Here is a 115,343-nt window from a genome sequence, read left to right on the forward strand (position 1 = left end):
ACACCTATCGGTTGTCCTGATTTTTAAAGAGCATGTCGCCGTAGCAACGAGAGGGGCGCATTATACAGACCGCTTACTTCCGGTCAAGCTTTTTGTCAGCATTATTTTACCAACAAACCCGCACCACTCCTCGCTTACATGCGAGGCGCGCATTTTACAGACCTTTTCGTTTCGGTCAAGAGAAATTAACTTCGCTTTCTCTTTGCTGCTTGCCTCGCCGTTGAAGCGAGCCGCGCATTTTACAGACCTTTTCGCTTCGGTCAAGAGGAAAATTTAACTTCTTTTTCCTCGCTGCTGCTGCCTCGCTGCTAAAGCGAGCCGCGCATTTTACAGACCGGTTTAATCCGGTCAAGAGGGAAACGAAAATTTGTTTTCCTCTACTGCCTGACTCACTCTTGAAGCGAGGGGCGCATTCTACAGGCCGCAAAATTCCGGTCAAGAGCAAACGGGAAATTCTTTTTAATACGACCAGTTTGCTCTCCTCCTATATATATAGTGTGACGCGCGCAAACTTCCGTTTACCAACTTGAGCAACGACTACGCCTTCACTCAACTTCAACCCCTTATCGCTGACCTTCTCGCCATCCAGCCTGACGCCGCCTTGCTCTATAGCGCGAAAGGCTTCAGAGGTGCTTGCCACCAATCCGGCTTGCTTCAAGAGTTGCGCAATACCTATTGAGCCCCCTTCCAGCGCCAGCGACATCTCGGGCACATCCTCGGGAATGCCGCCCTTGGAACGCAGATTGAAGTCATTAAGTGCCTCTCCGGCGGCCGCCTGCGAATGAAAACGCGCAACAATCTCCTGCGCAAAGCGCACTTTGATATCGCGCGGATTGGCTCCAGCCTCGACATCCTGTTTCCAACGCGCGATGGTTTCCAGCGACTCGAACGATAACAAGTTGATGTAGCGCCACATGAGTTCATCAGAAATCGACATGATCTTGCTAAAGATGGTATTGGCGGGCTCAGCCACACCTATATAGTTGCCGAGAGACTTCGACATCTTGTTCACGCCATCCAGCCCTTCGAGCAAGGGCATGGTCAATACACATTGCTGGGGCTGCCCGGCCTGCTTCTGCAACTCGCGCCCCATGAGCAGATTGAACTTCTGATCCGTGCCGCCGAGTTCGATATCAGCCTTGAGCGCGACCGAATCGTATCCCTGCAATAAAGGATAGAGGAATTCGTGAATGGCGATCGGCTGGTTTGATTTATATCGCTTGGAAAAGTCATCCCGCTCCAGCATGCGCGCCACCGTCTGACTGGCAGCGAGCTTGAGCATGCCGGCGGCTCCCAGGTCATTCAGCCATTTGGAGTTGAACACGACCTCGGTCTGCTCCGGTTTCAGTATCTTGAACACCTGCTCGGAATAAGACTTGGCATTCTCCTGAACTTGCGCCTCCGTCAAGGGCGGACGTGTTGCGCTTTTGCCGGTTGGATCGCCTATCATGCCGGTGAAGTCGCCGATCAGAAACAAAACCTGATGTCCCAACTCTTGCAGCTGCCGCAACTTATTAAGCAGTACCGTGTGGCCCAGATGCAGATCCGGTGCCGTGGGGTCGAAGCCAGCCTTGACCCGAAGCGGCCGGCCGGACTTCAGCTTTTCAATGAGTTCCTGTTCTATCAGCAACTCATCACAGCCGCGTTTGATTATCGCTAATGCATCATTCATGGAGGAACTACCTTCACCGTTAAATGTATTTCTGTTAGCATGCTCGCTGTCCCCAGCTATGACTTCCCGAGGAGCGCCCGTGCAACAGGGTAAAGGCCGCATTTTATCGCAAATCAAAGCATCCCAAGAGCGAAAGCTGCGTCTGCGCTGGTTGCTGGTTCTCTCTTCCATTCCCCTCTTTGGCGTAATCACTGCTTTTGGTATCGCGCCGCAGACCGCAGTGCAGGATGTTCCCGTTGAACTCGTCGTTGAAGAGCTCACCCTGCCATCGGACTCCATCGTTGAAGCGCTGGCGCTCGATGAGCAATCGCTCTGGCAAGCGGACGAAGTACGCAAGGACGATACGCTGGGCACCGTTCTGGATCGCTTGAACATTCGGAATACCGAAGCCGTGAACTTCCTGCGTCAATCGCCCGATGCCAGCACGCTGGCTTCGAAATTGCGCCCCGGCCGCTCCATACTTGCCAAGACCACCGCGGACGGCAAGCTGCTTGAGTTGCAGTACCAATACGACTGGGATGCGGCCTTGCAGGTCAAGCTGGACAACGATGGCTATGTTGCCAAGCAAATTCAGCTGGCTCAGGAAAGTCGTACCGAACTGAAATCGGCCGTCATTCAAAGCTCCTTATTTGCAGCCACTGACGCCGCCGGCATTCCCGATGCCGTTGCTATGCAACTCGTCCAGATTTTCTCTTCGGATATCGACTTCCATCTCGACCTGCGAGAAGGCGACCGTTTTACAGTGATTTACGAAGCCGGCTATAGCAAGGGCGAAATGACTACCCCCGGCAAGGTACTAGCAGCGGAGTTCGTCAATCAGGGCAAGACCTATAGCGCCTTGCTTTATCGCGACAGCAATGGTCGTTCCGACTATTTAACGCCCGATGGCAAGGCTTTGCACAAGGCTTTCCTCCGTTCTCCACTCGAATTTTCTCGCATCAGCTCCGGATTTACGCTGGCTCGCTTCCACCCCGTGCTTAAACGTTGGCGTGCCCATAAAGGCGTGGATTATGCCGCGCCCATCGGTACTCGGATCAAGGCTACAGCCGACGGTACAGTCATCGTTGCCGGCAAGCAGGGCGGCTATGGCAATGTCGTCATGTTGCAGCATGCAGGCGGCGTTACTACCGTATACGGTCACCTTTCCCGATTTGCGGCCGGGCTGCGCAAAGGGCAACGTGTTTCGCAAGATGACGTCATCGGGTATGTGGGCATGAGCGGCCTGGCTTCCGGTCCGCACCTGCATTACGAATTCCGGGTGAATGGGCAACATCGCGATCCGCTCAAGGTTGCCTTGCCCAATACGACTGCCCTGACCAACATTAATCAGGACGCATTCAGGACGCAGGCACAGCCTTTGTTGGCTCAACTCGCACTTTTACGGAATACGCAAACCGCATCGCTCGAATAGTCATGAGCGTTGACGTATGAGCATCATTCTCGACAAGGACGCAGTCACCAATCTCCTTAAAGGCTTTCATATTCCTCCGCGACCAGATGTCTTGTGCCGATTCCAGGAGGAACGAAGCAAGCCCATTCCCAACCTGCAGGCCATTGCCGGAATTGTTAGCTCCGACCCCGGGCTTTCTGCGGGCGTGATCAAAACCATCAATTCGCCGTATTTTGGCATGAGGCGCAAAATCGCCTCCATCCAGGAAGCGATCACTATTCTCGGGCTCGTCAATCTTGACAACATTCTGACCAGCATTGCCCTCGTCGCCTCCATCGGCAACACAGTTTCGATGGATAGATTCTGGGACACCGCCACCGACGTGGCGTTGATCTCGCGCGACCTATCGCGCCATATCACGGGCATCTCGGAAAACGATGCCTTTACCATCGGCATGTTCCATGACTGCGGCATCGCGCTCATGATGCAACGAATTCCTGATTACAAGGCCTTTCTCAAACAAGCGAATACAGATCTCACACATGCGCTGACGCAGCTTGAGCAAGAGCGCTACCAGACCGACCATACAACAGTTGGCTTCCTGGTAGCGAATTCATGGAGCCTCCCCGAACACATCTGCCAGGTTATCCAGCTGCATCATGACCATCGCATTTTTTCCGCCATTCCGCGGCCGCCTGAAAATGTGCTGACACACCTCGCAGTCCTGAAAATCGCTTCCCATCTAAGCCATGTCAACCGGCAACTCGACGATGGCAACGACTGGATGTTCATGCGTCAGGCGGTACTGGAATACCTTGGCATCAGTACTGCAGAGTTCGGCGAGATCGTAAGCGATGTGCGTGAGAACTCCTACACGACGCCTGCCTTGTGGCTACATAAGTTCGTCTGACGATATCATGAGCAGCGCGGACTCCTATTTCATCGGACTGATGTCCGGCACCAGCATGGACGGCGTTGACGCTGCACTTGCAAACTTCGAAGATGCTTCCTGCCAAATCATTGAGCGTGCCTTTGTCTCTTTTCCAGACGATCTGAAGCAGGCGCTATTGCAATTGAATGCATCAGGTGCGAATGAAATTGAACGTAGCCATCTGGCCGGCAATCACCTGGCGCGCCTGTATTCCAGCTGCATTACCGAACTGCTCGCTCAATCCGGAATCTCGACAAGCTCAATCAGCGCGATTGGCTGCCACGGTCAAACCATACGTCATCGTCCGGACATGGGATTCACCGTTCAGATCGGCAACGCTGCCCTGCTCGCGGAGTTGACCGGGATCACTGTCATCGCCGATTTCCGCAGCCGGGATATCGCTGCAGGCGGCCAGGGCGCGCCGCTGGTACCGGCCTTTCATCAAGCGGTTTTCGGTACTGCATTGGCGCATCGCGTGGTTGTCAATATCGGAGGGATCAGCAATCTCTCGAACTTGCCGCCGACAGGAACAGCCTGCGGTTTCGACTGCGGCCCCGGAAATTTACTGATGGATGGCTGGATGCTGCGTCATATTGGGCAGCCATACGACAAAGACGGCGCCTGGGCTGCAAGCGGCAAGATACTTCCGGATCTGTTGAGCGCGCTATTGGCCCATCGCTTCTTCAAAGCCGCCCCGCCCAAAAGTACCGGTCGGGACGATTTTCATATGCCCTGGCTGGAGCGCCATGTTTCATCTCATCATGCCCCAGTCGATGTTCAATCAACATTGCTCGAACTGACGGCAATGTCGATTGCCGATGCCATCGCGGAACATTGCGCCGAGGCAACCGAGGTCTATCTTTGCGGAGGCGGCGCTTATAACGGCACCCTGGTGCGCCGTCTGGCGCAATTGTTGCAACCGCGAAAACTGACACTCACGGACGAGCTCGGCATTCCTGCGAATATCGTTGAAGCAGCGGCCTTTGCCTGGCTCGCGCGGCAAACTCTGCTTGGATTGCCTGGCAACCTTCCTGCCGCTACCGGGGCAAGTGGCCCCCGAATACTTGGAGCCATTTACCCGGCATAACAAGCGCTTGCCTCACCCGGCCTCTGGCCTTTAGTATTGACCCTTTCTGTGCAACACAACGATGCGATTCCTATGAAGCCGACCAAAGCCACCTTTACCCTCGACAATAGCACCGATCCTATCGATCTTCCGGTGCTGACCGGAAGCCTCGGTCCCAATGTTGTCGATATCCGCAACCTGGCCGGGCATGGGTACTTCACATACGACCCCGGATTTCTCTCGACGGCAAGCTGCAGTTCGAACATTACCTACATCGATGGCGAGCAAGGTCTTCTTTATCACCGCGGCTATCCCATTGAGCAACTCGCCGAGCACTGCGACTTCCCCGAGGTTGCTTACCTGCTGATCAACGGCGAATTGCCGAACGCGGAACAGAAGAAAAATTTCGCGGACACTCTCACCAATCACACCATGCTGCACGACCAGATGAACAACGTGTTTCGCGGATTCCGCCGCGACGCGCATCCGATGGCCGTCATGGTATCGGTCGTGGGCGCAATGGCGGCCTTTTATCCGGAACATGCGGATGTGTCCGACCCGCGTTTGCGCGAGATTGCAGCATACCGCCTGCTTGCCAAGATGCCGACCGTCACCGCCTGGAGCTACAAGTACAACATCGGCCAGCCGTTCGCCTATCCGCAGAACCGTTTGAACTATGCCGAGAACTTCATGCACATGATGTTCGCCATCCCGTGCGAGCAGTACTCGCCCAACCCCATACTCGCGCGCGCGCTGGATCGCATCCTCATCCTGCACGCCGACCATGAACAGAATGCCTCGACTTCGACGGTGCGCGTGGTCGGCTCGAGCGGTGCCAATCCATTTGCCTGCATTTCGGCCGGCATTGCGTCGCTGTGGGGCCCACTGCATGGCGGCGCCAACGAGGCCACATTGCGGATGCTGGAAGAAATCGGCGATATTTCCCGCATCGGCGAATACATCAAGCGCGCCAAGGACAAGACCGACTCCTTCCGCCTGATGGGCTTCGGGCATCGTGTCTACAAGAATATGGACCCGCGCGCAGCCATCATGCGCCAGACTTGCCACCAGGTACTCGACGAACTCGGCTTGCACGACGACCCGATGTTCAAACTGGCGCTCAAGCTGGAGCAGATTGCATTGGAAGACGAATATTTCGTCAGCAAGCGTCTGTATCCGAACGTCGACTTCTATTCCGGCATCGTCATGCGGGCGATGGGAATACCGAACTCGATGTTTACTGCCATTTTTGCACTGGCGCGCACGGCAGGCTGGATTGCGCAATGGAACGAGATGATCTCAAGTCCGGAGCATCGCATCGCACGGCCACGACAGCTTTATACCGGCCAGGCGCGGCGCGACTTCATTCCCGTCGGGCAACGCTAAAAACAAAAAAGGAGGCATTGCCTCCTTTTTTGTTGATGCCTGAATTGATAATCAGGCAGAGAACGAGGATCCGCAACCGCAGGTCGTTGTTGCATTCGGGTTACGAATGACGAACTGGGAACCTTGCAAGCTATCCTGATAGTCGATTTCAGCTCCCAGCAGATATTGCAGGCTCATCGGATCGATCAGCAGCGTTACGCCGTCGCGATCCACGGTGGTGTCATCTTCGTTGACGGTATCTTCAAAAGTGAAGCCGTACTGGAAGCCGGAACAACCGCCGCCGGTGACGAATACGCGCAGCTTCAGATCAGGCGTACCTTCCTCGTCTATCAATTCCTTCACTTTCTTGGCCGCGTTGTCGGTAAAAACAAGCGGGCTCGGGATTTCATTCACTGCGTTCATTTCTGACTCCTTCATATTCTGACTGGCAATTATCCGCCCGCCCACCCGTCCGGTCAATCCTGACTGGATGTAAGCTCTTGATTTACCACGTCGGAATCATTGATATAAACCAACTTCCCCTCAACTACGGCACCGGTATGTATTTCCAGGGTTTTGTAGTACACATCTCCGGTGACCCTGGATTTGTTTTGAAGTTCAACATAACTGCTGGCTTTAACCGGTCCGACTACCGTACCGTTGATCACCACATGCGAGGATTCGATGGCTCCCTCGATATGGCCATGTTCGCTGAGAACAAGCGTACAAGCCTTCCCCGCGATTTCACGGACATCGCCGCGGATCGCTCCGTCGACCCGTAGCCCGCCGCTGAAATGGATATCTCCCTTGAGCGATGTTTCCGCGCCAATCAGCGTTTCGATGCGTGAGCTGGGTTTCTGCTGGTTTTTCCGAAACATCCTTGATCCCATTCAATCCGACAAACTAAAGGTCTGGCTCAACCTGGGTCGCGTATCGCCAGCCTCCACAAATTCCACAAGCAGACTCCTGGCCTGCAGCGACTCCGGAATACTGAACACGCCATCCACTCGCCGGTATTTTTTAAAGTTCACCATCATACCTACTTGCTCGCCATCAAGGACGATATCGCGACTGACGTTTTTCCCGTCCTGCAGGCCTTGTACGGTCAAATGCAGACTGCCGCGTATCGGCTTGCCTTCCGGCCCCGTTTGCGCCAGGTTGATTTCATAGCGATATTCCAGCGGATTCATCGTGCGAGTGATTTTCACACCCTGAATTTTGGGGCTCCCCGCAGTGCTGCGTTCGGTGAGGATGCCCTTGTAAAAAGCCACATCCTCCTTCAGCCGCATGATTTCGTCCTGCAACAGCGCCATTTCCTTTATGGCGTTGCTGCGTGTCGCGCGCTCCACTTGCAATTGACGTTCCGACATCGCAAGCTGCGCCATGTAGGCATCGCTTTCCGGCGAGTCGGGCGAATGCGGGATCATGAATTGCCAATACGAGAAACCATAGCCCAGCCCCAGCAAGAGCACGACCGCCACGACTTTCACGTACCAGGGATGCTGCGGGCGGACGGAGACGCGCCGATCAACCGGCCCGCGACGCCTCAAGCGATGCAGGGTGCGCTTCATGGCAGAAGCGGAACTTGCTCCAGTGCGGTCGACTCGTCAAAGCCGAACATGATGTTCATATTCTGGACAGCCTGGCCTGCAGCGCCTTTGACCAGATTGTCTATCACCGAGAGCACGACGACCGTGTCGCCGTCGCCAGGGCGATGCACCGCGATACGGCACAGGTTGGAGCCGCGTACTGAGCGGGTTTCGGGGTGCGCTCCCGCTGGGAGTACGTCGACAAAACGCTCGTTGCGATATTGGCTTTCGTATAACGACTGCAGATCGACTTCCTTGGTCAGCCGCGCATACAGCGTTGCATGAATACCGCGAATCAAGGGAGTCAGGTGCGGCACGAATGTCATCCCGACTTTTTTATCGCACATGCCGGTCAGCCCTTGGCTGATTTCCGGCAAATGCCTGTGCCCAGCCACGCCATATGCCTTGAAATTATCGCCGGCCTCGGCAAACAGAAAAGGTATTTCCGCCTTGCGCCCGGCTCCGCTTACGCCAGATTTCGCATCGGCGATCAAATGAGACTCGTCCACAACGCCTGCTTGCAGTAGCGGCAAAAAGCCAAGCTGCACAGCTGTCGGATAACAGCCGGGATTCGCCACCAACCGAGCGGACGCTATCTTTTCGCGATTCAACTCGGGCAAGCCGTATACTGCTTCGGCGATCAGGTCGGGACAGGCGTGAGTCATGCCATACCATTTCTCCCACTCCGAAATGTCTTGAATCCGGAAATCCGCAGCAAGATCGATCACGCGTACGCCGGCATCAAGCAATGCGCGCGTCTGCTGCATGGCGATGCCATTCGGCGTAGCAAAAAACACCACGTCGCAGCTTGCCAGATCGGCTTGGGCCGGATCGGTAAAAGGCAGATTTACATAGCCGCGCAAACTTGGAAACATGTCACTTACACGCTGTCCGGCCTCGCCGCGCGATGTGATGTACGCGATTTCGACACCGGGATGAAGTACCAGCAAGCGTAGCAACTCGACCCCGGTATATCCGGTGCCACCTACGATACCAACCTTGATCTTGTTCTGTTGCATGATCAGCTTTTAATCGAAATTATTGAAGAAGAAGCGAACCATATTAATCAGCCACTCTGGAAAAGACAATCAAAAGCAGCATTGATTAGCTGCAGGCCGCATAAAAACAAAAAGCCGCATAAAGCGGCTTTTTGCAATACACATGAAACGCTTAGCGCTTGGAGAACTGCTTGGCGCGGCGAGCCTTGCGCAGGCCGACCTTCTTACGTTCAACTTCGCGAGCATCGCGGGTCACGAAACCGGCATTGGACAGCGCGCTCTTCAGTGCCGCATCGTAGTCGATCAGTGCGCGGGTGATACCGTGACGCACTGCACCGGCCTGGCCGGACTCACCGCCGCCGACAACATTGACCATGATGTCGAAGCTTTCGGTGTTGTTGGTCAGTTCCAGCGGCTGGCGCAGAATCATGCGCGAGGTCACGCGGGAGAAGTATTCGTCAGCAGGCTTGTCGTTGATCACGATGTTGCCCTTGCCGGACTTCAGGAATACACGTGCCACGGAGCTTTTGCGGCGGCCGGTACCGTAGTTGTATTTACCGATCATGCTAGATCCTTAGATTTCCAGAGGTTGTGGTTGCTGCGCCACGTGATCGTGCTTGGGACCGGCATACACTTTGAGCTTGCGGAACATCGCATAGCCCAGCGGACCCTTCGGCAGCATGCCCTTGACAGCCTTTTCCAGGGCACGGCCCGGGAAGCGCTGTTGCATCTTGGTGAAATTGGTGGTGGAAATACCGCCCGGATAGCCACTGTGACGATGGTACAGCTTGTCGTCAGCCTTGTTACCGGTAATCTTGAGCTTGTCGGCATTAACCACGACGATATAATCGCCGGTGTCCACGTGCGGGGTAAAAATGGTCTTGTGCTTGCCACGCAGGCGATGCGCAATTGCGCTTGCCAGACGGCCGAGCACTACGTCCGTGGCGTCTACCACGAACCAATCGCGCTTTACTTCATGCGATTTAGCAGAAAAGGTCTTCATCGGAGCAACCGTATTTCGCTGAAAAATGAAAGGGGTGGATTCTATGTCAAGCGTGAGTGCACTGTCAAACGAAATCTGAATGAACTGGCTTATCTCCAACTTCATGGCCGCTTTCCTGCTGCCGCCACTGAACCTGCTGATGTTGCTCGCGCTCGGCACAGGCCTGTTGCACAGCCGTTTCGCCACCTATGGGCGACGGTTGGTCTGGCTGGCTATCGCGTTGCTTTACCTGCTTGGTACTCCACTGGTCGGGCATATGCTGCTTGCAACATTGCAGAAGCCATACAGCAATCCTGCTCATGCCGATGCCCAAGCCATTGTGGTATTAGGCGGCGGAGTGTATCACGATGCGCCCGAGTATGGCGGAGATACCGTACGCAGTTACTCGCTGGAGCGCCTGCGTTATGCCGCCCGACTACAACACGCTACCGGCCTTCCGCTCCTTGCCAGCGGCGGCAATCCTGAAGGCGGTGAAGCCGAAAGCCTGGCAATGTGGAGTACCCTGCGCAAGGATTTCGGAGTCGATACGCGCTGGGTCGAGATCACCTCTCAGAATACCGGCGAAAGCGCCAGGAATAGCTACGCGCTTCTGCAACCGTCGGGCATCACCCGCATATTGCTGGTCACGCATGCCTGGCACATGCCGCGGGCGCGTGCCGCGTTCGAGAAGGCAGGATTTACCGTGCTTCCGGCACCAACGGTCTATGTCACCGCGCGCAAGCTGACACTGCTGGATTTTCTGCCTTCGGCCAGGGGCTTGATGCAGTCGCACATCGCCTTGCGCGAATGGTCAGGCATGGTCTGGTACAAGCTGAATGGATCAGGCTAGCCGATAGCTGGCGAACAACCCGGCGAAGATAACGGCGCCGAGCCAGTTGTTGTGCAGAAACGCCTTGAAGCAGGCTCCACGCTCGCGCGCTCTAATCAGGGTGTAATGATACAGAGCGATCACACTCGCCATGGCGAGGCCGACATAGTATGGCCAGTGCAGCCGTACCTCCATGCCCACCCAGGCCAGAATACCGAGCATGACTACGTAGCAAGCCATTACGGCTGCAATATCGTAGCGTCCGAAGAACAGCGCTGAGGAGCGAATTCCGATCTTGATGTCATCGTCGCGATCCACCATCGCATACTCGGTGTCATAAGCCACCGCCCAGAAAATATTGGCTGCCAGCAGCGCCCAGGCCAACGGCGGTATTGTGCCATTGTGTGCGGCGAAAGCCATGGGGATGCCAAAACCGAACGCAACACCGAGATAGGCCTGTGGAATGGAAATGAAACGCTTGGTATATGGATACGTCATCGCCAGGAATAGCGCGCATACCGATAACAATACAGTGAGCTTATTGAGCAGAAGGACCAGCCCGAACGCCAGCAGACTTAACACTCCCGCCAACACCAGCGCCTCGCGCGGGCTCACCTCGCCGGTCGCCAATGGGCGCGATCTGGTTCGTTCGACATGCGCATCGAACTTGCGGTCGGCGTAGTCGTTCATCACGCAGCCGGCAGAGCGCATCAGCACCGTGCCCAGCATGAAAATCCAGACAATCAGCCAATCCGGATGTCCGTTGCTTGAAATCCAGAGTGCCCAGAGTGTCGGCCACAGCAGCAGGAGTATGCCGATGGGTTTGTCCAGCCGCATCAATCGTTCGTAGGCATCCAGTCGCGCCATCACATTCTTCATTATTCGAGTACCCCCGGCAAAAAGACTTCGGTCACCAGAATGGGCGCATTATGCAGCATGAACACCGAGCGGCGCGCCCACAGGCATGCAGGACGTTCTGTCAGATGCTCGACGGCACGCGCATAGAGCGCATGGCGCGGCAATATTTTCCGGAAAGCCAAGGGCGTACGTACCACTTCAGGATGGGCGAAGAGCGCGGCGCCAAGAGGTTTGGCCCCCAACCGGCCAAGGTTGTGCCAGGCACCGCGCAAGCTGTTGCGCGGCAATACGCTGTGGGCAAACACAACCTGGACGCCGTCGCAGCAGAGGCTTACCTCCCGCAACAATGCCCTTTCGTGCGGGCGCATGCGCAAGAGCATCGCCTCGTCCGGCAACGGCCTTGCCCAGCGCTGGCGCACCCGCTCCACCGAGAATGCGGCGCAATGTTTACGCAAACGCTGTGTCAGCGATCCGTTATCGACCAGCCAGTGCCGGTAGGCGCCGCTTGCCGGCGGCTTGGGCAGCCAGGCAGCGCGGAAAGGAAATGGGCTAGAACGGATTTTCATCGCGGCCGATTATGCCACACCGCTTTTTGCGCCTAAACCTTGACGTATTCTTCGGCACGGCGCAACCAGCGCTTGAGATGGACTTCCGCGGCTGGCGGATCATCGCGCAGCAGGCGTTCGGCGATGTTTCTGGCCAGGTCCAGCAGATCGGCATCGCGCTCCAGATCGGCAATTTTGAGCAAGGGCACACCGCTCTGGCGAATGCCGAGAAACTCGCCGGGACCGCGCAACGCGAGGTCGGCGCGCGCAATTTCGAAACCGTCGGTGTTTTCGTAGATGATCTTGAGGCGCGCACGGGCGGTTTGCGACAGCGGTGCCGCATATAAAAGAATACACACGCTCTGCGCCGAACCGCGCCCCACGCGGCCTCGCAGTTGATGCAGTTGCGAAAGTCCCATGCGCTCGGCGTGCTCGATCACCATCAGGCTCGCGTTGGGTACGTCCACGCCGACTTCGATCACGGTTGTCGCTACCAGCAGCTGGATTTCATTTGCGCCAAAGGCCTGCATCACCGCCTGCTTCTCGGCAGGCTTCATGCGGCCGTGCACCAGGCCGATGCCGATCCCCGGCAAGGCAGCGGTCAATTGCTCGAAGGTTTCCAGCGCGGTTTTCAATTGCAGCGCTTCGGATTCTTCAATCAGCGGGCACACCCAATAAGCCTGCCGACCCTGAAGGCAGGCGTCGCGCACGCGGCCCAGCACCTCCTCGCGCCGTTCCTCCGACACGACCTTTGTCGCGATGGGCGTGCGGCCGGGCGGCAATTCGTCGATCACCGAGACATCCAGGTCGGCGTAATAACTCATCGCCAGCGTGCGCGGAATGGGTGTCGCGCTCATCATCAATTGATGCGGCTGCGTACCCTTCTGCCGCAGCGCAAGGCGCTGATGCACACCGAAACGATGCTGCTCGTCGACCACCGCCAGTCCCAACCTGGCAAACTGCACCTGCTCCTGAAACAGCGCATGCGTGCCGACGGCCAGCTGCGCTTCTCCGCTGGCGACTTTCGCCAACACTTCGCTACGCGCGGTTCTGGCTTGGGTGCCGGAAAGCCAGGCGATGGAAACACCTAGCGGCGACAGCCAATCGAGCATCTTGCGATAGTGCTGTTCGGCAAGGATTTCTGTCGGCGCCATAATCGCCGCCTGCCAGCCGTTTTCTATGGCCTGCACGGCCGCCAGGGCAGACACGATAGTCTTGCCGCTGCCGACATCGCCCTGCAGCAGACGCTGCATCGGATGAGGCTGGGCGAGATCGGAACTAATCTCCGCCCAGACTTTTTGCTGTGCGCCGGTGAGGGCAAACGGAAGGCGCTCGAGCAATGCCGAGGTCAAGCGATGCTGTGCTTGCAGGCGCGGGGCGCCTTGCGTCCGACGCCGCGCATGATGCCGTCGCATCGAAAGCTGTTGCGCCAGCAATTCGTCGAACGCGAGACGACGCCAGGCGGCGTGCGCATGCTCCTGCAATGCGTCGAGACGGGCATCGGGCGGCGGCCGATGCAGGAATTTCAGGCTTTCGGCAAAACCGGGCAGATGGAGTTCTTCGAGTATGCCTGCAGGCAGGGTTTCGCTGATATCGGCATTGTGCAATGCCCAATCCACCAGCTTGCGCAAACTGGGCTGCGTCAGCCCGGCAGTGGTTGGATATACCGGTGTCAGCGCCTCGCTGAGCGGGACATTCTCGCGCACCGGGCGGCACTGCGGATGCACCATCTCCATGCCGAAAAAACCGGGGCGCGGTTCACCGAATGCCCGGATATGTGCGCCCGGCTTGAGCGCCGCAACCTGGCTAGGATAGAAATGAAGAAACCGCAGATGCAGCAGTCCGCCGTCCACATCCTGCAACTGGCAAATCAGGGCCTTGCGCGGACGATATTGCGTTTCCGCATGGATAATCTCACCCTCGACCTGAGCCGCCTCGCCGGGGCGCAAATCACGGATCGGCGTAATGCGGGTTTCGTCGACGTAGCGGAGCGGCAGGTGTAACAAAAGATCATCCGGCTCAAAGATGCCGAGCTTGCCCAGCCTGCCCAGCAGCGCCTTGTTGACGCCCTTGATCGCGCCTAGACCGGTCAAGCGCCCTGTCCTGCCGCTGGAATCAGTTGCCCAGCACCATGACGGCATCGGCTTCCACCAGCGCGCCACGCGGCAGCGAGGCGACGCCGACGGCGGCACGTGCCGGGTACGGCTCCGTGAAGTATTCCGCCATGATGCTGTTCACCAGCGCGAAATGCCCGAGATCGGTGAGAAAGATATTGAGCTTGACGATGTCCGCCAATGAACCGCCAGCGGCTTGCGCCACGGCGGAAAGATTACCGAACACGCGGCGCACTTGCGCCTCTATGCCTTCGACCAATTGCATGCTGACCGGGTCGAGACCGATCTGGCCCGACATATAGACGGTGTCGCCGACCTTGACCGCCTGGGAGTAGGTGCCGATTGCCTTGGGCGCGCCTTCAGTGCTGATGATTTGTCTTGCCATTGCTATTTTCCTTGCTTATTGATGTTTATGATCGGCAGCCGCGCCCTTGACGCGGTTGATGCGAACCACCTCGGGAATCTTGCGCAGACTGCGCATCAAGCGTGCCAGGTGTTCGCGGTCTTCCACCTGCACGGTGAAATTCATGTTGGTATAGGCGCTGTCATCGCTTTCTTCCATGCCAACGTTGTCGATGTTGGAACCGGCGGCGGCGATGCCGGCAGCGATCTTGGCCAGCACGCCCGGCTGGTTGGCCGCGGCCAGTTTGAGGTTGACCTTGAACAGGCGCTTGGTGTCGGGATCCCACTCCACGTCCAGCCACTTGTCCGGATCCATGCGGAACTTGCGGATCGCGTGGCAATCATGGGTATGCACCACCAGTCCCTTGCCCTTGTTGATGAAGCCGAGGATCGGGTCGCCCGGGATGGGCCGGCAACACTGCGCGAACTGCACCGCCATGCCTTCCGAGCCGCGTATCGTGATGCTGCCAAGATGTGTGCTCGCGCGGTCGCCCGCCGATTCCGCCATCGCCAGCAATTGGCGCGCCACCATCACATTGAGGCGCTTTCCGAGACCGATATCGGTCAGGATTTCCTGCTTGTCCTGCACACCGTAATCGCGCACCAGCTTTTTCCAGCGCTCTTCGCTGATCTCCGCCGGATCGGCATGCAGCGCGCGCAGCGCCTGATTGAGCATGCGTTCGCCCAGCACGGCCGATTCCGAAGACTTCATGGTCTTCAGGAAATGCCGGATATGCGCGCGCGCCTTGCCGGTGGCGACATAATTCAGCCAGGCCGGATTGGGCTTAGCATGTGCGGCGGTGATGATTTCGACGTGGTCGCCGTTATGCAGTTCGGTACGCAGCGGCGCCAGCTCATGATTGATCTTGACCGCAACGCAGCGGTTACCGACGTCGGTATGCACGGCATAGGCGAAGTCCACGGCGGTCGCACCGCTCGGCAATGCCATGATCTGCCCCTTGGGCGTGAACACATAAACCTCGTCCGGAAACAGGTCGACCTTGAAGTGCTCCAGGAATTCGACCGAATCGGTGCTCTCGGACTGGATTTCCAGCAGGCGCTGCAGCCATTGGTGTGTCTGTTTCTGCAACGCGGAAAGATCCGCGCCGGTATTCTTGTAAAGCCAGTGCGCGGCAACGCCCGCCTCGGCGATGTTGTGCATCTCGCGGCTGCGGATCTGGACTTCGATGGGCGTGCCGAACGGGCCAAACAGCGTCGTATGTAGCGACTGGTAGCCGTTGGCCTTGGGAATCGCGATGTAGTCCTTGAACTTGCCCGGAATCGGCTTGTACAGCGCGTGCAGCGCGCCCAGCGTCAGGTAGCAGGTAGGCGTGTCCTGCACCAGGATGCGGAAGCCGTAGATGTCGAAAATTTCCGAAAACGTCCCGGTCTTCTCCACCATTTTCTTGTAGATGCTGTACAGGTGCTTTTCGCGCCCTTTGACCTCGGCCGTGATGTGCGCGTCAGCGAGACGCTGCTTGATCGCATCCAGAATCTTGCCGACCACCTCTTTGCGATTGCCGCGCACCGCCTTGATCGATTTGGCCAGTACCGCGCTGCGCATCGGATAAAGATGCTTGAAGCTGAGGTCTTCCAGTTCCTGGTAGATCGCATTGAGACCGAGACGGTTGGCGATGGGCGCGTAGATCTCCAGCGTTTCGCGGCCGATGCGGCGGCGCTTCTCCGGTGCCATGCTGTCCAGCGTGCGCATGTTGTGCAGACGGTCGGCGAGCTTTACCAGAATCACCCGCACATCCTGCGACATCGCCAACAGCATCTTGCGGAAGTTTTCCGCCTGCGCGTGGGTAGCGGTCTGGAATTCGATCTTGTCCAGCTTGGAAACGCCGTCCACCAGTTCGGCGACCGGCTGGCCGAACTGCTCGGCCAGTTGCTGCTTGCTGACCTCGGTGTCTTCCATCACGTCATGCAGCAGCGCCGCCATGATACTGGGCGGGTCGAGATGCAGCTCGGCCAGGATGCCGGCCACGGTGACGGGATGGGAAATATAGGGTTCGCCGCTCTTGCGGAACTGCCCTTCATGGGCAGCAGCGCTGAAGCGGTAAGCCGTCATCACTTGCGCGATGTCTTCCGGCTTGAGGTATACATTAAGCAGCTGGTAGAGCTGCGAATCTTCGCTGTCGGCTGGCAGCAAAGGAGGGGTGGGTGGCGGTTTTACTGCGTGGATTCGACCACCCATTGCATCAAGCGATCCTTACGCCTGCCCGCGGTTGAGGATTTCCAGGCCAACCTTGCCGGCAGCGATTTCACGCAGCGCGACGACGGTCGGCTTGTCTTTGCCGGCATGGGCGACCAGCGGCTCGGATCCGTTTGCCACCTGGCGAGCGCGATACGCGGCAGCCAGGGTCAGATGAAAGCGGTTCGGAATTTTTTCCAGACAGTCGTCTACGGTAATACGTGCCATGATGAATCCTTGTAATGCGTGCTCAAACGATGAAATTCCGGAGCAATTCCTGATGCTGGCGCAACTGTTTTTCGCCGCGCAAACGCTGTGCGCGAATGATCGCCAGCAGGTCATGAATTGCCGTCTCGAAACGGTCATTGATTATAACATAGTCGAATTCGCCGACATGGCTGATCTCGTCTCGCGCCGCAGCCAAGCGTCGCGCGATGACCTCGGCGGAATCCTGGGCACGGTTATGCAGCCGGCGCGCCAATTCTTCGAGCGAAGGCGGCAGCACGAAAATGCCGACCGCGCTGGGATACAGACTGCGCACTTGCGCCGCGCCCTGCCAGTCGATCTCCAGCACCAGGTCGCGGCCTTCGGCGAGCACCGACTCCACCAGCGTTTGCGAGGTACCGTAGCGCGCGCCATGCACCTCGGCGCTCTCCAGGAAATCGCCCTCTTCCAGCATTTGCAGGAAGCGTTCCTCGCTGACGAAGTGATAATCCTCGCCGTCCTCTTCGCCGGGGCGCATGGCCCGCGTGGTGTAGGAAATCGAAAGACTGACCAGTTTGTCCATCTCCAGCAGGGAGCGGACCAGACTGGTCTTGCCGGCGCCGGAGGGCGCGGTCACGATAAAAAGGCTGCCTGTCATCTTCATGATTTTATTCCAGATTCTGTATTTGCTCGCGCATCTGCTCGATCAGCACCTTGAGCTCCATCGAAACCTGCGAAGTCTCGGTGGACACCGATTTCGAGCCTAGTGTATTCGCTTCGCGGTTGAGTTCCTGCATCAGGAAATCCAGTCGCTTGCCGACGGCGCCACCTGCGCCGAGGATGCGCCGCACTTCCTGCAGGTGCGTGGTCAGTCGGCCGAGCTCTTCGTCGACGTCGATCTTCTGGGCAAACAAGGCCAATTCCTGCCGGATGCGTTCGTCATCGATCGTTTGCATTGCCTCGCGTAGCCGTTGCGCGAGCCTCTCCTGATAGGCCTGCATCAACGCGGGCAACAGGGGGCGAACCTTGGCGACCTGCGTTTCCATTGCCGTTACGCGCTCCAATATCAGCGCTTTCAGTTTTTCACCTTCACGCGCCCGCGAGTCGGCAAGATCCTGCAGGCATTGCTGCAATGTCGCGATCAGGTCCGCCGACAGCGCTTCGCCGGAAACCTGCTCGGTGGCCAATACGCCCGGCCAGCGCAGGATATCCGCCACGCTCAACGGCCGGCTTTGCGGAAAACGTTGCTGCACGACAGCGGTCAACGATGCCAGCTGATCGAGCATGCCGGTATTGACCTCCCCATTGGCAGCGGCATCCGCCGGCGCAACCAGAGTCACCCTGCATTCGACCTTTCCCCGGCCCAGACGCGCGCCTATGGCTTCGCGCATGGCGGGCTCGAAGCTGCGCAAGGTTTCATCCATGCGCATATGGACTTCGAGATAACGATGGTTGACTGCACGCAAATCGAGCAGCAGGGTACCGGCCGCGGTTTTACGCTCCAGCGCGGCGAAGCCGGTCATGCTATAAATCATTGAGTATGTCCTGACAATTTTTACCCAATCTTATCAAATCCGCGCGGGTTCATGACAAAATAGGTTTTGTCTTCCTTGACCACGCGAGCATGCAGGAACAACAAAACCGTCCCTTGCCGTCCGGCTATCAGTTGCTGGATTATCGGATCGACCGGGTACTGAGCGGCGGCGGCTTCAGCTTCGTCTATCTCGCACGCGACAAGCGCGGCAACAGGGTCGCGATCAAGGAATACCTGCCCACCTTGCTGGCGACTCGCCTGGATGACGAAAACGTAGGCCCCAGCTCCCCCGAAAACGTCGCCGGCTTCCGGCATGGCCTCAAATGCTTTTTCGAGGAAGGACGCGCGCTCGCAAAGATCGAGCATGAAAATGTCGTGCGCGTGGTCAATTTCTTCCGCGCCAACAATACCGTGTACATGGTGATGCAATACGAGCGCGGCAAATCGCTGCAGGACTATATTCGCGGCCATGCGGAACCGGCAAAGGAGCTGTTCGTGCGCCGCCTCTTCAATGAGTTGCTGACCGGACTGCGCGAAGTGCACACGCACAAGCTGCTGCATCTGGATATCAAGCCCGCCAATATTCATATCCGGCTTAACGGCTCGCCCGTTCTGCTGGATTTCGGCTCGGTGCGGCAAACCCTGACCGAAGTCAAACCGCAACTTTCGCCCAGTTACACGCCGGGATTCGCACCGCCGGAACAATACTTCGATCGCAAGCTGCTGGGACCATGGAGCGATATCTACAGCGTGGGCGCCTCGATGTATGCCTGCCTCGTGCGCGCCGCGCCGCTTGCCGCCGATCTGCGCAGCAAAAAGGACACGCTGGCCCCCGCACTGGAAACCGGCCTGGACATCTATTCGCCGCGCCTCCTGGAAATCATCGACTGGTGCATGCAGCTCGACCCGCTGAAACGCCCGCAAAGCGTGTTTGCCTTGCAGAAAGCCCTGCGCGAACATCTCCTGGAAGATTCGAAAAAGCCTTCGCTCCTCGACTCACTGCGCAAAAAACTTTCCGAAATAGGCTCGGCATGAAGTTCACCATCTATCAGGACAGCCGCCAGGGCCCGCGTCAGTACAACCAGGACAGGGTGGCCTACTCCTACAGCAAGGATGCGCTGCTGACGGTGCTGGCCGACGGCATGGGCGGGCATCGCAACGGGGAAGTGGCGGCGCAATTCGCGATAGAAGTGCTGACCGAATCCTTCCAGCGCATGGCCCGGCCGAAGCTGAGCAATCCTTTCAAATTCCTGGATGACCATATCCGCCAGGTGCATGACGCCATCGATCGCCATGCGCTGCTAAGCGACATGCCGGAACCCCCGCGCACCACTATCGTTACCGCGCTCGTGCAGCATGACGCGCTTTATTGTGCCCACGCCGGAGATTCGCGCCTGTACCATTTTCGGGGCGGTGAATTGCTGTTTCGTACCGAAGATCATTCCAAGGTGCAGATGCTGTATCGCAAGGGCATGATCGGCAAGGACGAAATGCTGACGCATCCAGAGCGCAACAAGATCTACAATTGCGTCGGCGGTGCCGAGCAGCCGCAGATCGAGATGTCGCCTAAGCGCGATGTGCAGGACGGCGACATCGTCCTGCTCTGTACCGACGGACTATGGACGCTGCTGGCAGATGAGGAAATTGCCGCCACGCTCCAGAACGGCCCCATCACCGATACCGTTCCCGCACTGTTCGATCTTGCCGAATCGCGTGCCGACCAGAGCGGCGACAATATGAGTGCCATCGCATTTTCGTGGGGGAATCACGCCTATAGCGGGTTTTCGGTATCGACCGCGATGATGCCGCTGGATCTCAATACCACGATACGCGACTTCACTTCCCGCCGCGCGGGTGCGAATCCCGACCTCGCCACCGATAGCGCTCAGGACGACGAGATCGAGCGCGCCATCGCCGAAATTCACGCCGCGCTGGAGAAAATCCCCAGATAGCCGCCAGCGCGGCGCTTATAATTCCGTTTCGAATTCAAAGGACAGGAAAGCCAACATGCGTCCAAGCAAACGCGCCCCGGGAGAACTGCGGCACATCGAGATCGTACGCCGCTACACCAAACACGCCGAAGGCTCGGTACTGGTGAAATTCGGCGATACGCACGTCATCTGCACCGCCAGCATCGACGAAAAAGTGCCGCCTTTCCTCAAAGGCAAAGGCCAGGGTTGGGTCACCGCCGAATACGGCATGCTGCCCCGCTCCACCGGCAGCCGCATGCAGCGCGAAGCGGCGCATGGCAAACAATCCGGACGCACGCAGGAAATCCAGCGCCTGATCGGACGCAGCCTGCGCTCCATTATCGACCTCGACAAGCTGGGCGAACGCACGATCCAGATCGACTGCGACGTGATCCAGGCCGATGGCGGCACACGCACCGCCGGCATTACCGGCGGCTTCGTCGCGCTGCACGACGCGGTGAATTTTCTGCTGGAAAAGAAACTGATTGCCGAATCGCCGCTCAAGGATTTTGTCGCCGCCATTTCGGTCGGCGTATTCGAAGGATCGCCGGTGCTGGATCTGGATTACATCGAAGACTCCGGCTGCGATACCGATATGAACGTGGTCATGACCGGCAGCGGCGGTTTCGTGGAAGTACAAGGTACTGCCGAAGGTGCGCCTTTCAAGCGGGCGGAGATGGACGCGATGCTCGACCTGGCACAAGTCGGCATTGCTGAACTGATTGCGAAGCAGAAAGCAGCGCTCGGAATTTAAGATGCAGAAACTCGTCATCGCCACCGGCAACGCTCACAAGCTGCACGAAATTCGCGTACTGCTCGAACCTTTGGGCATAGCAGTGTTGCCGCAATCCGATTTCAACGTGCCGGAAGCGGCCGAGCCGCATTGCACCTTCATCGAAAATGCACTGGCTAAAGCGCGCCATGCTGCGCGTCTCACCGGCCTGCCGGCATTGGCGGACGACTCCGGCATCTGCGTCGAAGCCCTGGGCGGCGCGCCCGGCGTGATTTCGGCGATTTATGCCGGCGAACCGCGATCCGACGCACGCAATAACATCAAACTGCTGGAAGCGATGCGGGACGTCGCCGACCGCCGCGCACACTATCACTGCGCGCTGGTGCTGCTGCGCCATGCCGACGATCCGCAACCCATCATTGCCGAGGGCCAGTGGCATGGCGTCATTCTCGAAGCGCCGCGCGGCGAAGGCGGCTTCGGTTACGACCCTCTGTTCCTCGATACCGAACTCAACCAGACCGTCGCCGAAATCTCCACCGCAGACAAGAACCGGGTCAGCCATCGCGGCAAGGCCTTGCGGGCGCTGGTGGAAAAATTGCGCAACATTCAGGGCTGATGGCTACGATCCAGCTTCCCGGCACGCTGACCGCGCTGCCGCCGCTTTCGCTCTATATCCATATCCCGTGGTGCGTGCGCAAATGCCCGTATTGCGATTTCAACTCGCATGAGGCGCGCACGGCGATTCCTGAGAAAGACTACGTCGATGCATTGATTCTCGACCTTGAGCAAGCGCTGCCGCTGATCTGGGGCCGCCGCGTGCACAGCATCTTCTTCGGCGGGGGCACGCCCAGCATTTTTTCGCCCGATGCCATCGATAACATTCTGAGCGCGGTGCGCGCCCGGGTACCCTTGGCCTATGAGGCGGAAATCACGCTGGAAGCCAATCCCGGCACGGTCGATGAAGCGCGCTTTACGGGTTTCCGCGATGCCGGGGTGAATCGCCTCTCGCTCGGCATCCAGAGCTTCAACAGCCGCCATCTGGCCGCGCTGGGACGCATCCACGATGAATCGCAGGCACGCAGCGCCGCCGAGATCGCACTGAAAACCTTCGAGCGGGTGAATCTGGACCTGATGTATGCGCTGCCCGACCAGAGCATGGACGAGGCCATGGCGGACCTCCGCATCGCCTGCGATTTGGGGCCGACGCATCTTTCCTGCTACCACCTGACGCTGGAACCCAACACCCCTTTTTACCGCACGCCGCCCTCGTTGCCCGACGACGACACCAGCGCCGCGATGCAGGAGGCGATCGAAAACGTGCTGGCGCAGCATGGATATCAGCATTACGAAACTTCGGCCTTTGCCAAACCCGGCCGGCAATGCCGCCACAATCTCAACTACTGGCTGTTCGGCGACTATCTCGGCATTGGCGCCGGCGCGCACAGCAAACTGTCGTTCCACGACCGCATCATTCGTCAGTCGCGCTACAAGCATCCTGCGAGCTATCTGCAAAAAACGGCTGCGGGAGAACACATCGAGCGCGAGCAGACACTGGAGCCTGCAGATCTCGGCTTCGAATTCATGATGAACGCCTTGCGGCTGACAGACGGCTTCGAAACGGCCTTGTTCCAGGAACGCACCGGCCTGCCTTTGTCTATCGTGGATAAAGCCCTCGCCGAAGCGGAAGGAAAAGGGCTGATTACGCGAGACTTATCGAAAATCGCGCCCACATTGCGTGGGCAGCGCTATCTCAACGAATTGCTTCAACTCTTTCTGGATTAAGCGCTACTCGGCAGTTCAAGGCTCGACGCGCTTGAGACGGCGTCCTTGCGCTTCTTCTAGGGGCTTGGAATTGGCCTTGATCGATTCTTGCATGGCCTGCGTATTTTGCTCCAGCGCCTTCAGGCGCTGATTGAGCTTTTCCAGTTCCGCCTGACGTTTCTCGACACGCTTTTCCAGTAAATTGATCTCCGCGTCTTGCGCCTTGCTCATCGGAGCTGCCGCTGTCGGCGGGGCATTCTCGATATCGATCGGCTTTTCGATCGCTGTGGATTTATGCACGGCGGGCTTGTGCGCTGCCGCTTTGTGCTTGCGCTGCTTGGCAGCCTTGCGCGACAAATCGATCAGGCTGGGAATCTGCAGTGTGGTTTTTTCCTCGAAACGCTGCGTGGGCGACAACTCCGGCATCTGTTCGCGGTTCAGCTTGATCGCGGACGTTACGAAAAGCTGTTGCATCCGACGATTCTTGGGATAGAACAGCGCGGCGAGCGAATTCAGGCTCTCGCCCGGCATCATCTGCCATTCCATCGCCGTACTTGTCGAGTTGGGCATGGAGGTTTCCTCCGCCCGCGCATTGGCCGCCCCCCACAGCAGCACGCCACAGACTGCCAGATTAACGAACGATTTCCACATGACCGAACTCCTGTTTATCCAATTATTATTATTATTCAGTTTTTGCCAGGTAAACGCGCGCGCGGCCAAGCGCCTCGCGTACCTGTTGCGGCGCAGTGCCGCCGATATGATTGCGGCTGGCGAGTGAACCTTCCAGCGTCAGCACTTCATATATATCGGCCTCCACCAGCGAAGAAAATGTTTTCAAGTCGGCTAGAGACAGATCGGCCAGATCGCAGTTTTGCGCCTCGGCATGACGCACCGCGCGCGCGACTGCTTCGTGCGCATCGCGGAATGGCAGCCCTTTTTTAACGAGATAATCGGCCAGATCGGTCGCCGTGGCAAATCCTTCCGCAGCGGCCAGCCGCATCGCCGCCGTGTCGACGGTAATGCCGCGCAGCATGTCGGCGTAGATTTCGAGTGTCACCAGCAAAGTATCCGCTGTATCGAACAGCGGTTCCTTGTCTTCCTGATTGTCCTTGTTATAGGCCAGCGGCTGGGATTTCATCAGCGTCAGCAATGCGATCAGGTGGCCATTGACGCGACCGGTCTTGCCACGCACCAGTTCAGGGACGTCCGGATTCTTCTTTTGCGGCATGATGGAGGATCCAGTGCAGAAGCGGTCGGCGATATCGATGAAGCCGAAGCGCGGACTGGACCACAGGATCAACTCTTCCGAAAAGCGTGAGAGGTGCGTCATCACCAGCGCGGCGGCACTGGTGAATTCGATGGCGAAATCGCGATCGGATACTGCATCCAGCGAGTTTTCGCAGACGTCGTCGAAACCCAGTTCCCTGGCCACGCGCTCGCGGTCGATGGGATAGCTGGTACCGGCCAATGCAGCCGCACCCAGCGGCAGACGATTGATGCGGCGGCGCGCGTCGGCAAAACGTTCGGCATCGCGCTTCAGCATTTCGAAATAGGCCAGCAGATGATGGCCGAAGGTGACCGGCTGGGCCACCTGTAAATGCGTGAAACCGGGCATCACCGTATCGGCGTGCTTTTCGGCCAGCTCGACAATGGACTGTTGCAGCTTGCCGATACGTACCAGCACATCATCCACCGTCGCACGCAGCCACAAGCGCACATCGGTCGCGACTTGATCATTGCGCGAACGCCCGGTGTGCAAGCGCTTACCAGCGTCACCGATCTTGTCAGTGAGCCGCTTTTCGATGTTAAGGTGCACGTCTTCGAGATCCAGCAGCCATTCGAAGCGGCCGGTGCGGATTTCTTCCAGAATTTCAGCCAGGCCGCGCTCGATGGCGGCGACGTCTTCATTCGCGATAATGTCTTGCGCGCCCAGCATGCGTGCATGGGCCAGCGATCCCTGAATGTCGAACTCGGCCAGACGCTGGTCGAATTCGACCGATGCGGTGTAACGCTTGACCAGTTCCGCCACGGGTTCATTGAAGCGGCCGGACCAAGCCTTTGATTTATCTTGCATCGTAAAAATTGATTACCAATAATGTAGAAAATGGCAAGTATAAAGCAAAACCTTCCGCCGAATTCCATCAAGCTCCCGGACCTCCGCAACCTGGGCGTACAGTTGCGCGTGCTGGTGCTCGCCAACTTCATGGCGCTGATTGCCGCCATCTTGCACTCCGAATCGCCGCAGGAAATCTGGCAGGAATTACTACAGATTTCCGCCGCGATGCAGCCGGTTCTGCTGGCGAGCATGCTGCTGCTGTTCATTCTGCATCGCTGGCTGGCACGCCTGCCGTATCGGCAAGGCGTGCTGGTGGTGTTCCTGATCGTGTTCATGTTGACCTCGGTGCTGCATTTGCTCGCAGAAGGCTTGTTCGGAACGACTTCCGCACCTTCGCTGATTCGCCTCTGGTTTTTCAGTGCCGTCGTCACTGCCACGCTGTTGGCATACTTCAATATGCGCAGCCGTGCGCTTTCGCCGGCCGTGACCGAGGCGCGATTGCAGGCATTGCAGGCGCGTATCCGGCCACATTTTCTTTTCAATAGCATCAATGCGGTGTTATCGCTGATTCGCAGCGACCCGCATCGCGCCGAAACCGCGCTTGAAGACCTGGCCGACCTGTTTCGCGTGCTGATGGCGGACAATCGTCAACTGGTGCCGCTGGAAGGCGAGCTGGCACTGTGCAAGCAATACCTTGCGCTGGAAACACTGCGGCTGGGAGAACGGCTCAAACTGGTGTGGCATATCGACCATATGCCGAACGAAGCCCTGATTCCGCCGCTGTTATTGCAGCCCTTGCTGGAAAACGCGGTTTATCATGGCATTGAGCCTTGCCACGAGGGTGGCGAAATCGTGATCGACATCTACCGCAAGGGAAATGAAGTGCATCTGCTGCTGAGCAACCCCTATCGCCGCGACGGCCAGCACCATACCGGCAACAAGATGGCGCTTTCCAATATCCGCGAACGGCTGGCGCTGCACTTCGATGCCGAAGGGCAGCTGCGGATACGCATCACCGATCACCAATATCAGGTGCATATTGTGATTCCCTACCGGATCGAACCATGAGCGACGACACTACACTCAAAATCCTGATCGCAGACGACGAAGCACCGGCACGCAACCGTTTGCGCGAACTGCTTGCGGAAATTCCGGAAACACGCATCATTGCCGAAGCCGCCAATGGCAAAGAGGCTTTGACGATGGCCTCGGAAAGCCTGCCGAATGTGATGCTGCTGGACATACGCATGCCGGAAATGGACGGCATTGAGGCCGCCGAACACTCGCTCAAGCTCTATCACCCGCCGGCGGTCATTTTCACTACGGCTTACGACGCGCACGCGATGCAGGCCTTCGACATGAACGCCGTCGATTACCTGCTGAAGCCGATCCGGCGCGAGCGGCTCGCGATGGCGCTCAAAAAGGCGCGCGCGCTGCTGCCGGCGCAGCTCGGCGGCATCAAGCAACTTCGCCCGCAACGCACCCACTTCAGCATCTCCGAACGCGGCCGCATCCTGCTGATTCCGGTGCACGACGTCATTTACCTGCGCGCCGAACTGAAATATCTCACCGTCAGGACGACAGAACGCGAATATCTGATCGAAGACTCGCTCACCAACATCGAGCGCGAGTTTTCCGATCTGTTCATTCGCCTCCATAGAAACTGCCTGGTCGCCCAGAATTCCATTCGCGGCTTTGAAAAAAGACACAACGAAGAAGGCGAAAGCCATTGGGTCGCACTGCTGAAAGAGCTTCCCGAAACCTTGCCGGTCAGCCGCCGCCAGCAGCACATCGTGCATGAAATCGGGGGATAACCTGATAAAATCGGGCTTCTGCCAACGTTTACGATTTTCCCCGTCATGAGCACATCTCCCCGCAAGCTGGTCATCGCCTCACGCGAAAGCGCACTCGCCATGTGGCAGGCGCGCCATATTCAGGCACGTCTGCAAGCGCTCTATCCCGACGCCATCGTGGAAATTCTCGGCATGACCACCACCGGCGACCAAATCCTGGATTCCCCGCTCGCGCGCATTGGCGGCAAAGGCCTGTTTGTGAAGGAGCTGGAGCAGGCGCTCGCGGACGGTCGTGCCGACCTTGCGGTGCACTCGATGAAGGACGTGCCGATGAACCTGCCGGAAGGCTTCGCGCTCGCCGCCACCGGCGAACGCGAAGACCCGCGCGACGCATTTGTTTCCGTACGCTACCAGCGCCTGGAAGACTTGCCGGAAGGCAGTGTGGTCGGCACCTCCAGTCTGCGTCGGCAAAGCCAGTTGCAGGCGCGTTTCCCGCATCTCAAGATCGAATCGTTGCGCGGCAATCTGCAAACCCGCCTGCGCAAGCTGGATGAAGGCCAATATGCGGCGATCATTCTCGCTGCCGCAGGGCTCAAGCGCCTTGGGCTGGAAGAACGCATCACGCAACTGATTGCCCCTGAAAACAGTATTCCCGCCGTCGGCCAAGGCGCGCTGGGCATCGAAATCCGTGCCGACCGCGACGACATGCGCGAACTTCTGCATCCGTTGAACCATACCGACACCGCCGCCTGCGTCGAGGCCGAACGTGCGATGAGCCGCGCACTGGCCGGCAGCTGCACGGTGCCTTTGGGCGCGTATGCACATATCGAAAACGGCGCGTTGCGCATGACCGGCTTCGTTGCCAGCGTAAACGGCAGCGAAATGGTGCGCGACTCGGTGGAGGGCGCGCCCGGCGATGCGGATGCACTGGGCCGTGCATTGGCAGAGAAGCTGATCGCGCGTGGCGCCGACCGCATCCTGGCCGCGCTGGACCATGCCTGATCGGGCGCTGGCGGGCTGCGGCATCGCCATTACCCGTCCCATCGAGCAAGCCAGAACGCTCTCCGATCTCATTATCGGCAACGGCGGCAAGCCCATCCCGTTTCCGTTGCTGGACATCGCTCCGCTCGACGACTATTCGGCTTTCGATCAGGTTCTGGCCGGCCTGCCCGAAAGCGACTGGGCAATTTTCATCAGCACGAATGCCGTGCAGCAAGGCATGCCGCGCGTCACGGCACGTTATCCCACACTCCCGCCCAAACTGCGTTTTGCCGCCATTGGCCCGGCAACCGCCGAAGAGCTCGGCCGGCATGGCATCGATCTGGTCCTTGTCCCCAGCGATCGATATGACAGCGAAAGCCTGCTGACCCTGCCGGAAATGCATGACATGACTCACCGCCGAGTGATCGTTTTTCGCGGCGTCGGTGGGCGGGAACTGCTGGCCGACACCCTGCGCGCACGCGGCGCGGAAGTCGTTTTTGCCGAGTGCTACCGCCGCATCAATCCCCAGCGCGATACGGGTGAGCTGCCGCAGCTGTGGCAAAATGGGCAACTGCATGCGCTGGTCGTTACCAGCAGCGAAGCCTTGCGCAACCTGCTACAGCTGGCGGGAAACGCACCTTGGCTGCGCGGCACGCTCATTTGCGTCAACCATCCCCGCATCGGAGAAACGGCGCGCGCAAACGGACTACGCGTCGCCATCGCGGATGCGCCTGGCGACGAGGCCATGCTGCAATGCCTGATCCATCATTTGCAGGATCGAACAAAAATATGAATGAAAACAGCAACCTCTCCGAGCAAGTCAGGCCTGCCAGCCTAGCCTCGCAAATTGCACTGATCCTGGCTGCCCTGGCTTTCGCCGCAACGGTTTGGCAATGGCTGGACAGCCGGCAACGCACGATCATACTGGAGCAAACGCTCACTCAGCGCCTAAGCCAGTTCGATGAGCGCAATCGTGAAGTGCGGGTGCTATCCAAGCTGACCGAGGAAAGCGCCGCGCAAGCGGAGGCCAAGGTCACCTTGCTGGAGCAACGGCTGGAAGAATCGCGCTCGCAGCAGGAAGCCTTGCAAACACTGTATCTCGAACTTGCCAACAACCGCGACGAACGGACGATTGCCGAAGTCGAGCAATTGCTGATCGCGGCCAGCCAGCAACTGCAACTGGCCGGCAATGCGAAACCCGCCCTGCTCGCGCTGCAAACCGCCGATGCTCGCCTGCAGCAACTGGACAAGCCGCAGGTGATCGCGCTGCGCAAAATCATCGGGCGCGATATCCAGCGCCTTCAGGCATTGCCCAGCGTCGACACCGTCGGCATCAGCCTGAAACTGGAATCGCTGGTGGACGCGGCAGACAAGCTGCCGCTTATCAGCGAGCGCCATCCGCAGTCCGACAAACCGCTGTTGCCGGATTGGGATTCCAACCCCTGGCGACGTCTGACACAGGAAATCTGGCAGGACATCAAGCGCATGGTGCGGGTCGAGCGCATGGATGAGCCGGAGCCACCGCTGCTGGAGCCCGAGCAGGCGTATTTCCTGCGCGAAAACCTCAAGCTGCGCCTGCTGACGGCCCGCATCGCTCTGTTGCAGCATGACGAATCGACCTACCGGGCCGATTTGCAATTGGCCGGTAACTGGCTCAAGCGCTATTTCAACACGCAGGATTCCGCTGGCCGCAATGCGCTGACCGCGCTGGAACAACTTTCGTCCAGCGACATTTCCATCGAGCTCCCTGATATCGGCGAAAGCCTCAATGCCGTCGCCAAGTACAAACTCTCGCTGGATCGGAAGCAGCCTTGAGATTCCTGATCGGCCTGCTTTTCATTCTGATTGCTGCGGTTGCACTCTCGCTGGTCGCGGGTTCCAACGACGGCTACGTACTGATCGTCCAACCGCCTTATCGCATCGAGATTTCGCTCAACTTGCTGGTAGTGCTGCTGGCGACGGGATTTTTCTTCCTGCATGGCGTGCTGCGCCTGGTGCAATACACCCTGAATTTGCCACGGAACGTGCGTAACTATAAACGCGAACAGCGCCGCATAACTGCACACGCGGCCTTGCTTGAAGGCTTGCATGCGCTGGCGGAAGGCCGTTATGCCAAGGCGGAAAAAGCGGCTTCCAATGCGCTCAACCTCGGCGAAGATGCTGGCCTGAGCGCGCTGGTTGCCGCTCGTGCCGCGCACAAGCTGAAAATGCTGGGCAAGCGCGATTACTACCTGGCCGAAGCCGAACGTCTCGCCCCGGAAGCAAGCCTGTCACGGCGGCTGACCCAGGCCGAACTACAGCTGGACGAGCGTCAGTACGCCTCGGCGCTGCGCACGCTGCAACAGCTGGATAAAATCGAACCGCACCACTTGCCTTCACTGAGGCTGCAACTGAAAGCGCACCAGCGCCTCGGCAATTGGGAACAAGTGCTGTCGGTGCTCTCGCAACTCGAAAAACGCGACGCTATCGAGCCGCTTCATCTGCAACAGGTGCGCTATCACGCACATGCACAATTGCTGCAGCGCCGCGCGGGCAATCGCGAAGAGCTATTGGCGTACTGGAACAAGTTACCGGAAAAAGACCAACTGGACACCCAGCTGGCGCGCATTGCCGCCAAGGTTTTCAACGATGCCGGCGATGGCGCGACGGCGGCAAAAATCATCGAGATGAGCCTGACCCGGCAATGGGATAGCACACTGGCCGAACTCTACGGCGACAACACGGGCGGGGATACGGTCAAGCAATTGCAGCAGGCGGAATACTGGCTGCAAAACCACCACGGCGATGCCGGGCTGCTGCTTTCGCTGGGGAATCTGTGCATCCGCCAGGAACTATGGGGCAAGGCGCAAAGTTACCTGGAGGCCAGCCTCAGCGTAAAACCGGGCAGTGCCGCGCATCTGGCGCTGGCGCGACTGCTGGAACGCATGGGAAATCAGGAAGAAGCCTACCGGCACTACCGGTTGAGCCTGGAATATGCGTTGAACACGTAGCGCAGGCATCCTTGCCTGCATTGCCTCTTAAGACGCCCGATTTGATGCAGGCGAGACGCCTGCGCTACAAATAAATCAGGCAAGCACTTTCGCCGGGACCGGCGGCGCATACGTGAACGCGTCCGAGAAGAACTCCTCAGGCGGCAGGCCGGCCGCAACGAAATCCCGATGCGCCGCTTCCACCATTGCCGGTGCGCCGCAGCAATACACCTGGTAACCGCTCAGGTCGGGGTGATCTTCCAGCACGGCAAAATGTACGAATCCGCTGCGTCCGCCCCAATCGTCCTCGGGGCGCGGGTCTGAAAGCACCGGGATATAGTCGATGCCGTTCTCTGCATGCCATTTCTTCGGCAGATCCGGCAAATAAAGATCGCGCAAGGCCAGCGATCCGCGATACAGCGTCATCTTCCGCGTCATCTTGTGATGCAGCGCATGTTCGATGATGCCCTTGATCGGCGCGAAGCCCGTGCCGCCGGCGACGAAAATAATGGGCTTGTCGCTCTCTTCGCGCAGGTAAAAACTGCCCATCGGGCCTTCCAGCCGCAGGATGGTTTTTTCCTGCATTTCACTGAAAACATATTCGGTGAACTGGCCGCCGGGAATCAGGCGCAGGTGCAGCTCCAGCAACTCGTCGTTGTAGGGCGCGTTTGCCAGCGAAAATGCGCGGCGCTTGCCGTCCTTGAGCAGGAATTCGATGTACTGGCCGGCCAGAAACTGCATGCGCTCGTTGCTGGGCAGCTTGAGAGTCATGACGATGACGTCGTGCGCGACGTGTTCGAGCTTTTGCACGCGGCACGGCATGATGCGCGAACGGATTGCGCTGCCGACCGTCACTTCGCGACATTCGATGGCAAGATCGCTCTGCGGCCGGGCGCAGCAGAACAAGGCCTTGCCTTCCGCGATTTCCTTTTCGCTCAGCGCGTGCGCCTGATAAGCATTATGCTGCACCTGCCCTTCCAGCACCGTTCCTTTGCAGGCCCCACAGGCCCCATTGCGGCAGCCGTAGGGAATATTGAAACCTGCCTCCAGCGCAGCATTGAGTACCGTATCCCCGGCCGGCACCGAAAACTGGTGGCCGCTGGGCTGGATGGTGACCCTGAAAGACATGCTTATCCTTTGAATATGCGGAAAAAATGCGCATTTTACCATATTGGACCAAGAGCCCGCCTCGGCAAATCACTCATAGCGCCCTGGACGTTAATCCTCCCGGCGCCATTGTCCTTCGATCACGCCATCGTCCTCCACGGGCGGCTTGCGCGATGCAGGAAGCGGAATAATCAACAGCAGCACGGCGACAATATCGCTCAGTACGCCGGGCAGGATCAACAGAATGCCGGCAATCATCTTTTTGGCACTGGTCAGCAACGCGAGTACGGGGTGACGGCCTTCCTGCAGCGTCTGGATCAATCTTGCAAACACGACAATGCGCTCTTCCATGATCAGTGCGGCGCCAAACGCCGCGCTGGCCAGAAGATAGCCCAGCACCCACCAGCCGTAGCGGGAGGCCAGCTCGAACAGCAGCACAACCTCCAGAACAGGGAATGCGAGTAAAATCAGAAAAATGAGGAGCATGCGCATCGATGGATAATCCTACGGATAAAATTATTGTGATCAGCAATCTGCCGGATCAGGGCAGCGCGACCCGGTTGGCCGAGATATTGATTAGTCGTGGACAGGCCGCGTGCGTAAACGTTCTCGCCCCCTGCACCTCAATCTATCATTGGCAGGACAAAACCGAAAGCACGCAGGAAGTCCCGGTACTGATCAAGACCACGCAGGAAAAATATGCCGAAGTAGAACGTACCATACGTACCCACCATCCTTATGAACTTCCCGAAATCGTCTATGTCCCAATCGCGGGCGGATTGCCCTCCTATCTGGACTGGATTTCCAAAGAAACCTCGCGCTGAGTTCCCCGCCCATATGTTACGTTCACTGATTCTTATCTGCTGCCTGCTCGTGTCCAATGCCTTTGCCGATACCGCAGCCAGCGGCAGAACCCTGTTTGTCGACGAACAGGAGCAGGCCGTCCTCGAGCCTGACCAGGCATTCGGCCTGAAAATCGAGCCGGTCGATAACCAGACCCTGAATGCACATTTCACGGTGGCGCCAGGTCATTATCTGTATCGCGAGCGCATCAGCTTCAAAATCAAGGATGGCAGCACCAGCAATGTCATTGCGGTGGAAATGCCGCCGGGCGAAGCCAAGCAGGATCCCAACTTTGGTGAAATGCTGGTCTTCCATCAAGGCTTCGACGCAAAAATCCTCCTGAAACACGCGGGCAGCGCCCCCCAAACGCTGACCCTGCTGGCCAGCTACCAGGGTTGCAGCGACAAGGGGCTCTGCTATGCGCCGATCCGCAAGACGATTGAAGTCGATCTGCTCGCTACCGGAAATACAGCGAGCGGCAATGACTCCAGCAGCGAAACCGACCGGATACGCACATTACTGCAAGGCGGCAAGCTGTGGCTGATCGTGCTGGGTTTCTTCGGCTTTGGCCTGCTGCTGTCGCTCACACCGTGCGTTTTTCCGATGATTCCCATCCTGTCCGGCATCATCGTCGGGCAGGGTCAGCACCCTACGCGCATGCATGCGTTCAACCTGTCTGTCGCCTATACCCTGGGCATGGCGGTCAGCTACACCTTGGCCGGAATCGTGGCGGCCTTTTCCGGACATCTGATCAGCACCGCATTGCAAAACCCCTGGGCACTCGGTTTCGGTGCGCTGGTTTTCGTTGCCCTGGCATTGTCGATGTTCGGCTTCTATGAACTCCAGCTGCCGAGCTCGCTGGAAAATCGCCTGATCAACACCACCAATCGCATCAAGGGCGGGCGCTTCATCAGCGTATTCGTTATGGGCGCGCTTTCGGCGCTGATCATGAGCCCATGCGTCGCCGCCCCCCTGGCGGGAGCGCTTCTGTATATAGGCCAGACCCACGACGTGATACTGGGCGGTGCGGCGCTGTTCGCGATGTCGCTCGGCATGGGCGTGCCCTTGCTATTGCTGGGCGCATCCGCCGGTGCACTGCTGCCCAGAAGCGGCCCGTGGATGAATGCCGTGCGCAATTTCTTCGGCGTGGTGATGCTGGGCATGGCGGTGTGGCTGATTGGCCCGGTCATTCCGGCGTCGCTGCAATTGGCTTTATGGTCCGCGCTTTTGATCGTGCCGGCGGTCTATCTGCATGCACTGGATGGCTTGCCGCCCCACTCGAACAAATGGGCCAAAATGTGGAAAGGCATCGGCATCATGCTGCTGGTCGCCGGCATCGCATTGCTGCTCGGCGCATTGGCAGGCAGCCGGAATCCATTGCAACCGCTAGAAGGGCTGCGTGCCACGACAGGCAGCGCAGCGCATGCACCAGTGCTGCCGTTCCAGCGCGTGAAGAATGTCGCCGAGCTGGATCGGGCCGTGCAGCAGGCTCAGGGCAAATACGTGATGCTGGATTTTTATGCCGACTGGTGTGTGGCCTGCAAGGAATTTGAGCAATACACCTTTGCCGACCCGCGCGTCCGGAAGCTTCTGGAGAATGCCATTCTGCTCCAGGCCGATGTCACGCAGAATGGCCCCGACGATGCCGCCCTCCTCTCGCGTTTCGGTTTGTACGGCCCGCCGGGCATCATCTTTTTCGACCCCAATGGCAATGAGATTTCCGCGGCGTCCGTCGTCGGCTATCAGGATGCCGATAAATTCCTGGTCACGCTCAATACCGTTTACGGCAGCAAGGAGGGCGCATGCGCACCGTCGCTCGCGTGCTGATCGGCATACTGATTCTGACCGCGGCGGGTTTTCTTGCCTACGGAATGCTGGTTCCGGCAACCGGCACAAAAACGGATAAAGGCTCTCTATCCGGCGCTGTCGAGGCGCTTTTTGCAGCCAGCTTCCCCGACCAGACAGGCACCGCGCAATCGTTAGACCAATGGCGAGGCAAAGTCATCGTGGTCAACTTCTGGGCGACCTGGTGTCCCCCTTGCCGCGAAGAAATGCCAGAGCTGTCGGCATTTCAGGATCAATACCGCTCACGCGATGTAGTTGTGCTGGGAATTTCCACAGATGATGCCGCTAAAATTCGCGAATTTGCAAAAGAGTCGCCAACGACATATCCGCTGCTCTCGGGAGATTTCGAAGCCATGGTATTGGCCGAAAGCTTCGGCAACACCAAGGGAATTCTTCCCTATACCGCCTTGATACGTCCGGATGGAAGCATCGCCAGCGCCTATATGGGCCGCCTCGACATGAAAATCCTGGAAAAAGATGTGATCGCTCTAATCGCTGCGCATAAGCAATTGTAATTGCTGTAATTTCGTCAAACTCCAGCGAATTCGCTAGACAACTCCCATGAACTTACGGCAAACTTGCCTCCTTGCAAACCATTCACTGGCTGAACAAACCACCTGAAATGGCTGAAAAAACAGGCGTCAAATCCATCCTTGTCCTGCATGGCCCCAACCTTAATCTGCTCGGACTACGCGAACCGGAGCATTACGGCAAGGCCACACTGGAAAGCATCAATAAGCAATTGTCCAAGCGCGCCGGCGAAGCCGGAGTGAGTCTTGAGGCTTTCCAGAGCAACAGCGAAGCCGACCTGGTCGGCAAGGTGCAGTCATTGGCGGTCAACAAGGCCGATTTCATCCTGATCAATCCCGCCGCATTCACGCACACATCCGTCGCGCTGCGCGACGCGCTGGCTGCGGTCAAGATTCCGTTTATCGAAGTTCATCTTTCCAACGTGCATGCCCGCGAAGCCTTCCGTCATCATTCCTACTTTTCCGACATCGCCGTCGGCGTCATTTGTGGGCTGGGCGCGCAAGGTTACGAGCTGGCACTGGAATACGCTCTCAACGCATTAAGCTCAACAGAGGTTTAACATGGATCTGCGCAAACTAAAAAAACTGATCGATCTGGTCGAAGAGTCCGGCATTGCCGAACTCGAACTGACCGAAGGTGAGGAAAAAGTCCGTATCAGCCGCCAACCGGCCGGCGGCCAACCGCAATTCTATCCGTACATGCAGCAACCCATGATGCACATGGGCGCACCGGCAGCCGCTCCTGCAGCCGTTGCTACTGTTGCCGACAGCCCTTCCGCCGCACCGGTGATCGAAGGCCACGTGGTGAAGTCTCCCATGGTCGGTACGTTCTACCGTTCTCCGTCTCCGGACGCCAAGGCTTTTGTCGATATCGGCTCCAGCGTCTCCTCCGGCGATACCCTGTGCATCATCGAGGCCATGAAGCTGCTGAATGAAATCGAATCGGATCACAGCGGCGTCATCAAGGCCATTCTGGTCGAAAACGGCCAACCCGTCGAATACGGCGAACCGCTGTTCATTATCGGTTAACCAGAGGGCTTCCCATGTTCGAGAAAGTCCTTATTGCCAACCGGGGGGAGATTGCCCTCCGCATCCAGCGAGCGTGCCGCGAACTAGGCATCAAGACGGTTGCGGTACACTCCGAAGCCGACCGCGAAGCCAAGTACGTCAAGCTGGCGGATGAATCCGTCTGCATTGGCCCGGCACCTTCCAGCCAGAGCTATCTGCACATCCCGGCCGTGATCAGCGCCGCCGAAGTCACCGACGCCGAAGCGATCCATCCCGGCTACGGTTTTTTGTCTGAAAACGCAGACTTCGCCGAGCGTGTCGAGCAAAGCGGCTTCATTTTCATCGGCCCCCGCCCCGATACCATCCGCCTGATGGGCGACAAGGTGAGCGCCAAAGACGCGATGCGGAAGGCCGGCGTGCCATGCGTGCCGGGATCCGAGGGCGCCCTGCCGGACGATCCGGACGAAATCATGAAGACCGCGAAGCAGATCGGCTACCCGGTCATCATCAAGGCCGCGGGCGGCGGCGGCGGGCGCGGCATGCGTGTAGTGCATACCGAAGCGGCCCTGCTGGCATCGGTCAACATGACCAAGGCCGAAGCCCAGGCCGCTTTCGGCAATCCCATGGTCTACATGGAAAAATTTCTGGAACAGCCGCGCCATATCGAAATTCAGGTACTGGCCGACGAGCACGGCAACGCCGTGTACCTGGGCGAGCGCGACTGCTCCATGCAGCGCCGCCACCAGAAAGTGCTGGAAGAAGCGCCTGCACCAGGCATAGACCGTAAACTGATCGCCACCATCGGCGAGCGCTGCGCGGAAGCCTGCCGTACCCTCGGGTATCGTGGCGCGGGGACCTTCGAATTCCTGTACGAAAACAATGAGTTCTATTTCATCGAGATGAACACGCGCGTGCAGGTTGAGCATCCGGTCACCGAACAGGTTACCGGCATCGACATCGTGCAGACGCAATTGCTCGTCGCCGCCGGACAAAAGCTGCCGTTCAAGCAGAAGGACATCCAGCTGCGCGGCCACTCCATCGAATGCCGTATCAACGCCGAGGATTCGCATACGTTTGTGCCTTCCCCCGGCCGCATCACCGGCTTCCACATGCCGGGCGGACCTGGCGTGCGCGTCGATACGCATGCGTACCACAACTACATGGTGCCGTCGCATTACGACTCCATGATCGGCAAGCTGATCACCTACGGCGACACGCGCGAGCAGGCCATTGCCCGCATGCGCATCGCGCTGTCGGAAATGGTGGTCGAAGGCATCAAGACCAACATTCCGTTGCACAGCGAACTGATGAACGATGCAGCCTTTCACCAGGGCGGCACCAGCATTCATTACCTGGAAAACAAGCTCGGCATCGCCAGCAAGTAACCGGCACCAACCAGCAGGATAAACATGACCTGGCAATCGCTTGAAATCACGGCGGGCGAAGAAGTCGCCGAAAATGTCAGCGATGCGCTGATGGAACTGGGCGCACTGTCGGTCAGTATCGAGGACGCCGACGCGCAAACCGACGACGAAAAACCAATTTTCGGCGAGCCGGGGGAAGCACCGCCCGGCGTCTGGCGGCACAACGTGGTCAGCGCACTGTTCGATGCCGACGCCGATATCGCGGAGGTCATGCAGCAATTGTCCGAAGCCACCGGCCTGCGCAATCTCGGCTACACGGTACAGGCGGTAGAAGAACAGGACTGGGTGCGCGCCACCCAGTCGCAGTTCGACCCCATCCGCATCCGTGACGACCTGTGGATCGTGCCTTCCTGGCACGTCGCACCCAATCCGGAAGCGCTTAACATCGTGCTCGACCCCGGGCTCGCCTTCGGCACCGGCAGCCATCCGACTACGCATCTGTGCCTCGCCTGGCTGGCGGATAACCTGCAAGCCGGTGAAACCGTGCTCGACTACGGCTGCGGTTCCGGCATACTCGCCATTGCCGCCAAACGGCGTGGCGCAGGTGAAACGCTGGGCGTGGATATCGATCCGCAAGCGATGGTGGCGAGCCGCTATAACGCCGAAAATAATGAAGCGGACGTGCGTTTTGTACTGCCGGACGAAATGCCAGCCTTCGTCGCCGACGTAGTCGTGGCCAATATTCTCGCCAGCCCGCTCAAGGTGCTGGCACCCGCCCTGGCGTCGCATTGCCGCAGTGGCGGGCGCATCGCGCTCTCGGGCATACTGCGCGAGCAGGCCGAAGAGGTCTCCGCCATCTATAGCGAATGGTTCGACATGAACCCGCCGCTTCCACTCGATAACTGGGTACTGCTGACAGGCCGCAAAAAATGAGCTTGCTCACATCCTGCCCCGCCTGCGGCACGGTGTTCAAAGTCAAACCCGAGCAGCTGGCCCCCACCCGCGGCGATGTGCGCTGCGGGAAGTGCGGGCAGATATTCAACGCTCTGCAATCGCTGAGCGTCACCCAAGCCTCGCAGGAATCAGTAGAAGCCGAGGAGCAACTTCCCGAAAACGAATCGGCTGGCGAGCCTGAAATCACCCTTGGCGAGACCGATGCGGCCGGCATCGACATCGCACTGGTGCCGACGCCACCCGAACCCGAACCCGAACCCGAACCCGAACCCGAACCCGAACCCGAACCCGAACCCGAACCCGAACCTGCACCTGCACCTGCACCTGCACCTGCATCGGAGCCGGAGCCGGAGCCGGAGCCGGAGCCGGAGCGCAGGATGGTCGCGCCTCCGCCTGCTTTCCAGCCTACCCCGGCCCGCGCGCGCAAGAAGGAAAAGGATAAGGAGAAAAAACGGAAACGCATCCCCTTATGGGCATGGATTCCTCTTTGCCTGCTGTTGGCACTGCTTGCCATCGGGCAGACGGTTTATTTCCTGCGTTCGGAAATTGCGGTCTGGCTGCCGCAAACCAAACCCGTGCTGGAACAAGCCTGCATGCTGACAGGGTGCGCCGTCGAGCTTCCGCGCAATGCACAATTATTGAGCATCGACGATTCCGATTTGCAGGAACATGCGGAGCACAAGGACGTTTTTGTGCTGTCATCGACGATCGTGAATCGAGCGCGCTACCCGCAGGCTTATCCACTGCTGGAACTGACCCTGACCGACATCCATGACAAGCCCATTCTGCGCCGCACGCTGCATCCGCATGAGTATTTGCCGGCAGGCACCAACCTGAAATCCGGCTTGCCGCCGGGCGGTGACGTGCAGGTAAAGATTGCATTTACCGCCATCGGCATCGCGGCCACCGGCTATCGCGTTTACGTGACTTATCCCAGGAACTGACCCGCCCGCCGGCGCAGCATCCCGACCAAACGTGATAGCATGATTCGAAATAACAGGACAACCGCGATGACTGCCCGTAAAACCCTTTCCCAAGCAAAAGTCGACAATATTGGCCACGCCGCAGCCCGGCTGCATCGTTTACTGAAAGAGCTTGGGCATGCCGAGGGGTTGCAGCAGTCGGCGGCGACCATGCCGGACGCGCGCGACCGCCTCAGTTTCATCGATCAGACCATGCATGAGGCCTCGGAAAAAACCATCAGCGCCGTCGAGAATTCCTTGCCGCTGACCGAGAGAACGCGCACCACCTGCGCCGACCTGGTCGAACGTCTTTCCGCTGCGCCCGATCTCGCGCACCACACCGTGATGCAGGAAACCGTATCGCGTCTGGGTGAGATCGCTTCTGCGGAAGAAGCGCTGCGCCATAACCTGCTGCAAATCATGGAAGCGCAGGAATTCCGTGACGTTGCGGGGCAGATGGTCAACAAGATTCTCGATGCCGCCGTGGAAATCGAAAGAATCCTGCTCGACATCCTGCGCGAGCATGCGCCCGATAGCCAGACCGGCTCCCTGATCCGTACCGACGGGCTCACCGCCGGCCCTGCCATGAAGTCGCAATCCGATGGCCTGAACGGCCAGGATGAGGTTGACGACCTGCTGGCCTCCATGGGCTTCTGATTTTCTCAATACCCGCACTACTAGTGTGCGCCGGCCTGATTTACTGGTGCATACGCCCCCGCCTCAACACAGCCATAACACTTTCTCTGCAGCACAATATCCTTGATTATTATAGATAAACAGCAGTTGGCACAGCTGTTGCTATCGTTGGATCAAGGATTAATTTTTATGGGTGCGCCATGCTCCGTGTGATGCTTGTCGACGAGAATCAGGAGCGCTCCGCTCCGTTGCAGCAATACCTTGTCGAGGCCGGGTACAACGTTGTCGGTCATCTTTCCGATACTGCCGACTTGAACAAGGCTGTGGTACAGATGCAACCGGACGTGATCATCATCGATACCGAATCGCCCAGTCGCGACACGCTGGAACACATCTGCGTAGTAAGCCGCGACGACCCACGGGCCATCGTGATGTTTGCGCACGACGGCGAAACGGAAATGATACGTGCTGCGACGCGCGCCGGCGTTTCGGCCTATGTGGTGGGCGCTCTCGAAAGCGCCCGGCTGAAGCCGATCATGGATGCCGCGATGGTACGTTTCGAAGAGTACCAGGCGCTGAAGAACGAATTGGAAATGACCGCGACCAAGCTCGCGGAACGCAAGACGATAGATCGCGCCAAAGGGATTCTGATGAAACAGCGCGGGCTGGATGAGGATACCGCTTATCAGTCACTGCGCAAACTGGCGATGCAACGCGGCTTGCGCATGGGGGAAATCGCAAAACAGGTCATTCAGGCCGCTGAACTGCTGGCCTGATAAAGAAGTGAATTGACGGGGCCGCCCAAGGATGGGCGAAACCGGGGGTTTTTAAGTGTGCCGATGCAGGCATGCGCCATGGACAAAGGCGTCTTTCTGTCGATCCGGAAATTTCGGGTCGTGGAAAGACGCCTTTTTTGTTTCCTGAACGCTTTTAATTTGACATGACAAGATGCACTAGAAAGGAGCACTACATGAAGTTCATCGATGAAAAACCGGAGGCCCTGCCGACCAACCCGGAGCGTCGCCAGTTCCTGCAAGGCGCGGCGGCCGCAGCCGGAGCCGCCGCAGTTGTGGGCATGGGTTCGCTGGGTATTCAGCAAGCAGCGTGGGCCGCCGGTTCCGATGCACCCGAATTGACCGAAGTGAAGATCGGTTTCATTCCGCTCACCGATTGCGCACCGATTGCCGTCGCCTCCGCCATGGGTTTCGACAAGAAATACGGCATCAAGATCACGCCTTCCAAGGAAGCCTCCTGGGCTGGCGTGCGCGACAAGCTGATCAATGGCGAATTGCACGCCGCCCATGTGCTGTACGGCATGATGTACGGTGCACAGCTGGGCATCGGCGGTCCGCAGAAGGATATGAACGTGCTGATGACGCTGAACCACAACGGCCAGGCCATCACGCTGGCCAACCAGTTGAGCGAAAAGGGCGTCAAGGACGGCCCGACGCTGAAGCGCATGCTGGACAACGAAAACCGCGATTACACCTTCGCGCAGACCTTCCCTACCGGCACTCATGCGATGTGGCTCTATTATTGGCTGGGCGCACACGGCATCAACCCGATGAAGGACGTGAAGACCATCGTCGTGCCGCCGCCGCAAATGGTGGCCAACATGCGCGTCGGCAATATGGATGGCTTCTGCGTCGGCGAACCGTGGAATGCACGCGCCATTTCCGACAAGATCGGCTTTACGGTCACGACCACCCAGGACATCTGGACCGACCACCCGGAAAAGGTACTGGGCACCACCGCCGCCTTCACGGCGAAATATCCCAACACCACCCGCGCCATGATGATGGCCGTGCTGGAAGCCAGCCGCTACATCGACGCCACCGCCAACCGTGCGGCCGTTGCCAAGCTGATCTCCAGCAAGTCGTACGTGAATGCGCCGGAAGACGTGATCCTCGGCCGCTTCCTCGGCCACTATGACAACGGCATCGGCAAGAAGTGGGAAGACCCGAACTACATGAAGTTCTTCAATGACGGAAAAACGCCGTTCCCGTACCTCTCCGACGGTATGTGGTTCATGACGCAGCACAAGCGCTGGGGCCTGCTCAAGACCGATCCGGACTACCTCGCCGTGGCGAAGAAGGTCAATCGCATCGACCTGTACAAGGAAGCGGCCGGCGCCATGGGCATCAGCGTACCCAAGGATGACATGCGTTCTTCCAAGCTGGTCGACGGCGTGGTGTGGGACGGCAAGGATCCCAAGGCTTACGCTGCTTCGTTCAAGGTCAAGGTCTAGGAATCAACGGAAATCAGGAGACGAATATGAGCGCAACTGTCGTAGCACTCAAGCCCGAAGCAGCCGAACCAGTAGTGGCCGCCGAAAGCAAAACCGCAGCTCTGCCTTCGTCGAAGGCGGAGGCGGCCCCAGTTGCCGGAAAAACGCTTCAACGCATCATGAATGTATTGCGATCCATCACTCTTGCCGTACTACCGCCTATTGTGGGTCTGGCGTTTTTCATCCTGATCTGGGTCGGGATTTCCATGGTGGCCCCGGCCTTGCCGGGGCCGGCGAAAACCTGGGTTTCTGCCGTCGAACTGTTCAGCGATCCGTTCTACCAGAATGGGCCGAACGACCAGGGCATCGGCTGGAATATTCTCAACTCGCTGCAACGCGTGGGCACCGGCTTCGGTATGGCCGCTCTCATCGGTATTCCGCTGGGCTTCGTTCTGGGACGCTTCAAGTTTGTGAACGACATGGCGTCGCCCATCATCAGCCTGCTGCGCCCGGTGTCCCCGCTCGCCTGGCTGCCGATCGGCCTCTTGGTGTTCAAGGCAGCCGACCCGGCCGCGATCTGGGTGATTTTCATCTCCAGCATCTGGCCGCTGGTGATCAACACCGCGATGGGCGTTTCCAAGGTGCCGCAGGATTACCTCAACGTGGCCCGCGTGCTGAACCTGTCCGAGTGGAAGATCGCCACCAAGATCATGCTGCCATCCGCAATGCCTTACATACTGACCGGTATCCGCCTCTCCATCGGCGTGGCCTGGCTGGTGATCGTGGCTGCGGAAATGCTGACCGGCGGCGTGGGCCTGGGCTTCTGGGTATGGGATGAATGGAACAATCTCAACGTCGAGCACATCCTGATCGCGATTTTCGTGGTCGGTATCGTCGGTCTCTTGCTCGAACAGGCGCTGCTGCTGCTCGCCAAGCGCTTTAACTACTAAGGAGTCGCATCATGGAAAAATATGTGTCCCTCGAGTATGTGGACATGGTCTTCAGCGGCCGTCAGGGCAAATTCTGCGCGCTGCGCGATGTGAACCTGTCCATCAACCAAGGCGAATTTGTCTCGGTGATCGGCCACTCGGGTTGCGGCAAATCCACCGTGCTCAACCTGATCGCCGGCCTGCTGATGCCTACCGATGGCGTGATGCTGTGCGCCGGCCGCGAGATTGCCGGTCCCGGTCCGGAGCGTGCGGTGGTGTTCCAGAATCATTCGCTGCTACCCTGGCTGACCTGCTTCGACAACATCTACCTGGCGGTCGAGCGCGTGTTCGGCAGCACGGAAGACAAGCCCTCTCTCAAGAAGCGCACGCACGAAGCGCTGGCATTGGTCGGCCTGACGCATTCGGAGATGAAATACCCCAACGAAATCTCTGGCGGCATGAAGCAGCGTGTGGGCATCGCCCGTGCGCTGGCGATGGAACCCAAGGTGCTGCTGATGGACGAGCCGTTCGGCGCGCTGGATGCGCTGACTCGCGCCCATCTGCAGGATGAGCTGCTGGGCATTGTGCAGCGTACCGGCAGCACTGTGGTGATGGTCACGCACGATGTGGACGAGGCGGTATTGCTGTCCGACCGTATCGTGATGATGACCAACGGCCCGGCGGCGACAGTGGGAGAGATACTAGCCGTCGACCTGCCACGTCCACGCAGCCGCCTGGAATTGGCCGAAAACCCGCAATACCACCACCTGCGCGGCGAGGTATTGCGCTTCCTGTATCAACGCGAGGCCAAGGCCGCCTGAGCATTACAACAATATAGAAATCACTTACTTTCAAATTAAAGAGGAAAACATGACCAAGCTTCGCAACACTACTCTGGCAAGCCTTATGGCCGCTGCTATCACAGCCGTCCCGGCCTATGCGGAAGAGGCTCCGGCGGCACCAGCCGAGTACACTTTCCTGGACTCCGTCAAGGCTGGCAAGCCGCTGACCAACTTCCGCCTGCGTTATGAAAACGTCGATCAGGACGGAAAAGCCGAAGATGCCGATGCCTTTACCCTGCGCAGCCTGGTGGGCTGGCAGACTGCACCCTGGCACAACTTCAGCTTTGCCGCGCAATTGATCAATGTCGGCGTGTTCAACGACGACTACAACAACCTCGACAAAGGGGTGAACGAACCCGGCAAGGGCAACTACCCGGTCGTGGTCGACCCGGATGACACCGACATTAACCAGCTGTTCGTGGAATGGACCGGCATCCGCAACACCAAGCTGCGCCTGGGCCGCCAGTCGGTCAAGCTGGACAACGTGCGCTTCATCGGCAACATCGAGTTCCGTCAGGTGATGCAGGTGTTCGACGGCGTCGCGCTGGAAAACAAGGGCCTGCTGCCCAATACGACCACCTATCTCGCTCACTTCGAGGGCCTGAAGCAGATCAACACCCAGTACCGGCAAGCCAATGTCGAGATCGCCAACCTGCGCTACGGCATCTCCCCCAGCGAGAACCTGGTCGGCTACGCTTACCTGCTCGACATGCAGGACGGTACCGCGGCATTCCGGGGCAGCAACTCCTCCAAGACCTTCGGCGTGCGCGCCGACGGCGCGCACGTGCTGAACCCGGACTGGAAGGTACTGTACACCGCCGAGTACGCCAAGCAGGACGACTACAAGGACGGCAACGACAACATCGATTCGCACTATTTGAAACTGGGCGGCGGTGCGATGTTCGGCAGCTGGTATGCCCGTCTCGACCATGAAATCCTGTCCAGCAACGACGGCCTTTCCGCGTTCCAGACCCCGCTCGGCACCAATCACCTGTTCCAAGGCTGGGTCGACCAGTTCCTGGTAACGCCGAATCAAGGTATCAAGGATACCTTCGCTTCCTTCGGCGGCAAGGTCTTTGGTGTGGCTCTAAGCGGCGAATACCACGTCTTCAAGTCGGATGAGGATTTCACCACCCCCAGCGGCGTCGGTACTGGCGACAAGTACGGTACCGAGCTTGATGTGGCCGCGGCTTACACTTACCAGAAATGGATGGGCAAGGTTGAGTATGGCCGCTTCCGCGAAGACGACGAGCTGGGCGCTACCCTCACAGCAGCCACTCGCAAGCGCGATACCGAAAAGCTGTGGCTGACGGTGATGTACACTTTCTAAACTGACTTTGGAAAGCAACAAGCAACCGGAACCGGCCGCAAACCGGTTCCGGATTTTTTGCCGCATATTCCAGAATTAATCTCCCCGAATACCTGTCTATTGTTTATTGAGGCATTCGCTGTACTACCTGGCCGCGCTTGACTTCCAAGTGCGCACTGGGAGACGATCAAGCATCTGCCTCATTTCAAAAGGTGGTCGGCGATGGAAAATTTCGATTTCGATGAATGGTCCGCCCTGGCAAAGGCCGCGCCCGAGGAATTCGAATCCCGTCGGCATGACGCCATCGAACGCATCATTTCCAATTGCACCAATACCCGCAGGCTGCGCGGCCTCCAGTGCCGTATCGATCTTGAAAGAGCACGTGCGCGTACACCCATGAAATCCTGCGTGCGTTTATCGGCGCTGATGTGGGATTCCTTTTATGAATGCCAGACCCAGTTGAAGGTGCTGGCCTACGGTCTTCCTCAACATTTTTCCGCAAAAAAAGAACCGGCCCCGGAAGCCAAAATCCTGCCTTTTCAGCCGCGCAAGTAATCGTTTTTGGCAGCCAGAAAAACGCCTGCCCTTAATCAGTGCGATTGCCATGCGCCCGCACCATAGCCATGCACCTTTTGTGCGCAGATTAACAATCTCCTGCATCACTAATTATTAATCATCAATTACTTAGAAATAATGGCATACCGCTTGCTTTAAGCCCATCTGTTTTCATTCTTTAAATTGATGGAGCATCATCATGGATCGCAGCTTCTGGAAAGCCGGCCATACACCGACACTTTTTTCCGCATTTCTTTATTTCGACCTGTCATTCATGGTCTGGGTGATTCTGGGGCCATTGGCTGTTCAAATTGCCGCCGACCTGCAATTGACGCCCGCTCAAAAGGGCTTGATGGTCGCCACCCCTGTGCTGGCCGGCGCGCTGCTGCGTGTGGTGATGGGCGTGCTGGTGGATCACCTGCAACCCAAAAAGGCCGGCCTGGTTGGGCAAGTCATCGTGATGGCAGCGCTTACCGCTGCCTGGTTATTAGGCATTTCCAGCTACCAGCAAGCGTTGCTGCTGGGCGTGGGCTTGGGCTTCGCCGGCGCCGCATTTGCCGTGGCGTTGCCACTGGCTTCGCGCTGGTATCCGCCGCAGCATCAAGGTGCCGCAATGGGCATTGCCGGCGCGGGCAATTCGGGCACGGTATTCGCCGCGCTGTTCGCCCCGACGCTGGCCGTCTGGTACGGCTGGAACTCGGTGTTCGGCCTCGCGCTGATTCCGCTGGCGGTCGCTTTCGTCGTCTATGCATTTCTGGCCAAGGACGCGCCGGACAGCCCGCCGCCCAAGACGTTGCATCAATATGCTGCCGTACTCAAGGACAAGGACGCCTGGTGGTTCATGTTCTTCTACAGCGTAACCTTCGGCGGTTTCGTCGGCCTGGCGCAATCGCTCACCATCTATTTCAACGACCAATATGGTCTGTCTGCCGTGGTTGCCGGCTACTTCACCGCCGCTTGCGTGTTTGCCGGCTCCGTCGTGCGCCCCATAGGCGGATTCATTGCCGATCGCATCGGCGGCATTCGCACCTTGCTGATCATGTACACGCTGGCAGCGCTGTTCATTTTTGGCGTGAGCTTCGCTCCGGAAAGCCGCTGGATCGCGCTGGGCATATTCATGGCGGCAATGCTGTCCCTGGGCGCCGGCAATGGCGCGGTATTCCAGCTGGTGCCGCAACGCTTCCGCAAGGAAATCGGCGTGATGACCGGCATGGTCGGCATGGCGGGCGGCATCGGCGGCTTCTACCTGGCTTCCAGCCTGGGTTATGCCAAGCAGCTGACCGGCAGCTACCAGATCGGCTTCATGGTATTTGCCGGGCTGGCTATTCTGGCCCTGCTCGGCCTGCAAGGCGTCAAGACCCGCTGGCGCACCACCTGGGGTTCGTCCGCGGTCACCAGCGCGAAAATTTAACTGCTTGAACCGCCATGACGTCTTGGCACGCAGAAAAACACTTGGTTTTCTTGCGGCCTCGGCGCCTTGGCGGTTAAATAGGTTTTACCCATGCCTCTCAAATTCACCCTCGGCCAGGCCACCGAAACCGGCCCGCGTTCACGGAATGAAGACTTCTGCGGGGCAGTCACGCCTGTTGCGGAAACCCTCGCAGCCAAAGGTGCGCTGTTTGCCGTGGCTGATGGGGTTTCCGGCGGCGCCGGTGGGCGCGAGGCTGCAGAACTGACGGTACGCGGGTTGCTCTCGGATTACTACGCGACACCCGATACCTGGGAAGTCACGGCTGCGCTGGACAAGGTGATCGAGCCGCTCAATCGCTGGGTCGTCGCACAAGGGTCGGCCAACCGCGACCTGGCAGGCATGGCGTCCACCCTTTCCGTGCTGGTATTGCGCGGCACGCGCTATATTCTGGGACATGTCGGCGATACGCGGATTTACCGTCTACGCGGCAACGACATGACGCTGCTCACCGTTGATCACGTCTGGGATCGTCCGGACATGCGCCACGTATTGAAACGCGCCATCGGGCTCGATGCCCACGTGGCAATGGATTACAGCGAGGGCGCCACCCAGGCCGGCGACGTTTTCGTCCTGGCGAGCGACGGCGTGTGGGAGCCGCTCGGCGATCTGGGCATCCACCAGACGCTGCTGCTGCACCGCGAATTCCCGCAGCGTATTGCGGAAGAGTTGGTACGCAAGGCGCTGGCTGCGGGCGGGCAAGACAATGCCACCGCCATGGCGGTAAGGGTTGAAGAGTTGCCGAGCGAGGATCTCGGCGACCTGCTGGCGGAAGGCCGGCAGCTCAGGCCACCCTCCCGGAAGCTGGCGCCCGGCATGATACTGGACGACTTCGAGATCACCGAAGTCCTGCACGATTCGCGCGCAACGCTGGTATATCTGGCGCGCCATCTGACTACCGGACAACAGGCGGTCATCAAGACCTTGCAACCCATCCTGGCCGACGACCCCTTTTCATGCAATGGGTTGCTGCAGGAAGAATGGCTCGCCAAGCGCATCGTCGCGCACTATTTCCCGCAAGTGCTGCCCTGCCCCGGTCGCAACCTGCTGTACTACGCGATGAGCTGGCACAAGGGCGAAACACTGGAGCAGAAGCTCACGCGCGGCCATTATTTCACCGCCGTCGAGGCGGCCGGCATCGGCATTCGCCTTCTCAAGGGGCTGGGTGCTCTGCATAGACTCAATATCCTGCATCGCGACATCAAGCCGAACAATCTCCATCTCGGCGACGACGACCGCCTGCGCATTCTCGACATGGGGGTCGCCGTCACCGTTGGCCTGGGACAGGAGCCGCTCGCCAGCAATGCCGGCACGCCCAGTTATCTGGCACCGGAATTGTTTTCCAATGGAACGCCTTCGGTGTCAAGCGACCTCTACTCGGCCGGCGTCACGCTGTACCACTTGCTGACGCGGCATTACCCGTACGGCGAAATCGAGCCTTTCCAGCACCCCCGTTTCGGCGCGCCGATACCGCCGACGCGCTATCGCCCGGACTTGCCCGGCTGGCTGGAAAATATCCTGCTCAAAGCCTGTGCACGCGATCCGGAATCGCGCTTCGAAACAGCCGAGGAATTCCTGCTCGCACTGGAACGTGGCGAACACCAGCCGGTATTGCCTCCGCCGCGCATGCCGCTGGCGCAACGCAACCCGCTCCTGCTGTGGCAAGCGATTGCGGCCTTGTCCCTGATCACGAATCTGTTGCTGATTTTCCTGATCGCCGTTTCATGATGCGATAAATGCACTCTGCTGGTGCATGCGTTTTTTGAGCATGCATTCATTCGGGGCGTAAGCGCCATATACAAACCCGTTTCCCGCATTAACCGATTGATCCAAAAGCAAAACATGATTATGGCATTAAATTTGCTTTAACGAGAGTAAGGCGCTGTTTACTAACCATTTTTGAGCTGTGGACTATTCATTTTGGGGCGCCAATTTTCAAGAGGTGATGTGGATATGAATACAGGCAAGGTCACTCTGATAGGCGCCGGCCCGGGCGACCCGGAATTGATGACGCTCAAGGCGGTACGCGCACTGGGTGAAGCAGATGTCGTTCTGGTGGACGACCTGGTCAATCGCGAAGTGCTGCGGCATGCCGCTGGTGCACGCATAGTCGAAGTGGGCAAACGCGGCGGCTGCAAATCCACGCCGCAGCATTTCATCAACCGCATGATGATCGCACTGGCGCAACAAGGCCAGAAAGTCGCTCGGCTCAAGGGCGGCGATGCATTTCTGTTCGGTCGCGGCGGCGAAGAAATGCTGGCGCTGCGCGCGGCCGGTATCGAAATGGAGTTTGTGCCCGGCATCACCAGCGGCACGGCGGTTCCCGCCACGCTGGGTATTCCGGTCACGCATCGCGAATACACCCACGGCGTCACTTTCGTCACCGGACATACGCAGGACGGTACCCCGGTCAATTGGCGCGCGCTGGTTGAAGGCGGCACCACGCTGGTGATTTACATGGGCATGAAAAACCTGCCGGAAATCGTGACCGGGTTGCTGGATGCCGGCATGGCAAATGAAATGCCGGCCGCAATCATCCAGCAGGGAACCCTACCGGAGCAGAAGCAAGTAATCACTACGCTGGCATCGCTGCCGATGGCGGCACAGCAGGAAAAGATGGCAAGCCCGGCGCTGATCGTGGTCGGCGATGTCGTCAGCCTGGCGCGAAGCGAAGCATTAACGGATGCGCTGAAGTATGCCGCCTGACCATGGGCGCGCAGGAACTGGATATTTAGGAGAAGCAGCATGGAAAAGATGAAACTGGTGGTGATCGGCAACGGGATGGCGGGCATGCGTACCGTCGAGGAGCTGCTCAAGATCGCTCCCGACTTGTACGACATCACCGTTTTCGGTGACGAACCGCACCCCAATTACAACCGTATCCTGCTGTCCCCGGTGCTGGCCGGCGAGCAGACCGTGGACGACATCGTGCTGAACAGCCGTGATTGGTATGCAGAGAACAACATCACGCTGCACGCCGGCAAGCGCGTCAACAAGATCGATCGCGTGAAGCGTATCGTTTATGCCGAAGACGGCGCCACCTTCGCCGAATACGACCGCCTGCTGCTGGCCACCGGCTCCAAACCTTTCATCCTGCCGGTGCCAGGCAAGGAACTCGAAGGCGTGATCGGCTTCCGCGATATCAGCGACGTCGACGCCATGATCGAGGCTTCCAACACGCACAAGCACGCTGTCGTGATCGGCGGCGGCCTGCTCGGGCTGGAAGCCGCCAACGGCCTGGCGATTCGCGGCATGGATGTCACCGTGGTGCACCTGCACGACTGGCTGCTGGAACGCCAGCTCGACAGCGTCGCCGGCAAGATGCTGCAGAAGTCGCTGGAAGACAAGGGCCTCAAGTTCCTGTTGGGCAAGCAGACCGAACAGCTCATCGGCGACAATGGCCGTGTGAAGGCCGTGCGCTTCAAGGACGGTCAGGAAGTCCCGGCCGATCTGGTCGTGATGGCCGTCGGCATCCGCCCCAATTTCGCGCTGGCCGAATCCGCCGGTATCCACTGCAACCGCGGCATTGTCGTCAACGACACCATGCAGACCTTCGATCCGCGCATTTACTCCGTCGGCGAATGCGTGTCGCACCGCGGCACGTCCTACGGGCTGGTCGCTCCGCTGTTCGAAATGGCCAAGGTGTGCGCAACGCACCTCGCCAACTTCGGCATCGGCCGTTATACCGGCTCCGTGACTTCGACCAAGCTCAAGGTCACCGGCATCGACCTGTTTTCCGCCGGCGACTTCATGGGCAACGACAAGACCGATGAAATCGTGCTGCACGATGCGGTCGGCGGTGTGTACAAGAAACTGGTGCTGGAAGGCGACCGCCTGGTCGGCGCCTGCCTGTATGGCGATACCGCCGATGGCTCCTGGTATTTCCAGATGCTGAAGGACAGCAAGGAAGTCCACGAAATCCGCGACCACCTGATGTTCGGCCAGAACCATCTGGGCGACGCCGGCCACAAGGGCCAGACCCAGGCTGCCGCGATGCCGGACAATGCCGAAGTCTGCGGCTGCAACGGCGTTTGCAAGGGCACCATCGTCAAGGCGATCAAGGAAAAAGGCCTGTTCAGCCTGGATGACGTGCGCAAGCACACCAAGGCTTCCGCCTCCTGCGGCTCCTGCACCGGGCTGGTCGAACAGATCCTGGCTTCCTGCATTGGCGGCGCCTATCAGCCGGCCGACACCAAGAACAAGCCGATGTGCGGTTGTACCGATCTCAATCACGGCGAAGTGCGCGCGGCGATCCGCGAGCGCAAGTTCCTGGATATCCCCACCGTGCAGCGCGAGCTCAAGTGGCGCACGCCCAACGGTTGCGCCTCCTGCCGCCCGGCGCTGAACTATTACCTGATCTCCACCTGGCCGCACGAAGCGCAGGACGATCCGCAAAGCCGTTTCATCAATGAGCGCGCACACGCCAACATCCAGAAGGACGGCACCTATTCCGTCGTGCCGCGGATGCTGGGCGGCATCACCACCCCGGACGAACTGCGCGCCATCGCCGATGCGGCCGACAAGTACAAGGTGCCGACCGTCAAGGTCACCGGCGGTCAGCGTATCGACCTCCTGGGCGTCAAGAAGGACGACCTGCCCAAGATCTGGAACGACCTGAGCCAGGCCGGCATGGTTTCCGGCCACGCCTACGGCAAGTCCATCCGCACCGTGAAGACCTGCGTCGGCGCCGAGCACTGCCGTTTCGGCACGCAACTCTCCATGGCCATGGGCGTCAAATTGGAGAAGATGCTGTTCGGCATGTGGGCGCCGCACAAGGTCAAGCTGGCGGTATCCGGTTGTCCGCGCAACTGCGCGGAAGCCGGTATCAAGGACGTCGGCGTGATCGGCCTGGAATCGGGCTACGAGTTGTATGTTGCCGGTAACGGCGGCATCAAGACCGACGTCGCGCAGTTCTTCTGCAAGGTGCAGACCGACGAGGAAGTGATGGAATACTCCGCCGCTTTCCTGCAGCTCTACCGCGAAGAAGGTTACTACCTGGAACGCACGGTACATTACGTGGAACGAGTCGGCCTGGACTACGTGAAGTCCAAGGTGGTCGAGGACGCAGCCAACCGCAAGGCGCTCTATGAACGTCTGCAGTATGCGCTGCAAGGCTACCAGGACCCGTGGGCGGATCGTGTGGCAGAAACCCCGAAGCGTCGCCAATTCGAATTGATCAGCATTTAAGGTTTAGAAGATGAGTGAATGGAAACAAGTGGCCGCCCTCGAGGAAATCCCTCGCCTGGGCAGCCGTGTCGTCAAGACCACGACACAGGACATCGCCGTGTTCCGCACCGCGGAAGACAAGGTGTTTGCGTTGCACGACCACTGCCCGCACAAGGGCGGCCCCTTATCGCAAGGCATCGTCCACGGCGACAAAGTCACCTGCCCGCTGCATGGCTGGAACATCGGCCTGTGCGACGGCCAGGCCATGGCGCCGGACGTTGGCAACACGGCTTGTATCGAAGTGAAGCTGGAAAACGGGCTGGTTTTCCTCAAGGTATAAGAAATACATCCCGCGGCGAGGGGCGGCGCAACGACGCGCAAAGCTTACGCCGCGGTTCCGGATACCGCAGCGTTAATCGCTGCGGTCTGTCGAAGAAACTTCAATTCGTTGCAGCGGGGCAACGCTGGAAAGCCGGAATAGCAAGCCATGGAGATACCTTGTCGCCTTGGCCGCCGCTCCGGAATTTCCGAATAACCGGCTCGCATTTTTGCAGCCGGCCGCTTTTTAATTATATGTACGTAACCCTGTATAGGAGATTCAAATGGCAGTAATCGATCGCGTTCTGGTAGGCGAAGCCCTCGTCATTGACAACCGTCCTGACGGCAGCGGGCTGGATCTGCTGAACGTCGCCCACATCGACCTCATCATGGGTCCGCGTGGTTCCGCGGCGGAAGAAGCTTTCTGCCGCACCCTGACCGACCAGAAGCAAGGCGTCAACGGCCTGTTGGCCGTGGTGGCTCCCAACCTGATGGCGAAGCCGGCGACCGTGATGTTCAACAAGGTCACCATCAAGAACGGCAAGCAGGCGGTGCAGATGTTCGGCCCGGCACAGCGCGGCGTATCGATGGCGGTGATGGATTGCGTCGCCGATGGCACGATCCCGCTGGAAGAAGCGGACGATGTGTTCATCTGCGTGGGCGTGTTCATCGACCACAAGGCGGACATCGACGAGCGCATCCAGGAATGGAACTACCAGGCGACCAAGCAGGCGATCAAGAGCGCTGTCGCTCGCGAGCCCAAGGCCAAGGACGTAGTCGCGCAGTACAAGCAATCCGCTCACCCGTTCGCAGCAAAGAACTAAACGGCATATCATGGAGATGGTCCCGGCGATGCCGGGGCCGCCCTTGAACAATTTGTAAGCATTTTATAGCGACACACTATCCATGCAGGAAACACGATCCACTTGTTGCTACTGCGGCGTCGGCTGTGGGGTCATCATCCAGTCCGAGAACGACCGCATCATCGGCGTGCACGGTGACCCGGAGCACCCCGCGAATTTCGGACGGCTCTGCACCAAGGGTTCCACCCTGCATCTTTCGGCCCGCAGCGAAGGCCGTGCGCTTTATCCGGAAGTCCGCCGCAGCCGCGCTGAAGCACGCCAGCGCACGACCTGGAACGAAGCGCTGGATCATGTTGCCGAACGCTTTGCCGGCATCATCCGCGAACACGGCCCCGATGCCGTCGCGTTCTATATTTCCGGCCAGCTGCTGACCGAGGACTATTACGTCTTCAACAAGCTGTCCAAGGGCCTGATCGGCACCAACAACGTCGATACCAATTCGCGCCTGTGTATGTCCTCCGCCGTCGCCGGCTACAAGGTGACGCTGGGCGCGGACGCTCCGCCGGCCTGTTACGAGGATATCGACCACACCGGTTGCCTGTTCATTGCCGGCTCGAATACCGCATTCGCGCACCCCATCCTGTTCCGCCGCATCGAGGACGCCAAGAAACGCAACCCGGACCTCAAGATTATCGTCGTCGATCCGCGCCGCACCGACACCGCGCAATTCGCCGACCTGTTCCTGCCCATCCAGCCCGGTACCGATGTCGCGCTGTTCAACGGCATCCTGCACATTCTGCTGTGGGAAGACATGCTGGACCAGGAATTCATCCGCGCCCACACCGAAGGTTTCGATGCGCTCAAGGCCACGGTGCGCGAATACACGCCCAAGATGGTCGCCGAGATCTGCGGCATCAACGAGGCCGATCTCATTACCGCCGCCAAGTGGTTCGGCCAGGGCCCGACCTTGTCGCTTTACTGCCAGGGCTTGAATCAGTCCTCCAGCGGCACCGACAAAAACAGCGCGCTGATCAACCTGCACCTGGCTACCGGCCAGATCGGCAAACCCGGTGCCGGCCCGCTTTCGCTTACCGGCCAGCCGAATGCGATGGGCGGCCGCGAAGTGGGCGGCATGGCCAACCTGCTTTCCGCGCACCGCGACCTCGCCAACGCCGAGCATCGCGCCGAAGTCGCCCGGCTGTGGAATGTCGATGACGTCCCCGCCACGCCCGGCAAGACCGCCGTGGAAATGTTCGATGCCATCAAGAGCGGCGAGATCAAGGCCGTGTGGATCGCCTGCACCAATCCCGCGCAGTCCATGCCCGACCTCACCAGCGTGCGCGATGCGCTGGAAAAGGCCGAACTGGTCATCGTGCAAGAGGCCTTCCATAACACCGACACCACGCAATACGCTGACGTGCTGCTGCCCGCCACCACCTGGGGCGAAAAGGAAGGCACCGTCACCAATTCCGAGCGCCGCATCACGCATGTCACGCCTGCTGTCCGTGCACCGGGTGAAGCACGTGGCGACTGGGATATCGCCGTCGATTTCGCACATCGGCTGGGCAAACTGCTGGATAACGGCCGCGACGGACTCAAGCTGTTTCCGTACACCAGTGCCGAAGAAGTCTTCAACGAACACCGCGAAACCACGCGCGGCCGCGATCTCGACATTACCGGCCTGAGTTACGGCCTGCTCGATACCCAGGGCCCGCAGCAATGGCCTTTCCCGGAAGGCGCTACCACCGGCCGCGCCCGCCTCTACAGCGACGGCGTGTTCGTCAAACCGGATGGCAAGGCGCATTTCGCCAACACCCAATACCGGCCCACGGCCGAGAAAACCGACGCGCGCTACCCCTTGCACCTTCTCACTGGCCGCTTGCGCGACCAATGGCACGGCATGAGCCGCACCGGCAATGTGCCGCAACTGTTCAATCACGTGGAAGAGCCGCTGCTGGCGATGCACGAGAGCGACATGTCGCGCCGCGATATCGCTTCCGGCGACCTGGTGAAGGTCAGCAGCCGCCGCGGCAGCCTGGTGCTGCGCGCGCAGGCTTCGGAAGAAATGCTGCCGGCGCAGACTTTCATCCCCATGCACTGGGGCAGCCAGTACATGAACGGCATGGGTTGCAACAGCCTCACCATAGGCGCGATCGACCCCCTTTCCAAGCAGCCGGAACTGAAGCACGCCGCAATCAAGGTGGAGAAACTCAACCTGCCGTGGCAGATGGTCGCGATGCGCCGTTGCGACGACCTGACCGTGCTCGACCGCGTGCGCGAGTTGCTGGAATGCTTCGAATACGCGAGCTGCGGCCTGTACGGACGCAATCCCGGCATCGTCGTGCTGCGCGCCGCGCATCCGCAGGCCCCGGAGGCGATGATCCATCATCTGGACGAATTGCTGGACATGACCGACACCAGCAAGACCATCAGCTATAACGACCCCAGGCGCAACATTTCCAAGCGCATCCTGGTCGAGGGCGGCGAAGTCATCGGCGTACGCCTACTGGGCGAAACGCTGGCTGCAGGCTGGCTCAAGGAAGTCATGGTGCAGGGCCGCCTGACCGACGAATTGCGCCGTTGGGCGCTCGCGCCCTTGAGCGCGCCGCCGGTTGGCGGCAAGAGCCGCGGCCGCATCGTCTGCAACTGTCTCGACGTTTCCGAACTGGAAATTCAGGCTGTGGTGGCCGAAGGCGGCGCTACGGTCGAGAGCCTGCAATCGCGCCTGAAATGCGGCACCAAATGCGGCTCTTGCGTGCCGGAGCTTCGCAGGCTTGCCACAGCGCATAAGTAAGCGCTGACATCAAAATAAAAAAGCCCCGAAGAACTGGATTCTTCGGGGCTTTTTTATTTCCGTTATTCCGGGCCATCGCAGACGAAAGCCCGGAATCCGGCAGGCATCAGATCAGCGCAGCGTGCGGCCGAACAGTTGCAGCGCCAGCTGGTAACCGGTCATCGCCAGTTGCGGATCGTAGCGTTCGCCTTCGTCGCGCATGAAGGCATGCTGGCCGTTGAATTCGTGCCAGGTGAATACCAGGCCCTGGGTCTCGTTCAGCGCCTTGTAGACCTCGGCACGCTTCTCGCCCGGGATGTGCGGATCCTGCTTGCCCCAGATCATCAGCAGCTCGCCCTTGATTTCGTTGCGGCGCTCCATGCTGTGCTGGCCCGGCTGATTGGGGATGGTGTTGGTGTGCAGATCGGTAGCGTAAAAGCAGGCGGTCGCCTTCACTTCGGGTTGCAGCGCGGCGCGGAACGCCAGATGGCCGCCGATGCAGAAACCCATCGCGCCGACATCACCGGTGCACCATGGCTGCTGCTTCACCCATTCGATCAGCGCCTTGTTGTCGCTGTCGTAACTCTCCACCGGTTTGGCCGCCTTGTCGGCGTTGCCCTTGTCGCGGCCTGCGTCGTCATAGCCCAGCACGGTGCCGATCGGGTTTAGCTCGTGGAACACTTCCGGCACCAGCACAGCATAGCCGTGACCAGCCATCACGCGGGCGGCGCGCTCGATGGGGCCGGTCTGCTGGAAGATTTCGGAATAAAACAGGATGGCGGGATAGCGTCCCTCGCCTGCCGGCCGGTGCACATAGGTGCGCATCGTACCGGTAGGCGTGGATAAATCTGCGATATGACTCTGAACAATCATTGAATGGCTCCTGGGGAGATAGATTTAGCGCGATTTTATTCTGGAATTTTGATGATCCGCACGAGGGCGATCATTTTACATCGCTTCGCGCGGAAAAGGGCTGCCGGGGCTAAGGCTTGGCAGTAGCGAGGCAGCGCGTCGCCGTGGCATGTGCGGCGCGGCAGATGGGCACGAAATCCTCGGCCTTGAGCGAAGCACGCCCGATCAGGCCGCCATCGATGTCCGGCATTTCGAAAAGCTGTTCTGCATTGGCGCCGGTCACGCTGCCGCCGTAGAGGATACGGACGCTGGCCGCGACCTCGTAATCCAGCTTGGCAATGCGGTCGCGGATGAATGCGTGCACTTCCTGTGCCTGCTCCGGCGTCGCCGGCTTGCCGGTGCCGACCGCCCACAGCGGTTCATACGCCAGTACGGCATTGTCCAGCACATTGGCGCCGAAGCGCCGGATCAGCGAATCCAGCTGGCGTCCGACGATATAGTCCGTCCAGTCGGACTCCCGCTCCTCGGCGGTTTCACCCATGCAGAAGATCGGCGTGATACCCGCCTGCTGCGCGGCAAGAAAGCGTGCGGCGGCAGTATCGTCGGTTTCGTGAAATTGCGAGCGCCGCTCGGAGTGGCCGATCAGCACATGCGTGCAGCCGTAATCCGTCAACATGTGCGGCGCCACCGCACCCGTTAATGCGCCGTTCTTGGTGGAGCAGAGATTCTGCCCGCCCCAGGCCACATTGGTGTCTTGCAACAGCTGCTGCGCCTGGCAAAGATAAGGGTACGGCACGCAGACCACGTAATCGGAATTGTCGTACCCATGCACGCCCGCGACCAGCCCGTCCAGCAGCACTTTGTTCGTGGCGATGCTGCCGTTCATCTTCCAGTTGCCGACTACCATCTTGCGTCGCATGCTCTTGTTTTTCCTGATTAACCGTCAAGCCCCATTCTAGCGCTAAACCCCGTCGCCGCGCATGGAATCTCAGTCCTTGGGCAAGGTCGACATATCGATCACGAACCGGTATTTCACATCGCTTTTCACCATGCGGTCATATGCTTCGTCTATCCGGTCCATGGCGATCATCTCGATATCGGACACAATGCCGTGCTCGGCGCAGAAATCCAGCATTTCCTGCGTCTCCGGGATGCCGCCGATCAGCGACCCACCCAGTTTTCGCCGTTTGAAAATCAGGCTGCCGACGTTGGGCGATGGATGCGGCTGATCCGGCACGCCCACCAGGCACATTGCGCCATCGCGTTTCAGCAGTGCCAGGAATTGATCAAGATCGTGCGGCGCAGCCACGGTGTTGAGGATGAAATCGAAACTCAGCGCATGCTGCTTCATCTCGTCCGGGTTCTTCGAAATCACCACCTCGTCCGCACCCAGCCGCTTCGCATCCTCTACCTTGCCCGGCGAGGTGGTAAACAGCACCACATGCGCCCCGAACGCCTTCGCGAACTTGACGCCCATATGCCCCAACCCGCCCAGACCGACCACGCCGACCTTCTGCCCTTTGCTTACTTTCCAGTGCCGAAGCGGCGAATAGGTCGTGATGCCCGCGCACAACAGCGGCGCGGCGGCCGCCAGATTGAGCTTTTCTGAAATTCGCAGCACGAAATACTGATCGACGACGATCAGGTTCGAATATCCGCCATACGTTACCTTGCCGGTATGTTGGTCGGAGCTGTTATAGGTGTACACCGTATGGTCGCAATACTGCTCCAGGCCCTCCTGGCATTCCGGACAGGTACGGCACGAATCCACCATGCACCCCACTCCCGCCAGATCGCCCGCCTTGAAGGCGGTGACCTCGCTGCCGACCTTCACCACCCGCCCGACAATTTCATGCCCCGGCACCATGGGAAACACGCTGCCACCCCACTCGTCACGCGCCTGATGCACATCGGTATGGCACACGCCGCAATAAAGAATCTCGATCTGAACGTCCTGCGGACCGGGCTCGCGCCGCTCGAAAGTAAATGTACTCAAAGGTGATTTTGCATCGTACGCGGCATAGCCGTGGGCTTTCAGCATGGCTGGCTCCTTTGTGGATCTAACGTACAGGGAAGGTCAGTTCGACAAGCCGACCAAGGGCATTGTTCAACCGGATTCCGAAGCGAACTCAGGGCTGCTTGCGCAATGGGTCGAGCAGCGGCTTCAGTCCGTTGTGATCCATCTCCTGCATCAACGCCAGCAGACGGCCGATTTCACCGGGCGGAAAACCCTCGCGCGCAAACCAGTTCAGGTAATTCCCCGGCAGATCCGCAATCAGCCGTCCCTTGTACTTGCCGTAAGGCATGGTGCGCGTCACCAGGAGTTGCAGATCATCGGGGGACATTATTCAGGCACTACGACAAGAGCCAGCTCTGCGCCAGATACACGCCCGCGCCGGCAAAATAACCCACCAGTGCGAGCCCGCTCATTTTTCTTACGTACCAGAAGAAATGGATCTTCTCCATGCCCATGGCAGCGACCCCGGCCGCAGAGCCAATAATGAGGATGGAGCCTCCGGTACCGGCGCAATAGGCCAGAAACTCCCAGAAAAAGTGATCCGGCGGATATTGCGTCAGGCTGTACATCCCCATGGAGGCCGCCACCAGCGGCACGTTATCGACGATAGCGCTCACCAGGCCGATGGCCATCACGATGACGTCTTGCCTGCCGATAGTGTGGTCCAGCCATTCCGCCAGCGACGACAGCAGATGGGTATGCTCCAGCGTGGCGACCGACAACAGAATGCCAATGAAGAAAACAATCGACCCCATGTCGATACGGCTCAGCGCATTCACCAGGGTCAGTTGCTGCCTGGCTTCGTCTTCCTTGTCACGATGGATAAGATCGCCCACCAGCCACAAAATACCCAGCCCGAAGAGGATGCCCATGTAGGGCGGCAGATGCGTCACCGTCTTGAATACCGGCACGGCCACCAGAATCCCGAGCCCGAGGAAAAACATCAGGTTGCGCTCGAAATGCGTCGTGTGAATACCCTGTTGATCCTGTTCCTGAGCGGGAGCAATCACCTCTTTGCCACGCAAAACATATGCAGTGATGACGAGCGGAACCGCCAGACAGGCCAACGATGGGAGCAGCAAGCCCTGCATGATGGCCATGGTGGTGATTTGCCCGCCTATCCACAGCATAGTCGTCGTCACATCCCCGATAGGCGTCCACGCACCGCCGGCATTTGCAGCGATTACGATAATTCCCGCAAAAAACAGCCTGTCCTCATGTTTCGCAAGAATCTTTCGCATCAGCGAAATCATCACAATGGTGGTGGTCAGGTTATCGAGAATCGCGCTTAGAAAAAAAGTCACGCCCCCGACCAGCCACAGCAATGCAGAAAGCCTGGATGTGCGTATCCGCGAAGTAATCACATCGAAACCGTGATGCGCATCCACGACTTCAACAATGGTCATGGCCCCCATCAAAAAGAAAACGATCTGCGCCGTATCGGTCAGCGACTCACCTAACTCCCCGCTGATTCTGAGATGATCCCCGCCAGTTAAGGCATAGATCGTCCATAGCAAACCCGCCCCCACCAGTGCAGAAGCCGATTTGTTGATTTTGAGTGGGTGCTCCAGCGCAATCGCAGCGTAGCAGAGAACAAAAATGATGATGATCGCAACAAGCATAGTGAGAGCTCTACTAAAACTATTCCAATTACTAATCCATTGGGCTATGGGGGTAACTGGACGATTTATTGTCCAGTTATATCCTAGCAACACTGAAGTTTTAACTTCTCCAATTGCATATCTTCGGTGGCAGCTTCACATGCTGCCATTGCTACCCACCAGTCGAGCAGTCTTTGGATCGTAGATCATATTGATGATTGACCCATCCCGAATACGTTGAACAGCTTCGTCAATCACATGAAGCGGCACTAGGAACCATTCCCTCGGCTTGACTGGATGTCCAAAGCGATCTTCGATTGTCAAGTCGAGCTGTGCTGGCCCGAGCAAGCGGTGGAATATATTCTCCAACCTAATACGGTTCAGGTTGTGTAACGTATAGGTGGCGACCACCTCCACGTCAGCCAACATATAAGTAGCATCCTTGGCCGCGCCTGCGATGCGGGTCTCAACCTTCCCGCCTGTCACGCCGATCTTATGGATCAGCTCTCGGTGCTCGGCGACGAAGGAGTGGCTGGAGAGGCTGCGCAGCACGTAGATGGTTCCGGTCTCGATGTCGTCAGCCTCAGACGCATCGCCAAAAAGCGGCCCCATGTCCGGATCGGTTAGACGACGACCCGTCTCGTCCTTGTAAAGCGCACGCTGCAAGGAGCGAAGTAGCAGATCGCTTTCGGTGCCGTTGGCGTAGATAACACGCAAGCGGGCATTTATTTCTTTGTTGGGTGTGCGGTACGGTTCCTCCATCTCGGCCACATAGGCTAGTTGCCCACCAAGTATGAAAAAATTGCCGATGGCAATACTTGCATCGCGTCCGAAGCGCAGCGTTTTGCGAACGCCAGACTTCAGCTCCCGATCCACCAGCTCGAACAATGGTTGGAACTCATTAAAATCCGCACACGGCGTTCGGTCGGCGATTTCCTCAACCGCACGCTTTTCAGCGCTAGAACGCACATGGCGCAGCACATTGATGTCGTTTTGGTCGGCAGGCTCATCGCCAATACCTAACTCGGCCAGCAAGGCGTCTTCGTCCAATTCATCCACATTAGCCGCCGTCGCCGCTGTCGCACCAGACAGCAAGCCGGGGGCATCCAGCTCAGCCAGCAAGGTTTGCGCTTCCGGCAACTTGCGTAGCTGGTCTAGGCGCACCGCATACAGACGCTCGAAGATGTCTCGGTCCTCTCCATGCAACGGAGTGCGGCCGTGTGCCTGATAGAAGCGCAGAATATCCTCGAAGCCGGCGATAATGCGTTCCTCACGCGGAGTCCGGCTAGAAGCCTTAAGTGGGGTAACCTCTACTCCCAACGCATCCAGCAGCTCGTCATCATCCATTTCAGCCATTGCTGAATTCCCCCTGTACCTGCGCTGCTTTGGCCTGCGCACGGTAACGTGCGAGAGCAGCTACACCTTCTGCCATGCGCTTTTCCCAAGCGTCAGCGGAATTGATGTCAGGCAGGCGGCCTCGCTCATTCTTGAACTGCAAGGCACGTTTTGCCAGCTCTCGGGCTTCGTCCTCAGGGATACTCACCTTCTTGGCAGCAATGCTGGCCTGCACCTGCCGCAGCGACTTCTCATCCATTGCTTTTGCAAGTACCGCATAGGCGGCATCAAATGGGTTGATGCGGTCGATCAGGTCAATATCCAGATCGCGCACATTGACGAACTTGCGCACCCCATCTATCAAAGCTGTACTGCCATTTGTTGCGCCTTCAGCATCAGCCTGGGCCAATGCCAGTTTGGCCTGCTGTGTGATATTCATGGCAGCGATGGCGTGTTGCCGGATCGCCTCTTGATCTACCTCACTCAATTCCGGGTAACGCTCACGTACGATCTTGCCCATGCGCAACTGGGTCAGCTCTTCAGGCAAGGTGTTTTCCTTGTCGAACAGGCCACGCTCCAGCACAGTTTTGTCCTGCAAGAAGCTGGTGACCACTTCGTTCAAGTCTTCCTTGCAGATGCGCGTGGCCTCCGAGCTTTGTGGTGTTGCCAGTCCGTTGATTTCCACGTGAATCTGACCAGTGTCCTTGTTCACGCCGATGTTGTGGCCGCCCTCCTTGTAGCCTTCCTCGCCATAATCGAAGCCATCCTTCGGTCCGTTGTTCTTGGGAGTGAACTCGTAGCGCGGGGCCAATACTTGTTCCATTAACAGGCTAGCGGAAATGGCTTTGAGCATATCGTTCACTGCCTCGGCCACAGCAGCTTGCTCGGCTTCAGGCTCAGCAATCAGGTTGGTAAAGCGGGCACGCTCTTTGTTCTCGGCATCGCGCGTTGCGCGGCCAATGATCTGCACAATTTCGGTCAGACTGCTGCGGTAACCAATGGTCAGCGCGTGTTCGCACCATATCCAGTCAAAACCTTCCTTCGCCATGCCCAGAGCGATAATGACATCCACATGATCGCGATTGTCCTTTTGCTTCGGATCTTTAAGTGCAGCCAGCACGCGAGAACGCTGGGCCGGGTCACTGTCATCAACGAGATCGGCCACTTTCAGCGTGCTGCCATCCTGTGCTTTCACCAGATGGAAGCTCGTGACCGGATCAACCCCTTGCCACTCTCCCAGCGCGTTGATGATTTCATTGACCTCACGCTCCTTGTCCTTGAGGCTCTCGCGTGCATTGACGTTCGGAATATGCACGATGGTTTTCAAGGACGGATCCAACACCTTGGCGACGGCATCCACGTAACGGCCTGTGTAAAAGAAGTAGCCGATGTCCAGCGACTTGAGCCAATTGTAACCGTTGAGCTGTTCATAGTAGGTATAGGTAACTGTCTCGAACTTGGCCTCATCCGTCGGGACCAGTACTGCCTCACTATCGCCACGGAAGTAGGAACCGGTCATGGCAACCAGATGCACCTTGTCGCGGGCTATGAACGCACCCAATTGGCTGCCCAGCTTGTTGTCCGGATTGCTGGAGACATGGTGGAACTCGTCAATAGCGATCAGGCGGTTATCAAAAGCTTCGATGCCTAACTCTTCCACCGCAAAACGAAAGGTAGCATGTGTGCAAACCAGCGCTTTGTCGGCACTCTCCAGAAATTTGCGCACTGCGTCCACCTTAGACTTTGCCACCTTTGGCTCGTCCACCCCAGGGGCATTGCATAGGTTCCATTGCGGGGCAACCTGCCAATCCCAATAGAAACCGCACTGGCTCAGCGGCTCGTCGGCAAAGCTGCCACCAATGGAACGCTCCGGCACCACGATAATAGCTTGCTGTATGCCTTGGTTATTGATCTTGTCCAGTGCGACGAACATCAACGCACGAGATTTTCCCGATGCCGGGGGCGATTTGATCAATAGATACTGCTCGCCGCGCTTGGCATAGGCGCGCTCCTGCATTGCACGCATGCCTAGTGCGTTGGCCTTACTAGAGGCACCGGTCCGTGCTGTGGTGATAGATACCGATGGAATGGTATAGATATTGGTGGGGTTGCCTGCCTGCTCACTCATAGTTTGCTTACCTTTTTCGTTTTAGGCGTAGCTCTGACAGCCTCCGTCGTCATCTTGGTATATAGCTCAAACAGTTTTTCCAGCCGCTCGGTGTCGTTCTTAAAGCGGCGGCCGATATAGATGCGCTCCAGCACTTCATCGTTGCGTTCATGGGCACGCCGCAAGTTGTCCGGCATATTATCCTGATCGTACAGGTCGGCGATGGTAGCGGGGAAATGCGCTTCGCGGGCTAGCAGGATGTCCTCGGCGCATCTGGTGAGGTCAGCCTTGTTCTGTTCGGTGAGCAACGGTATGGAGAAAGTATTCCAACCAAGGGTATTGGAGTATCTGATTCGTGTCTCAAGTTTTCCGCATACCGTGATCGCCCATATTAAGTGCAATCTTGATGCTGCAATAGCGAAAAAACGTAGGTCAGCATCGTATAGTGCGAAAGCCGTGTTTGGGAACACAACATAATTACCTTCTAGTGTTACAGGTAAGTATGGTCTTGATTCAGAAGAAACATTAGGAATTGCTATTGTCCATTTTTTGCATGAGTTCATTTCACGAAACTGATGTGGCGTCAGTGCCATTTTGATCGCCCCAGCATCTGGAGAAGCAAGCCTGCTTTCTTTAACTGAAGCTAGTCTTTCAGCAATCAACTGATTTCGAAAGACAACATCCGGGATCTGCTCTTGTGGAAGCCACAGACAATATCTTTGAGATCCTTTAACAAGCTCCGCTCCTCCTTTGAAGATTCGAATAGACTTTTCGGGAAATCCGCTGTCCACCAGTCTCGCCTTCTCGTCACGATCTAAAAGCAAGCCATCCGAAAGCCCGTAGTAATTGCCCTTCACCATTTGAGACAGGTCTGAAACCGGACTTGATGCTTTCTCAACAAAAACACTGCGTCCCGGTACTAGATAGGGATTGATACGCTCAACTTGCTGCTTTACCTCATCCTCGATAAGGAAACATTGGCCATCACTTTGGCGTGAGCAGCCGATGATTACGACTGTGACTGTCGCGTTCTCCGAAGCTAAGTTCCGCCATCGAAACGACCTAACAGCAAAATCAATTCTGATCCCTTTATCAAATGCTGGCTTCCAGAAATATGCAACACTTTGACCTTGCGTTATTGAGTTTGTACTTACGAAGGCGAATCTTGATGTGGTGGCCGCCGTAAACTCTATCGCTTTCCAAAACCAACCGCAGATGTAATCAAGTGATTTCCAGTTGACGCTTGTATTAGCAAAGCAATTTCGAATGTCATTTTTCTGTTGCTTTGATTGGTCTGCGTTGCCTTTGTAGGGCGGATTCCCACAGATATACGTTTCCCCGCCTTCGTTCTCGAAGTCGATTTCCGTTTGATTGAGTGGAGTGTTAAACAAATCATCTGCGGCCAGCTTCACACCTGTGCCCGTGGGTGGGCAGATGTTCAACCAATCCAAACCAAGCGCATTACCGCAAATGATCCAGTTTTGCGCGTTTAGCGGCAGAAACTCTGCCAGCGCATCCTTCTGCCCGCGATACAGAACGTCACACTGGAACTCAGCAATGATGAGTGCTAGGCGTGCAATTTCCGCCGGGAAATCGCGTAACTCGATACCCCGGAAGTTGGTCAGCGGTATCTCACTGCCCAGATGCGATTCATCCCGGCGGCGGTTGATTTCCGCCTCGATCTCGCGCATCTGCTTGTAGGCGATGACCAGAAAGTTGCCCGAACCGCAGGCCGGATCGAACACGCGGATGCGCGCCATGCGCTTGCGCAAGTTGATCAGCTTGATCTTGTTGTCGCCCGCTTCTTCTAATTGCGTTCGCAAATCATCCAGAAACAGGGGGTTCAACACCTTGAGAATGTTGGGCACACTAGTGTAGTGCATTCCCAAGGCGCCCCGCTCTTCCTCATCGGCTACGGCCTGGATCATGCTACCGAAGATGTCCGGATTGATCTCGCGCCAGTTCAATTCTCCCGCCAGCCGTAAGTAGGTGCGCGCGATGCGCGTGAAGCGCGGCACTTCGGTACTTCCAGAAAATAGGCCACCATTCACATAAGGGAAGCCATTGGCCCAACTGGGCAAGCGGGGCTGGGAATTGACGCGCTCAGCGGCTTTGATATTCATAGCGCGGAAGATTTCGGATAACACCTCGTGGGTATTGGAACCATCACGTTCGCTCATCTGCTCTATGGTCTGGGTGAACAGACCTTCACCATTGAAGATGTCAGTGTCTTCGGCAAATAAGCAAAACACCAGCCGAGCCATGAAGTGATTCATGTCGGGGCGACGCTCCTCCCTAGCCCAGTCCGGATTTTTGCGTAGCAGCTCGACATACAACTTGTTGAGCCGCCCGGTGGCGCGCACGTCGACTGGATTCTCCTTGATCTCCTGGATAGTAGAGATACCAGCCAGCGGTAGGAAGAAGCCGAAGTGGTTCGGAAAGTCAGAGTAGGCGCAAGTGATGGTTTCGCCACTTATCAATTCTTCTGCCTCAAGGGTTTGCCCATCTGTAGCGAGAATGAACTTAGCCTTGGCCTTGATCGTGGCTGGACTGGCACGTAACGTCTTGAGGGTGTCACCTACGGCATCTGCATCGCATACAGCGATATGGATATTGTTGCGCTGGAGCACACCACCCTGCACGTCCGAAGAATTGTTGTTACCAGCACGCAGGCGCTTGAGGGTAGCGTCCTTGTTGCCGAAAGCAGCTAGGAAGACAAAAGGGAACTCTTCCTTGTCAAAAGGCTGGAGCGCTAAACTTGATATTGCTTCTTCGATCTCTACTGCGTTCATTAGGTCATTATTATTATTGAATAGAATAGACTGGTAGTGTCATTGAACAATAACCCACCCGTTTTCTGAGAAAAAAGAAGAAACACCAGAAAAATAAAGCATAACTATGGTGGAAATAGCCAAGCACAGAGCGACCAATCCATCAATAACCCAAATTAACCATTTCTGATGGGCGTGGCGTGCGTCTATCTCCTTATAGACATGCTGGAACCGAGACACAACCGTTTGGTACTTACTCTCAAGTTGTTGCTGTTGCTGGTCGACCTCATTTTTAACGGCCTTTAATGTATGACGTTGGTTGCGGATTAACAAATCCATCAAGATTGCAAAAATCAAAGCGCCCAACCAGATAAGCAGGTTTTTGCTAGTCCAGGCGCCTTTGTTTTCCATTTGACCGCCTACTAATACCAATGCAACCGGTACAGCCAATAGCTGGCTCTGCATGTCAGAAAATACCTTGTTCAGCTTGATCATGGCATCGAGCTTTTCCTTCTCGACCTCAGCTTTGACTTTCTGAAAGGAAAACTCCGCCACGTAGAGCTGATAGCTCGCTTGCACCTTCTCGACGAACTCCTCAAAGCGAGACAGCAATTCCGAGAACGGCAGTTTCTTCCGACCTAAAAACAGTTCAAGTAACGCCGTCTTGAGGATCGTCCGCTTCTGTTCTTTGTGGGTTTCGCTGGTAACGAATTCCGATTCAAATTTCTTTAGTGCTGGTAGCTCATGCAGGTCCACCACCGTGTAATGCGGTGTTATCTCGATTTTTTCTCTGTGCAGAAAAACCAACGTTTTGGCCTCCCCGACTCCGCCTTGATGATCAGCCTCTTTGGCAAACAAAGCATAGAGCTTTGTCGCAGCTAAGTAATGTTGACCAGTCGAGGGTAGCGTCATTTCATCACCACTGTACAGACTATCACTGTCCGCCAAATAAAATCGAAGTGGCGCAGTAATTCGCCTAGCCGGAGATGCCAAGACATCGTCTAGCGTCTCGAAGAATCCTGTGGCCACATGACACTCCAAGGTACTATCGGAGCTGTTCGCACTGATTAGCAGATCTGCATGATCCAAAGTAGCCCGCAAGGTTTCAAAATCGATGCCGTCACTTACTTTGCCACTCAACTGCCCGGCAGTAATTTGATAATTCTGCATGTTCTTGAACAGCAGAATTGTCAGATCGAGCGGGTCAGTCGGAAGCTGGTTCATCGTTGCTGGCCTTGTGTATCTTAATCTCGGCGATCAGCTCGTTAGGTAGGTTGTTAATAACCAGACAAGCATTGTCTTCATCAAAATCCACACGACCATCCTGAATGTCCTGCACATCGAAACTCACTTTGACCGACCCAAAAGAGCGTGAAATCCGTTTGAAACGAGTGTATGTGGCTTTATGTGGTTTGAAGGTTTCATTAACCTCATAGCCTCTGTCCCGTACATAGTCTGAAAAATCAGCCGGGGTCTGGTCATTTATTAAAGCCGATAGGGCTGTTAGGTTTACCGGTTCACCAGCTTTTTCCTTGGCGTCACAATAATCATATACACGTTGCCGGCCCGCGCGCTTTTGTTCTTGCGTCCAAGCATTATCGTGGCAATATGCCTCGAAAGCCTCGCGCATTTGCCCGGTATGATGTCTTGAGTCTGTATATTCCGTACAGCCCAGCGCTTCCCGGAAATATTTGGAAACCTCAGCTCCGCCCTGCCGCTTCTTGATGAAAGATAGATAGGGTTGGGTGTTGGCATGCCATTTTCCAAGGTCAACGCGTGCAGCTTCGTGTAGGTGATCAATATCGAAGCTCAAGGTGTCACTTAGCTCCAGCGTCTGCTCGTTGACACCAGTACCGGGCTTAAGCTTAAGCATGGCTACCAGCATCCAATCCTGCCCTTGATTCGTATATCGCAGGAACAAGGCATAGCCGCCTGTCGAAAAAGCTTCATCCCCCATCCTGGCAGCAATCAAGTCTGTAGCTTCCTGTGTGAAGGCAATAAAGTCATCGCCAGCAGTTACATAACCATTCATTAGCACAGGGAAGCGATACACCGTTTGGTTGGTATCGAACGTACCATAGCCACTAGTAGCTTTGCTATAAATTTTTAGAACATCTTCGACCGTGCGTTCAAGCCGTTGATCGACAGGTAAGCGAGACATGCGCTTGTGCGTAGTAGCGGAACTAGGCCCAGTAATGTTCCGACCCTTGCTTATACGATGCAGGATAGCTTCCTGAATTTGCATGTTCTCCCCTTGATGTATTTAGTTTAAAGAGTACTTAATTGGTTTTTATAGACAGCGGCAGACCGTCGTAGATTCCAGTGCAATCTATGCTTGTAAATGTACTACCTTAATGCTCTTAGGTTGGTGATCTCTATGCACATGGTATTAACATTTCATAAAAAACGGCCGCATAGAGCGGCCATTTCATGAGAAAGACTATCTTTTTTGTATTCTTGGGGAAAATCCTAGTATCTAGTGAATAACTCTACACGTCCAGATTCCCTGCTCGCAACGCATTTCCTTCAATGAAGGCACGGCGCGGCTCAACCTGATCGCCCATCAGGGTAGTAAAGATTTCATCTGCCGCAATGGCATCCTCGATCTGTACCTTGAGCAGGCGCCGAACTTGCGGGTCCATTGTCGTTTCCCATAACTGCTCCGGGTTCATTTCGCCCAGGCCTTTATAGCGCTGGATGTTGAGGCCTTGCTTGGCTTCGTTGAGCAGCCAGTCGAGTGCTTCCTTGAACTCGGTGACGGGTTGCTGCTTTTCGCCGCGCTTGATGCTGGCGCCCTGGCCCAGCAGGCCATGCAGTATATCGGCGGTCTTGCGCAGTTGGCGGTAGTCGCCGCTGGCCAGCAGTTCCGGGTCGATGATGCTGCTTTGCAGGTTGCCGTGCAGGTATTTGTTGATTTCCAGGCGGTAGCTGGCGGTTTCCTGGTCGAATCCCACCTTTACCTCGCAGCCGTAGTCGGCGAGTTGGCCGCGTAGTTCCTGGACGGCTTCTTCTGCGGTCTCCTGTGAGGTCAGGTCGAGTTTTGCCATGTGTTGCAGGGAGCGCAGCACGACTTCGTCGTACAGCGGCGCCAGGCGCTTGATGACGGCCTCGGAGAGCACCATTTCCTTGGCCATCTGCGCCAGCGTTTCGCCGGCGATGACGTTGCCGCCTTCGCTGGTGGTCAGTTGCGCGTTGTTGAGCGCAGATTGCAGCAGGTACTCATTGAGCTCGTGCTCGTCCTTGAGGTAGCGCTCGTCCCTGCCCTGCTTGACCTTGTACAGTGGCGGCTGGGCGATGTAGATGTGGCCGCGCTCGACCAATTCGCCCATCTGGCGGTAGAAGAAAGTCAGCAGCAGCGTGCGGATGTGCGCACCGTCGACGTCGGCGTCAGTCATGATGATGATGCGGTGGTAGCGCAGCTTGTCGGCGCTGAAATCGTCCTTGCCGATGCTGGTACCGAGTGCGGTGATCAGTGTGGCGATTTCCTGCGAGGAAAGCAGCTTGTCGAACCGCGCTTTTTCCACGTTGAGGATCTTGCCCTTGAGCGGCAGGATCGCCTGGAACTTGCGGTCGCGGCCCTGTTTGGCGGAGCCGCCAGCGGAGTCACCCTCGACCAGATAGAGCTCGCACTTGGCAGGATCGCGTTCCTGGCAGTCGGCCAGCTTTCCGGGCAGGCCCAGCCCGTCCATCACGCCTTTACGTCGCGTCATTTCGCGCGCCTTGCGTGCAGCTTCGCGGGCACGGGCGGCATCGACGATCTTGCCGCAGATGATTTTGGCGTCGATCGGGTTTTCAAGCAGGTATTCGGTAAGCTTGGCGGTAACGACTTCCTGTACCACAGGCTGCACTTCGCCGGAAACCAGCTTGTCCTTGGTCTGCGACGAGAACTTGGGTTCCGGCACCTTGACCGACAGTACGCAGGTCAGGCCTTCGCGCATGTCGTCGCCGGTGGTGTCCACCTTGGCCTTCTTGGCGAAGTCGTTCTGCTCGATGTAGGTGTTAAGGGTACGGGTCAGCGCGGTGCGCAGGCCGGTCAGGTGGGTACCGCCGTCACGCTGCGGAATGTTGTTGGTGAAGCATTGCACGGTTTCGGCGTAGGAGTCGTTCCATTGCATGGAGACCTCTACGGTCATGCCCTCTTTTTCACCGACCGCGTAGAAAATCTTGGGATGCAATACAGTCTTGCTGCGATTTACGTATTCGACAAAACCCTTCACCCCGCCGGAATGCGCGAAGTTTTCGCTCTTGCCGTTGCGCTGGTCGATCAGTTCGATCTTGACGCCATTATTCAGGAATGACAATTCACGGATACGCTTGGCAAGGAGCTCGAAGTGGAATTCGACGTTCCCGAAGGTTTCGGTCGCTGCCATGAAATGCACCTCGGTACCGCGACGCTCGGCAGTACCGGTCGCAGCCAATGGTGCAACGGGAACGCCGCGACGGAATTCCATCTGGTAGGCCTTGCCGTTGCGGCAGATCTTGAGGCGCAGCCAATCCGAAAGCGCATTCACCACGGAAACGCCCACGCCGTGCAAGCCGCCGGAAACCTTGTAGGAGTTCTGGTCGAACTTACCGCCCGCATGCAGCTCGGTCATCACGATTTCAGCAGCGGAACGCTTGGGCTCGTGCTTGTCGTCTTCCTTGATGTCGGTAGGAATGCCGCGTCCGTTATCCGAAACGCTGATCGAATTATCCGGGTGAATGATGACCTTGATATCGTCGCAGTGTCCGGCGAGCGCTTCGTCGATGGCGTTATCCAGGACTTCGAACACCATGTGGTGCAGGCCGGAACCGTCGGAAGTATCGCCGATGTACATGCCGGGGCGCTTGCGTACTGCGTCCAGGCCTTCAAGGATTTTAATACTGGAGGAATCGTAATCAGTCATCTTATGGTTTCACGTGAAACATTCGGTTGAAATGGGCGCGGGTCAGATGCGCATCGGCATGACGACATATTTGTAATTGTCGTCGCCGGGGACTGTTACCAGGCAACTGCTATTGGCATCGGCAAAGGAGAACGTGATGGTTTCCGTGCCGACATTGGTCAACACATCAATCATGTAGGTGACATTGAAACCGATATCGAGCGGATCGCCGCCGTAGTTGATTTCGAGTTCTTCTTCGGCTTCTTCCTGCTCACTGTTGCTGCTGATCAGGCGCAGGCTGTCCTTGCCCAATACCATGCGGATGCCGCGATATTTTTCATTCGAGAGAATCGAAGCGCGCTGCATCGCAAGAAGCAGCATCTGGCGATTTACTTCGAAAATATTCTGATATCCATTTGGAATGACGCGGGTGTAATCCGGGAATTTACCGTCAATTACCTTTGAAATCAAACGGATACCAGAAAAAGCGAAGTTGGCCTGATTGGCGCTGACTTCGATGGAAACTTCGTCGTCGCTATCATCCAGCAGCTTGATCAGTTCGAGAATAGTCTTGCGCGGAAGGATAAGTTCTTGTTTCTCGTAGCTTTGTTGCAGTTCGGTAGAGGTAAAGCTGAGGCGGTGGCCATCGGTACCCACGACATTCAGACGGTTACCGTTGACTTCAAATAGCAAGCCATTCAGGTAATAGCGAATATCCTGTTGTGCCATCGCGTATTCAACCTGACGGAGCAAGCGTTTCAGTTGGTTCTGCGCCAGCGTCAGAGTCAGGCTGGTGTCGCCGCCTCCCTTTGCCATCATCGGGTAGTCGCCTGCTGGCAGGGTTTGCAGATTAAAGCGGCTCTTGCCGGCTTTTACTTGCATGCGGTTGTCGGTGATCTCCAGGGTTATCTGTGACTGATCGGGTAGCGCGCGGCAAATATCCAGCATCTTGCGTGCAGAAACCGTAGTCGCTATATCGCTGCTAGGGGCTGCGGGCAGGGAAAGCGATATCTGCATTTCAAGATCGGTCGCAGTTAAAGTCAGCGTGTCCTGTTTCGCTTCCAGTAACAGATTGGTGAGGATCGGCAGGGTATGACGACGTTCGACAATGCCGCTTACAGAAGAGAGCGGTTTGAGTAATGCTTCACGATCTATTTTTATATTCATAGTACTAAATAACCCTAATAATATTTAATAATGCATGAATAATCTGTGGATAAGACTAATTCTCATTATAAATCAGTTAATTATTTTTTGACTAACCCTGCACTTTACACTCTGACTATCTGTGGATAGTTTGTTGGCCAATTTTCCGTTTTCTGGAAAAACCAAGTTATCCATCTATTCGCCCACAGCTATGAGGCACTTTATCCTCAATCCCTGATTACCTGCACCAGAAAGGCCAGATCATGCGCCAATCCTGGATCACTCTGCCGTAACTTGGCGATTTCATCGCAGGCATGGATCACCGTGGTGTGGTGACGGCCCCCGAAAGCTTCGCCGATTTCCGGAAAACTGCGGTCGGTCAATTCCCGCGCCATTGCCATGGCAACCTGGCGTGGGCGTGCGACGTTACGCGAACGTTTCTTGGAATACATTTCGGCGACTTTGATCTTGTAATAGTCGGCCACCGTCTTCTGGATGTTTTCTATCGTGACCTGACGGCCGCGTACCGCGATCAGATCCTTGAGAGCTTCCTTGGCCAATGGGACGTCGATGCTATGACCGGTAAACCGGGCCATGGCGACAATGCGGTTCAGCGCGCCTTCCAATTCGCGCACGCTGGAACGGATCTGCTTGGCGATAAAGAAAGCAACATCCTCATGCAGCACCACGCGTTGCGCTTCGGCCTTCTTGAGCAGGATGGCGACGCGCATTTCCAGCTCCGGCGGCTCGACGGCGACCGTCAGGCCCCAGCTGAAGCGCGTGCGCAGACGCTCGTCCATATCCGCGATTTCCTTGGGATAGGTGTCGCAGCTGATGACGATCTGCTTCTTGGATTCGATCAGCGTATTGAACGCGTAGAAGAATTCTTCCTGGGTACGGCTTTTTTTCGCGAAAAACTGGATATCGTCGATCAGTAACAGGTCGAGCGAATGGTAAATACGCTTGAATTCGTCGAACGCGCGGTTTTCGTAAGCTTTCACCACGTCGGTTACATAGCGCTCGGCATGCAGGTAACGAATCTTTGCATCCGGCTTGTGCGCACGCAGGTGGTTGCCAATCGCCTGGATCAAATGGGTTTTGCCCAACCCTACTCCGCCGTAAACAAATAATGGGTTGTAACCGGCGCCGGGATTCTCGGCCACCTGCAATGCCGCAGCACGTGCCAGTTGATTGGCCTTGCCGGTGACGAAATTATCAAAGTTGAATGCCGGATTGAGGCCGGAAATATCCAGCGGAGCCTTGGGCTTGGCAGCCTTGGGTTCCGTTTTTTCCACTGGGGCCGGTTTGGCTTTGAATGTTGATTCCGAGGGAGCTGCGGAGCCGCTTTCAGCGAGCACGAGCTCTATGATCGGCGTACGCTCGAAAAGCTCCTGGCCAATTTGCTCGATCTTGGCAAGAAAACGATCCTTGACCCATTGCTGCACAAAACGATTGGGAGCGAACAGGCGCAGACCGTCATCGATAACCTCACACTGCAAGGGTTTGATCCAGGTGTTGAATTGTTGCGAGGACAGTTCTTGTTGGAAGCGCCCAAGACAAGTGGACCAGAAGTTTTCCATCGATGCCTGAATGACTCCAGTGTAGTATACGTTTTTGATGGTCGCCAGTTCGTGCGCACCGCGGAGGTGATCAAACTTGGTCGCCGGGAGCAATGGATTCTAGCCTGTTTGCCACAACTTATCCACAAGCAGCGGAACAAATTAAAAGTTGACAGAACAAGGTAAAGCGGGGTTTAATTACGCCCTTTTTACCGTATACACCAAAGCTATCGGAGATTCACATGAAACGCACTTATCAACCTTCCAAGGTTCGCCGCGCTCGTACGCATGGTTTCCTGGTGCGCATGAAGACCCGTGGCGGTCGCGCCGTGATTGCTGCGCGCCGTGCCAAGGGGCGCGCCCGTCTCGCAGTTTAAATGCGTGACTGATTTCGGTTTTACCAGCCGATTAAAAATCAAGAAAACGGATGATTTTTCATCCGTTTTTAATTTCCGCAAGCGTATTTCAGGACAGTTCCTGGTCATACATTACATGCCGAATACGCTGGAACATGCTCGTGTGGGTTTGATCGTCGGGAAAAAAACGGCGCGTCGAGCCGTGGATCGCAATTACATGAAGCGCGTCCTCCGCGAATTGTTTCGGCACGAGCAGAATGCTCTCGGTGGCGTCGATATTCTTGTTCGGCCGCAAAAGCTGTATACACATGAGAATTTCGCCCAGATTAAGGCGGAATTTGTTCAGTTGATCAACAAGTTGTGCGAACGAACCAACAGCAAGAAAACATAACATGGCGCGGTTCCTGATCTGGTTGATTCATGGTTACCAATACCTGCTGAGCCCTATGCTCGGCAGCAACTGCCGCTTCGTTCCTTCCTGTTCCGATTATTCCTGCCAGGCCTTGCAGACATATGGCGTCTTGCGCGGTACCTGGCTTTCATTCCGTCGCCTGCTACGTTGCCATCCCTGGCATGCAGGCGGTCACGACCCATTGCCTTAGTCTTTCGAAGAGTTTTCCATGGACCCTAAGCGTTTAATCCTGTTCGTTATTTTCTCCTTCTCGATCCTGATGTTGTGGGAAGCCTGGCAACGCGACCATACGCCACAGCCGGTGCCGCAATCGCAACAGGCGCAATTACCGCAAAGCGCAGCCGATCCAGCTGTGCCCCAGCCTGCATCCGGTACGCCAGCCGCAGTGCAGGAAACCGGATTTTCCTTGCCAAAAGGGCAGCGTATTCGAGTGAAGACAGATCTGATTCAGGCTGAAATCGATACTACTGGCGCCGATTTACGTCGCCTCGAATTGCTGAAGCATCGCGACAGTGATGATGTCAAAAAGAATTTCGTGCTATTGGACGACAGCAAGCTGCCGACGGTTTATGTGGCTCAATCCGGCTTGATCGGTAACGGGCTGCCGTCGCACATATCGGTATTCACCGCATCGGCGAATGATTTTGCGCTGCAGCCTGGCCAGGACAAGCTGGAAGTCCGATTGAGCTGGACGGATGCGCAAGGCGTGCAGGCCGACAAGATTTATACTTTTCATCGTGGCAGCTATGCAGTCGATCTGCGCTATGAAATCCACAATGGTGGCGCTACCGCGCTGACGCCGTCGGTGTATTACCAGATCGTGCACGACAGCGAATCCGCCAAGGGTTCGATGATGATGCCGACCTTTACTGGAGCGGCTTATTACACGGATGCAGACAAATTCAAGAAGGTCAGTTTCGACGACATGAAGAAGAACAATCTGTCGAAGAGCGCTGGTGATGGCTGGATTGCGTTGGTGCAGCACTATTTCGTTGGTGCGTGGATACCGAAGGAAGGCGTCGCGCGTGAGTACTACACCAAGCACTTGTCCGATACCATTTATTCCATGGGTTCGGTGAGCAGTCTCGGCTCTGTTGCCCCGGGTGCCCAGGTTACGACGGATGCGCGCTTCTTTGCCGGCCCGCAAGAGCAGAAACATCTCAAGGCGGTGGCTCCAGGCCTCGAATACGTGGTCGATTACGGTTGGCTGACCGTCATTGCCTCTCCACTGTTCTGGGTGTTGTCCATGATCCAGAAGCTGGTACAAAACTGGGGTGTGGCCATTATCCTGCTGACTGTACTGATCAAGCTGGCCTTCTATCCGCTATCCGCGAAGAGTTATAAGTCGATGGCCCAGATGCGCGAATTGGCGCCTCGCCTGCAACGCCTGAAAGAGCAATTCGGCGATGATCGCCAGAAGATGCATCAGGCAATGATGGAGCTGTACAAGACCGAGAAGATCAACCCGATGGGTGGTTGTTTGCCTATTCTGGTTCAGATTCCGGTATTCATTTCGCTGTACTGGGTGCTGCTGGGCAGCGTTGAGATGCGTCACGCACCGTTTGCGCTGTGGATACATGACCTGTCGGCGGTCGATCCCTACTATGTCCTGCCCATTCTGATGGGCATCACGATGATCATTCAGACCCGCTTGAATCCGACTCCTCCGGATCCGATTCAGGCCAAGGTCATGACGATCATGCCGGTGGTATTCAGCGTGTTCTTCTTCTTCTTCCCGGCAGGCCTGGTGCTGTACTGGCTGGTCAACAACGTGCTGTCGATTGCCCAGCAGTGGAACATCAACCGGACCATTGGCCAGGCGACGGCAACCAAGAAGAAGGCACGCTAAAGCGTTGCGTGATGGTGGCAGGCGGGTGCGATGAAAGTCTCACAGCATGACACCATTGCGGCCATCGCCACTGCGCCCGGCAGTGGCGGCATAGGCGTAGTCCGGGTCTCAGGCCCCGCCAGCCAGGCAATTGCCATCGGCGTTCTGGGGCACTGCCCTCCTCCGCGCCATGCCGCTTATTTGGCTTTCAAGGATGCCGACGGTGCGTTGATCGACCGCGGCATCGCCATCTATTACGCTGCTCCTCATTCTTATACCGGCGAGGAAGTACTTGAGTTACAGGCCCACGGCGGGCCGGCGCTGATGCAGCTCCTATTGCAGCGCTGTTTGTCGCTTGGTGCCCGGCAGGCCGAGCCGGGTGAGTTCACTCGACGGGCTTACCTCAACGACAAGCTCGATCTTGCTCAGGCTGAAGCCGTTGCCGATGTTATCAGCGCGGCGACAGCCGAGGCGGCGCGCAGCGCCGTGCGTTCGCTGGCAGGCGAGTTCTCGCAGCGCATCCACGCATTGCGCGACCGTTTGATCGATTTGCGCATGTTCGTGGAAGCTTGCCTGGACTTTCCTGAAGAGGACATCGATTTCATCACCCAAGGTGGCGTGTCAGGAAAACTGGCGTCTATCGTCACCGAACTGGAATCTGTTTTTGTCGGCGCCAGACAGGGCAATCTGCTGCGTGAAGGAATACAGGTTGTCCTGGTTGGTCAGCCGAATGTAGGAAAATCCAGCCTGATGAATCAACTTGCCGGTGAAGAGGTTGCAATCGTCACCTCCGTTGCAGGAACGACACGCGATACCATCCGGAGTGCAATCCAGATAAATGGCGTGCCTTTGCATATCATCGACACTGCGGGATTGCGCGAAACATCGGATGAAGTGGAAAAACATGGAATCGCCCGAACATGGCGAGCTCTAGAAAACGCGCACGCCGCGTTATTGTTGGTTGATGTAACTCATGGTATTACCGAAACAGAAAAATCGATTCTGGCGCAATTGCGCGCGGATTTGCCGAAGTTGTGGATACACAACAAAATTGACCTGACCCAGGAGCGTGCTTCCTGCATTGAACGCGAAGGCGAGAAGCACATTTACCTTTCGGCCCGTACGGGAGAAGGAATGGAGCTGCTTCGTCAGGAGCTGCTAAGCATTGCAGGATGGCAGCCTGGCGGCGAAGGTGTTTTCATGGCGCGGGCTCGGCATCTTGAGGCATTACAAGCCGTGGCCGGAAATCTGGAGCGTGCAGCTGTCCTGCTGGGTCAACCCGAACTGTTGGCAGAAGAGTTGCGGCTTGCACAGGAGTCGCTCAATACCATTACCGGCGAATTTACTTCAGATGATTTGCTGGGCGAGATTTTCAGCCGGTTCTGCATCGGCAAATAAACCCGGGAGTTCCGACGCTACTTTTTCTTGTAGCCGGTGATCATCGCGCGAATCAGGTTTTCCTTATGGACCAGGCTTTCGAAGAGAACGCCGCTGACATGCATCGACACCAACCCTACCCACGCCCACGAAAAATCATGATGGATTTCAGCTAGAGGCAAGGAGAAGGAAGGTACCCAGCCGTCGTTGTATACCCAAATACCGGAGCCAATGGATAAAAGTCCGTCCAGCAATATCAGGTAGATGACGAGTGAACCGGCCGGATTGTGGCCGATGAACCTTTTGGATTTGCCGGTGAAAATCTGCCAGACATAGCGCAAACCTTGCAGCGGCCGGAAGGGAAATGTCGAGAAGTTGGCGTAACTCTTGGCCCTGAAACCCCAGAAAATGCGGGCCAGTAACAGAACCCCTGCTACGTAGCCCGCTTGGGCATGGACATCACGATCCCAGATGGAGTCATGTGTCCAGTATGCAACGACAAATGTAACTACCAGTAACCAATGGGATGCCCTTACGAAGACATCCCATACATACTGCATCGATTACTTGACCGTCAGCATGTAGGCAATGTAGTTGCCTTTTTCCTGGGCGGTACAGTCGCGACCGATAATTTCCAGGCAGTGCTTTTCAAAGTTCTTTTCAACCTTGGCAACGTCGGAGAAGCGTTCCGGATTGGCGGATGGTGCCAGCGGCTTGATCGGCTTCTTGGTTACGATGTGTTTGCCGGGGTTGGCGGGATTGGAGGTGTGGCAGGATGCGCAAGCGATTTGCTTGCCGCGGATTGTCAGTTCGCGATTGAAGAAAGCCTTGCCGGCTTCAGCGGAAAGACCTTTGGACTCGGGGTCGATATTTTTTGCGATGGACGCATATTTGTCGGCGAGCTTCTGTGCGCTGGCAGGGTCTGCCATCACGGAAAAGCTGGCAAGACCGAGTGCGACGAGAAGTGCAAGACTGGTGTTACGCATGCTAATGCTCCTATGGTTTAGTTAAGACAACAATAGTTTGGATTAAGACTAGGGTAATTGTAGCACGGCCATCAATGGTGCTTAAAAGGGGCCATGAAAATATAATGAACGTCTGGTTGAATAGCGCTTGAGCTTCCTGAATAGGCCATTTGGAATAGTCTGATCAGCGCCGGAAAAGCGGGTATGGATTCTTGCAGACATTCAATGATTACTTCCGTTGCCTGGTTTTATCCTTGATTGGGAAGTCCAAAGGAAACCAACGTTTCACGTGAAACATCATGCTTTTCGCATGACGGAGAGGCCGTTTTTGCAGTACCATACGCATCCCGGAGCGGTAGGATTCCACTATGCAATTCCCTGAAAAATTTGATGTAATCGTTATCGGTGGCGGTCATGCCGGTACCGAGGCGGCCTTGGCTGCGGCTCGCATGGGTCGTCGCACATTGCTGCTTACGCATAACATCGAAACTTTGGGGCAGATGTCCTGCAATCCGTCCATTGGCGGTATCGGCAAGGGGCACCTGGTCAAGGAGGTGGATGCGCTGGGTGGCGCCATGGCGGCCGCTACCGATGAAGGCGGCATCCAGTTCCGCATCCTGAATTCCAGCAAAGGCCCCGCCGTCCGTGCGACGCGTGCTCAAGCCGACCGCATCCTGTACAAGGCCGCCATACGCCGTCGGCTGGAAAATCAGCCCAATTTATGGCTTTTCCAGCAAGCCGTCGACGACATCGTTCTCGAAGGCGATCGCGTGGCAGGCGTGGTGACGCAGTTGGGTCTGCGCTTCGAGTCGCGGTCCGTGGTGCTTACGGCCGGCACGTTTTTGGCCGGCCTGGTCCACGTCGGCCTGGCCAATTATCAGGCAGGCCGTGCAGGCGATCCCCCTGCTGTTTCTCTGGCGCATCGTTTGCGCGAAATCGGCTTGCCTGCGGGCCGCCTCAAGACCGGCACTCCGCCGCGTATCGATGGCCGCACGGTAGATTTTTCCGTGATGGAAGTCCAGCCGGGCGACGATCCGGTTCCCGTGTTTTCATTCCTCGGTTCGGTCGATCAGCATCCGCAGCAGATGCCGTGCTGGATTACGCATACCAACGAGCGTACACATGAAATCATTCGGTCCGGCCTCGATCGATCGCCGATGTATACCGGCGTGATCGAGGGTGTGGGACCGCGCTACTGCCCTTCCGTCGAAGACAAGATCATGCGCTTTGCCGGCAAGGATTCGCACCAGATCTTCCTGGAACCCGAAGGGCTGAATACTCACGAAATCTATCCGAACGGAATTTCCACCAGTTTGCCGTTCGATGTGCAGTACGCCTTGGTGCGTTCGATCAAGGGCATGGAAAATGCGCACATCCTGCGGCCCGGCTATGCCATCGAGTACGATTACTATGATCCGCGCGGCCTCAAGGATTCACTGGAAACCAAGGCTGTAAAGGGACTGTTTTTTGCCGGTCAGATCAATGGAACAACGGGCTATGAAGAAGCTGCAGCGCAAGGCCTGCTTGCCGGCATCAATGCCGGACGCTATTCGGCCGATCAGGAAAGCTGGTGCCCCAGCCGCGATCAAGCCTACCTTGGCGTGCTTGTGGACGATTTGATCACGCGCGGCGTCAGCGAGCCATATCGCATGTTTACCAGCCGCGCCGAATACCGTTTGATGCTGCGCGAAGACAACGCCGACCTGCGGCTGACCGAAGCAGGTCGAAAACTTGGTGTGGTCGACGATGTGCGCTGGGAGGCCTTCTCCCGCAAGCAGGAAGCAATCGCTCGCGAAGAGGAGCGATTGAAGCGCACATGGGTAAATCCGAAGACACTACCTGAAACGGAAGCGGTTCGCGTGCTGGGCAAGCCGATCGAGCGTGAATATGCGCTGTTCGAGCTAATGCGCCGCCCGGACGTAAGCTACGAAGCACTCCTCTCCCTGCCCGATGCCGGGCCTGGCGAAACCGACCCGCAAGTGCGCCAGCAACTGGAAATTGCCGCCAAATATCAGGGCTATATCGACCGTCAGTCCGAGGAGATCGAACGCAGCCGCCACAATGAAGAATTGGCGCTGCCGGAGGATCTGGACTACCGCGATGTGCGCGGTCTTTCCATCGAAGCGCAGCAAAAGTTGAACAAGCAGCGGCCGCAAACGTTGGGTCAGGCCGGGCGCATTTCAGGAATTACGCCGGCCGCAATTTCGCTGCTGCTGGTCTACCTCAAGAAAAAATACAATGCGCGTGCCGTCGATGGCGCCGGGGAGAATGCTGCGTGAGTTTGCAGGATAAGCTGTCGCAAGGGCTGGTTGAGCTGGGAATTGATCTCGATGCCGCGACGCAGCTGAAGTTGCTGGATTATCTGGCCTTGCTGGAAAAATGGAACAAGGTGCATAACCTGACGGCGGTGCGGGATCCCAATGACATGGTCACGCTGCATCTGCTGGATAGCTTGTCTGTTTTGCCGCATATCGAAAGTGGACGCTTGCTGGATGTCGGTAGCGGCGCCGGACTTCCAGGAATTCCGCTGGCAATCGTGTGGCCCGACCTGCAGGTCACGGTGATGGATTCCAATCACAAGAAAGCCAGCTTCATGCGTCAAGCGAAGGCGGCGCTCGCTATCGCGAATCTGGAGGTGGTCTGCGGACGTGTTGAGGATTTCCATCCCGAGCACAAGTTCGACATGATCATTTCACGTGCCTTCTCCGATATCGCCGAATTCATGCGCCTGACGGCCCACTTGTGCGTCAATGGCGGCGTGTGGCTAGCGATGAAGGGCGTTTATCCCTATGACGAGCTGGCCCAGATCAAGGGGCCGATATCGGAAGTCATTCCCCTGAATGTCCCGGGACTGGAAGCGCAACGCCACCTCGTATTCCTGAAAGCAGCCTGATGCGTATCCTTGCAATCACCAATCAAAAAGGCGGTGTCGGCAAAACCACCACCTGCGTTAATCTGGCGGCCAGCCTTGCCGCGACCAAGCGGCGTGTCCTGCTGATCGATCTCGATCCTCAAGGCAACGCGACCACAGGCAGCGGGGTCGAGAAATCAGGGCTGAAGCATACGATTTATCATGTGCTGATCGGCGATAAATCCATCGCCGAGGTGCGCGTCACTGCCGATAGCGGTTTCGACGTGGTGCCGGCCAATCGCGAACTTGCGGGCGCCGAAGTGGAGCTGGTGAACGAGCTGGCGCGCGAAACGCGGCTGAAAGTGGCGCTGTCGGAACTGGGCGCGGACTACGATTACATTCTCATCGACTGCCCCCCTGCCCTCAATCTGGTCACCGTCAACGCCCTGACGGCGGCACATGCGGTAATGATTCCGATGCAGTGCGAGTATTACGCGCTGGAAGGTTTATCCGATCTGGTCAACACCATCAAGAAGGTACGCGCCTACCTCAATCCGGGCTTGGAGATAGAAGGCCTGCTGCGCACCTTGTTCGATCCGCGCAACATGCTGGCACAGCAGGTATCGGCGCAGCTCACCCAGCATTTCGGCGACAAGGTGTATCGCACCGTCATTCCGCGCAATGTGCGTCTCGCCGAAGCGCCAAGCTACGGCCAGCCGGCATTGGCATATGATCGGGCATCAAAGGGGGCACAGGCTTATCTGGCATTGGCAGGTGAAATTATCAATCGAAGCAGTACAGCAACCGTCGGAGCGGCAAATGGTTAAATCCAAAGGTTTGGGGCGCGGTCTCGACGCGTTATTGGGCGGTAATCTCGAGAACGTGTCGGCGACCGATACCTTGCGCGTATTGCGCGTCGGTCAGCTGCAGCCCGGCAAATATCAACCGCGCACGCACATGGATCACGATTCATTGGTGCAGCTCGCGGATTCTATCCGCGCGCAAGGCATCATGCAGCCTATCCTGGTGCGCCCGATCGCCCCGGAACTGTACGAAATCATCGCCGGCGAACGCCGCTGGCGCGCCGCGCAAATGGCCGGACTGCAAGAAGTGCAAGTCCTGGTGCGCGAACTGGCGGACGAAACCGCGCTGGCGATGTCGCTCATCGAAAACATCCAGCGCGAAAATCTTAATCCGCTGGAAGAAGCCAATGGCATTCAGCGCCTGCTGGACGAATTCGGGCTGACGCATCAGGCGGCAGCTGAAGCCATCGGACGCTCGCGTACGGCGGTGACCAATCTGCTGCGCTTGCGTTCGCTGATTGGCCGCGTACAGGACATGCTGATGGCGGGGGAGATCGATATGGGACATGCGCGTGCCCTGCTCTCGCTGGATGGAGCGAAGCAGATTGCTGCGGCAGAGCAGATCGCCAGCAAAAAACTCTCGGTGCGCGAAGCGGAGCGCCTGGTGCAGCGCATCATGCAGCCACGCAAGCAGGCAGAGCCGCGAACAACCCGCGATCTGCAAAATCTGCAGGAAAGCCTTTCCGAACAATTGGGCACTAATGTAGCCATCCGCCAAGGCGCGCGAGGCAAAGGAAAGCTGACCATCGATTACAGCAGCATGGATGAACTGGAAGGTATTCTCGCCCGCATGGGAATGCGCGTGGAAGCGATCTGATCGCTTCCCGTCGTGCAAGTTTTTCTTGACTTGCACACGGCAAAAACCGACAATCGCGGGCTTTGGTTGTGCATTGATTTATTAAGAAGTGCTCCGCGGGAGCATTTTTTACATGCGCGCAGCTTGGACGATTAAATGGTGAAACGATTGGGTCTCTGGCAGGTGAATGCGGTCCTGCTGGTCAGCCTTGTGGCGTATTGGCTGGCAGGTGCGCATGGCGCACTGTCGGCGCTTGCGGGAGGTTTCGCGGTCTGGGTTGGCAGTCAGTTGGGTGCGCTCAGCATGCGTCCGGCCAAGAGTCTTGAGGGCGGGGCAGGCACGGCACTGGTGCTACTGCTGAGAGCAGAAGCGATCAAGATCATAGTCATCGCCGTGCTGCTGCTGCTGATTTTCAAGTTGTATGCATCGAACCTGGTACCGGCTGCGCTGATCGCCGGCCTCGCCGTGGCAGCCCTGCTGTCCGGCATCGGCATCATGCGAGTAAACGAAAAAGAGTAAGGATTGGGGTTTAACGAATGGCAAGCGAACAGATGACACCTTCAAGCTATATCGAACATCACCTTGGCTTCAATGCCAAGCCGGTGGGGGATGGCAGTTTCTGGGTTCTGCACATGGACACGCTGGTCATGTCCGCAATTCTGGGTGTCGTGATTTTCGGTTTCCTCTGGTGGGTGGTGCGCGGCGCTACCGCCGGCGTTCCAGGCAAGCGTCAGGCCTTCGTCGAACTGCTGATGGAGTTCATCGACAATCAGGTCAAGAGCATTTTTCACGGCAACCGCCATGCATTCATCGCGCCCGCTGCCCTGACGGTCTTCGTCTGGGTGCTGTTCATGAACGCGATGGACTTCCTGCCCGTCGATATCATGGGCAAGTTCTATCACAACGTGCTGGGTCTCGATCACTGGCGCAGCGTACCCACTTCCGACGTTAACGCCACCTTTGCGTTGGCACTGTCGGTATGGGTGTTGATGATTTTCTTCAGCATCAAGGTCAAGGGCCTAGGTGGCTGGATTCATGAACTGTTCTGTTCCCCGTTCGGCAGCAATCCGCTGGTATGGCCGGCCAACTTCCTGTTCAACCTGATCGAATACGTATCCAAGCCTTTATCGCACTCGCTGCGTCTGTTCGGCAACATGTATGCCGGCGAAATCATCTTCCTGCTGCTCGGCATGTGGGCTGCCACAGGCATTGCCGGCACCATCTTCGGTGCATTGCTAAGCGCCGGCTGGGCTATCTTCCACATCCTGATCGTGGTGCTGCAGGCATTCATTTTCATGATGTTGACGGTCGTGTACATCGCAATGGCCCACGAAAGCCATTAACCCGATTTTTTTGTTTGATTTAACTCTCCCTACTTGAAAGGAAATACGATGGAAAACATGCAACTTCTGGCGATGATCCAAGCTTACACCGGGATCGGTATCGGCCTGATCATTGGTCTGGGTGCCGCCGGCGCCTGTATCGGCATCGGCATCATGTGCGCCAGCTTCCTGGAAGGCGCTGCCCGTCAGCCGGAAATGATTCCTTCCCTGCAAGCCAAGGTATTCCTGCTGCTGGGTCTGATCGACGCTTCCTTCATTATCGGTGTTGGTCTGGCAATGATGTTTGCCTTCGCTAATCCGCTGTTGGGCGTTGTTGCACAGTAATCGCGCTTTCGTGCTAATTGCTAGCCGCTAGGAGTTTCAAATGAATATCAACCTGACCTTATTGGCGCAAGCAGTGTCTTTCGCCATTCTGATCTGGTTCACGGTGAAGTTTGTGTGGCCGCCGCTGCTCAATGCCGTGGAAACGCGCCAGAAACAGATAGCTGACGGCCTGGCGGCCGGCGAGCGCGGCAGGCACGAACTGGAGCTCGCATCCAAGCGCGCATCCCAGGACCTGCATACCGCAAAGGAAAAGGCATCCGCCATCATTGCGCAAGCTGAAAAGCGTGCTGCCGAAATCATCGAAGAAGCCAAGAACAACGCCAAGGTCGAGGGTGAGCGCATCCTGACCGGCGCCAAGGCTGAAATCGACCAGGAAGTGAACCGTGCCAAGGAAGGTCTGCGTCAGCAAGTGTCGCAACTGGCCATTGCCGGTGCGGAAAAGATCCTGCGTCGTGAAATCGATGCGAAGGCGCATAGCGATATGCTCGCCGCGATTGCCAACGAACTGTAGGACAGAGGCAGACCCATATCATGGCTGAAGCGGTCACTATTGCAAGACCTTATGCCGTGGCGGTGTTCCGCCTGGCTAAGGAAAAGAATGCGCTGGCGAAATGGTCGGAAATGCTGGCCATGGCCAGCGCTGTCATTGCCGATCCGCAAATGCAGACGGTTATCGACGATCCGAAGTTCATCTCTGCAGATATCGAGCGTCTGCTGCTGGCCGTGTGCGGCGACAAGCTGGACGAATCGGGCATCAACCTGATCAAGCTGCTGGTGGAATACGACCGGGTTGCATTGCTGCCGGAAATCGCCAGCAACTATGAAGAGCTCAAGGCACAGGACGAAGGCTCGCTGGATGCGGAAATTACCGCCGCCACCGCCCTCACCGACGCTCAGGTAAAGACATTGATCGACCACTTGCAGACGAAGTTCGGCAAGAAAGTCGAGGCAAGCGTTAAAGTGGACCCGGAAATTATTGGCGGGATCAAAATTGTTGTCGGCGATACGGTCATCGACGCTTCAGTCCGTGGCCGCTTGCAAGAGCTGGCCTACACGCTGAAAGGTTAGGAGAAAGTAATGCAGTTATCCACATCAGAAATCAGTGAACTGATTAAGAGCCGGCTGGAGAATTTCTCCACCAGCGCCGAAGCGCGTACCCAAGGTACCGTGATTTCGGTGACGGACGGCATCGTTCGCATCCACGGGCTGTCCAACGTGATGGCCGGCGAAATGATCGAATTCCCGGGCAACACTTTCGGTCTCGCGCTGAACCTGGAGCGCGATTCCGTCGGCGCCGTGGTTCTGGGCGAATATGAACATATTTCCGAAGGCGACACCTGCAAGTGCACCGGCCGCATTCTGGAAGTGCCGGTTGGTCCCGAGCTGATCGGTCGCGTCGTGAACGCGCTGGGTCAGCCGATCGACGGCAAGGGTCCGATCAACGCCAAGATGACCGACAAGGTCGAAAAGGTCGCTCCGGGCGTTATTGCCCGTAAGTCCGTTTCGCAACCGGTTCAAACCGGCCTGAAGTCCATTGACTCCATGGTTCCGGTCGGCCGCGGCCAGCGCGAACTGATCATCGGCGACCGTCAGACCGGCAAGACTGCCGTCGCTGTCGACGCGATCATCAATCAAAAGGGTCAGAACATGACCTGTATCTACGTTGCGATCGGCCAAAAGGCCTCCACCATCGCCAACGTGGTACGCAAGCTGGAAGAGCATGGCGCGATGGAATACACCATTGTCGTAGCTGCCGCCGCTTCCGACTCTGCCGCTCTGCAATTCCTGGCGCCTTACGCCGGTTGCACCATGGGCGAATACTTCCGCGACCGCGGTCAGGACGCGCTGATCGTTTATGACGATCTGACCAAGCAAGCCTGGGCATATCGTCAGATCTCCCTGCTGCTGCGCCGTCCGCCGGGCCGCGAAGCTTACCCGGGCGACGTGTTCTACATCCACTCCCGTCTGCTGGAGCGTGCTGCTCGCGTCAACGAAGAGTATGTCGAGAAGTTCACCAACGGCGAAGTCAAGGGCAAGACCGGTTCGCTGACCGCCCTGCCGGTGATCGAAACTGCCGCCGGCGACGTGTCCGCATTCGTGCCGACCAACGTGATTTCCATTACCGACGGCCAGATCTTCCTGGAAACCGACCTGTTCAACGCCGGTATCCGTCCTGCGATCAACGCCGGTATTTCGGTGTCCCGCGTCGGCGGTGCCGCACAGACCAAGGTCATCAAGAAGCTGGGCGGCGGTGTGCGTCTGGCACTGGCCCAGTATCGTGAACTGGCGGCGTTCGCGCAGTTCGCTTCCGATCTCGACGAAACCACTCGCAAGCAGCTGGAACGCGGCCGCATGGTGACCGAGCTGATGAAGCAAACGCAGTACGCGCCGCTGAGCACTTCTGAAATGGCCCTCACGCTGCTGGCCGCCAACCAGGGTTACCTGGATGACGTGCCTGTTGCCAAGGCGCTGTCCTTCGAATCTGCCCTGCACTCCTTCGTGAAGTCCAAGTACAAGGATCTGATGGACAAGATTGAAGCTACCAAGGATCTTGGCGGCGACGATCAGAAGGCGCTGGAAGCCGCAATTCAGGATTTCAAGGCAACCAACGCTTACTAAGGCGGAGACCAAAATGGCTGGCAGCAAGGAAATTCGGACCAAGATCAAGAGCGTTGAAAATACGCGCAAGATCACCAAGGCCATGGAAATGGTGGCCGCATCCAAGATGCGCAAGGCGCAGGAGCGGATGCGGCACGCTCGCCCCTATGCGGAAAAAATTCGCAATGTGGCTGCTCACCTTTCCCATGCGCACTCGGAGTACAAGCATCCATTCATCGTCAAGCGCGATCAGGTCGCCAATGTCGGCCTGATCGTCGTGACATCGGACAAAGGCTTGTGCGGCGGCCTCAACACAAACGTGTTGCGTATGGCGATCAATCAGATGAAGTCCTGGGAAAGCGAAAAGCGTGGCGTAGCCGTCACCGCTATTGGCAACAAGGGCCTGGGCTTTATGGGCCGTGTCGGTGCCAACGTCAAGTCGCACGTCATCAGCCTGGGCGATGCGCCCCACATGGAAAAGCTGATCGGCCCGATCAAGGTGATGCTGGATGCGTATATCGCCGGCGAAATCGACCAGTTGCATATCTGCTATACCCGTTTCATCAACACGATGAAGCAGGAGCCCGTCATCGAGCAGCTGTTGCCGGTCACCGGCGAGCAGCTCGGCAGTGCGACCGGCTACTGGGACTACATCTACGAGCCGGAAGCACCTGAAGTCATCAATGAATTGATGGTGCGCTACATCGAATCGCTGGTGTTCCATGCGGTTGCTGAAAACATGGCGTCCGAGCAGAGCGCGCGCATGGTGGCGATGAAGTCCGCGTCCGACAACGCGAAGAACGTCATCGGTGAGCTCAAGTTGGTCTACAACAAGGCCCGCCAGGCTGCGATCACCAAGGAAATTTCTGAAATCGTCGGCGGCGCTGCCGCAGTGTAACGCGAGGCGGATTAACGATTGGGCGAGACTAATATTCGAGTTCGAATGTTATGGCGAGACCAAATCTTTAAGAGCCGCAGTGTAACGAATCAATAGATTGGGGAACTCAAGATGAGTCAAGGTAAAGTTGTTCAATGTATCGGCGCCGTGGTTGACGTCGAATTCCCGCGTGACCAAATGCCCAAGGTGTATGACGCCTTGATTCTGGACGAAGAAGGTTCTACCGCAGAAGCCGGTCTGACCCTGGAAGTTCAGCAGCAGCTGGGCGATGGCGTGGTGCGTACCATTGCCATGGGCTCCAGCGATGGCTTGAGCCGCGGCATGAAATTCAAGGCGACGGGTTCGCAGATCACCGTTCCCGTCGGTCATGGCACACTGGGCCGCATCATGGATGTGTTGGGCCGTCCTATCGACGAAGCCGGTCCGATCGAATGCGACGAGCGTCGCTCGATTCACCAGAAAGCTCCGACCTTTGAAGAGCTTTCCCCTTCCGTTGACCTGTTGGAAACCGGCATCAAGGTGATTGACCTGGTCTGCCCGTTTGCCAAGGGCGGCAAGGTCGGCCTGTTCGGCGGCGCCGGTGTGGGCAAGACCGTGAACATGCTGGAACTGATCAACAACATCGCCAAGCAGCATAGCGGTCTGTCGGTATTTGCCGGTGTGGGCGAACGTACCCGCGAAGGCAACGACTTCTATCATGAAATGGCAGAAGCCGGCGTTATCAACCTGGAGAACATGTCCGAGTCCAAGGTGGCGATGGTGTTCGGCCAGATGAACGAACCGCCGGGCAACCGTCTGCGCGTGGCATTGTCCGGCCTGACCATGGCCGAGAAGTTCCGCGATGAAGGCCGCGACATCCTGTTCTTCGTCGACAACATCTACCGTTACACCCTGGCCGGTACCGAAGTGTCTGCGCTGCTGGGTCGTATGCCTTCCGCCGTGGGTTACCAGCCCACACTGGCCGACGAAATGGGTCGCCTGCAAGAGCGTATTACATCCACCAAGGTCGGTTCGATCACTTCCATCCAGGCCGTTTACGTCCCTGCGGATGACTTGACCGACCCGTCCCCGGCCACGACCTTCCAGCATTTGGACTCCACCGTCGTGTTGTCGCGCGATATCGCCGCGCTGGGTATCTACCCTGCTGTCGACCCGCTGGACTCCAGCTCCCGCCAGCTCGACCCGCTGGTCGTGGGCGAAGAGCACTACAACGTGGCACGTTCGGTGCAGGCAACTCTGCAGCGCTACAAGGAACTGCGCGACATTATCGCGATTCTGGGCATGGATGAACTGTCGCCGGAAGACAAGCTGGCTGTGGGCCGTGCCCGTAAGATCCAGCGCTTCCTGTCACAGCCGTTCCACGTCGCTGAGGTGTTTACCGGTTCTCCGGGCAAGTACGTTTCGCTCAAGGACACCATCAAGGGCTTCAAGGCGATCGTCAACGGCGAGTACGACCATCTGCCGGAACAGGCTTTCTACATGGTTGGCAGCATCGAAGAAGCTGTCGAGAAGGCCAAAACCCTTTAATCACCAGGCTGAGCGAACATGGCAATGACTATCCATCTCGATGTGGTAAGCGCCGAAGAATCCATCTTTTCCGGATTGGCAGAGTTCGTTGCCGCTCCGGCCGCGATGGGCGAAGTAGGTATCTACCCGCATCACGCCCCGATGATCACCAAGATCAAGCCGGGCGCGGTACGCGTCAAGGTGCCGAATCAGGAAGAGGAAACGCTGATTTTCGTTTCCGGCGGTTTGCTTGAGGTACAACCGGGCGTGATCACGGTGCTGGCAGATACCGCCATCCGTGGTCAAGACCTGGATGAAGCGAGTGCGCTCGAAGCGAAACGCCTGGCTGAAGAAGCGATGCGCGATAAAAGCTCCGAGATCGACTATGCCAAGGCGCAAGCCGAATTGGCGGAGGCCGTTGCCCAGCTGCGCGCGATTCAGAAGCTGCGCAAAGGCGTGCATTAACCATCATCGCAGCAAGCTCAAAGGCAGCCGGAAGGCTGCCTTTTTGCTTTATACTTATGCCCAATATGTCGTCAGTTCGAAGCAATCTCAATGTTGTGATCCTTGCCGCAGGCAAGGGCACGCGCATGCATTCCGACCTGCCCAAGGTCCTTCATCAGGTTGCCGGTCGCGCCCTGCTTTCGCATGTGATTACCTGTGCCGAAAAGCTGGAGCCGGAAAACATTGTGGCCGTCTATGGTTTTGGCGGACGCAAGGTGCCGGAAGCCATCGCCCGCGACGATATCCTGTGGGCGGAACAGGCGGAACAACTGGGTACAGGCCATGCCGTGCAGCAGGCCATGCCCCTGCTCGGTGACAAAGGCATCACGCTGGTATTGCTGGGTGATGTCCCACTCCTGCGGGCCGAGACCTGCCGTATGTTGATACGCAATGCGGAACAGCATCTCGCGCTGCTGACCGTGGAAAAGGACATTCCTACGGGTTACGGACGCATAGTGCGCAGTTTCGACGGTCGCGTACAGGCTATCGTGGAAGAAAAGGATGCCGACGCCGAACAGCGCCGCATCAAGGAAGTGAATAGCGGCATCATGGCGATGCCCACAGTCCTGCTGAAGCAGTGGCTGGGAAGGCTGCGCAACGAGAATAACCAGAAGGAATATTACCTGACGGATGTGATCGCCATGGCCGTAGAGGATGGCGTGGGCGTGGTCACCGAACGCGCCCAGGATGAATGGGAAGTCATCGGCGTCAATTCGAAGGCTGATCTGGCAGGTGTCGAACGGATCTACCAGAAAAACGAAGCCCAGCGATTGATGCACGCGGGCGTAACTCTGCGCGATCCAGAGCGCATAGACGTTCGCGGCAGGCTCAAGACTGGTCGCGATGTGGAAATCGACATCGGCTGCGTGTTTGAAGGCAATGTGGAGCTCGGTGACAAGGTCAGCATCGGCCCTTATTGCGTCATCAAGGATGCGACCATCGCCGAAGGCAGTGTCATTGCACCGTATACGCATATCGATGAGGCAACGGTAGGCAGGGATTCGCGCATCGGTCCTTATGCCCGTTTACGGCCAGGCACCGAACTGGTCGCGGAGGCGCACATCGGCAACTTTGTCGAGATCAAGAACAGCCGCGTGGATCATGGTAGCAAGATCAATCACTTGAGTTACGTGGGCGATAGCCAGGTAGGCAAGCACGTCAATATCGGCGCCGGGACGATTACCTGCAATTACGATGGCGCAAACAAGCATCGCACCATCATCGGCGATCATGCATTTATAGGCTCGGACACGCAGCTGGTGGCACCGGTGACGGTAGAAGCCGGCGCCACCATAGGCGCGGGTTCGACAATTACGCGCGATGCGCCGGAAAATTCGCTGACGCTGTCGCGCAGCAAACAAATCACCATTCAGGGCTGGAAACGGCCGGTCAAAACAAAGAAATAACACTATGTGCGGAATCGTAGGCGCAGTTGCTCAACGCAATGTCGTTCCCATCCTGATCGAAGGTCTGAGCCGTCTGGAGTATCGCGGCTACGATTCGGCAGGTATCGCCATATTGGATGGTGAAATCAGGCGCGTGCGCGCTGTCGGACGCGTAGCGGAAATGCAGCAGAAAGCCGGCGCCGTCAATCTCAACGGTCACGTCGGCATCGGCCACACCCGCTGGGCGACCCATGGCGGCGTGACCGAGTCTAATGCGCATCCGCATGTTTCCTGCGGCGAAATCGCGGTGGTGCATAACGGCATCATTGAAAACCACGAAGCGCAACGTCAAAAGCTCAAGGGCCTGGGTTACGTGTTTGAATCGCAAACTGATACCGAAGTCATTGCCCACCTGATTCATCATTACTTCAAGCAAGGCAACGACCTGTTCACGGCAACCCGCAAGGCAGCGGCCGAGCTGGTTGGAGCATATGCCATCGCCGTAGTGGCGCTCAACGAGCCGGAAATCATGGTATGTGCTCGTCAGGGTTGCCCATTGCTGATCGGTCTGGGCGAAGGCGAGAACTTCGTCGCATCGGATGTTTCCGCGATTCTTTCCGTAACCCGCCGCGTGATCTATATGGAAGACGGCGATGTAGCAGAACTGCGCCAGTCAGGCATCAAGTTGGTGGATGGCCAAGGCAAACCGGCCGAACGCAAAGTGCATCTGAGCGAAGTATCGCTCGCATCGATGGAGCTGGGCCCTTACACCCACTTCATGCAGAAGGAAATCCACGAGCAGCCGCGCGCCTTGACCGACACCCTCGAGGCCGTCATCGATGAAGGGCGCTTCAGTACTCAGCTGTTCGGCAAGGATGCCGCCGAGGTTTTCGCGCAAGCGGACAGCATCCTGATCCTGGCCGCCGGCACGAGTTATTACGCAGGGCTGACAGCCAAATACTGGCTGGAGAGCATCGCGCGCATTCCCACGACCGTCGAGATTGCCAGCGAATACCGCTACCGCGAATCGGTACCCAATCCGCGCCAGTTGATCATCACCATTTCCCAGTCCGGCGAAACGCTGGACACGATGGAAGCATTAAAGCATGCCAAAGCACTCGGTCAGGAGTTGACCCTGGCGATCTGCAACGTGCATGAAAGCGCGATTCCACGTGCATCCAAACTGGTGTTCTATACCCGGGCCGGTGCTGAAATCGGCGTAGCTTCCACCAAGGCTTTTACCACGCAGCTGATCGCATTGTTCATCCTGGCCGCGACGCTGGCGAAGACACGCGGCCTGCTCACGGCGGAAGAAGAGCAGAAACATCTGGAAGCGATGCGCTATCTGCCCTCCAGTGTGCAGCATGCGCTCAACCTGGAACCGCAAATACGCGAATGGGCCAAGGCCTTCGCAAGCAAGCAGCATGCTTTGTTCCTGGGGCGTGGCATACACTACCCCATCGCGCTGGAAGGTGCGCTCAAGCTCAAGGAAATCTCCTACATCCATGCCGAGGCCTACCCTGCCGGTGAACTGAAGCATGGACCGCTGGCACTGGTCGACCGCGACATGCCGGTGGTCGTGATCGCGCCCAACGACGCGCTGCTGGAAAAGGTCAAATCCAACATGCAGGAAGTCAGCGCGCGCGGCGGTGAACTGTTCGTATTCGCCGATCTCGATAGCCATTTCACCGCCAGCGAAGGCGTGCACGTCATCCGTACGCCGCGCAACGTTGGGGTACTCTCCCCTATCCTTCATTCGATCCCGGTGCAGCTTCTGGCCTATCACGCTGCCTTGTTGAGAGGGACCGACGTAGACAAGCCGCGCAACCTGGCAAAATCTGTCACGGTCGAATAAGGAGAGCAAGAATGTCGGTCGTCGCGGTCTTCAACCAGAAAGGTGGGGTCGGCAAGACCACGACGACGCTCAATCTGATCGCCGCACTGGCCAAGCGGGGCAAATTCCCGCTCGGCATCGACCTCGATCCCCAGGCGCACCTGACCATCGCCAGCGGCGTGCGCAATCTTGCCAGCGCAGAAACCATTTACGCTTTCTACAGCGAGCAAAAGCCTCTATCTCACCTCATGCGCGAGCTGCCTACCGGTGCGCACCTGATTCCAGCGCACATGGAGCTCTTCAAGATTGATTCGCTCTATGGCCGTAACCCCAACATCACCAGCGCCTTGAAAAACGGCCTCACGCAGGAATTGCTGCCCGACGAGGCGATACCCGTGCTGATCGACTGTTCGCCAATGCTGGGTGTGCTGTCCCTGAATGCCGTGTTTGCCTCGCAGCGCCTGCTGATCCCGGTCTCGGCGGATTATCTTTCGCTGCAAGGCGTGAATCGTCTGGATGCCGCACTCAAGGTGCTGGAAAAGCCGCTGGGCAAGCGCATCGAGCGGCGCATCATCATTACGCGTTTCGATTCCCGGCGCCGATTGTCTTACGAGATTTTCGACAGGCTGCGCGAGCACTACGGTAATGATCTATGCGAGACGCGCATTTCGGAGACGGTGAGTCTTGCGGAGAGCCCGGTGCACGGCAAGGATGTGTTTGCGTTCGCGCCCCATGGGCAAGGGGCGAAGGATTACAACGCATTGGCGGAGGAGTTGATCGGGATCGGGTTTTTCGAGCCGCCGAAGTAACCCATCTGTCATTCAGGCACCCGAATCCAGGGGTCTAGCTCCTTCTGCGCTGCGGGAGAAGGCTTACAGCCAATCCCAATCCGTCCGCGCTTTATGCGGCGCGTTCTTCATCGCCCAATCCCAAACCCAAGCCGGTAACAGTTTCATGAAGCGCCCTACCAGCGCCATCTGCCAAGGCAAAATCACGTAGCGGCGTTTCTGGTCGATGACATGGGCCATTTTTGCGGCAGCGATATCGGCGTCCAGCATGAACGGCATGGGATAGGTGTTGACGTCGGTCATCGGGGTTTTGATATAACCGGGGCATATCGTGGTGACGCTGACGCCGCTTTTCACCATTTCTACCCGCAAGCTTTCGAGATAGCTGATGGCAGCGGCCTTGGAGGCGGAATAGGCGCTTGCGCCGGGGAGTCCGCGCAAGCCGGCGACGCTGGCGATTCCTGCCAGATGGCCTCGACCAGAGCGGCACATGGGTTCGATGAAAGGGTGGAAGGTGTGCACCATGCCCAATACGTTGATATCCATCACGGCGCGGAAGGCGGCCAGGTCTTCGGCGTATTGGGTGAGCGTGCCGCGGCTGACGCCGGCATTGGCGATAACGATGTCCGGGGTGCCATAGCGCTGCATGAAGTCTTCAGCGGCGCCGCGCATGGCGTCGGCGTCGCGCACGTCAACGGTGTAGATGGCGCATTCGGTGTTCAGGCTGGTTTGCAGTTCAGCCAGCAGCTCGCCACGCCGGGCGACCAGGCCCAGCGTGGCGCCTTGTGTAGCATAGTACCGGGCCAGGGCGGTGCCGATGCCGCTGGAGGCGCCGGTAATAAAAACCCGCCGGGCGGCGGGTTTGGAAAGTGTGGATTGGCTGGGCATTAGCGCTTGCCGGTTTTTTCGGCACGGGCTTTTGCAATCAACTCATCGGCGACTTTAAGCAATTCCTCAATGCCGCCCGCCATGCTGATGGAGGAAATGTACTTGCCGTCGACGATCAAGGCCGGTACGCCGGTGGCGCCGGACGCACGGAAGATCTGCATGGCACGCATGTTCTTGGTGTTGACCGAGAAGGAGTTGTAGGCGTCGCTGACCTTCTTGCGATCCATGCCGGACTGCTTGGTGATCCAGTCGATCATCGCCGCTTCGTCGTTGGGCTTCACGATTCTCTGCTTGTGAATGGCCTCAAAGAACGGTGCATGGAGCTTATCCAGCACTCCCAGGGCCTCCATCGCATAATAAGCTTTGGCGCCGGGTGCCCAGTCAGGACGCGGAATGCCGGGCACGCGCTTGAAAGTCACATCCTGCGGCAGCTTTTTCACCCACACGGCCAGGCGCGGTTCGAGCTGGTAGCAATGCGGACAGCCGTACCAGAAGAGCTCGGTGACTTCAATCTTGGCCGGATTGTCGGTGGGGATGACTTGCTGCGTTTGCTGGTATTCGAAGCCGGCCTGCGGCTCGGCGATAGCCACGCTGGAAACCAGCATCAACAGGGCGGTGAGAAGCGATTTCATAGGTTTTCCTTTATTGGTCGGGAACGTTGCTGTGAATCTTGATCAGGTCGGCGTTGAAGCCGTTTTTGGTCAGCTCGGCGCGCGCTTTGCCGATCTGGTCGAGATCGGAATACGGGCCGACGCGGACGCGGTGCCACACGCCTTTATCCGGCACGTTGGCGGTTTGCACGATGGCTTCCAGGCCTAGCAGCGCGAGCTTGGCCTTGATGTTATCGGCTTCCTCTTCGGTCTGGAATGCGCCGACTTGCAGGAAGTAATTCTCGATGGCCGGCGGCTGGTTTTGCTGTGCTTCCTTGCTTTGCTGGATTTCCTGTTCCGTCACCTGGCTTTCGCCCGGCAGGATTTTGTAGAAATCGAAGCGATTGGCGTCGGGTTTGGCCTCGGTATTTTCAGCGGGCACCGCCGATTCTGCCGAATTCATTTCCTTGGCGGTTTCAGCTGCGGGAGCCGGCTCCGCCGAGGTTTCGTGATCGACAAAGGGGCTCTTGCCGCCGGTGACCATGATCGCCACGGCAACGGAAATGCCGATGCCGAGGATGATGCCGACCATGATGCCGGTAAGGAAGGCGTTGTTCTTGCCGGCGGGCTTTTGCCTGGAGGCGGCAGGTTTATAGTCGCGAGTCATAATTGCTTACATTTTCTCCGGAGCATTCACTCCGAGCAGTTGCAGGCCGCTTTGCAATACAAAGCGGGTGGCAAACACCAGTGCCAGACGGGCATGTTTCACGGCCTCATCTTCTACCAGGAATTGCTGGGCATTGTAGTAGCTGTGCAGGTCGCCGGCCAAATCCTTGAGGTAGTAGGCAATGATGTGCGGAGCGAGTTCCTGCGCGGCTGTTTCCACGGTTTTCGGATACTCGGCCAGGCGTTGCAGCAGCGCCAGTTCGTGCGTGGTTGTTAATGGCGCGAGAGCGGTATCGGGCAATATCGAGGTATCGCCGCCCCACTGCTCGAGCACGCTGCAAATACGCGCATGGGCGTACTGGATGTAGTACACCGGGTTGTCGTTGGTATGCGCGCGTGCCAGATCGATGTCGAAAATCAGCTGCGAATCGGCGCGGCGGGCCGCGAGGAAATAACGTGTGGCATCGCGGCCGACTTCGTCGATCAGGTCGCGCAGTGTCACATAGCTGCCGGCGCGCTTGGAGAGCTTGACCTCTTCGCCGCCGCGCATCACCGTCACCATCTGGTGCAGCACGTAATCCGGCCAGGCTTGCGGGATGCCGATGTCCAGCGCCTGCAAGCCGGCACGCACGCGGGTAATGGTGCTGTGGTGATCCGCGCCCTGCTCGTTGATCACGCGGGTAAAACCGCGCTGCCATTTGTCGACATGATAGGCCACGTCCGGCACGAAATAGGTATAGCCGCCTTCGCGCTTGCGCATCACGCGGTCCTTGTCGTCGCCGAACTTGGTGGTGCGCAGCCAGAGTGCGTCGTCCTGCTCGTAGGTATGGCCGCTGGCGATCAATTGCTGCACGGTCTTTTCAACCTTGCCTTCGGTGTACAGTGCGGATTCCAGCGAATACACATCGAAATGCACATCGAACGCGCGCAAGTCCAGATCCTGTTCACGGCGCAGATAGGCCACGGCGAATTCGCGGATGGCGGCGGTATTGTCCGGGTCGCCCGCGCCAATGACATGCTTGTCCTCTGCGTCGATTTTTTCCTTTGCCATGTAGGCATTGGCGACATCCACGATGTAGTCGCCGCGATAACCGTCTTCCGGCCAGGCCGGATCGTCCGGGGTCAGGCCCTTGCAGCGGCATTGCACGGACAGCGTCAGGTTGTCGATCTGTGCGCCGGCGTCGTTGTAATAGAATTCGCGGGTGACATCCCAGCCGGTTGCATCCAGCAGGCGGCACAGGCAATCGCCCACCGCCGCGCCGCGGCCGTGACCGACATGCAGCGGACCGGTCGGGTTGGCAGAGACGAACTCCACTTGCACCTTGCGCTTCTGGCCGTGACTATGTCGGCCGAAATCGTTACCTTTGCTCAGGATGTCGCGCACCACCGCGTGCTTGGCGGCGGGGCTGAGGAAGAAATTGATGAAGCCCGCACCGGCGATTTCCGTCTTCGCCACATAGTGCGATGCCGGCAGTGCATTGATCAGGCTTTCGGCGATGGCGCGCGGATTCTGCTTGAGCGGACGGGCCAGCATCATCGCCAGGTTGGTGGCGAAATCGCCGTGCTCGGCGGATTTCGGGCGTTCCAGAACAATGGCGAGATCAGCCTGTTCCGGGGCTACGGCTTTTGCCGCCTGGGTCAGTAATTCGGTAAGATGTGCTTTCAAAGCGATTCTTGGAATAGAAAAAATCGTTATTTTAACGGGTTCCAACGTTGCCTGCATTGCTATAACGGGCATACACCTCATTCCGATGACACCATGATCAGAACCCATCTCAACAATACTCGCGTGATGCGTTGCTACAAAAAAAAATTGTATGCAAGGCGCAATCCACAGCGAATGGTTGTTCCATTCGCAAGGTTTGCAACGCCGCAGACATGTTTTTTTGCAGCAACCCGAAGGGCTGACGTGCCTTGGGCGCATCGCTGTGTTGCTCGCGACTCGTTTGGAGTAACCAAACAGCGCCGCTCACGCCTGGCGCTGCATCCCAAGACACGCCAGCGCACACGCGAGTATTGTTGAGATGGGTTCTATTCTCCGCGTCGCACTCGACGTGCCGCTTGCCACCCTGTTCGATTATCTCGACGGCGTCAGCACCGTGCAGCCCGGCCAGCGCGTGCTTGTGCCTTTCGGGCGCAGACGCGTGATCGGCATCGTCATCACTCGCGCTGCCACCTCGGAATTCCCGATCACGAAACTCAAGCCGATTGCCTACGCTTACGAGGATGAAGCGCCGTTGCCGCAAGCCACGCTGAAACTGCTGGCGTTTTGCGCGGATTATTACCAGTATCCGTTCGGCCAGGCTTTGCTTGCCGCCCTGCCATCCCGCTTGCGCGAGGCGCAACCGGCCAGCCTGCCGCGCCGCATGGGCTACGCCCTCACCTCTGCCGCCACAGAAGCTGGCATGGATGCCATACCCTCGCGTGCCGTGTTGCAGCGCAAGATTTACCAAGCACTAAAAGAGTCTGGTCCGCTGGGTGCTGAAAACCTGGTGGCGATTGCTTCTGGCTGGCGCGCCGCCATGCGGCAGATGCAGGACAAAGGGTGGGTGAGCGAAGTCGAAATCGAAAAGCCGGCAATGCTGGCTGTCGAGCCCAAGGCGGCGCCCGCGTTGAATCCCGATCAGCAGCTGGCGGTCGATTCCATTCTTGCTGCCGGCCCAGGGTTTCGCGTATGGCTGTTGCATGGGATAACCGGCAGCGGCAAGACCGAGGTTTATATGCAGCTGCTGCAGGCGATGCTTGCGGATCCGGCAGCGCAAGCCTTGGTGCTGGTACCGGAAATCAACCTGACACCGCAACTGGAGGCGCGTTTCCGCGCGCGCTTTCCGAATCATCCTATCGTCATGCTGCACAGCCAGATGAATGAGAGTGAGCGCTTGCATGGCTGGCTGCGCGCGCAAAACGGTGAAGCACGCATCGTGATCGGCACGCGGTTGTCGGGGTTCACGCCGATGGCACGCCCTGCGGTGATCATTGTCGATGAAGAACACGATTCTTCCTACAAGCAGCAGGATGCGATGCGTTATTCGGCGCGGGACGTGGCGATCATGCGTGCCAAGATGGCCGACGTGCCCATCGTGCTCGGTTCGGCCACGCCGTCGCTCGAAACCTGGCACAACGCCCAGGCTGGACGATACAAGCTGCTGACGCTGACGGCGCGCGCGGTGGAGAGCGCAGCATTGCCCCGCGTCCGCTGCATCGATACCCGTATCCAGCGGCCACAGGATGGAATTTCGGCACCATTGATTGCGGCAATGCGCCAACGTCTGGAGCGTGGCGAGCAAAGTCTGCTGTTCATCAATCGCCGCGGTTATTCGCCGGTGCTGCTGTGCAGCGCCTGCGCCTGGGTCGCGCCATGCACGCGTTGTTCCAGCCGGCTGGTGGTGCATCTTCGCGAAAGAAAGTTGCGTTGCCATCACTGCGGGCACGAGCAACGCCCGCCTCTCCAATGCCCGAGCTGCGGCAACCCTGACCTGCACCCTACCGGGCACGGCACGCAGCGGCTGGAAGAAGTATTGGCGGGCATTTTCCCCGAAGCCCGCATCCTGCGCGTGGACCGCGACAGCATGCGGCGTAAGCACGCGATCAAGGACATGACCGCGCAGGTGCATGCCAACGAGGTGGATATCCTGGTCGGCACGCAGATGCTGGCCAAGGGGCACGATTTTCCGAATCTCACGCTGGTCGGTGTAGTGGATACCGACAGTGCCCTGTTCAGTCCGGATTTTCGTGCGGCAGAACGCCTGTTTGCCCAGCTACTGCAAGTTGCCGGTCGGGCCGGTCGGGCAGACAAGCCGGGCGAAGTGCTGATCCAGACCAATTTCCCCGATCACGTGCTGTTCCATGCGCTGCAAAAGCAGGATTACCCCGAGTTCGCCGTTTCCCTGCTGGAAGAACGCAAGCTCGCGCATTTCCCGCCCTATTGCTTCGAGGCGCTGCTGCGCGCCGAGGCGACGCACTTTGGGCCGGTGCAGGATTTTCTGGAACGCGCGGTCAGGGTGGCGCGGACCATTGAAGGCAAGGTAACCGTTTACGATCCGGTGCGCCCGCAGATGGAACGCCTCAAGGGCATGGAGCGTGCGCAGCTATTGATACAGGCCGACTCGCGCCAGGTCTTGCAGCAATTCCTGCAAGCCTGGGTGGCGGAACTCAGAGCCTTGCCGCAGGGCGGCAAGGTCAGGTGGTCGGTGGATGTCGATCCGCTGGAGTTTTAAGAGCCTATTTCAGCGGTATTCATCCCCCGCGCCGGCTGACTGCGGGATGCAGTGGAAGGCGCGGGCTGCGCAGTGTAGTCATTCTACACAAGCAGGCCGTAACGTGGCAATGCGCCCGCAGTCAGCCGGCCCTGCGGGTTGAGTCCGGGCCCGGCGTCTGCGGCGTTGCGCCGCTTGCCAAGAGAATGACCATTGGCTGCGCGCCGCGTCTTGCATCCATCCAGGCCCGGACTCAACGCGGGGGATGAATACCGCTGAAATAGACTCTAAGCAGCGTGATACTGCCGGCTGAGATTGTGGACGGCATCAATCATGCATCCGGCATTCTCCGGCGGCGTGAATTGCGTGATGCCGTGGCCGAGATTGAACACATGGCCATGGCCTGCGCCGTAGCTCGCCAGAATATTGGCGACCTCGCGTTCGATGGCCTGCGGATTGGAGAGCAGGATGGCCGGGTCGAAGTTGCCTTGCAAGGCAACCTTGTCGCCGACGCGCTTGCGGGCTTCGCCGATATCGATGGTCCAGTCCAGGCCCAGTGCATCGGCGCCGATGGCGGCCATGCTTTCCAGCCATAATCCGCCGCCCTTGGTGAAGACGATGCGCGGCACGACGCGGCCTTCGCGATCACGAATCAGGCCGGAGACAATGCGTTCCATGTAGGCCAGCGAAAATTCCCTGTAAGCCGCATGCGATAGCGCGCCGCCCCAGGAATCGAAAATCATCACGGCCTGTGCGCCGGCTTCGATTTGCGCATTGAGATAGCTGGTGACGGACTGTGCGGTGATGTTGAGGATGTGGTGCAGCAAGTCGGGCCGTTCGTAGGCCATTTTCTTGATGATCAGGAAATCCGTGCCGCCCTGGCCTTCGACCATGTAGGTCGCCAGCGTCCAGGGGCTGCCGGAAAAGCCGATCAAGGGCACCGAGCCGGCCAGAGCCTTGCGGATGCTGGCGACGGCATCGATCACATAGCCGAGATGCTCCGCCGGATCAGGCACGATCAGATTGCGGATTTCCCACTCGTTGCGTAATGGACGTTCGAACTTCGGGCCCTCGCCTTCCGCGAAATACAAGCCGAGGCCCATCGCATCCGGCACCGTCAGAATGTCGGAAAAGAGAATCGCCGCATCGAGCGGAAAGCGCGCCAGCGGCTGCAGGGTGACTTCTGTCGCGAAATCCGGGCTTTTGCACAGGCCGAGGAAACTGCCGGCGCGTTTGCGCGTTTCGTTGTATTCCGGCAGATAGCGGCCCGCCTGACGCATCATCCAGACGGGAGTGTATTCGGTGGGCTGGCGCATCAACGCGCGCAGGAAGGTATCGTTTTTCAAATGCGTCATGTCATTCACTCAATGAAAAACGCCAAGGGCGCCGGGAGGACTGAAGCAGTTCCTGGCGCTCTTGGCGTCTTGGCGGTTCATTATTATTAACGTGGCAGGTCCGATTTGCCCATCAGGAATGCATCGACTTCACGTGCACACTGACGGCCTTCGCGTATGGCCCAGACGACCAGCGATTGGCCGCGGCGCACGTCGCCGGCGGCGAACACCTTGGGTACCGAGGTGGCATAAGAGCCTTCGCCATCGGTCGTCGCCTTGGCGTTGTTGCGGGCATCCTTCTCCACGCCGAATGCATCCAGCAACTTTTGCACCGGGCTGACGAAACCCATCGCCAGCAGAACCAGATCGGCCTTCATTTCGAATTCCGAATCGGGGATTTCCTGCATCTTGCCGTCTTTCCATTCCACGCGGGCGGCGATCAGCTTCTTCACCTGGCCGTTTTCGCCTTCGAAGCGCTTGGTCACCACCGCCCAGTCACGATCGCAGCCTTCTTCGTGCGAGCTGGAAGTGCGCAGCTTGATCGGCCAGTTGGGCCAGGTCAGCTCGCGGTTTTCCTGCGCCGGCGGCTGCGGCATGATTTCGAATTGTGCGATCGATGCGGCGCCGTGACGATTAGAGGTACCGACGCAGTCGGAGCCGGTATCGCCGCCGCCGATCACGACCACATGCTTGCCGGTGGCCTTGATCTGGTTGGGGACAGTATCGCCTGCGTTGACCTTGTTCTGCTGGGTCAGGAAATCCATCGCGAAATGGATACCGGAAAGCTCCCGGCCCGGCACCGGCAAGTCGCGCGGCAGTTCGGCGCCGGCAGCCAGCACAACGGCGTCGAATTCCTGGAGGAGATCTTCCGCCTTCACGTTTTCGCCGACGTGCTGGTTGACGCGGAATTGCACGCCTTCAGCCGCCATTTGTGCCATGCGGCGGTCGATCTGCCACTTCTCGAACTTGAAGTCGGGAATACCGTAGCGCATCAGACCGCCGATGCGGTCGTTCTTTTCCAGCAGCACCACGTCGTGGCCGGCGCGCGCCAGTTGTTGCGCGGCGGCCATGCCGGCCGGGCCGGAGCCGATCACGGCGACTTTCTTGCCGGTCTTCACCTCCGGCATGCGCGGCTTGACCCAGTCGTTTTCCCAGGCCTTGTCGATGATCGCATGCTCGATGGACTTGATGCCCACCGGGTCGTCATTGATGTTCAGCGTGCACGCGGCCTCGCAAGGCGCCGGGCAGATACGGCCGGTAAAATCCGGGAAGTTGTTGGTGGAGTCCAGCACTTCGAAGGCACGCTGCCAATCCTGCTTGTAAACAAGGTCGTTCCAGTCGGGAATGATGTTGTTGACCGGGCAGCCGCTCATGCAGAACGGAATGCCGCAATCCATGCAGCGTGCGCCTTGCACCTTGGCTTGTTCATCGGACAGATGGAGCACGAACTCCTTGTAGTTGTGTACGCGTTCCTGAACCGGCAGGTTGGCTTCCGACAGCCGCTCGAATTCAAGGAAACCGGTAATCTTACCCATTAAGCGGCCTCCAGCAGTTTCTGTTCTGCGAGCTCGATCAGCGCCCGCTTGTATTCATTCGGCATGACCTTGACGAACATGTCGCGGAAATCATCCCAATTCGCGAGGATGGTGATCGCGCGCGCGCTGCCGGTGTAGGCCGCGTGCTTTTCGATCAGGTTCTTCAGCGTGATTTCGTCCGGTTGGTCGAGATGGTGCACTGCGCCTTCCGGCATGTTGTCGACATGGTGAACCATCTCCAGCGACACCATGTTCATGTTGCAGCGCTTGTGGAACAGGCCGTCTTCGTCCAGCACGTAGGCAACGCCGCCCGACATGCCGGCGGCGAAGTTGAGGCCGGTTTGACCCAGTACGACGACGGTGCCGCCGGTCATGTATTCGCAGCCGTGGTTGCCCACACCTTCGACGACAGCCGAGGCGCCCGAATTGCGTACGCAGAAGCGCTCGCCGGCGACGCCGTTGAAATAGCTTTCGCCGCTGGTCGCACCGTACATCACGGTATTGCCGACGATGATGTTATCCGACGGCGTGCCGCGGAAGGCCTTGGGCGGCTTGATGACGATGCGTCCGCCGCACAGGCCCTTGCCCACGTAGTCGTTGCCTTCGCCGGTCAGCTCGAAAGTGATGCCCTTGGTCAGGAACGCAGCGAAACTCTGGCCGGCAGTGCCGGAGAGTTTCACGGTGATGGTGTCATCCGGAAGGCCGACCGCGCCGTAACGAGTGGCGACCTGATTCGATAGCATGGTGCCGGCGGTACGGTTGATGTTGGTGATAGGCGTTTCGATGACGACTTTCTCGCCATTTTCCAATGCCGTTTTGGCCTTGGCGATCAGCGTGTTGTCTAGCGCTTTCGCAAGGCCGTGATCCTGCTCTTCGGAATGGCTGCGCGCCACGTCGGCGCCCACCCTGGGCTGGTAGAAAATGCGGCTGAAATCGAGTCCGGAAGCCTTCCAGTGGTCGATGCCGGCCTTCATGTCCAGCAGATCGGCACGGCCGATCAGGTCGCTGAACTTGCGGATACCCATTTGCGCCATGTATTCGCGCACTTCTTCGGCGACGAAGAAGAAATAGTTCACCACATGCTCAGGCTGGCCGGTGAATTTCTTGCGCAATACGGGATCCTGGGTCGCCACGCCCACCGGGCAGGTGTTCAGGTGACACTTGCGCATCATGATGCAGCCTTCGACGACCAGCGGAGCGGTAGCGAAACCGAATTCATCGGCGCCCAGCAGTGCGCCGATCAGCACATCGCGGCCGGTCTTCATCTGGCCGTCCACTTGCACGGCGACACGGCCGCGCAACTGATTCAGCACCAGCGTCTGCTGGGTTTCGGCCAGGCCGATTTCCCACGGGCTGCCGGCGTGCTTGATCGAGGAGATCGGCGATGCACCGGTGCCGCCGTCGAAACCGGCGATCACGATATGGTCGGACTTGGCCTTGGCTACGCCCGCCGCCACGGTGCCGACGCCGGTTTCCGACACCAGCTTGGTGGAAATCGAGGCGCGCGGGTTGGCGTTTTTCAGGTCGTGAATCAGTTGCGCTAGGTCTTCGATGGAATAGATGTCATGGTGCGGCGGCGGGGAAATCAGGCCCACGCCCGGCACCGAGAAGCGCAGCTTGGCGATGTACTCGGATACCTTGCCACCTGGCAATTGACCGCCCTCGCCCGGCTTCGCGCCTTGTGCCATCTTGATCTGGATCTGGTCGGCACTCGCCAGGTATTCGGCGGTGACGCCGAAACGGCCGGAGGCGACCTGTTTGATCTTGGAACGCATGGAGTCGCCGGCTTGCAGCGGAATGTTGCTCTCGACACGACTCTTGCCGATCAGGTCGGCGAGCGTAGTGTCCTCCGTCACCGGCTGGAAGCGTACCGGATCTTCGCCACCCTCGCCGGTGTTGGATTTGCCGCCGATGCGGTTCATCGCGATCGCGAGCACGGTGTGCGCTTCAGTCGAGATCGAGCCGAGCGACATCGCACCGGTGGCGAAACGCTTGACGATTGCCGAAGCCGGTTCGACTTCTTCCAGCGGCACCGGAGCTCCCGCCGGCTTGATCTCGAACAGGCCGCGCAACGTCAGGTGGCGCCTGCTCTGGTCGTTGATCAGCTTGGCGTATTCCTTGTAGGTGTCGTACTTGTTGGTGCGTGTCGCATTCTGCAGCTTGGCGATGGAGTCCGGCGTCCACATGTGATCTTCACCGCGAACACGGAAGGCGTATTCGCCGCCGGCGTCCAGCGCGTTGGAGAGCACCGGGTCATCACCGAAGGCGGCGTTGTGCATGCGCAGCGCTTCTTCCGCGACTTGCTCCAGACCGATACCTTCGACATTGCTGGAAGTGCCGGGGAAGTATCTTTCGACAAAGGCAGTGTTCAGGCCCACGGCATCGAAAATCTGCGCGCCGCAATAGGACTGGTAGGTGGAAATGCCCATCTTGGACATGACCTTGTACAGGCCCTTGCCCACGGCTTTCACGAAATTCTTGTGTGCGGCCTTGGTGTCCGGCAGACCCAGGTTGGCGATGGTTTCGAACGCCAGCCACGGACAGACCGCTTCTGCGCCATAGCCGCCCAGCAGCGCGAAATGGTGCACTTCGCGTGCGGAGCCGGTGTCGACGACCAGGCCGGTATTGGTACGCAAACCGGCCTTGACCAGATGATGATGTACGGCGGTGGTCGCCAGCAGGGCCGGGATCGCAATGCGGTCGGCGCTGACGTTGCGGTCGGACAGTATCAGTACGTTGTAGCCATCATGGACAGACTTCTCGGCCGCCTTGCATAGCGCTTCGATGGCTTCGCCCATGCTCTTGTGGCCGGCAGTGGCCGGATAGGTGATATCTGCTACCAGGGAGCGATAGCGGTTTTGCGTCAGCTCGGCGATGTTTTTCAGCTGAGCCAGTTCATCCAGCGTCAGCACCGGCTGGCTGGCTTCCAGGCGCAGCGGCGGATTGGTCTCGTCGATGCCGAGCAGATTGGGCTTGGGGCCGATGAAAGTAACCAGCGACATGACGATTTCTTCGCGGATCGGGTCGATCGGCGGATTGGTCACCTGAGCGAACAGCTGCTTGAAATAGGTATACAGCGGCTTGGACTTGCTGGACAGCACCGGCAACGCGCTGTCAGTGCCCATGGAGCCGGTGGCCTCTTCGCCGTTGGTCGCCATGGGTTGCAGAATGAACTTGAGGTCTTCCTGCGAGTAACCGAATGCTTGTTGAACGTCGAGCAGATCGGCCTTCATTTCCAGCTTGTACTCTGCCTTGGGCAGGTCGCCGAGGAAGTAGCGGGATTTCTCGATCCACTCGCGGTACGGCTTGGCTTGCGCCAGTTGATGCTTCACTTCCTCGTCGTCGATGATGCGGCCTTGTTCCATGTCGATCAGGAACATCTTGCCCGGTTGCAGGCGCCACTTCTTGACGATCTTTTCTTCCGGAAAGGTCAGCACGCCCATTTCGGACGCCATCATGACATAGTCGTCGTCGGTGACCAGATAACGTGCCGGACGCAGGCCGTTGCGGTCCAGCGTCGCGCCGATCATACGGCCGTCGGTGAAAGCCACGGCCGCGGGGCCGTCCCACGGTTCCATCAGCGCGGCGTGATATTCGTAGAACGCACGGCGATCTTCATCCATTAGTGCAGTGCTCGACCATGCTTCCGGGATCAGCATCATCATCGCATGCGGCAGCGAATAGCCGCCGGCGATCAGCAGCTCCAGTGCGTTGTCGAAGCAGGCGGAGTCGGACTGGCCTTCGGAAATCAGCGGCCACAGCTTTTCCAGATCCTCGCCCAATACGGCGGACTTCATCGCTTCGTGACGAGCCGCCATCCAGTTGATATTGCCGCGCACGGTGTTGATTTCGCCGTTGTGCGCGATCATGCGGAACGGATGCGCCAGATCCCAGGCCGGGAAAGTGTTGGTAGAGAAACGTTGGTGCACCAGCACCAGCGCCGACACCATATCCGGGTCTAGCAGATCCTTGTAATAGGTACCGACTTCTTCGGCCAGCAGCATGCCCTTGTAGACGATGGTACGGCTGGAGAGGGACGGAATGTAGAACTGTTCGCTGTCTTCCAGCTTCAAAGCGCGAACGGCATGTTCGACGCGTTTGCGGATCACGAAAAGTTTGCGCTCGAAAGTATTCTGATCGGTGGCGTTGCTGCCGATGAACACCTGGCGCATGACTGGTTCGATGTCGCGGGCAGCGGCCGCGATGTTGCTGTTGTCGCGCGGTACGTCGCGCCAGCCCAGGCAAGTCTGACCTTCTTCGAAGATGATGCGCGCGATGATCGACTCGCAGGCTTCGCGGCCATTGCGCGATTGCGGCAGGAAGATCATGCCGACGGCATATTGCCCTTCAGCCGGCAAAGTAATGTCGAGCCTGGTCGCCTCCTTGCGCATGAAAGCGTCGGGCAGCTGAATCAGCATGCCGGCGCCGTCGCCCAGCTTGGGATCGTAACCCGTCGCACCGCGATGGGTCAGGTTGCGCAGGATCGTGAGACCCTTCTCGACGATATCGTGGCTCTTCCGTCCTTTGATATGTGCTACAAAACCGACCCCGCAAGCATCCTTTTCGTTTGCCGGATCGTATAAACCTTGTTTAGCTGGCATGACCGCTGCCCCTGTTATTCCCTCGCCACCTGTTCGACAAACCGTCACGCGCTGCGTAAACCGAGGGTATTTACGTTGCGTTCTGTCGCGCACCCGCACGACATGCTGAAATTAGGGTGAAACCTTGTAATGTTACCGATATCGCAAGCCTTCATCAACCATGACTTGTAGATGGTAATGAATGGGCGCGGGCATCCGGCATACCGGCAGATGCCGGGAAATCAAAGCAGATACTGCACGAGCGTTATTTGCCGCATGCTTTCTGTTGGAGTGGCGCGAGGAAAAGTTGTTCTGCGAAGAGACGAGAATGATGACATTTCCCAACTTTCCTGGATAGAAATACCAGGAAAAGTTGGGATAAGACTGGCTAGCGGAAGGCTTTTCTTGCCGCAGCTAGGGTTTTTTCTATTTCTGCATCGCCGTGGGCCGCCGATACAAAACCCGCCTCGAATGCCGATGGAGCAAGATAAACGCCTTCATCCAGCATGTGATGGAAGAAACGGTTGAATGCCTCTTTGTCGGATTGCATCGCTTCGGCGTAGCTGGTCGGGCATTTTTCGCTGAAATATACGCCGAACATGCCACCCACGCTTTGCGCGCTGAAAGTCACGCCCTGCTCCTTGGCAACGGCGCTCAGGCCGTCGACGAACTGGCGGGTGCGAGCAGTGAGTCGCTCATAAAAGCCGGGTTCCTGCACCAATTGCAATGTGGCGAGGCCGGCGGCCACGGCCACCGGATTGCCGGACAGCGTGCCGGCCTGATACACCGGCCCGACCGGGGCCAGGCACTGCATGATGTCGGCGCGGCCGCCGAAGGCGCCTACCGGCAAGCCGCCGCCGATTACCTTGCCCAGCGTGGTGAGGTCGGGCGTGATGCCGTAAAGCGCCTGCGCGCCGCCGAGGGCGACGCGGAAACCGGTCATCACTTCGTCGAAAATCAGCACCGCGCCGTGCCTGGTGCATTGCGCGCGCAAGGCTTCCAGAAAGCCGGGGGCGGGCGCGATCAGGTTCATGTTGCCGGCGATCGGTTCCACGATGATGCAGGCGATTTCGTTGCCGATCTGGTCGAACAAGGCTTCGACGCCGGCGATGTCGTTATACGACAGCGTCAGCGTGTGTGCCGCGACTTCCGGCGGTACGCCCGCCGAACTCGGCTGGCCGAAGGTGAGTGCGCCGGAGCCTGCCTTGACCAGCAGTGCGTCGGCATGACCGTGATAGCAGCCTTCGAATTTGACGATCTTGCTGCGGCCGGTGAAGCCGCGCGCCAGCCGGATTGCGCTCATCGTCGCCTCGGTGCCGGAACTGACCAGCCGCACCTGTTCCATGCTCGGCACCAGCTTGATCAGCAGCTCCGCCATATCCAGTTCGCGCGCGGTCGGAGCGCCGAAGGACAGGCTGTTTTCGGCGGCCTGCTTGACGGCCTCGATCACGACCGGATGTGCGTGACCGAGAATCATCGGCCCCCAGGAACCGACGTAATCGACGTAGTCCTTGCCATCCTCATCCCACACATACGCGCCCTTGCCGCGCTGGAAGAATACCGGCGTGCCGCCGACCGAGCGGAAGGCGCGCACCGGCGAATTGACGCCGCCGGGAATGAGTTTCTGCGATTGTTCGAACAGTTGCTGGTTGCGAGAGGTCATGGTGTCAGTCTTGCGTAAAAAGTTTGGAAAACGTTTGCGCGGCCTGCCGGATATCCGGTGCTGTCCAGAGCGCGCCGATCACGGCGATGCTGTCTGCGCCCGCCCGGATGGCCAAAGGCGCATTTTCGGCGGTGATGCCGCCGATGGCAACCGTGGGCAGCTCCAGCGGCTTGGCCTTGGCAAAAAGCTCCAGCGGCGCGCGCACGGCAGCAGGCTTGGTACCGGAATCGAAGCAGGCGCCGAAAGCCACGTAGTCGGCACCCTGTGCCTTGGCCTGTTCTGCCAGGTCGAGACGGTTATAGCAGGAGGTGCCGATAATCTTGCGTGCACCGAGCAGCCGGCGCGCTGCAGCGATGCCGCCATCCGCTCCGCCCAGATGTACGCCGCTCGCATCCAGCTCGACACACAGCAGAACATGGTCGTTGATGATGAAGGGGACATTGTGCGCCTCGCACAGCCACATCAGCTCGCTGGCCTGCTCGCGCTTCAATTCATGGCTGGCGGTCTTGTTGCGGTACTGCAGCACGGAAACGCCGCCCTGCAATGCGGCTTCGGCCTGCTTGAGCAGCAGTGCGGTGTCCGCCAAGTCGGGCGTCACCGCGTAAAGCCCCTTAATCTTGAGCATCCTCTTCTTCCCGCGCCCAGAACAGGCGGTCTGGAATATATTGGCCCATGCCGGGACGGAACCCCGCCTGCAAGGTCTGCCAGGTGTATTCCTGCGCCTCGGCCACCGCTTCTTCCATCGTCAGCCCATGCGCGAGACAGGCGGCAATGGCGGAAGTGAGGGTGCAGCCGGAGCCATGGTAGCTGCCGGGCAGGCGCTCCCAGGTATAGCTGCGGACAAGGCCTTTTTCGGAATAAAGCGTATTGACCACGTCATTGGTGCGCTCGTGCGTGCCGGTAATCAACACGTATTCGCTGCCCAATGCCAGCAGTTGTCGTGCACATTCGTCCAGCGATTCGCCATCCTCTTCGTCAGCGTCATCACCGAAAGCGAGCCGACGCGCCTCCAGGCTGTTGGGGGTGAGCAGCGAGGCCTGCGGGAACAGCAGGTCGATCATCGCATCCTGGATTTCGTCTCCGGCCAGTTCGTCGCCACGTCCCGAAGTAAGGATCGGATCGATCAGCAACGGAATGTCGGGATAGTCGGCCACGATTTCGGCGATGATGGCGACGTTCTCCACGCTGCCCAGCATGCCCAGCTTGAAGGCCGCGACCTCCATATCTTCCAGCACCGTGCGCGCCTGCTCGTTGACCCAGTCGGCATCCAGCGCCATCACGCTATCCACCCCCAGGGTGTCCTGTACGGTAATGCCGGTGACTACCGAAAGCGGGTAGCAGCCGATGCTGGCCAGGGTCAGGATATCGGCTTGCAAACCGGCGCCGCTGCTGGGATCGGTGGCAGCGAAAGTGAGTACGAGAGGTGGGACGGGTCTGGTCATGGCGGGCTTGTCGGTCTGCAAGCGGCAAGCCGCAGGCAGTGAATTCAAAACGCTATTTTAACGTAAGCTGCATGACGCTCGCATGAAAACCTGCGAAGAAGAAATCAGCCATGCTTGGACAGCCGGCAAAGCTCGGGTATAATCGCCTCCCTCGCTGTTTCGGCAATGCTGCTTTTCGGTGGCACATGCTTTCAATGGTGGCTGTAGCTCAGTTGGTAGAGTCCCGGATTGTGATTCCGGTTGTCGTGGGTTCGAGCCCCATCAGCCACCCCATCTCCCTCTTTGGTTTGTGCTGGTTTTGCAAAGCCAGTTCCGGCATGATTCCAGTTTTCCCTGTTTCACCACACGTTTCCTATGAACGATAACCAGCTTCTTCGTTATAGCCGTCACATCCTGTTGCCGCAGATCGGCATCGAAGGCCAGCAGGCGCTGATGGATGGCCACGCGCTGATCGTCGGCGCAGGTGGGCTCGGCTCACCAGTAGCGCTGTATCTCGGCGCGGGCGGCGTCGGAAAAATCACCATCTGCGATTTCGACAAGGTCGATTTGACCAATCTCCAACGGCAGATCATCCATACGACTTTGTCGATAGGTATCAACAAGGCCGAGTCTGCGCGTCAAACGCTGGATGCGATCAATCCCGAAATTACGGTGGTTGCGGTGCCGAAAAAATCTACCGAAGAAGAATTTGCCGAACTAGTAAGTGCGGCGGACGTAGTGATTGATTGCAGTGACAATTTCGCTACGCGCTACACGCTCAACCGTCTATGCGTCCAGCTGAGAAAACCGCTGGTTTCCGGCGCGGCTATTGGTTTCGAAGGGCAGGTAACGGTATTCGATATGCGCCACGATGAGAGTCCCTGCTACCACTGTCTTTTCCCCGACATGGGTGCGGAAGGCGAAATGCGTTGCGCGGAGAACGGCGTATTTGCGGCGCTGGTGGGCATGATAGGCACGGTGCAGGCGGCGGAGGCAATGAAAATTCTGCTCAATGCCGGACTAACCCTGCAAGGCAGGCTACTGCTGCTGGATGCGATGACGATGGAATGGCGCAGCATCAAGCTGAAGCGGGATCCGGGATGCAAGGTTTGCGGTTCCGTAAATGATTAATTGCGCAGATAAAACAAGCGCTTCAATTCTCTGCGCTGCTCGGCGACCGAATCCAGAATCAGGCCGCAGCTCAAGCTGACCAAGGCGGCGATCATCAGCGAGGCGGCGAGAATCGCGGATGGAAAGCGCGGCACCAGCCCAGTTTCAAAAAATTCCAGAATTACCGGTACCCCGATGGCGAGTGATAAAAAAGTCAGGATAGCGCTGGCCGTCGTGAAGAACAGAAAAGGCCGTACTTCCTTGAAGAAATAAAAGATTGCCAGGAAGATGCGCCAGCCATCACGCACGGTGCGAAGCTTGCTTTGAGTACCGTTTGCGCGTTTAAGGTAATTAATCGGTACTTCGATAATGTGACTGCGGATATCAAGTGCGTGGATGGTCAGCATGACTTCAATTTCGAAGCCGGCAGCCATGACGGGGGTGGTCTTCACGAAACGCCGCGACATGATGCGATAACCGGAAAGTACGTCGCAAAGCTTGCTCTGGAAGAGGTTATTGATCAGGCTGCTCAAAAGCTTATTGCCTGTTTTGTGCCCAGGCCGCGATGCACTGCCCTCGTACGATTGAAGTCGCGTGCCCACAATCATGTCTACCTTGTTATCGACCAGCATGCGCACATGCTCAGCCGATGCGGCGAGATCGTAGGTGGCATCGCCGTCCACCATCACATATATGTCAGCATCCACATCGGCGAACATTCTGGCCACGACGCGGCCTTTTCCCCGTTCTGCGACCCCGTGCACATATGCGCCGAAGCTCCTTGCCACGTCGGGTGTTCCATCCGTCGAGCCGTTATCAAAAATATGCACTTCGGCTTGTGGCAGATGCGTCTTGATCTGTGTGAACAATAATGGCAACGCATGAGCCTCGTTCAGGCAAGGAACTATTAGTGCGACGCGGGTGCTCATTAAGTTTTTTCCAGTCTTGTTTTTATCCATTCGATGGCTATATACAGCGCATAAAATGCCAGGCCATCATTAATCGGCCGCAAAGGGATGCTGTAGCGGGGAAAGGGGGCGCCTATCATGTGCATTGCAATAAAGTAGACCAGCACAATGCTCAGCAAAGCCGCCGCCACATTGTCTCGTTTAAGCGCCAAATAGGCACCGACGAGACTCAGCAGAATCAGAAATGGATGGAGTAGCCGGGCGACGAGATATGAACCCTGGAAAAGTGCATTATCAATATAAGGAGTTTTAAGTGGCGCATAGATAAATGCATCGCCGACACTTTCCGTCAGATTCCACGAAAAGAACTGGATGGGTTTGCCGATCAGGTACCAGCCCAGATAGCGCTGCGGTTCATGCTGGAAATTCTGTGCGATGGCTTGCATGACCTTGGTCGGGTTGCCACCGATTTCCGCCGTCAGCGGATCAAAGCGATAGGGATAACCGAAGGTTTCAGGCCGGTCCGCGTACATCATATTGATATACATCCCGTGATGCAGAAAGTTTGCGGTCAGCGCCGGATCGGATGTGTGGCCGGTTTCAACCAGATTGCGCGTTGTCCAGGCTGACGCTGCAATCGCCACCGGCAGGATCAGCCAGAGCAGGCATTTTGCGTAAACACGCCAGTTAGTTCCTGTCCATATGAACAATGCCAGTAGATAGGCAAGAATCAGGTATTGGGTGGTCGGGCGTGTCAGAAAGCTGAGTGCCAGCAGTGCTCCCGCTACCAGTGCCCAGCGTGCATGCCGAAGCCGTAACGCTTTTTCCAGTGCCAGCAAATGCAAGCCCAGCAGAAAAGTGAACAAGGTCTCGGTCAGCAGATACACCGAGGCGTTGATCAGGTGGGGGCTGATTGCGGTCACCAAGCCGGCGCTCAGCGCCCATAGTGGCGGCATGATGCGGCGATAGAGCAGCAGATACACTAGCACGGTCAAG

At 57.8% G+C, this 115,343-nt stretch carries 108 protein-coding genes and 1 tRNA gene (1 of these 109 running past the window's edge); 63 read left to right on the plus strand and 46 right to left on the minus strand.

Annotated features, from left to right (window positions below):
• Positions 1 to 277 (plus strand): hypothetical protein (locus A7976_RS15270; RefSeq protein WP_205633475.1); only part of this gene is annotated, 277 nt, incomplete at its 5' end.
• Between the two features lie 207 nt (positions 278 to 484).
• Here the strand turns inward: A7976_RS15270 and tyrS are convergent.
• Positions 485 to 1,672 carry a tyrosine--tRNA ligase gene (tyrS, locus tag A7976_RS06800; protein ID WP_067109200.1) on the minus strand — a complete coding sequence of 396 codons (1,188 nt, stop codon included), beginning with the start codon at positions 1,670 to 1,672 and terminating at the stop codon, positions 485 to 487.
• A gap of 79 nt (positions 1,673 to 1,751) precedes the next feature.
• On the opposite strand from tyrS, the gene A7976_RS06805 reads away from it, so the two are divergent.
• The 4 genes from A7976_RS06805 (at position 1,752) to gltA (ending at position 6,445) form a co-directional block, all read left to right on the plus strand.
• Complete coding sequence (locus tag A7976_RS06805; protein ID WP_240483822.1) at positions 1,752 to 3,083, plus strand: M23 family metallopeptidase; 1,332 nt, start codon at positions 1,752 to 1,754, stop codon at positions 3,081 to 3,083.
• A 16-nt stretch (positions 3,084 to 3,099) separates the two neighbouring features.
• Positions 3,100 to 3,972, plus strand: coding sequence for an HDOD domain-containing protein (locus A7976_RS06810; RefSeq protein ID WP_067109206.1), 873 nt, complete (start codon positions 3,100 to 3,102; stop codon positions 3,970 to 3,972).
• Positions 3,973 to 3,979: 7 nt separating this feature from the next.
• Positions 3,980 to 5,080 (plus strand): anhydro-N-acetylmuramic acid kinase, encoded by a 1,101-nt coding sequence (locus A7976_RS06815; protein WP_067109209.1) that lies wholly within the window; start codon positions 3,980 to 3,982, stop codon positions 5,078 to 5,080.
• 72 nt (positions 5,081 to 5,152) lie between these two features.
• Entirely contained in the window at positions 5,153 to 6,445 is a 1,293-nt protein-coding gene (gene gltA / locus A7976_RS06820; RefSeq protein WP_067109212.1) for a citrate synthase, read from the plus strand.
• A gap of 51 nt (positions 6,446 to 6,496) precedes the next feature.
• On the opposite strand, the gene erpA is transcribed toward gltA, so the two are convergent.
• The 6 genes from erpA to rplM all read right to left on the minus strand — a co-directional run bounded on the left by erpA (position 6,497) and on the right by rplM (position 10,014).
• Entirely contained in the window at positions 6,497 to 6,847 is a 351-nt protein-coding gene (erpA, locus tag A7976_RS06825) for an iron-sulfur cluster insertion protein ErpA (protein ID WP_067109215.1), read from the minus strand.
• Between the two features lie 53 nt (positions 6,848 to 6,900).
• Positions 6,901 to 7,302, minus strand: coding sequence for a polymer-forming cytoskeletal protein (locus tag A7976_RS06830; protein WP_067109217.1), 402 nt, complete (start codon positions 7,300 to 7,302; stop codon positions 6,901 to 6,903).
• Between the two features lie 12 nt (positions 7,303 to 7,314).
• Entirely contained in the window at positions 7,315 to 7,995 is a 681-nt protein-coding gene (locus A7976_RS06835; RefSeq protein WP_067109220.1) for a DUF6776 family protein, read from the minus strand.
• Positions 7,992 to 9,032, minus strand: a complete 1,041-nt coding sequence (argC, locus tag A7976_RS06840; protein ID WP_067109223.1) for an N-acetyl-gamma-glutamyl-phosphate reductase — start codon at positions 9,030 to 9,032, stop codon at positions 7,992 to 7,994. Before argC ends, A7976_RS06835 begins: the two co-directional genes overlap by 4 nt.
• A 151-nt stretch (positions 9,033 to 9,183) precedes the next feature.
• On the minus strand, positions 9,184 to 9,576 hold the full coding sequence (gene rpsI / locus A7976_RS06845) for a 30S ribosomal protein S9 (protein ID WP_067109227.1): 393 nt from the start codon (positions 9,574 to 9,576) through the stop codon (positions 9,184 to 9,186).
• Positions 9,577 to 9,585: 9 nt separating this feature from the next.
• Entirely contained in the window at positions 9,586 to 10,014 is a 429-nt protein-coding gene (gene rplM, locus A7976_RS06850; RefSeq protein WP_067109232.1) for a 50S ribosomal protein L13, read from the minus strand.
• 79 nt (positions 10,015 to 10,093) lie between these two features.
• Here rplM and A7976_RS06855 point away from each other — a divergent pair, with 79 nt between their 5' ends.
• Entirely contained in the window at positions 10,094 to 10,843 is a 750-nt protein-coding gene (locus A7976_RS06855) for a YdcF family protein (RefSeq protein ID WP_067109234.1), read from the plus strand.
• On the opposite strand, the gene ubiA is transcribed toward A7976_RS06855, so the two are convergent.
• Genes ubiA through A7976_RS06895 form a run of 8 tightly spaced genes read right to left on the minus strand, consistent with a single transcriptional unit; the run spans position 10,835 to position 18,674 of the window.
• Positions 10,835 to 11,701: a 4-hydroxybenzoate octaprenyltransferase gene (gene ubiA, locus A7976_RS06860; protein ID WP_067109237.1), complete on the minus strand. Its 867-nt coding sequence runs from the start codon at positions 11,699 to 11,701 to the stop codon at positions 10,835 to 10,837. The genes A7976_RS06855 and ubiA overlap by 9 nt on opposite strands.
• Positions 11,701 to 12,246, minus strand: coding sequence for a chorismate lyase (locus tag A7976_RS06865; protein ID WP_067109240.1), 546 nt, complete (start codon positions 12,244 to 12,246; stop codon positions 11,701 to 11,703). The genes ubiA and A7976_RS06865 overlap by 1 nt, the downstream gene beginning before the upstream one ends.
• 32 nt (positions 12,247 to 12,278) lie before the next feature.
• Complete coding sequence (gene recG / locus A7976_RS06870; protein ID WP_240483823.1) at positions 12,279 to 14,318, minus strand: ATP-dependent DNA helicase RecG; 2,040 nt, start codon at positions 14,316 to 14,318, stop codon at positions 12,279 to 12,281.
• Positions 14,319 to 14,340: 22 nt separating this feature from the next.
• The gene (locus A7976_RS06875) at positions 14,341 to 14,724 is read right to left on the minus strand and encodes a RidA family protein (protein ID WP_067109246.1); all 384 of its coding nucleotides are present in this window, start codon (positions 14,722 to 14,724) and stop codon (positions 14,341 to 14,343) included.
• Positions 14,725 to 14,739: 15 nt separating this feature from the next.
• Positions 14,740 to 16,938: a bifunctional (p)ppGpp synthetase/guanosine-3',5'-bis(diphosphate) 3'-pyrophosphohydrolase gene (locus A7976_RS06880; RefSeq protein ID WP_067109249.1), complete on the minus strand. Its 2,199-nt coding sequence runs from the start codon at positions 16,936 to 16,938 to the stop codon at positions 14,740 to 14,742.
• A gap of 15 nt (positions 16,939 to 16,953) precedes the next feature.
• A complete protein-coding gene (rpoZ, locus tag A7976_RS06885) occupies positions 16,954 to 17,163 on the minus strand; it encodes a DNA-directed RNA polymerase subunit omega (RefSeq protein ID WP_067109251.1) in 210 nt (69 codons plus the stop codon).
• 22 nt (positions 17,164 to 17,185) lie between these two features.
• Positions 17,186 to 17,797 (minus strand): guanylate kinase, encoded by a 612-nt coding sequence (gene gmk, locus A7976_RS06890; protein ID WP_067110190.1) that lies wholly within the window; start codon positions 17,795 to 17,797, stop codon positions 17,186 to 17,188.
• Positions 17,798 to 17,807: 10 nt separating this feature from the next.
• A complete protein-coding gene (locus A7976_RS06895) occupies positions 17,808 to 18,674 on the minus strand; it encodes a YicC/YloC family endoribonuclease (protein WP_067109254.1) in 867 nt (288 codons plus the stop codon).
• 89 nt (positions 18,675 to 18,763) lie between these two features.
• On the opposite strand from A7976_RS06895, the gene A7976_RS06900 reads away from it, so the two are divergent.
• The 5 genes from A7976_RS06900 to hemW are packed head-to-tail and all read left to right on the plus strand — an operon-like array spanning position 18,764 to position 23,158.
• A complete protein-coding gene (locus A7976_RS06900) occupies positions 18,764 to 19,708 on the plus strand; it encodes a serine/threonine-protein kinase (protein ID WP_067109257.1) in 945 nt (314 codons plus the stop codon).
• Positions 19,705 to 20,625, plus strand: coding sequence for a PP2C family serine/threonine-protein phosphatase (locus A7976_RS06905; RefSeq protein WP_067109260.1), 921 nt, complete (start codon positions 19,705 to 19,707; stop codon positions 20,623 to 20,625). The genes A7976_RS06900 and A7976_RS06905 overlap by 4 nt, the downstream gene beginning before the upstream one ends.
• Positions 20,626 to 20,680: 55 nt before the next feature.
• Entirely contained in the window at positions 20,681 to 21,397 is a 717-nt protein-coding gene (gene rph, locus A7976_RS06910) for a ribonuclease PH (RefSeq protein WP_067109265.1), read from the plus strand.
• A 1-nt stretch (position 21,398) separates the two neighbouring features.
• Positions 21,399 to 21,992 carry an RdgB/HAM1 family non-canonical purine NTP pyrophosphatase gene (rdgB, locus tag A7976_RS06915; protein ID WP_067109268.1) on the plus strand — a complete coding sequence of 198 codons (594 nt, stop codon included), beginning with the start codon at positions 21,399 to 21,401 and terminating at the stop codon, positions 21,990 to 21,992.
• Positions 21,992 to 23,158, plus strand: a complete 1,167-nt coding sequence (gene hemW / locus A7976_RS06920) for a radical SAM family heme chaperone HemW (protein ID WP_067109271.1) — start codon at positions 21,992 to 21,994, stop codon at positions 23,156 to 23,158. The genes rdgB and hemW overlap by 1 nt, the downstream gene beginning before the upstream one ends.
• 15 nt (positions 23,159 to 23,173) lie before the next feature.
• On the opposite strand, the gene A7976_RS06925 is transcribed toward hemW, so the two are convergent.
• Positions 23,174 to 23,788 (minus strand): hypothetical protein, encoded by a 615-nt coding sequence (locus A7976_RS06925; protein ID WP_067109273.1) that lies wholly within the window; start codon positions 23,786 to 23,788, stop codon positions 23,174 to 23,176.
• Positions 23,789 to 23,819: 31 nt separating this feature from the next.
• A complete protein-coding gene (gene argH, locus A7976_RS06930) occupies positions 23,820 to 25,211 on the minus strand; it encodes an argininosuccinate lyase (protein WP_067109276.1) in 1,392 nt (463 codons plus the stop codon).
• Positions 25,212 to 25,241: 30 nt separating this feature from the next.
• On the opposite strand from argH, the gene A7976_RS06935 reads away from it, so the two are divergent.
• The 6 genes from A7976_RS06935 to A7976_RS06960 are packed head-to-tail and all read left to right on the plus strand — an operon-like array spanning position 25,242 to position 30,957.
• Entirely contained in the window at positions 25,242 to 26,261 is a 1,020-nt protein-coding gene (locus A7976_RS06935) for a sensor histidine kinase (protein ID WP_067109279.1), read from the plus strand.
• Positions 26,258 to 27,007 carry a LytTR family DNA-binding domain-containing protein gene (locus tag A7976_RS06940; RefSeq protein WP_067109282.1) on the plus strand — a complete coding sequence of 250 codons (750 nt, stop codon included), beginning with the start codon at positions 26,258 to 26,260 and terminating at the stop codon, positions 27,005 to 27,007. Before A7976_RS06935 ends, A7976_RS06940 begins: the two co-directional genes overlap by 4 nt.
• 45 nt (positions 27,008 to 27,052) lie before the next feature.
• Positions 27,053 to 27,988 (plus strand): hydroxymethylbilane synthase, encoded by a 936-nt coding sequence (hemC, locus tag A7976_RS06945; protein WP_067109285.1) that lies wholly within the window; start codon positions 27,053 to 27,055, stop codon positions 27,986 to 27,988.
• Positions 27,948 to 28,760, plus strand: a complete 813-nt coding sequence (locus A7976_RS06950) for a uroporphyrinogen-III synthase (protein ID WP_371440609.1) — start codon at positions 27,948 to 27,950, stop codon at positions 28,758 to 28,760. Before hemC ends, A7976_RS06950 begins: the two co-directional genes overlap by 41 nt.
• On the plus strand, positions 28,757 to 29,782 hold the full coding sequence (locus tag A7976_RS06955; RefSeq protein ID WP_067109287.1) for a uroporphyrinogen-III C-methyltransferase: 1,026 nt from the start codon (positions 28,757 to 28,759) through the stop codon (positions 29,780 to 29,782). Before A7976_RS06950 ends, A7976_RS06955 begins: the two co-directional genes overlap by 4 nt.
• Positions 29,779 to 30,957, plus strand: coding sequence for a heme biosynthesis HemY N-terminal domain-containing protein (locus tag A7976_RS06960; RefSeq protein ID WP_067109290.1), 1,179 nt, complete (start codon positions 29,779 to 29,781; stop codon positions 30,955 to 30,957). The genes A7976_RS06955 and A7976_RS06960 overlap by 4 nt, the downstream gene beginning before the upstream one ends.
• A gap of 75 nt (positions 30,958 to 31,032) precedes the next feature.
• On the opposite strand, the gene A7976_RS06965 is transcribed toward A7976_RS06960, so the two are convergent.
• Together A7976_RS06965 and A7976_RS06970 are read right to left on the minus strand one after the other, a co-directional pair.
• Positions 31,033 to 32,064, minus strand: coding sequence for a CDP-6-deoxy-delta-3,4-glucoseen reductase (locus A7976_RS06965; RefSeq protein ID WP_067109293.1), 1,032 nt, complete (start codon positions 32,062 to 32,064; stop codon positions 31,033 to 31,035).
• Positions 32,065 to 32,154: 90 nt separating this feature from the next.
• Positions 32,155 to 32,535, minus strand: a complete 381-nt coding sequence (locus tag A7976_RS06970) for an FxsA family protein (RefSeq protein WP_067109295.1) — start codon at positions 32,533 to 32,535, stop codon at positions 32,155 to 32,157.
• A gap of 2 nt (positions 32,536 to 32,537) precedes the next feature.
• Between A7976_RS06970 and cutA the strand changes: the two genes are divergently transcribed.
• From cutA to A7976_RS07080, 22 genes are all read left to right on the plus strand, one after another.
• The gene (gene cutA / locus A7976_RS06975; RefSeq protein WP_067109298.1) at positions 32,538 to 32,867 is read left to right on the plus strand and encodes a divalent-cation tolerance protein CutA; all 330 of its coding nucleotides are present in this window, start codon (positions 32,538 to 32,540) and stop codon (positions 32,865 to 32,867) included.
• A 13-nt stretch (positions 32,868 to 32,880) separates the two neighbouring features.
• A complete protein-coding gene (gene dsbD / locus A7976_RS06980) occupies positions 32,881 to 34,713 on the plus strand; it encodes a protein-disulfide reductase DsbD (RefSeq protein ID WP_067109301.1) in 1,833 nt (610 codons plus the stop codon).
• Positions 34,689 to 35,246, plus strand: a complete 558-nt coding sequence (locus tag A7976_RS06985) for a TlpA disulfide reductase family protein (protein WP_067109304.1) — start codon at positions 34,689 to 34,691, stop codon at positions 35,244 to 35,246. The genes dsbD and A7976_RS06985 overlap by 25 nt, the downstream gene beginning before the upstream one ends.
• A 107-nt stretch (positions 35,247 to 35,353) precedes the next feature.
• The gene (aroQ, locus tag A7976_RS06990) at positions 35,354 to 35,821 is read left to right on the plus strand and encodes a type II 3-dehydroquinate dehydratase (protein WP_067110196.1); all 468 of its coding nucleotides are present in this window, start codon (positions 35,354 to 35,356) and stop codon (positions 35,819 to 35,821) included.
• 1 nt (position 35,822) lies between these two features.
• A complete protein-coding gene (gene accB / locus A7976_RS06995; protein ID WP_067109307.1) occupies positions 35,823 to 36,290 on the plus strand; it encodes an acetyl-CoA carboxylase biotin carboxyl carrier protein in 468 nt (155 codons plus the stop codon).
• A gap of 14 nt (positions 36,291 to 36,304) precedes the next feature.
• A complete protein-coding gene (accC, locus tag A7976_RS07000) occupies positions 36,305 to 37,654 on the plus strand; it encodes an acetyl-CoA carboxylase biotin carboxylase subunit (RefSeq protein WP_067109311.1) in 1,350 nt (449 codons plus the stop codon).
• 24 nt (positions 37,655 to 37,678) lie between these two features.
• On the plus strand, positions 37,679 to 38,566 hold the full coding sequence (prmA, locus tag A7976_RS07005) for a 50S ribosomal protein L11 methyltransferase (RefSeq protein ID WP_067109314.1): 888 nt from the start codon (positions 37,679 to 37,681) through the stop codon (positions 38,564 to 38,566).
• A complete protein-coding gene (locus A7976_RS07010; RefSeq protein WP_067109317.1) occupies positions 38,563 to 39,531 on the plus strand; it encodes a DUF3426 domain-containing protein in 969 nt (322 codons plus the stop codon). Before prmA ends, A7976_RS07010 begins: the two co-directional genes overlap by 4 nt.
• Before the next feature lie 66 nt (positions 39,532 to 39,597).
• On the plus strand, positions 39,598 to 40,206 hold the full coding sequence (locus A7976_RS07015) for a protein phosphatase CheZ (protein ID WP_067109319.1): 609 nt from the start codon (positions 39,598 to 39,600) through the stop codon (positions 40,204 to 40,206).
• 179 nt (positions 40,207 to 40,385) lie between these two features.
• Complete coding sequence (locus A7976_RS07020; RefSeq protein ID WP_067109322.1) at positions 40,386 to 40,961, plus strand: ANTAR domain-containing response regulator; 576 nt, start codon at positions 40,386 to 40,388, stop codon at positions 40,959 to 40,961.
• 194 nt (positions 40,962 to 41,155) lie between these two features.
• The gene (locus A7976_RS07025) at positions 41,156 to 42,433 is read left to right on the plus strand and encodes a CmpA/NrtA family ABC transporter substrate-binding protein (protein WP_067109325.1); all 1,278 of its coding nucleotides are present in this window, start codon (positions 41,156 to 41,158) and stop codon (positions 42,431 to 42,433) included.
• 158 nt (positions 42,434 to 42,591) lie between these two features.
• Positions 42,592 to 43,362 (plus strand): nitrate ABC transporter permease, encoded by a 771-nt coding sequence (ntrB, locus tag A7976_RS07030; protein WP_240483841.1) that lies wholly within the window; start codon positions 42,592 to 42,594, stop codon positions 43,360 to 43,362.
• A gap of 11 nt (positions 43,363 to 43,373) precedes the next feature.
• Positions 43,374 to 44,162 carry an ABC transporter ATP-binding protein gene (locus A7976_RS07035; protein WP_067109331.1) on the plus strand — a complete coding sequence of 263 codons (789 nt, stop codon included), beginning with the start codon at positions 43,374 to 43,376 and terminating at the stop codon, positions 44,160 to 44,162.
• Between the two features lie 49 nt (positions 44,163 to 44,211).
• Complete coding sequence (locus A7976_RS07040; protein WP_088178400.1) at positions 44,212 to 45,513, plus strand: alginate export family protein; 1,302 nt, start codon at positions 44,212 to 44,214, stop codon at positions 45,511 to 45,513.
• 201 nt (positions 45,514 to 45,714) lie between these two features.
• Positions 45,715 to 46,047: a DUF3135 domain-containing protein gene (locus A7976_RS07045; protein ID WP_067109338.1), complete on the plus strand. Its 333-nt coding sequence runs from the start codon at positions 45,715 to 45,717 to the stop codon at positions 46,045 to 46,047.
• Positions 46,048 to 46,246: 199 nt separating this feature from the next.
• Entirely contained in the window at positions 46,247 to 47,458 is a 1,212-nt protein-coding gene (locus A7976_RS07050; RefSeq protein ID WP_067109342.1) for a NarK/NasA family nitrate transporter, read from the plus strand.
• A 90-nt stretch (positions 47,459 to 47,548) separates the two neighbouring features.
• On the plus strand, positions 47,549 to 49,243 hold the full coding sequence (locus A7976_RS07055; protein ID WP_067109345.1) for a bifunctional protein-serine/threonine kinase/phosphatase: 1,695 nt from the start codon (positions 47,549 to 47,551) through the stop codon (positions 49,241 to 49,243).
• 225 nt (positions 49,244 to 49,468) lie between these two features.
• Positions 49,469 to 50,221: a uroporphyrinogen-III C-methyltransferase gene (gene cobA, locus A7976_RS07060; protein WP_067109347.1), complete on the plus strand. Its 753-nt coding sequence runs from the start codon at positions 49,469 to 49,471 to the stop codon at positions 50,219 to 50,221.
• A 39-nt stretch (positions 50,222 to 50,260) separates the two neighbouring features.
• The gene (nirB, locus tag A7976_RS07065; RefSeq protein ID WP_067109350.1) at positions 50,261 to 52,702 is read left to right on the plus strand and encodes a nitrite reductase large subunit NirB; all 2,442 of its coding nucleotides are present in this window, start codon (positions 50,261 to 50,263) and stop codon (positions 52,700 to 52,702) included.
• A gap of 10 nt (positions 52,703 to 52,712) precedes the next feature.
• Positions 52,713 to 53,021 carry a nitrite reductase small subunit NirD gene (gene nirD / locus A7976_RS07070; RefSeq protein WP_067109352.1) on the plus strand — a complete coding sequence of 103 codons (309 nt, stop codon included), beginning with the start codon at positions 52,713 to 52,715 and terminating at the stop codon, positions 53,019 to 53,021.
• 262 nt (positions 53,022 to 53,283) lie between these two features.
• A complete protein-coding gene (gene fae, locus A7976_RS07075; protein WP_067106180.1) occupies positions 53,284 to 53,823 on the plus strand; it encodes a formaldehyde-activating enzyme in 540 nt (179 codons plus the stop codon).
• 82 nt (positions 53,824 to 53,905) lie between these two features.
• Complete coding sequence (locus A7976_RS07080; protein WP_067109354.1) at positions 53,906 to 56,596, plus strand: nitrate reductase; 2,691 nt, start codon at positions 53,906 to 53,908, stop codon at positions 56,594 to 56,596.
• 111 nt (positions 56,597 to 56,707) lie between these two features.
• On the opposite strand, the gene A7976_RS07085 is transcribed toward A7976_RS07080, so the two are convergent.
• The 13 genes from A7976_RS07085 to dnaA form a co-directional block, all read right to left on the minus strand.
• A complete protein-coding gene (locus A7976_RS07085; protein WP_067109357.1) occupies positions 56,708 to 57,448 on the minus strand; it encodes a dienelactone hydrolase family protein in 741 nt (246 codons plus the stop codon).
• A 109-nt stretch (positions 57,449 to 57,557) separates the two neighbouring features.
• Positions 57,558 to 58,346 (minus strand): triose-phosphate isomerase, encoded by a 789-nt coding sequence (tpiA, locus tag A7976_RS07090; protein ID WP_067109360.1) that lies wholly within the window; start codon positions 58,344 to 58,346, stop codon positions 57,558 to 57,560.
• Between the two features lie 69 nt (positions 58,347 to 58,415).
• Positions 58,416 to 59,468 carry an NAD(P)-dependent alcohol dehydrogenase gene (locus tag A7976_RS07095; RefSeq protein ID WP_067109362.1) on the minus strand — a complete coding sequence of 351 codons (1,053 nt, stop codon included), beginning with the start codon at positions 59,466 to 59,468 and terminating at the stop codon, positions 58,416 to 58,418.
• A gap of 88 nt (positions 59,469 to 59,556) precedes the next feature.
• A complete protein-coding gene (locus tag A7976_RS07100; protein WP_067109365.1) occupies positions 59,557 to 59,772 on the minus strand; it encodes a DUF3820 family protein in 216 nt (71 codons plus the stop codon).
• A 10-nt stretch (positions 59,773 to 59,782) separates the two neighbouring features.
• The gene (gene nhaD / locus A7976_RS07105) at positions 59,783 to 61,066 is read right to left on the minus strand and encodes a sodium:proton antiporter NhaD (protein ID WP_067109368.1); all 1,284 of its coding nucleotides are present in this window, start codon (positions 61,064 to 61,066) and stop codon (positions 59,783 to 59,785) included.
• 135 nt (positions 61,067 to 61,201) lie between these two features.
• Positions 61,202 to 62,401 carry a GIY-YIG nuclease family protein gene (locus tag A7976_RS07110; RefSeq protein ID WP_067109371.1) on the minus strand — a complete coding sequence of 400 codons (1,200 nt, stop codon included), beginning with the start codon at positions 62,399 to 62,401 and terminating at the stop codon, positions 61,202 to 61,204.
• Positions 62,394 to 64,508 carry a DEAD/DEAH box helicase gene (locus tag A7976_RS07115; RefSeq protein ID WP_067109374.1) on the minus strand — a complete coding sequence of 705 codons (2,115 nt, stop codon included), beginning with the start codon at positions 64,506 to 64,508 and terminating at the stop codon, positions 62,394 to 62,396. Before A7976_RS07115 ends, A7976_RS07110 begins: the two co-directional genes overlap by 8 nt.
• Positions 64,505 to 67,279 carry a DNA methyltransferase gene (locus A7976_RS07120; RefSeq protein ID WP_067109377.1) on the minus strand — a complete coding sequence of 925 codons (2,775 nt, stop codon included), beginning with the start codon at positions 67,277 to 67,279 and terminating at the stop codon, positions 64,505 to 64,507. The genes A7976_RS07115 and A7976_RS07120 overlap by 4 nt, the downstream gene beginning before the upstream one ends.
• Before the next feature lie 39 nt (positions 67,280 to 67,318).
• Positions 67,319 to 68,482 (minus strand): hypothetical protein, encoded by a 1,164-nt coding sequence (locus A7976_RS07125; protein WP_067109380.1) that lies wholly within the window; start codon positions 68,480 to 68,482, stop codon positions 67,319 to 67,321.
• Complete coding sequence (locus A7976_RS07130) at positions 68,463 to 69,503, minus strand: nucleoid-associated protein (protein ID WP_067109383.1); 1,041 nt, start codon at positions 69,501 to 69,503, stop codon at positions 68,463 to 68,465. The genes A7976_RS07125 and A7976_RS07130 overlap by 20 nt, the downstream gene beginning before the upstream one ends.
• Positions 69,504 to 69,747: 244 nt before the next feature.
• A complete protein-coding gene (gene gyrB / locus A7976_RS07135; protein WP_067109385.1) occupies positions 69,748 to 72,144 on the minus strand; it encodes a DNA topoisomerase (ATP-hydrolyzing) subunit B in 2,397 nt (798 codons plus the stop codon).
• A gap of 42 nt (positions 72,145 to 72,186) precedes the next feature.
• Positions 72,187 to 73,290, minus strand: coding sequence for a DNA polymerase III subunit beta (gene dnaN / locus A7976_RS07140; RefSeq protein WP_067109388.1), 1,104 nt, complete (start codon positions 73,288 to 73,290; stop codon positions 72,187 to 72,189).
• Positions 73,291 to 73,496: 206 nt separating this feature from the next.
• Positions 73,497 to 74,849 (minus strand): chromosomal replication initiator protein DnaA, encoded by a 1,353-nt coding sequence (dnaA, locus tag A7976_RS07145; RefSeq protein WP_067110199.1) that lies wholly within the window; start codon positions 74,847 to 74,849, stop codon positions 73,497 to 73,499.
• A gap of 221 nt (positions 74,850 to 75,070) precedes the next feature.
• On the opposite strand from dnaA, the gene rpmH reads away from it, so the two are divergent.
• The 5 genes from rpmH to mnmE are packed head-to-tail and all read left to right on the plus strand — an operon-like array spanning position 75,071 to position 78,822.
• Positions 75,071 to 75,205 carry a 50S ribosomal protein L34 gene (rpmH, locus tag A7976_RS07150; RefSeq protein ID WP_045751845.1) on the plus strand — a complete coding sequence of 45 codons (135 nt, stop codon included), beginning with the start codon at positions 75,071 to 75,073 and terminating at the stop codon, positions 75,203 to 75,205.
• 4 nt (positions 75,206 to 75,209) lie between these two features.
• Positions 75,210 to 75,575 (plus strand): ribonuclease P protein component, encoded by a 366-nt coding sequence (gene rnpA / locus A7976_RS07155; RefSeq protein ID WP_067109390.1) that lies wholly within the window; start codon positions 75,210 to 75,212, stop codon positions 75,573 to 75,575.
• Position 75,576: 1 nt separating this feature from the next.
• Positions 75,577 to 75,786, plus strand: a complete 210-nt coding sequence (gene yidD / locus A7976_RS07160; protein ID WP_067109393.1) for a membrane protein insertion efficiency factor YidD — start codon at positions 75,577 to 75,579, stop codon at positions 75,784 to 75,786.
• A gap of 18 nt (positions 75,787 to 75,804) precedes the next feature.
• Positions 75,805 to 77,445: a membrane protein insertase YidC gene (gene yidC, locus A7976_RS07165; RefSeq protein ID WP_067109396.1), complete on the plus strand. Its 1,641-nt coding sequence runs from the start codon at positions 75,805 to 75,807 to the stop codon at positions 77,443 to 77,445.
• Between the two features lie 30 nt (positions 77,446 to 77,475).
• Positions 77,476 to 78,822 carry a tRNA uridine-5-carboxymethylaminomethyl(34) synthesis GTPase MnmE gene (gene mnmE, locus A7976_RS07170; RefSeq protein ID WP_067109398.1) on the plus strand — a complete coding sequence of 449 codons (1,347 nt, stop codon included), beginning with the start codon at positions 77,476 to 77,478 and terminating at the stop codon, positions 78,820 to 78,822.
• 17 nt (positions 78,823 to 78,839) lie between these two features.
• Here the strand turns inward: mnmE and A7976_RS07175 are convergent, their stop codons facing one another.
• Complete coding sequence (locus A7976_RS07175) at positions 78,840 to 79,361, minus strand: cytochrome b/b6 domain-containing protein (protein ID WP_067109401.1); 522 nt, start codon at positions 79,359 to 79,361, stop codon at positions 78,840 to 78,842.
• A 3-nt stretch (positions 79,362 to 79,364) separates the two neighbouring features.
• Positions 79,365 to 79,787: a DUF1924 domain-containing protein gene (locus tag A7976_RS07180; protein ID WP_067109402.1), complete on the minus strand. Its 423-nt coding sequence runs from the start codon at positions 79,785 to 79,787 to the stop codon at positions 79,365 to 79,367.
• 347 nt (positions 79,788 to 80,134) lie between these two features.
• On the opposite strand from A7976_RS07180, the gene mnmG reads away from it, so the two are divergent.
• From mnmG to A7976_RS07260, 16 genes are all read left to right on the plus strand, one after another.
• Entirely contained in the window at positions 80,135 to 82,045 is a 1,911-nt protein-coding gene (gene mnmG / locus A7976_RS07185; protein ID WP_067109404.1) for a tRNA uridine-5-carboxymethylaminomethyl(34) synthesis enzyme MnmG, read from the plus strand.
• Positions 82,042 to 82,659, plus strand: coding sequence for a 16S rRNA (guanine(527)-N(7))-methyltransferase RsmG (gene rsmG / locus A7976_RS07190; protein ID WP_067109406.1), 618 nt, complete (start codon positions 82,042 to 82,044; stop codon positions 82,657 to 82,659). The genes mnmG and rsmG overlap by 4 nt, the downstream gene beginning before the upstream one ends.
• The gene (locus A7976_RS07195; protein WP_067109408.1) at positions 82,659 to 83,444 is read left to right on the plus strand and encodes a ParA family protein; all 786 of its coding nucleotides are present in this window, start codon (positions 82,659 to 82,661) and stop codon (positions 83,442 to 83,444) included. Before rsmG ends, A7976_RS07195 begins: the two co-directional genes overlap by 1 nt.
• Positions 83,437 to 84,297, plus strand: coding sequence for a ParB/RepB/Spo0J family partition protein (locus tag A7976_RS07200; protein WP_067109410.1), 861 nt, complete (start codon positions 83,437 to 83,439; stop codon positions 84,295 to 84,297). Before A7976_RS07195 ends, A7976_RS07200 begins: the two co-directional genes overlap by 8 nt.
• Before the next feature lie 135 nt (positions 84,298 to 84,432).
• Positions 84,433 to 84,795, plus strand: coding sequence for an ATP synthase subunit I (locus A7976_RS07205; protein WP_067109413.1), 363 nt, complete (start codon positions 84,433 to 84,435; stop codon positions 84,793 to 84,795).
• 17 nt (positions 84,796 to 84,812) lie between these two features.
• Positions 84,813 to 85,619 carry a F0F1 ATP synthase subunit A gene (atpB, locus tag A7976_RS07210; protein ID WP_067109416.1) on the plus strand — a complete coding sequence of 269 codons (807 nt, stop codon included), beginning with the start codon at positions 84,813 to 84,815 and terminating at the stop codon, positions 85,617 to 85,619.
• A 48-nt stretch (positions 85,620 to 85,667) separates the two neighbouring features.
• Complete coding sequence (gene atpE, locus A7976_RS07215) at positions 85,668 to 85,943, plus strand: F0F1 ATP synthase subunit C (RefSeq protein ID WP_067109419.1); 276 nt, start codon at positions 85,668 to 85,670, stop codon at positions 85,941 to 85,943.
• A gap of 40 nt (positions 85,944 to 85,983) precedes the next feature.
• A complete protein-coding gene (locus A7976_RS07220) occupies positions 85,984 to 86,454 on the plus strand; it encodes a F0F1 ATP synthase subunit B (protein WP_067109422.1) in 471 nt (156 codons plus the stop codon).
• Between the two features lie 20 nt (positions 86,455 to 86,474).
• Entirely contained in the window at positions 86,475 to 87,011 is a 537-nt protein-coding gene (locus A7976_RS07225) for a F0F1 ATP synthase subunit delta (RefSeq protein WP_067109425.1), read from the plus strand.
• A gap of 9 nt (positions 87,012 to 87,020) precedes the next feature.
• On the plus strand, positions 87,021 to 88,562 hold the full coding sequence (gene atpA, locus A7976_RS07230) for a F0F1 ATP synthase subunit alpha (protein WP_067109428.1): 1,542 nt from the start codon (positions 87,021 to 87,023) through the stop codon (positions 88,560 to 88,562).
• A gap of 13 nt (positions 88,563 to 88,575) precedes the next feature.
• Entirely contained in the window at positions 88,576 to 89,439 is an 864-nt protein-coding gene (atpG, locus tag A7976_RS07235; protein ID WP_067109431.1) for a F0F1 ATP synthase subunit gamma, read from the plus strand.
• Between the two features lie 111 nt (positions 89,440 to 89,550).
• On the plus strand, positions 89,551 to 90,966 hold the full coding sequence (gene atpD, locus A7976_RS07240; protein ID WP_067109434.1) for a F0F1 ATP synthase subunit beta: 1,416 nt from the start codon (positions 89,551 to 89,553) through the stop codon (positions 90,964 to 90,966).
• Positions 90,967 to 90,984: 18 nt separating this feature from the next.
• On the plus strand, positions 90,985 to 91,410 hold the full coding sequence (locus tag A7976_RS07245; RefSeq protein WP_067109437.1) for a F0F1 ATP synthase subunit epsilon: 426 nt from the start codon (positions 90,985 to 90,987) through the stop codon (positions 91,408 to 91,410).
• Positions 91,411 to 91,475: 65 nt separating this feature from the next.
• Entirely contained in the window at positions 91,476 to 92,855 is a 1,380-nt protein-coding gene (gene glmU / locus A7976_RS07250) for a bifunctional UDP-N-acetylglucosamine diphosphorylase/glucosamine-1-phosphate N-acetyltransferase GlmU (protein ID WP_067110202.1), read from the plus strand.
• A gap of 4 nt (positions 92,856 to 92,859) precedes the next feature.
• Positions 92,860 to 94,689, plus strand: a complete 1,830-nt coding sequence (gene glmS, locus A7976_RS07255) for a glutamine--fructose-6-phosphate transaminase (isomerizing) (protein ID WP_067109440.1) — start codon at positions 92,860 to 92,862, stop codon at positions 94,687 to 94,689.
• 11 nt (positions 94,690 to 94,700) lie between these two features.
• A complete protein-coding gene (locus A7976_RS07260) occupies positions 94,701 to 95,477 on the plus strand; it encodes a ParA family protein (RefSeq protein WP_067109443.1) in 777 nt (258 codons plus the stop codon).
• Between the two features lie 63 nt (positions 95,478 to 95,540).
• On the opposite strand, the gene A7976_RS07265 is transcribed toward A7976_RS07260, so the two are convergent.
• From A7976_RS07265 to argS, 4 genes are read right to left on the minus strand one after another with little or no spacing between them, the layout of a single operon-like run.
• The gene (locus A7976_RS07265) at positions 95,541 to 96,344 is read right to left on the minus strand and encodes an SDR family oxidoreductase (protein ID WP_205633476.1); all 804 of its coding nucleotides are present in this window, start codon (positions 96,342 to 96,344) and stop codon (positions 95,541 to 95,543) included.
• Entirely contained in the window at positions 96,344 to 96,976 is a 633-nt protein-coding gene (locus A7976_RS07270) for a thiol:disulfide interchange protein DsbA/DsbL (RefSeq protein WP_067109446.1), read from the minus strand. The genes A7976_RS07265 and A7976_RS07270 overlap by 1 nt, the downstream gene beginning before the upstream one ends.
• Positions 96,977 to 96,986: 10 nt before the next feature.
• Entirely contained in the window at positions 96,987 to 97,601 is a 615-nt protein-coding gene (locus A7976_RS07275) for an SPOR domain-containing protein (RefSeq protein ID WP_067109448.1), read from the minus strand.
• Positions 97,602 to 97,607: 6 nt separating this feature from the next.
• Positions 97,608 to 99,266 (minus strand): arginine--tRNA ligase, encoded by a 1,659-nt coding sequence (argS, locus tag A7976_RS07280; RefSeq protein WP_067109451.1) that lies wholly within the window; start codon positions 99,264 to 99,266, stop codon positions 97,608 to 97,610.
• Between the two features lie 358 nt (positions 99,267 to 99,624).
• Here argS and A7976_RS07285 point away from each other — a divergent pair, with 358 nt between their 5' ends.
• Positions 99,625 to 101,817: a primosomal protein N' gene (locus A7976_RS07285; RefSeq protein WP_067109454.1), complete on the plus strand. Its 2,193-nt coding sequence runs from the start codon at positions 99,625 to 99,627 to the stop codon at positions 101,815 to 101,817.
• Between the two features lie 266 nt (positions 101,818 to 102,083).
• Here the strand turns inward: A7976_RS07285 and hemE are convergent, their stop codons facing one another.
• The 6 genes from hemE to A7976_RS07315 all read right to left on the minus strand — a co-directional run bounded on the left by hemE (position 102,084) and on the right by A7976_RS07315 (position 112,350).
• Complete coding sequence (gene hemE, locus A7976_RS07290) at positions 102,084 to 103,151, minus strand: uroporphyrinogen decarboxylase (RefSeq protein WP_067109457.1); 1,068 nt, start codon at positions 103,149 to 103,151, stop codon at positions 102,084 to 102,086.
• A gap of 86 nt (positions 103,152 to 103,237) precedes the next feature.
• Positions 103,238 to 104,665, minus strand: a complete 1,428-nt coding sequence (locus A7976_RS07295) for a glutamate synthase subunit beta (protein ID WP_067109460.1) — start codon at positions 104,663 to 104,665, stop codon at positions 103,238 to 103,240.
• On the minus strand, positions 104,665 to 109,266 hold the full coding sequence (gene gltB / locus A7976_RS07300; RefSeq protein ID WP_082878035.1) for a glutamate synthase large subunit: 4,602 nt from the start codon (positions 109,264 to 109,266) through the stop codon (positions 104,665 to 104,667). Before gltB ends, A7976_RS07295 begins: the two co-directional genes overlap by 1 nt.
• Before the next feature lie 367 nt (positions 109,267 to 109,633).
• Complete coding sequence (gene hemL, locus A7976_RS07305) at positions 109,634 to 110,908, minus strand: glutamate-1-semialdehyde 2,1-aminomutase (protein ID WP_067109465.1); 1,275 nt, start codon at positions 110,906 to 110,908, stop codon at positions 109,634 to 109,636.
• A 4-nt stretch (positions 110,909 to 110,912) separates the two neighbouring features.
• Entirely contained in the window at positions 110,913 to 111,533 is a 621-nt protein-coding gene (gene thiE, locus A7976_RS07310; RefSeq protein WP_067109468.1) for a thiamine phosphate synthase, read from the minus strand.
• Positions 111,520 to 112,350: a hydroxymethylpyrimidine/phosphomethylpyrimidine kinase gene (locus tag A7976_RS07315; protein ID WP_067110208.1), complete on the minus strand. Its 831-nt coding sequence runs from the start codon at positions 112,348 to 112,350 to the stop codon at positions 111,520 to 111,522. Before A7976_RS07315 ends, thiE begins: the two co-directional genes overlap by 14 nt.
• Before the next feature lie 197 nt (positions 112,351 to 112,547).
• Between A7976_RS07315 and A7976_RS07320 the strand changes: the two genes are divergently transcribed.
• Together A7976_RS07320 and A7976_RS07325 are read left to right on the plus strand one after the other, a co-directional pair.
• Positions 112,548 to 112,623, plus strand: a tRNA-His gene (locus tag A7976_RS07320).
• A gap of 81 nt (positions 112,624 to 112,704) precedes the next feature.
• Entirely contained in the window at positions 112,705 to 113,460 is a 756-nt protein-coding gene (locus A7976_RS07325) for a molybdopterin-synthase adenylyltransferase MoeB (RefSeq protein ID WP_067109471.1), read from the plus strand.
• Here the strand turns inward: A7976_RS07325 and A7976_RS07330 are convergent.
• Complete coding sequence (locus A7976_RS07330) at positions 113,457 to 114,398, minus strand: glycosyltransferase family 2 protein (RefSeq protein WP_067109474.1); 942 nt, start codon at positions 114,396 to 114,398, stop codon at positions 113,457 to 113,459. The two genes, A7976_RS07325 and A7976_RS07330, sit on opposite strands and share 4 nt — an antisense overlap.
• A protein-coding gene (locus tag A7976_RS07335; protein WP_082878036.1) for a glycosyltransferase family 39 protein crosses the window boundary here: on the minus strand, positions 114,368 to 115,343 show its 3' portion. 329 nt of this gene lie beyond the right edge of the window; only the last 976 of its 1,305 coding nucleotides appear in the window; its start codon lies beyond the right edge, outside the window; its stop codon occupies positions 114,368 to 114,370. Before A7976_RS07335 ends, A7976_RS07330 begins: the two co-directional genes overlap by 31 nt.

Origin of the sequence: Methylobacillus sp. MM3, assembly GCF_001645185.1 — a bacterium.
Taxonomy (GTDB): domain Bacteria; phylum Pseudomonadota; class Gammaproteobacteria; order Burkholderiales; family Methylophilaceae; genus MM2.

Excerpts from the sequence above, each read along its gene's own strand:
- A7976_RS07015 (WP_067109319.1), top strand. The coding sequence starts at position 39,598 with ATGACTGCCCGTAAAACCCTTTCCCAAGCAAAAGTCGACAATATTGGC.
- A7976_RS07265 (WP_205633476.1), bottom strand. The coding sequence starts at position 96,344 with ATGCCCAGCCAATCCACACTTTCCAAACCCGCCGCCCGGCGGGTTTTT.
- rpmH (WP_045751845.1), top strand. The coding sequence starts at position 75,071 with ATGAAACGCACTTATCAACCTTCCAAGGTTCGCCGCGCTCGTACGCAT.
- erpA (WP_067109215.1), bottom strand. The coding sequence starts at position 6,847 with ATGAACGCAGTGAATGAAATCCCGAGCCCGCTTGTTTTTACCGACAAC.
- A7976_RS06970 (WP_067109295.1), bottom strand. The coding sequence starts at position 32,535 with ATGCGCATGCTCCTCATTTTTCTGATTTTACTCGCATTCCCTGTTCTG.
- A7976_RS07225 (WP_067109425.1), top strand. The coding sequence starts at position 86,475 with ATGGCTGAAGCGGTCACTATTGCAAGACCTTATGCCGTGGCGGTGTTC.
- cobA (WP_067109347.1), top strand. The coding sequence starts at position 49,469 with ATGAATACAGGCAAGGTCACTCTGATAGGCGCCGGCCCGGGCGACCCG.
- A7976_RS06985 (WP_067109304.1), top strand. The coding sequence starts at position 34,689 with ATGCGCACCGTCGCTCGCGTGCTGATCGGCATACTGATTCTGACCGCG.
- ntrB (WP_240483841.1), top strand. The coding sequence starts at position 42,592 with ATGAATGTATTGCGATCCATCACTCTTGCCGTACTACCGCCTATTGTG.
- atpB (WP_067109416.1), top strand. The coding sequence starts at position 84,813 with ATGGCAAGCGAACAGATGACACCTTCAAGCTATATCGAACATCACCTT.
- gmk (WP_067110190.1), bottom strand. The coding sequence starts at position 17,797 with ATGACAGGCAGCCTTTTTATCGTGACCGCGCCCTCCGGCGCCGGCAAG.
- gyrB (WP_067109385.1), bottom strand. The coding sequence starts at position 72,144 with ATGACTGATTACGATTCCTCCAGTATTAAAATCCTTGAAGGCCTGGAC.
- aroQ (WP_067110196.1), top strand. The coding sequence starts at position 35,354 with ATGGCTGAAAAAACAGGCGTCAAATCCATCCTTGTCCTGCATGGCCCC.
- prmA (WP_067109314.1), top strand. The coding sequence starts at position 37,679 with ATGACCTGGCAATCGCTTGAAATCACGGCGGGCGAAGAAGTCGCCGAA.
- A7976_RS06830 (WP_067109217.1), bottom strand. The coding sequence starts at position 7,302 with ATGTTTCGGAAAAACCAGCAGAAACCCAGCTCACGCATCGAAACGCTG.
- rplM (WP_067109232.1), bottom strand. The coding sequence starts at position 10,014 with ATGAAGACCTTTTCTGCTAAATCGCATGAAGTAAAGCGCGATTGGTTC.
- rpoZ (WP_067109251.1), bottom strand. The coding sequence starts at position 17,163 with ATGGCACGTATTACCGTAGACGACTGTCTGGAAAAAATTCCGAACCGC.
- gltB (WP_082878035.1), bottom strand. The coding sequence starts at position 109,266 with ATGCCAGCTAAACAAGGTTTATACGATCCGGCAAACGAAAAGGATGCT.
- A7976_RS06900 (WP_067109257.1), top strand. The coding sequence starts at position 18,764 with ATGCAGGAACAACAAAACCGTCCCTTGCCGTCCGGCTATCAGTTGCTG.
- A7976_RS07110 (WP_067109371.1), bottom strand. The coding sequence starts at position 62,401 with ATGGCTGAAATGGATGATGACGAGCTGCTGGATGCGTTGGGAGTAGAG.
- nirB (WP_067109350.1), top strand. The coding sequence starts at position 50,261 with ATGGAAAAGATGAAACTGGTGGTGATCGGCAACGGGATGGCGGGCATG.
- A7976_RS07035 (WP_067109331.1), top strand. The coding sequence starts at position 43,374 with ATGGAAAAATATGTGTCCCTCGAGTATGTGGACATGGTCTTCAGCGGC.
- argH (WP_067109276.1), bottom strand. The coding sequence starts at position 25,211 with ATGCAAGATAAATCAAAGGCTTGGTCCGGCCGCTTCAATGAACCCGTG.
- atpG (WP_067109431.1), top strand. The coding sequence starts at position 88,576 with ATGGCTGGCAGCAAGGAAATTCGGACCAAGATCAAGAGCGTTGAAAAT.
- A7976_RS06905 (WP_067109260.1), top strand. The coding sequence starts at position 19,705 with ATGAAGTTCACCATCTATCAGGACAGCCGCCAGGGCCCGCGTCAGTAC.
- argC (WP_067109223.1), bottom strand. The coding sequence starts at position 9,032 with ATGCAACAGAACAAGATCAAGGTTGGTATCGTAGGTGGCACCGGATAT.
- A7976_RS07120 (WP_067109377.1), bottom strand. The coding sequence starts at position 67,279 with ATGAACGCAGTAGAGATCGAAGAAGCAATATCAAGTTTAGCGCTCCAG.
- accC (WP_067109311.1), top strand. The coding sequence starts at position 36,305 with ATGTTCGAGAAAGTCCTTATTGCCAACCGGGGGGAGATTGCCCTCCGC.
- yidC (WP_067109396.1), top strand. The coding sequence starts at position 75,805 with ATGGACCCTAAGCGTTTAATCCTGTTCGTTATTTTCTCCTTCTCGATC.
- A7976_RS07285 (WP_067109454.1), top strand. The coding sequence starts at position 99,625 with ATGGGTTCTATTCTCCGCGTCGCACTCGACGTGCCGCTTGCCACCCTG.
- atpE (WP_067109419.1), top strand. The coding sequence starts at position 85,668 with ATGGAAAACATGCAACTTCTGGCGATGATCCAAGCTTACACCGGGATC.
- dsbD (WP_067109301.1), top strand. The coding sequence starts at position 32,881 with ATGTTACGTTCACTGATTCTTATCTGCTGCCTGCTCGTGTCCAATGCC.
- dnaN (WP_067109388.1), bottom strand. The coding sequence starts at position 73,290 with ATGAATATAAAAATAGATCGTGAAGCATTACTCAAACCGCTCTCTTCT.
- mnmG (WP_067109404.1), top strand. The coding sequence starts at position 80,135 with ATGCAATTCCCTGAAAAATTTGATGTAATCGTTATCGGTGGCGGTCAT.
- fae (WP_067106180.1), top strand. The coding sequence starts at position 53,284 with ATGGCAGTAATCGATCGCGTTCTGGTAGGCGAAGCCCTCGTCATTGAC.
- A7976_RS07020 (WP_067109322.1), top strand. The coding sequence starts at position 40,386 with ATGCTCCGTGTGATGCTTGTCGACGAGAATCAGGAGCGCTCCGCTCCG.
- A7976_RS06955 (WP_067109287.1), top strand. The coding sequence starts at position 28,757 with ATGAATGAAAACAGCAACCTCTCCGAGCAAGTCAGGCCTGCCAGCCTA.
- tpiA (WP_067109360.1), bottom strand. The coding sequence starts at position 58,346 with ATGCGACGCAAGATGGTAGTCGGCAACTGGAAGATGAACGGCAGCATC.
- A7976_RS07315 (WP_067110208.1), bottom strand. The coding sequence starts at position 112,350 with ATGACCAGACCCGTCCCACCTCTCGTACTCACTTTCGCTGCCACCGAT.
- thiE (WP_067109468.1), bottom strand. The coding sequence starts at position 111,533 with ATGCTCAAGATTAAGGGGCTTTACGCGGTGACGCCCGACTTGGCGGAC.
- A7976_RS06935 (WP_067109279.1), top strand. The coding sequence starts at position 25,242 with ATGGCAAGTATAAAGCAAAACCTTCCGCCGAATTCCATCAAGCTCCCG.
- A7976_RS07055 (WP_067109345.1), top strand. The coding sequence starts at position 47,549 with ATGCCTCTCAAATTCACCCTCGGCCAGGCCACCGAAACCGGCCCGCGT.
- A7976_RS07115 (WP_067109374.1), bottom strand. The coding sequence starts at position 64,508 with ATGAGTGAGCAGGCAGGCAACCCCACCAATATCTATACCATTCCATCG.
- A7976_RS07080 (WP_067109354.1), top strand. The coding sequence starts at position 53,906 with ATGCAGGAAACACGATCCACTTGTTGCTACTGCGGCGTCGGCTGTGGG.
- atpD (WP_067109434.1), top strand. The coding sequence starts at position 89,551 with ATGAGTCAAGGTAAAGTTGTTCAATGTATCGGCGCCGTGGTTGACGTC.
- A7976_RS07275 (WP_067109448.1), bottom strand. The coding sequence starts at position 97,601 with ATGACTCGCGACTATAAACCTGCCGCCTCCAGGCAAAAGCCCGCCGGC.
- A7976_RS07245 (WP_067109437.1), top strand. The coding sequence starts at position 90,985 with ATGGCAATGACTATCCATCTCGATGTGGTAAGCGCCGAAGAATCCATC.
- nhaD (WP_067109368.1), bottom strand. The coding sequence starts at position 61,066 with ATGCTTGTTGCGATCATCATCATTTTTGTTCTCTGCTACGCTGCGATT.
- A7976_RS07200 (WP_067109410.1), top strand. The coding sequence starts at position 83,437 with ATGGTTAAATCCAAAGGTTTGGGGCGCGGTCTCGACGCGTTATTGGGC.
- nirD (WP_067109352.1), top strand. The coding sequence starts at position 52,713 with ATGAGTGAATGGAAACAAGTGGCCGCCCTCGAGGAAATCCCTCGCCTG.
- A7976_RS06865 (WP_067109240.1), bottom strand. The coding sequence starts at position 12,246 with ATGAAAATCCGTTCTAGCCCATTTCCTTTCCGCGCTGCCTGGCTGCCC.
- A7976_RS07050 (WP_067109342.1), top strand. The coding sequence starts at position 46,247 with ATGGATCGCAGCTTCTGGAAAGCCGGCCATACACCGACACTTTTTTCC.
- A7976_RS07010 (WP_067109317.1), top strand. The coding sequence starts at position 38,563 with ATGAGCTTGCTCACATCCTGCCCCGCCTGCGGCACGGTGTTCAAAGTC.
- A7976_RS07025 (WP_067109325.1), top strand. The coding sequence starts at position 41,156 with ATGAAGTTCATCGATGAAAAACCGGAGGCCCTGCCGACCAACCCGGAG.
- A7976_RS07205 (WP_067109413.1), top strand. The coding sequence starts at position 84,433 with ATGGTGAAACGATTGGGTCTCTGGCAGGTGAATGCGGTCCTGCTGGTC.
- A7976_RS07295 (WP_067109460.1), bottom strand. The coding sequence starts at position 104,665 with ATGGGTAAGATTACCGGTTTCCTTGAATTCGAGCGGCTGTCGGAAGCC.
- rdgB (WP_067109268.1), top strand. The coding sequence starts at position 21,399 with ATGCAGAAACTCGTCATCGCCACCGGCAACGCTCACAAGCTGCACGAA.
- A7976_RS06940 (WP_067109282.1), top strand. The coding sequence starts at position 26,258 with ATGAGCGACGACACTACACTCAAAATCCTGATCGCAGACGACGAAGCA.
- hemL (WP_067109465.1), bottom strand. The coding sequence starts at position 110,908 with ATGACCTCTCGCAACCAGCAACTGTTCGAACAATCGCAGAAACTCATT.
- A7976_RS07330 (WP_067109474.1), bottom strand. The coding sequence starts at position 114,398 with ATGGATAAAAACAAGACTGGAAAAAACTTAATGAGCACCCGCGTCGCA.
- A7976_RS06875 (WP_067109246.1), bottom strand. The coding sequence starts at position 14,724 with ATGGCAAGACAAATCATCAGCACTGAAGGCGCGCCCAAGGCAATCGGC.
- A7976_RS07040 (WP_088178400.1), top strand. The coding sequence starts at position 44,212 with ATGACCAAGCTTCGCAACACTACTCTGGCAAGCCTTATGGCCGCTGCT.
- tyrS (WP_067109200.1), bottom strand. The coding sequence starts at position 1,672 with ATGAATGATGCATTAGCGATAATCAAACGCGGCTGTGATGAGTTGCTG.
- A7976_RS07045 (WP_067109338.1), top strand. The coding sequence starts at position 45,715 with ATGGAAAATTTCGATTTCGATGAATGGTCCGCCCTGGCAAAGGCCGCG.
- mnmE (WP_067109398.1), top strand. The coding sequence starts at position 77,476 with ATGAAAGTCTCACAGCATGACACCATTGCGGCCATCGCCACTGCGCCC.
- A7976_RS06965 (WP_067109293.1), bottom strand. The coding sequence starts at position 32,064 with ATGTCTTTCAGGGTCACCATCCAGCCCAGCGGCCACCAGTTTTCGGTG.
- A7976_RS07125 (WP_067109380.1), bottom strand. The coding sequence starts at position 68,482 with ATGAACCAGCTTCCGACTGACCCGCTCGATCTGACAATTCTGCTGTTC.
- hemC (WP_067109285.1), top strand. The coding sequence starts at position 27,053 with ATGAGCACATCTCCCCGCAAGCTGGTCATCGCCTCACGCGAAAGCGCA.
- A7976_RS07095 (WP_067109362.1), bottom strand. The coding sequence starts at position 59,468 with ATGCTGAAAGCCCACGGCTATGCCGCGTACGATGCAAAATCACCTTTG.
- A7976_RS07180 (WP_067109402.1), bottom strand. The coding sequence starts at position 79,787 with ATGCGTAACACCAGTCTTGCACTTCTCGTCGCACTCGGTCTTGCCAGC.
- A7976_RS07195 (WP_067109408.1), top strand. The coding sequence starts at position 82,659 with ATGCGTATCCTTGCAATCACCAATCAAAAAGGCGGTGTCGGCAAAACC.
- glmU (WP_067110202.1), top strand. The coding sequence starts at position 91,476 with ATGTCGTCAGTTCGAAGCAATCTCAATGTTGTGATCCTTGCCGCAGGC.
- A7976_RS07220 (WP_067109422.1), top strand. The coding sequence starts at position 85,984 with ATGAATATCAACCTGACCTTATTGGCGCAAGCAGTGTCTTTCGCCATT.
- A7976_RS06815 (WP_067109209.1), top strand. The coding sequence starts at position 3,980 with ATGAGCAGCGCGGACTCCTATTTCATCGGACTGATGTCCGGCACCAGC.
- A7976_RS07270 (WP_067109446.1), bottom strand. The coding sequence starts at position 96,976 with ATGAAATCGCTTCTCACCGCCCTGTTGATGCTGGTTTCCAGCGTGGCT.
- A7976_RS07175 (WP_067109401.1), bottom strand. The coding sequence starts at position 79,361 with ATGCAGTATGTATGGGATGTCTTCGTAAGGGCATCCCATTGGTTACTG.
- A7976_RS07325 (WP_067109471.1), top strand. The coding sequence starts at position 112,705 with ATGAACGATAACCAGCTTCTTCGTTATAGCCGTCACATCCTGTTGCCG.
- A7976_RS06810 (WP_067109206.1), top strand. The coding sequence starts at position 3,100 with ATGAGCATCATTCTCGACAAGGACGCAGTCACCAATCTCCTTAAAGGC.
- A7976_RS06880 (WP_067109249.1), bottom strand. The coding sequence starts at position 16,938 with ATGGGTGGTCGAATCCACGCAGTAAAACCGCCACCCACCCCTCCTTTG.
- accB (WP_067109307.1), top strand. The coding sequence starts at position 35,823 with ATGGATCTGCGCAAACTAAAAAAACTGATCGATCTGGTCGAAGAGTCC.
- rph (WP_067109265.1), top strand. The coding sequence starts at position 20,681 with ATGCGTCCAAGCAAACGCGCCCCGGGAGAACTGCGGCACATCGAGATC.
- A7976_RS06895 (WP_067109254.1), bottom strand. The coding sequence starts at position 18,674 with ATGATTTATAGCATGACCGGCTTCGCCGCGCTGGAGCGTAAAACCGCG.
- A7976_RS07085 (WP_067109357.1), bottom strand. The coding sequence starts at position 57,448 with ATGATTGTTCAGAGTCATATCGCAGATTTATCCACGCCTACCGGTACG.
- A7976_RS07130 (WP_067109383.1), bottom strand. The coding sequence starts at position 69,503 with ATGCAAATTCAGGAAGCTATCCTGCATCGTATAAGCAAGGGTCGGAAC.
- rpsI (WP_067109227.1), bottom strand. The coding sequence starts at position 9,576 with ATGATCGGTAAATACAACTACGGTACCGGCCGCCGCAAAAGCTCCGTG.
- yidD (WP_067109393.1), top strand. The coding sequence starts at position 75,577 with ATGGCGCGGTTCCTGATCTGGTTGATTCATGGTTACCAATACCTGCTG.
- hemW (WP_067109271.1), top strand. The coding sequence starts at position 21,992 with ATGGCTACGATCCAGCTTCCCGGCACGCTGACCGCGCTGCCGCCGCTT.
- A7976_RS07260 (WP_067109443.1), top strand. The coding sequence starts at position 94,701 with ATGTCGGTCGTCGCGGTCTTCAACCAGAAAGGTGGGGTCGGCAAGACC.
- dnaA (WP_067110199.1), bottom strand. The coding sequence starts at position 74,849 with ATGGAAAACTTCTGGTCCACTTGTCTTGGGCGCTTCCAACAAGAACTG.
- A7976_RS06855 (WP_067109234.1), top strand. The coding sequence starts at position 10,094 with ATGAACTGGCTTATCTCCAACTTCATGGCCGCTTTCCTGCTGCCGCCA.
- atpA (WP_067109428.1), top strand. The coding sequence starts at position 87,021 with ATGCAGTTATCCACATCAGAAATCAGTGAACTGATTAAGAGCCGGCTG.
- cutA (WP_067109298.1), top strand. The coding sequence starts at position 32,538 with ATGGATAATCCTACGGATAAAATTATTGTGATCAGCAATCTGCCGGAT.
- hemE (WP_067109457.1), bottom strand. The coding sequence starts at position 103,151 with ATGACGCATTTGAAAAACGATACCTTCCTGCGCGCGTTGATGCGCCAG.
- A7976_RS07100 (WP_067109365.1), bottom strand. The coding sequence starts at position 59,772 with ATGTCCCCCGATGATCTGCAACTCCTGGTGACGCGCACCATGCCTTAC.
- ubiA (WP_067109237.1), bottom strand. The coding sequence starts at position 11,701 with ATGAAGAATGTGATGGCGCGACTGGATGCCTACGAACGATTGATGCGG.
- A7976_RS06835 (WP_067109220.1), bottom strand. The coding sequence starts at position 7,995 with ATGAAGCGCACCCTGCATCGCTTGAGGCGTCGCGGGCCGGTTGATCGG.
- gltA (WP_067109212.1), top strand. The coding sequence starts at position 5,153 with ATGAAGCCGACCAAAGCCACCTTTACCCTCGACAATAGCACCGATCCT.
- A7976_RS06925 (WP_067109273.1), bottom strand. The coding sequence starts at position 23,788 with ATGTGGAAATCGTTCGTTAATCTGGCAGTCTGTGGCGTGCTGCTGTGG.
- glmS (WP_067109440.1), top strand. The coding sequence starts at position 92,860 with ATGTGCGGAATCGTAGGCGCAGTTGCTCAACGCAATGTCGTTCCCATC.